This is a genomic window from Thermithiobacillus tepidarius DSM 3134 (genome assembly GCF_000423825.1).
Classification (GTDB): domain Bacteria; phylum Pseudomonadota; class Gammaproteobacteria; order Acidithiobacillales; family Thermithiobacillaceae; genus Thermithiobacillus; species Thermithiobacillus tepidarius.
In genome coordinates this window covers 1-112,009 of the sequence record NZ_KE384096.1, presented here as the reverse complement: position 1 = coordinate 112,009, position 112,009 = coordinate 1, and the positions used below count along the sequence as shown (strand labels likewise).

The 112,009-nt window shown below is 67.4% G+C and carries 103 protein-coding genes, 6 tRNA genes and 1 other annotated feature (1 of these 110 cut by a window edge); of the genes, 50 read left to right on the top strand and 59 right to left on the bottom strand.

Translation table 11 applies throughout. From position 1 onward, the window contains the following. The 3 genes in view from G579_RS0113735 to rluD are tightly spaced (at most 19 nt apart) and all read right to left on the bottom strand, a layout consistent with a single transcriptional unit that may run on beyond the window. Positions 1-187, bottom strand: partial view of a hypothetical protein gene (locus G579_RS0113735; protein WP_028990623.1) — the start only. 536 nt of this gene lie to the left of the window's left edge; only the first 187 of its 723 coding nucleotides appear in the window; its start codon is at positions 185-187; its stop codon lies off the left edge, out of view. 19 nt (positions 188-206) lie between these two features. After that, positions 207-956: a peptidoglycan editing factor PgeF gene (gene pgeF / locus G579_RS0113730; RefSeq protein WP_028990622.1), complete on the bottom strand. Its 750-nt coding sequence runs from the start codon at positions 954-956 to the stop codon at positions 207-209. Continuing rightward, positions 956-1,960 (bottom strand): 23S rRNA pseudouridine(1911/1915/1917) synthase RluD, encoded by a 1,005-nt coding sequence (gene rluD / locus G579_RS0113725; protein ID WP_230973855.1) that lies wholly within the window; start codon positions 1,958-1,960, stop codon positions 956-958. The genes pgeF and rluD overlap by 1 nt, the downstream gene beginning before the upstream one ends. Here rluD and G579_RS0113720 point away from each other — a divergent pair. The 3 genes from G579_RS0113720 (at position 1,959) to ypfJ (ending at position 4,539) form a co-directional block, all read left to right on the top strand. Continuing rightward, complete coding sequence (locus tag G579_RS0113720) at positions 1,959-2,714, top strand: outer membrane protein assembly factor BamD (protein ID WP_028990620.1); 756 nt, start codon at positions 1,959-1,961, stop codon at positions 2,712-2,714. The genes rluD and G579_RS0113720 overlap by 2 nt on opposite strands. Positions 2,715-2,746: 32 nt before the next feature. Beyond that, positions 2,747-3,268: a nitroreductase family protein gene (locus G579_RS0113715; protein WP_028990619.1), complete on the top strand. Its 522-nt coding sequence runs from the start codon at positions 2,747-2,749 to the stop codon at positions 3,266-3,268. A gap of 431 nt (positions 3,269-3,699) precedes the next feature. Continuing rightward, positions 3,700-4,539 (top strand): KPN_02809 family neutral zinc metallopeptidase, encoded by an 840-nt coding sequence (ypfJ, locus tag G579_RS0113710; RefSeq protein WP_028990618.1) that lies wholly within the window; start codon positions 3,700-3,702, stop codon positions 4,537-4,539. Between the two features lie 103 nt (positions 4,540-4,642). On the opposite strand, the gene G579_RS0113705 is transcribed toward ypfJ, so the two are convergent. From G579_RS0113705 to G579_RS0113635, 14 genes are all read right to left on the bottom strand, one after another. Next, complete coding sequence (locus G579_RS0113705; RefSeq protein ID WP_028990617.1) at positions 4,643-5,188, bottom strand: hypothetical protein; 546 nt, start codon at positions 5,186-5,188, stop codon at positions 4,643-4,645. Next, positions 5,182-5,460, bottom strand: coding sequence for a hypothetical protein (locus G579_RS0113700; RefSeq protein WP_155989894.1), 279 nt, complete (start codon positions 5,458-5,460; stop codon positions 5,182-5,184). Before G579_RS0113700 ends, G579_RS0113705 begins: the two co-directional genes overlap by 7 nt. Before the next feature lie 4 nt (positions 5,461-5,464). Then, a complete protein-coding gene (locus G579_RS0113695; protein WP_155989893.1) occupies positions 5,465-5,932 on the bottom strand; it encodes a hypothetical protein in 468 nt (155 codons plus the stop codon). A gap of 125 nt (positions 5,933-6,057) precedes the next feature. Continuing rightward, positions 6,058-6,282, bottom strand: coding sequence for a hypothetical protein (locus G579_RS0113690; RefSeq protein ID WP_028990614.1), 225 nt, complete (start codon positions 6,280-6,282; stop codon positions 6,058-6,060). 552 nt (positions 6,283-6,834) lie between these two features. Next, positions 6,835-7,662, bottom strand: coding sequence for a PoNe immunity protein domain-containing protein (locus tag G579_RS0113680; protein WP_211218754.1), 828 nt, complete (start codon positions 7,660-7,662; stop codon positions 6,835-6,837). 11 nt (positions 7,663-7,673) lie between these two features. Then, positions 7,674-16,766, bottom strand: a complete 9,093-nt coding sequence (locus G579_RS19120) for a two-partner secretion domain-containing protein (RefSeq protein ID WP_028990612.1) — start codon at positions 16,764-16,766, stop codon at positions 7,674-7,676. A 117-nt stretch (positions 16,767-16,883) separates the two neighbouring features. Next, positions 16,884-18,536: a ShlB/FhaC/HecB family hemolysin secretion/activation protein gene (locus G579_RS0113670; protein ID WP_028990611.1), complete on the bottom strand. Its 1,653-nt coding sequence runs from the start codon at positions 18,534-18,536 to the stop codon at positions 16,884-16,886. Between the two features lie 658 nt (positions 18,537-19,194). Beyond that, entirely contained in the window at positions 19,195-19,533 is a 339-nt protein-coding gene (locus G579_RS0113665) for a P-II family nitrogen regulator (protein ID WP_028990610.1), read from the bottom strand. Positions 19,534-19,548: 15 nt separating this feature from the next. Continuing rightward, entirely contained in the window at positions 19,549-21,180 is a 1,632-nt protein-coding gene (locus G579_RS0113660; protein ID WP_028990609.1) for an NAD+ synthase, read from the bottom strand. Between the two features lie 221 nt (positions 21,181-21,401). Then, a complete protein-coding gene (gene sucD / locus G579_RS0113655; RefSeq protein ID WP_028990608.1) occupies positions 21,402-22,283 on the bottom strand; it encodes a succinate--CoA ligase subunit alpha in 882 nt (293 codons plus the stop codon). Positions 22,284-22,326: 43 nt separating this feature from the next. After that, the gene (locus G579_RS0113650; protein ID WP_028990607.1) at positions 22,327-22,668 is read right to left on the bottom strand and encodes a hypothetical protein; all 342 of its coding nucleotides are present in this window, start codon (positions 22,666-22,668) and stop codon (positions 22,327-22,329) included. After that, complete coding sequence (sucC, locus tag G579_RS0113645) at positions 22,668-23,837, bottom strand: ADP-forming succinate--CoA ligase subunit beta (protein ID WP_028990606.1); 1,170 nt, start codon at positions 23,835-23,837, stop codon at positions 22,668-22,670. The genes G579_RS0113650 and sucC overlap by 1 nt, the downstream gene beginning before the upstream one ends. Positions 23,838-23,910: 73 nt before the next feature. Continuing rightward, positions 23,911-25,206, bottom strand: coding sequence for an NADP-dependent isocitrate dehydrogenase (icd, locus tag G579_RS0113640; RefSeq protein ID WP_028990605.1), 1,296 nt, complete (start codon positions 25,204-25,206; stop codon positions 23,911-23,913). A gap of 68 nt (positions 25,207-25,274) precedes the next feature. Beyond that, entirely contained in the window at positions 25,275-27,212 is a 1,938-nt protein-coding gene (locus G579_RS0113635; RefSeq protein ID WP_028990604.1) for an aconitate hydratase, read from the bottom strand. A gap of 204 nt (positions 27,213-27,416) precedes the next feature. On the opposite strand from G579_RS0113635, the gene G579_RS0113630 reads away from it, so the two are divergent. Beyond that, positions 27,417-29,387 (top strand): APC family permease, encoded by a 1,971-nt coding sequence (locus G579_RS0113630; RefSeq protein WP_038020122.1) that lies wholly within the window; start codon positions 27,417-27,419, stop codon positions 29,385-29,387. Here the strand turns inward: G579_RS0113630 and G579_RS0113625 are convergent. Further along, positions 29,362-30,087: a TVP38/TMEM64 family protein gene (locus tag G579_RS0113625; RefSeq protein ID WP_162143011.1), complete on the bottom strand. Its 726-nt coding sequence runs from the start codon at positions 30,085-30,087 to the stop codon at positions 29,362-29,364. The genes G579_RS0113630 and G579_RS0113625 overlap by 26 nt on opposite strands. Before the next feature lie 124 nt (positions 30,088-30,211). Here G579_RS0113625 and mtgA point away from each other — a divergent pair, with 124 nt between their 5' ends. Continuing rightward, entirely contained in the window at positions 30,212-31,111 is a 900-nt protein-coding gene (gene mtgA, locus G579_RS17750; RefSeq protein ID WP_081662811.1) for a monofunctional biosynthetic peptidoglycan transglycosylase, read from the top strand. 464 nt (positions 31,112-31,575) lie between these two features. Here mtgA and G579_RS0113615 read toward each other — a convergent pair whose 3' ends face one another. Further along, entirely contained in the window at positions 31,576-31,830 is a 255-nt protein-coding gene (locus tag G579_RS0113615; protein ID WP_038020119.1) for a hypothetical protein, read from the bottom strand. Positions 31,831-31,851: 21 nt separating this feature from the next. Between G579_RS0113615 and G579_RS0113610 the strand changes: the two genes are divergently transcribed. The 4 genes from G579_RS0113610 (at position 31,852) to G579_RS0113595 (ending at position 36,063) form a co-directional block, all read left to right on the top strand. Further along, positions 31,852-32,952: an LLM class flavin-dependent oxidoreductase gene (locus G579_RS0113610; RefSeq protein ID WP_230973853.1), complete on the top strand. Its 1,101-nt coding sequence runs from the start codon at positions 31,852-31,854 to the stop codon at positions 32,950-32,952. 4 nt (positions 32,953-32,956) lie between these two features. Further along, complete coding sequence (locus G579_RS0113605; RefSeq protein WP_028990599.1) at positions 32,957-33,901, top strand: NAD-dependent epimerase/dehydratase family protein; 945 nt, start codon at positions 32,957-32,959, stop codon at positions 33,899-33,901. A gap of 36 nt (positions 33,902-33,937) precedes the next feature. Next, entirely contained in the window at positions 33,938-34,804 is an 867-nt protein-coding gene (locus G579_RS0113600; RefSeq protein WP_028990598.1) for a diiron oxygenase, read from the top strand. 89 nt (positions 34,805-34,893) lie between these two features. Then, complete coding sequence (locus G579_RS0113595; protein WP_028990597.1) at positions 34,894-36,063, top strand: SIR2 family protein; 1,170 nt, start codon at positions 34,894-34,896, stop codon at positions 36,061-36,063. On the opposite strand, the gene G579_RS17745 is transcribed toward G579_RS0113595, so the two are convergent. Beyond that, entirely contained in the window at positions 36,060-36,488 is a 429-nt protein-coding gene (locus tag G579_RS17745; protein WP_155989889.1) for a YcgN family cysteine cluster protein, read from the bottom strand. The genes G579_RS0113595 and G579_RS17745 overlap by 4 nt on opposite strands. Before the next feature lie 57 nt (positions 36,489-36,545). On the opposite strand from G579_RS17745, the gene hrpB reads away from it, so the two are divergent. Continuing rightward, entirely contained in the window at positions 36,546-39,083 is a 2,538-nt protein-coding gene (gene hrpB, locus G579_RS0113585; RefSeq protein WP_028990596.1) for an ATP-dependent helicase HrpB, read from the top strand. A gap of 63 nt (positions 39,084-39,146) precedes the next feature. Beyond that, a complete protein-coding gene (gene speD, locus G579_RS0113580) occupies positions 39,147-39,956 on the top strand; it encodes an adenosylmethionine decarboxylase (RefSeq protein WP_028990595.1) in 810 nt (269 codons plus the stop codon). 42 nt (positions 39,957-39,998) lie between these two features. On the opposite strand, the gene G579_RS0113575 is transcribed toward speD, so the two are convergent. After that, the gene (locus tag G579_RS0113575; protein WP_051181688.1) at positions 39,999-40,676 is read right to left on the bottom strand and encodes a DUF599 domain-containing protein; all 678 of its coding nucleotides are present in this window, start codon (positions 40,674-40,676) and stop codon (positions 39,999-40,001) included. Between the two features lie 214 nt (positions 40,677-40,890). Between G579_RS0113575 and G579_RS0113570 the strand changes: the two genes are divergently transcribed. From G579_RS0113570 to G579_RS19115, 7 genes are all read left to right on the top strand, one after another. Then, positions 40,891-41,229, top strand: coding sequence for a YtxH domain-containing protein (locus tag G579_RS0113570; RefSeq protein WP_028990593.1), 339 nt, complete (start codon positions 40,891-40,893; stop codon positions 41,227-41,229). A 68-nt stretch (positions 41,230-41,297) separates the two neighbouring features. Further along, positions 41,298-41,374 (top strand) — tRNA-Pro (locus tag G579_RS0113565). A 67-nt stretch (positions 41,375-41,441) separates the two neighbouring features. Continuing rightward, positions 41,442-41,518: transfer RNA gene (locus G579_RS0113560), tRNA-Arg, on the top strand. 25 nt (positions 41,519-41,543) lie between these two features. Next, positions 41,544-41,619 (top strand) — tRNA-His (locus G579_RS0113555). 39 nt (positions 41,620-41,658) lie between these two features. Beyond that, positions 41,659-41,734, top strand: a tRNA-Lys gene (locus tag G579_RS0113550). A gap of 249 nt (positions 41,735-41,983) precedes the next feature. Further along, a complete protein-coding gene (locus G579_RS0113545; protein ID WP_028990592.1) occupies positions 41,984-42,394 on the top strand; it encodes a response regulator in 411 nt (136 codons plus the stop codon). 206 nt (positions 42,395-42,600) lie between these two features. Next, positions 42,601-42,738 (top strand): hypothetical protein, encoded by a 138-nt coding sequence (locus tag G579_RS19115; RefSeq protein ID WP_155989887.1) that lies wholly within the window; start codon positions 42,601-42,603, stop codon positions 42,736-42,738. Between the two features lie 128 nt (positions 42,739-42,866). Here the strand turns inward: G579_RS19115 and G579_RS18410 are convergent, their stop codons facing one another. Continuing rightward, positions 42,867-44,984: an ATP-binding protein gene (locus G579_RS18410; RefSeq protein WP_051181686.1), complete on the bottom strand. Its 2,118-nt coding sequence runs from the start codon at positions 44,982-44,984 to the stop codon at positions 42,867-42,869. A gap of 86 nt (positions 44,985-45,070) precedes the next feature. After that, entirely contained in the window at positions 45,071-45,547 is a 477-nt protein-coding gene (locus G579_RS0113530; protein WP_028990591.1) for a SprT family zinc-dependent metalloprotease, read from the bottom strand. Between the two features lie 79 nt (positions 45,548-45,626). Between G579_RS0113530 and G579_RS0113525 the strand changes: the two genes are divergently transcribed. The 3 genes from G579_RS0113525 to G579_RS0113510 all read left to right on the top strand — a co-directional run bounded on the left by G579_RS0113525 (position 45,627) and on the right by G579_RS0113510 (position 48,206). Beyond that, on the top strand, positions 45,627-47,378 hold the full coding sequence (locus tag G579_RS0113525) for an ABC transporter transmembrane domain-containing protein (RefSeq protein WP_028990590.1): 1,752 nt from the start codon (positions 45,627-45,629) through the stop codon (positions 47,376-47,378). Between the two features lie 108 nt (positions 47,379-47,486). Then, positions 47,487-47,792 (top strand): hypothetical protein, encoded by a 306-nt coding sequence (locus G579_RS18405; protein ID WP_051181684.1) that lies wholly within the window; start codon positions 47,487-47,489, stop codon positions 47,790-47,792. Positions 47,793-47,972: 180 nt separating this feature from the next. Further along, a complete protein-coding gene (locus G579_RS0113510) occupies positions 47,973-48,206 on the top strand; it encodes a hypothetical protein (protein ID WP_028990588.1) in 234 nt (77 codons plus the stop codon). A gap of 58 nt (positions 48,207-48,264) precedes the next feature. Here G579_RS0113510 and G579_RS0113505 read toward each other — a convergent pair whose 3' ends face one another. The 7 genes from G579_RS0113505 to G579_RS0113475 are packed head-to-tail and all read right to left on the bottom strand — an operon-like array spanning position 48,265 to position 53,974. Continuing rightward, entirely contained in the window at positions 48,265-50,304 is a 2,040-nt protein-coding gene (locus G579_RS0113505) for a hybrid sensor histidine kinase/response regulator (RefSeq protein ID WP_028990587.1), read from the bottom strand. Then, the gene (locus G579_RS17730) at positions 50,301-51,368 is read right to left on the bottom strand and encodes a sensor histidine kinase (RefSeq protein ID WP_051181682.1); all 1,068 of its coding nucleotides are present in this window, start codon (positions 51,366-51,368) and stop codon (positions 50,301-50,303) included. Before G579_RS17730 ends, G579_RS0113505 begins: the two co-directional genes overlap by 4 nt. After that, complete coding sequence (locus tag G579_RS0113495; protein ID WP_028990586.1) at positions 51,365-51,946, bottom strand: SpoIIE family protein phosphatase; 582 nt, start codon at positions 51,944-51,946, stop codon at positions 51,365-51,367. Before G579_RS0113495 ends, G579_RS17730 begins: the two co-directional genes overlap by 4 nt. After that, positions 51,934-52,335 (bottom strand): ATP-binding protein, encoded by a 402-nt coding sequence (locus G579_RS0113490; RefSeq protein ID WP_081662808.1) that lies wholly within the window; start codon positions 52,333-52,335, stop codon positions 51,934-51,936. Before G579_RS0113490 ends, G579_RS0113495 begins: the two co-directional genes overlap by 13 nt. After that, entirely contained in the window at positions 52,323-52,736 is a 414-nt protein-coding gene (locus G579_RS0113485) for an anti-sigma regulatory factor (protein ID WP_038020112.1), read from the bottom strand. Before G579_RS0113485 ends, G579_RS0113490 begins: the two co-directional genes overlap by 13 nt. Next, positions 52,726-53,127, bottom strand: coding sequence for an STAS domain-containing protein (locus tag G579_RS0113480; protein WP_028990583.1), 402 nt, complete (start codon positions 53,125-53,127; stop codon positions 52,726-52,728). Before G579_RS0113480 ends, G579_RS0113485 begins: the two co-directional genes overlap by 11 nt. Before the next feature lies 1 nt (position 53,128). Beyond that, positions 53,129-53,974, bottom strand: coding sequence for an STAS domain-containing protein (locus G579_RS0113475; RefSeq protein ID WP_028990582.1), 846 nt, complete (start codon positions 53,972-53,974; stop codon positions 53,129-53,131). Between the two features lie 209 nt (positions 53,975-54,183). Between G579_RS0113475 and G579_RS0113470 the strand changes: the two genes are divergently transcribed. From G579_RS0113470 to G579_RS19380, 4 genes are all read left to right on the top strand, one after another. Beyond that, positions 54,184-54,369, top strand: a complete 186-nt coding sequence (locus G579_RS0113470) for a hypothetical protein (RefSeq protein WP_028990581.1) — start codon at positions 54,184-54,186, stop codon at positions 54,367-54,369. 168 nt (positions 54,370-54,537) lie between these two features. Then, on the top strand, positions 54,538-58,065 hold the full coding sequence (locus tag G579_RS18400) for a PAS domain S-box protein (protein ID WP_081662807.1): 3,528 nt from the start codon (positions 54,538-54,540) through the stop codon (positions 58,063-58,065). A gap of 297 nt (positions 58,066-58,362) precedes the next feature. Then, the gene (locus tag G579_RS0113460) at positions 58,363-59,469 is read left to right on the top strand and encodes an acyl-CoA dehydrogenase family protein (protein ID WP_211218753.1); all 1,107 of its coding nucleotides are present in this window, start codon (positions 58,363-58,365) and stop codon (positions 59,467-59,469) included. Between the two features lie 8 nt (positions 59,470-59,477). Then, entirely contained in the window at positions 59,478-61,127 is a 1,650-nt protein-coding gene (locus tag G579_RS19380; protein ID WP_051181676.1) for a sensor histidine kinase, read from the top strand. 247 nt (positions 61,128-61,374) lie between these two features. Here the strand turns inward: G579_RS19380 and tal are convergent, their stop codons facing one another. From tal to G579_RS0113435, 4 genes are all read right to left on the bottom strand, one after another. Then, positions 61,375-62,544, bottom strand: a complete 1,170-nt coding sequence (tal, locus tag G579_RS17715) for a transaldolase (RefSeq protein WP_051181675.1) — start codon at positions 62,542-62,544, stop codon at positions 61,375-61,377. 27 nt (positions 62,545-62,571) lie between these two features. Continuing rightward, on the bottom strand, positions 62,572-64,605 hold the full coding sequence (gene tkt / locus G579_RS0113445) for a transketolase (protein ID WP_028990579.1): 2,034 nt from the start codon (positions 64,603-64,605) through the stop codon (positions 62,572-62,574). A gap of 106 nt (positions 64,606-64,711) precedes the next feature. Further along, positions 64,712-65,455, bottom strand: a complete 744-nt coding sequence (locus tag G579_RS0113440; RefSeq protein ID WP_211218752.1) for an alpha/beta fold hydrolase — start codon at positions 65,453-65,455, stop codon at positions 64,712-64,714. Positions 65,456-65,481: 26 nt separating this feature from the next. Beyond that, positions 65,482-66,507: a class I fructose-bisphosphate aldolase gene (locus tag G579_RS0113435; RefSeq protein ID WP_028990577.1), complete on the bottom strand. Its 1,026-nt coding sequence runs from the start codon at positions 66,505-66,507 to the stop codon at positions 65,482-65,484. A gap of 142 nt (positions 66,508-66,649) precedes the next feature. Between G579_RS0113435 and recQ the strand changes: the two genes are divergently transcribed. From recQ to G579_RS0113415, 4 genes are all read left to right on the top strand, one after another. Then, positions 66,650-68,446 (top strand): DNA helicase RecQ, encoded by a 1,797-nt coding sequence (gene recQ, locus G579_RS0113430; protein ID WP_028990576.1) that lies wholly within the window; start codon positions 66,650-66,652, stop codon positions 68,444-68,446. 577 nt (positions 68,447-69,023) lie between these two features. Further along, positions 69,024-69,518, top strand: coding sequence for an Rsd/AlgQ family anti-sigma factor (locus G579_RS0113425; protein ID WP_028990575.1), 495 nt, complete (start codon positions 69,024-69,026; stop codon positions 69,516-69,518). 174 nt (positions 69,519-69,692) lie between these two features. Then, positions 69,693-69,863 (top strand): hypothetical protein, encoded by a 171-nt coding sequence (locus G579_RS19105; protein WP_155989883.1) that lies wholly within the window; start codon positions 69,693-69,695, stop codon positions 69,861-69,863. An 8-nt stretch (positions 69,864-69,871) separates the two neighbouring features. Beyond that, positions 69,872-70,420 carry a peroxiredoxin gene (locus G579_RS0113415; protein WP_038020100.1) on the top strand — a complete coding sequence of 183 codons (549 nt, stop codon included), beginning with the start codon at positions 69,872-69,874 and terminating at the stop codon, positions 70,418-70,420. Positions 70,421-70,515: 95 nt separating this feature from the next. On the opposite strand, the gene G579_RS0113410 is transcribed toward G579_RS0113415, so the two are convergent. Together G579_RS0113410 and msrB are read right to left on the bottom strand one after the other, a co-directional pair. Next, positions 70,516-70,698, bottom strand: a complete 183-nt coding sequence (locus G579_RS0113410) for a SlyX family protein (RefSeq protein ID WP_028990573.1) — start codon at positions 70,696-70,698, stop codon at positions 70,516-70,518. Between the two features lie 22 nt (positions 70,699-70,720). After that, entirely contained in the window at positions 70,721-71,113 is a 393-nt protein-coding gene (msrB, locus tag G579_RS0113405; protein WP_028990572.1) for a peptide-methionine (R)-S-oxide reductase MsrB, read from the bottom strand. Between the two features lie 134 nt (positions 71,114-71,247). Between msrB and arfB the strand changes: the two genes are divergently transcribed. Together arfB and G579_RS0113395 are read left to right on the top strand one after the other, a co-directional pair. Next, on the top strand, positions 71,248-71,658 hold the full coding sequence (gene arfB, locus G579_RS0113400; RefSeq protein ID WP_028990571.1) for an alternative ribosome rescue aminoacyl-tRNA hydrolase ArfB: 411 nt from the start codon (positions 71,248-71,250) through the stop codon (positions 71,656-71,658). Positions 71,659-71,728: 70 nt separating this feature from the next. Continuing rightward, positions 71,729-72,472 carry an ankyrin repeat domain-containing protein gene (locus tag G579_RS0113395; protein ID WP_051181672.1) on the top strand — a complete coding sequence of 248 codons (744 nt, stop codon included), beginning with the start codon at positions 71,729-71,731 and terminating at the stop codon, positions 72,470-72,472. 258 nt (positions 72,473-72,730) lie between these two features. Here G579_RS0113395 and G579_RS17710 read toward each other — a convergent pair whose 3' ends face one another. Continuing rightward, entirely contained in the window at positions 72,731-74,434 is a 1,704-nt protein-coding gene (locus G579_RS17710) for a hypothetical protein (protein WP_051181670.1), read from the bottom strand. 289 nt (positions 74,435-74,723) lie between these two features. Between G579_RS17710 and G579_RS18395 the strand changes: the two genes are divergently transcribed. The 4 genes from G579_RS18395 (at position 74,724) to G579_RS18765 (ending at position 79,859) form a co-directional block, all read left to right on the top strand. After that, entirely contained in the window at positions 74,724-75,410 is a 687-nt protein-coding gene (locus tag G579_RS18395) for a rhodanese-like domain-containing protein (protein WP_051181667.1), read from the top strand. Between the two features lie 105 nt (positions 75,411-75,515). Further along, positions 75,516-78,284, top strand: a complete 2,769-nt coding sequence (locus G579_RS0113380; protein ID WP_028990569.1) for a type I restriction endonuclease subunit R — start codon at positions 75,516-75,518, stop codon at positions 78,282-78,284. Then, complete coding sequence (rhuM, locus tag G579_RS0113375; RefSeq protein ID WP_028990568.1) at positions 78,281-79,285, top strand: RhuM family protein; 1,005 nt, start codon at positions 78,281-78,283, stop codon at positions 79,283-79,285. Before G579_RS0113380 ends, rhuM begins: the two co-directional genes overlap by 4 nt. Positions 79,286-79,352: 67 nt before the next feature. Next, the gene (locus tag G579_RS18765; protein WP_081662806.1) at positions 79,353-79,859 is read left to right on the top strand and encodes a restriction endonuclease subunit S; all 507 of its coding nucleotides are present in this window, start codon (positions 79,353-79,355) and stop codon (positions 79,857-79,859) included. 37 nt (positions 79,860-79,896) lie between these two features. Here the strand turns inward: G579_RS18765 and G579_RS0113370 are convergent. After that, positions 79,897-81,125 (bottom strand): IS3 family transposase gene (locus tag G579_RS0113370; RefSeq protein ID WP_155989881.1). Its coding sequence is split into 2 segments (ribosomal slippage): positions 79,897-80,837 and positions 80,837-81,125, totalling 1,230 coding nucleotides; the frame shifts between segments, so codons are not numbered across the junction. After that, positions 80,731-80,847: a sequence feature (AL1L pseudoknot), on the bottom strand. (Overlaps the previous gene by 117 nt.) Positions 81,126-81,666: 541 nt before the next feature. Here G579_RS0113370 and G579_RS0113355 point away from each other — a divergent pair. The 6 genes from G579_RS0113355 (at position 81,667) to G579_RS17690 (ending at position 85,903) form a co-directional block, all read left to right on the top strand. Beyond that, a complete protein-coding gene (locus G579_RS0113355; RefSeq protein WP_028990565.1) occupies positions 81,667-82,203 on the top strand; it encodes a hypothetical protein in 537 nt (178 codons plus the stop codon). After that, positions 82,200-82,907, top strand: a complete 708-nt coding sequence (locus G579_RS0113350) for a nucleotidyl transferase AbiEii/AbiGii toxin family protein (RefSeq protein WP_028990564.1) — start codon at positions 82,200-82,202, stop codon at positions 82,905-82,907. The genes G579_RS0113355 and G579_RS0113350 overlap by 4 nt, the downstream gene beginning before the upstream one ends. Then, positions 82,904-83,806, top strand: coding sequence for a type I restriction-modification system subunit M (locus G579_RS19625; RefSeq protein ID WP_269137070.1), 903 nt, complete (start codon positions 82,904-82,906; stop codon positions 83,804-83,806). Before G579_RS0113350 ends, G579_RS19625 begins: the two co-directional genes overlap by 4 nt. Further along, positions 83,704-84,387, top strand: coding sequence for an HsdM family class I SAM-dependent methyltransferase (locus G579_RS19620; protein WP_269137069.1), 684 nt, complete (start codon positions 83,704-83,706; stop codon positions 84,385-84,387). The genes G579_RS19625 and G579_RS19620 overlap by 103 nt, the downstream gene beginning before the upstream one ends. A 201-nt stretch (positions 84,388-84,588) precedes the next feature. Next, entirely contained in the window at positions 84,589-85,269 is a 681-nt protein-coding gene (locus G579_RS17695) for a restriction endonuclease (RefSeq protein ID WP_211218751.1), read from the top strand. 103 nt (positions 85,270-85,372) lie between these two features. Beyond that, on the top strand, positions 85,373-85,903 hold the full coding sequence (locus tag G579_RS17690) for a c-type cytochrome (protein WP_051181665.1): 531 nt from the start codon (positions 85,373-85,375) through the stop codon (positions 85,901-85,903). 228 nt (positions 85,904-86,131) lie between these two features. Here the strand turns inward: G579_RS17690 and G579_RS0113330 are convergent. The 4 genes from G579_RS0113330 to G579_RS0113315 form a co-directional block, all read right to left on the bottom strand. Continuing rightward, positions 86,132-86,208 (bottom strand) — tRNA-Arg (locus G579_RS0113330). Between the two features lie 46 nt (positions 86,209-86,254). Beyond that, positions 86,255-86,347 (bottom strand) — tRNA-Ser (locus tag G579_RS0113325). A gap of 70 nt (positions 86,348-86,417) precedes the next feature. Beyond that, the gene (locus G579_RS0113320) at positions 86,418-87,068 is read right to left on the bottom strand and encodes an MnmC family methyltransferase (protein WP_028990563.1); all 651 of its coding nucleotides are present in this window, start codon (positions 87,066-87,068) and stop codon (positions 86,418-86,420) included. A 1-nt stretch (position 87,069) separates the two neighbouring features. Beyond that, entirely contained in the window at positions 87,070-88,290 is a 1,221-nt protein-coding gene (locus tag G579_RS0113315) for an aspartate kinase (protein WP_028990562.1), read from the bottom strand. A gap of 206 nt (positions 88,291-88,496) precedes the next feature. Between G579_RS0113315 and G579_RS0113310 the strand changes: the two genes are divergently transcribed. The 3 genes from G579_RS0113310 to G579_RS0113300 all read left to right on the top strand — a co-directional run bounded on the left by G579_RS0113310 (position 88,497) and on the right by G579_RS0113300 (position 91,159). Then, a complete protein-coding gene (locus G579_RS0113310) occupies positions 88,497-88,694 on the top strand; it encodes a hypothetical protein (RefSeq protein ID WP_028990561.1) in 198 nt (65 codons plus the stop codon). A gap of 171 nt (positions 88,695-88,865) precedes the next feature. Beyond that, complete coding sequence (locus G579_RS17685; protein WP_038020094.1) at positions 88,866-90,428, top strand: sensor histidine kinase; 1,563 nt, start codon at positions 88,866-88,868, stop codon at positions 90,426-90,428. Beyond that, positions 90,428-91,159, top strand: coding sequence for a response regulator transcription factor (locus tag G579_RS0113300; RefSeq protein WP_051181663.1), 732 nt, complete (start codon positions 90,428-90,430; stop codon positions 91,157-91,159). The genes G579_RS17685 and G579_RS0113300 overlap by 1 nt, the downstream gene beginning before the upstream one ends. Before the next feature lie 260 nt (positions 91,160-91,419). On the opposite strand, the gene G579_RS0113295 is transcribed toward G579_RS0113300, so the two are convergent. The 3 genes from G579_RS0113295 to G579_RS0113285 are packed head-to-tail and all read right to left on the bottom strand — an operon-like array spanning position 91,420 to position 93,910. Continuing rightward, positions 91,420-92,553 (bottom strand): 3-deoxy-7-phosphoheptulonate synthase, encoded by a 1,134-nt coding sequence (locus tag G579_RS0113295; protein WP_028990559.1) that lies wholly within the window; start codon positions 92,551-92,553, stop codon positions 91,420-91,422. A gap of 37 nt (positions 92,554-92,590) precedes the next feature. Beyond that, a complete protein-coding gene (locus G579_RS17680; RefSeq protein ID WP_051181661.1) occupies positions 92,591-93,562 on the bottom strand; it encodes a patatin-like phospholipase family protein in 972 nt (323 codons plus the stop codon). A gap of 3 nt (positions 93,563-93,565) precedes the next feature. Then, the gene (locus G579_RS0113285) at positions 93,566-93,910 is read right to left on the bottom strand and encodes a phage holin family protein (RefSeq protein WP_028990558.1); all 345 of its coding nucleotides are present in this window, start codon (positions 93,908-93,910) and stop codon (positions 93,566-93,568) included. Between the two features lie 125 nt (positions 93,911-94,035). Here G579_RS0113285 and G579_RS0113280 point away from each other — a divergent pair, with 125 nt between their 5' ends. After that, positions 94,036-94,794: a VIT1/CCC1 transporter family protein gene (locus G579_RS0113280; RefSeq protein ID WP_028990557.1), complete on the top strand. Its 759-nt coding sequence runs from the start codon at positions 94,036-94,038 to the stop codon at positions 94,792-94,794. Here the strand turns inward: G579_RS0113280 and G579_RS0113275 are convergent. After that, on the bottom strand, positions 94,765-95,898 hold the full coding sequence (locus G579_RS0113275; RefSeq protein ID WP_155989879.1) for a bactofilin family protein: 1,134 nt from the start codon (positions 95,896-95,898) through the stop codon (positions 94,765-94,767). The genes G579_RS0113280 and G579_RS0113275 overlap by 30 nt on opposite strands. Positions 95,899-96,000: 102 nt before the next feature. Here G579_RS0113275 and G579_RS0113270 point away from each other — a divergent pair, with 102 nt between their 5' ends. From G579_RS0113270 to G579_RS17670, 3 genes are all read left to right on the top strand, one after another. Further along, on the top strand, positions 96,001-96,324 hold the full coding sequence (locus G579_RS0113270; protein ID WP_051181659.1) for a hypothetical protein: 324 nt from the start codon (positions 96,001-96,003) through the stop codon (positions 96,322-96,324). A 551-nt stretch (positions 96,325-96,875) separates the two neighbouring features. Continuing rightward, positions 96,876-97,349: a MerR family transcriptional regulator gene (locus G579_RS17675; protein ID WP_038020091.1), complete on the top strand. Its 474-nt coding sequence runs from the start codon at positions 96,876-96,878 to the stop codon at positions 97,347-97,349. A 112-nt stretch (positions 97,350-97,461) separates the two neighbouring features. Then, positions 97,462-98,175 (top strand): hypothetical protein, encoded by a 714-nt coding sequence (locus G579_RS17670; protein WP_155989878.1) that lies wholly within the window; start codon positions 97,462-97,464, stop codon positions 98,173-98,175. A gap of 46 nt (positions 98,176-98,221) precedes the next feature. Here G579_RS17670 and alaS read toward each other — a convergent pair whose 3' ends face one another. The 9 genes from alaS to G579_RS0113215 all read right to left on the bottom strand — a co-directional run bounded on the left by alaS (position 98,222) and on the right by G579_RS0113215 (position 107,535). Then, a complete protein-coding gene (gene alaS / locus G579_RS0113255; RefSeq protein ID WP_211218750.1) occupies positions 98,222-100,855 on the bottom strand; it encodes an alanine--tRNA ligase in 2,634 nt (877 codons plus the stop codon). Positions 100,856-101,137: 282 nt separating this feature from the next. Then, positions 101,138-101,632, bottom strand: a complete 495-nt coding sequence (locus G579_RS0113250; protein WP_051181655.1) for a regulatory protein RecX — start codon at positions 101,630-101,632, stop codon at positions 101,138-101,140. Positions 101,633-101,829: 197 nt separating this feature from the next. Next, positions 101,830-102,882 (bottom strand): recombinase RecA, encoded by a 1,053-nt coding sequence (gene recA / locus G579_RS0113245; protein ID WP_028990552.1) that lies wholly within the window; start codon positions 102,880-102,882, stop codon positions 101,830-101,832. Positions 102,883-102,894: 12 nt separating this feature from the next. Beyond that, positions 102,895-103,443, bottom strand: coding sequence for an RNA 2',3'-cyclic phosphodiesterase (gene thpR, locus G579_RS18390; RefSeq protein WP_051181653.1), 549 nt, complete (start codon positions 103,441-103,443; stop codon positions 102,895-102,897). Beyond that, entirely contained in the window at positions 103,427-104,245 is an 819-nt protein-coding gene (locus tag G579_RS19615) for a CinA family protein (protein ID WP_269137068.1), read from the bottom strand. The genes thpR and G579_RS19615 overlap by 17 nt, the downstream gene beginning before the upstream one ends. Before the next feature lie 32 nt (positions 104,246-104,277). Next, positions 104,278-104,784, bottom strand: a complete 507-nt coding sequence (locus G579_RS0113230; RefSeq protein ID WP_028990550.1) for a phosphatidylglycerophosphatase A family protein — start codon at positions 104,782-104,784, stop codon at positions 104,278-104,280. Further along, positions 104,762-105,859, bottom strand: coding sequence for a thiamine-phosphate kinase (gene thiL / locus G579_RS0113225; RefSeq protein WP_038020086.1), 1,098 nt, complete (start codon positions 105,857-105,859; stop codon positions 104,762-104,764). Before thiL ends, G579_RS0113230 begins: the two co-directional genes overlap by 23 nt. Before the next feature lie 69 nt (positions 105,860-105,928). Continuing rightward, positions 105,929-106,492, bottom strand: coding sequence for an HdeD family acid-resistance protein (locus G579_RS0113220; protein WP_028990548.1), 564 nt, complete (start codon positions 106,490-106,492; stop codon positions 105,929-105,931). A gap of 107 nt (positions 106,493-106,599) precedes the next feature. Beyond that, positions 106,600-107,535, bottom strand: coding sequence for a DUF5996 family protein (locus G579_RS0113215; RefSeq protein ID WP_028990547.1), 936 nt, complete (start codon positions 107,533-107,535; stop codon positions 106,600-106,602). Between the two features lie 172 nt (positions 107,536-107,707). Here G579_RS0113215 and G579_RS0113210 point away from each other — a divergent pair, with 172 nt between their 5' ends. Further along, entirely contained in the window at positions 107,708-108,406 is a 699-nt protein-coding gene (locus G579_RS0113210; RefSeq protein ID WP_028990546.1) for an SDR family oxidoreductase, read from the top strand. 14 nt (positions 108,407-108,420) lie between these two features. Here the strand turns inward: G579_RS0113210 and G579_RS17655 are convergent, their stop codons facing one another. Beyond that, entirely contained in the window at positions 108,421-109,443 is a 1,023-nt protein-coding gene (locus tag G579_RS17655) for a zinc-binding dehydrogenase (RefSeq protein WP_051181650.1), read from the bottom strand. A 271-nt stretch (positions 109,444-109,714) separates the two neighbouring features. Between G579_RS17655 and G579_RS0113200 the strand changes: the two genes are divergently transcribed. Next, a complete protein-coding gene (locus G579_RS0113200) occupies positions 109,715-110,581 on the top strand; it encodes a hypothetical protein (RefSeq protein WP_028990545.1) in 867 nt (288 codons plus the stop codon). A 30-nt stretch (positions 110,582-110,611) separates the two neighbouring features. Here the strand turns inward: G579_RS0113200 and G579_RS0113195 are convergent, their stop codons facing one another. The 3 genes from G579_RS0113195 to G579_RS17645 form a co-directional block, all read right to left on the bottom strand. Further along, positions 110,612-111,121 carry a DUF2243 domain-containing protein gene (locus G579_RS0113195; RefSeq protein ID WP_038020083.1) on the bottom strand — a complete coding sequence of 170 codons (510 nt, stop codon included), beginning with the start codon at positions 111,119-111,121 and terminating at the stop codon, positions 110,612-110,614. A gap of 88 nt (positions 111,122-111,209) precedes the next feature. Then, on the bottom strand, positions 111,210-111,662 hold the full coding sequence (locus G579_RS17650) for a hypothetical protein (protein ID WP_051181648.1): 453 nt from the start codon (positions 111,660-111,662) through the stop codon (positions 111,210-111,212). A gap of 92 nt (positions 111,663-111,754) precedes the next feature. Next, the coding region (locus tag G579_RS17645; RefSeq protein WP_038020079.1) for a transposase at positions 111,755-112,009 on the bottom strand (255 nt) is incomplete at its 5' end.

Genomic DNA, 112,009 nt, shown 5'->3' with positions numbered 1-112,009 from the left:
CCCCGGCATCCTGCAGCACGGCATCGATGCCCACACGCACGCGCGGCGCGGCGGCGGTGGCCCAGGTCTCCGCCGCCAAGGGCAGAACCACCTGGTCGGGCGGCGGCACCCGGTCCGCGGCCAGGGCCAGAGGCGCGAAGCCCAAGCCCAGCACCAACAGGGAAAATCGCCAAGGGCTGCTGCTCATCTTTTTTCTCCTTGTCTGTTCACGATGCGGCCTCCAGCCAGATCAGGGAGGCCATGCGGCCGGTCACCCCTTCGCGCCGGTAGGAGAAGAAACGCTCCGCCTGCGCGTAGGTGCACAGCTCCCCGCCGAAGATCTGCGCGGCCGGCACCCCCGCCGCTTGCAGGCGCAGGCGCGCCAGTGCGTAGAGGTCGGCCAGCCAGCGGCCCGCCGGCGAGGGCCGGAAGGCATCGGCGGCGGCCGGCCGCCAAGCCAGGAAGCGTTCCCGCACCTCGCCCCCCACTTCGAAGGCCGCCGGGCCGATGGCCGGGCCCAGGTAGGCACAGAGCGCGCTGCCCGGCCGCTCCATGGCCGCCACCCCCGCCTCCAGCATGCCGTCCGCCAGGCCGCGCCAGCCGGCGTGCAGGGCCGCGACGCGCCGGCCCGCCGCGTCGGCCAGCAGCACCGGCAGGCAGTCGGCCGTCATCACGGCGAGCACCACCCCCGGCGTGCCGGTCACCGCGCCGTCGGCCCGCGGCACCGCCGCGCCGGGCTCGCGGAACTCCGCCACCGCCGTGCCGTGCACCTGCTCCAGCCAGCGCGGCTCCGCCGGCAGTCCCGCCGCCGTGCGCAGCAGCGCGCGGTTGCGCGCCACGCGCTCGGGCGCGTCGCCCACGTGGGTGGCCAGGTTCAGGCCGGCGTAGGGGCCCTCGCTCACCCCGCCGGCGCGGGTGCTGATGCAGCAGCGCACGTGGGCGGGCACCGGCCAATCGGGCTGGATCAAGTGCAGCATCAGTCGGGCCTCTTCTCCGTGCGCTCGCGCGAGCGGCGCAGCAAGTCGAGCATCATCTCGAAATCCGCCGGCAATGGTGCCTCCCAGGCCACGCGCTCGCCGGTGCGCGGGTGCAGGAAGGCCAGCCGCGCGGCGTGCAGGGCCTGGCGGCGGAAGGCGCGCCACTGCGCCTGCTCGCCGCCATCGAGTCCCGGCGGCACGATCTGGCGGCCGCCGTAGACCGGATCGCCCACCAGCGGATGGTGGATGTGGGCCATGTGCACGCGGATCTGGTGGGTGCGCCCGGTCTCCAGGCGCACCCGCACCAGGGTGTGGCGGGGAAAGCGCTCGGCGATGCGGTAGTGGGTGACGGCCGTCTTGCCGCTGCCGGTCACCGCCATGCGCTTGCGATCCACCGGATGGCGGCCGATGGGCGCCTCGATGCGGCCGCCGCCGGTCATGGCGCCGACCACCAGGGCCTGGTACTCGCGGGTCACCTCCCGCGCCGCCAGCTGCTCGACCAGGTCCTGGCGCGCCGCCTCGCTCTTGGCTACCACCAAAAGGCCGGAGGTGTCCTTGTCCAGGCGGTGCACGATGCCGGCGCGCGGCAGGGTGGCGCAGGCCGGGGCGTGATGCAGGATGGCGTTCAGCAACGTGCCTTCCGGGTTGCCGGGCGCCGGATGCGCCACCAGCCCCGCCGGCTTGTTGAGCACCAGGATGTCCTCGTCCTCGTAGTAGACATCCAGGGGGATCTCCTCCGCGCCCCACGCGCCCGGCTGGGGCGGCGGAATGCGCAGGTGCACCCGCTCCATGCCCAGCACGCGCTGGCTGCCCCGGGCCGGCTGGCCGTCCACCAGAGCCAGCCCCGCCTTCAGCCAACCCTGGATCTGGGTGCGCGTGTACTCCGGCAGCAGATGGGCCAGCGCCTGATCCAGACGCCAGCCCTCCGTTTCCGGCGGCAGCTCCAGCCGCATGGTCTCGCCGCCCTCTTCCATTGCCGCCAAATTATGATAAGTTACGTTCATGTTTAAGCATTCCATACCATTCGTCATCGCGCTGGCCCTGGGCGCCAGTCTCGCGGGCTGCGCCGCCGGCTCGAAGAACAAGGCCGCCGACAGCGCCACGCCGGTGGAAAGATTGTACGCCGAGGCCGAGAAGCCGTACAAAAGCGGCAACTATCAACAGGCCATCGAGAAATTCGAGGAGCTGGAATCCCGCTATCCCTACGGGCGCTACGCGGAACAGGCGCAGTTGAACGTCGCCTACAGCTACTACAAGATGGGCGAATCGGCCGCCGCCGTCGCCGCCGCCGACCGCTTCATCAAGCTCCATCCTACCCATTCCAGCGTCGACTACGCCTACTACCTTCGCGGGATCGCCTATTACCAGGCGATCGAGGGCGCCGTCTGGGACCCGCAGCCGGCACGCAACGCCTACGACTCCCTCAACACCGTGGTGACCCGCTTCCCCGACAGCCGCTATGCCGCCGACGCCCGCCTGCGCATGGCCAAGGCGCTGGAGATCCTGGGCAACTACGAGCTCAACGTCGCCAAGTACTACTTCACGCGCGGCGCCTTCGTGGCCGCCGCCGAGCGCAGCAAGACGGTGATCACCGACTATCAGCTCACCCCGGCGCGCGAGGAAGCCCTGGCGCTCCTGGCCCGCTCCTACGCGGCCATGGGCCTGTCCGACTTGGCGCGGGACACGGCCAAGATCCTCGCCTACAATTATCCGAACAGCCGCTTCCTCAAGGAACTCAAGGGCATTCCGCTGAGCTGAACTTCAGCGCACGAACACGCACGAGGCCTCGCATGTGGGATTTCTTCAGCACCGTCCGCCACCGCCACTCCGTCCGGCACTACCGTAACGACGCGCCCGTGGAAGCGGAAAAGCTGCACGCCGTGCTGGAAATGGCCGCCGCCGCCCCATCGGCTGGTGATCTGCAAGCCTACCACATCCATGCGGTGACCGACAGCGACAAGCGCGGGCAGCTCGCCCAGGCCGCCCATCAGCAGGACTTCCTCTTCCAGGCGCCGGTGTGCCTGGTCTTCAGCGCCGACCCGGAACGCTCCGCCGGCCAGTTCGGCGAGCGCGGACGCACCCTTTACGCCATCCAGGACACCACCATCGCTGCCTCCTACGCCCAGCTCGCCGCCGTGGCCGCGGGCCTGGCCTCCGCCTGGGTGGGCGACTTCGACGCCGCCCAGGTGCGCCGGGTCCTCGACATCCGCGCCGGGCTCGAGCCCATCGCCATCCTCACCCTGGGCTACCCCGCCGAGATCCCCGAGCCGACCCCGCGCCGGCCGCTGGACGAGGTGGTCACGCGCTGCTAGCGGCCATCAGGGCGCCGTCGGCCGCAAGAAGTCTGCCTGGCCCCGCCGCTTCCTGCGCGCACCAAGAGCGGCGCGTTTGCGCCGATCACCACAAAGCCCGAGTTGCCCTTCCTGGTCGTGGCGGGTCGCGGCCGCACAAAGCCCAGGCACGGGCTGGCCTGGCATCCGTGATCGCGGGCCAGCCCGCTCCTACGATACGTGCCGGATGCGCCACGCGATCAACGCCCCAACGCCGGATGACGCCCCCGGCATCCCGCAAATCGCCCCGCCCCCCAAGCTGCCCCCACCCGTAGCAGCGGGCTGGCTCGCGATCAACAACGCACCCGCCCCGCCAGCCCCTTAGGCAATTCGGCCGGCGCGCGCCGCTTGCGCCTGTGCTGCAATAAAGCTTCACGGCAGGCTATCGCAGCTCAAAAAGCGGAGGCACGGACATGCGCTGGCGCGGTCGCAGAGGCAGTTCCAACATCGAGGATCGGCGGGGCATGACCCCCATGGTGGCGGGCGGCGGCATCGGCGCCGTGGTGCTCGCCGTGCTGGCGCTTTTGTTCGGCGTCGATCCCGGCGTCGTCCTGCAGACCGGGACTGGCCAGCAGACCGCCCAGGCTCCCGCGCAGGCCCCGCAAAACGACGAAATGACCCAGTTCGTCTCCGTGGTCCTGGCCGACACCGAGGACGCCTGGAGCAATATCTTCCGCCAGGAACTCGGCCGCGACTACCAGGAACCCACCCTGGTGCTCTTCTCCGGCGCGGTGCAGTCCGCCTGCGGCTTCGCCCAAGCCGCCGTCGGTCCCTTCTACTGCCCGCTGGACCACAAGGTCTACATCGACCTGAGCTTCTATCAGGAACTCAAAAACCGCTTCCAGGCCCCCGGCGATTTCGCCCAGGCCTACGTCATCGCCCACGAGGTCGGCCACCACGTGCAGACCCTGCTGGGCATCTCCGAACAGGTGCAGGCGCGCAGCCGGCAACAGGGCGAAGCCGGCGCCAATGCCCTCTCCGTGCGCCAGGAACTGCAGGCCGACTGCTTCGCCGGCGTCTGGGCCCACCAGGCGCAGCGCATGTGGCAGATCCTGGAGCCCGGCGACGTGGAAGAAGCCCTCAACGCCGCCAGCGCCATCGGCGACGACCGCCTGCAGCAGCGCAGCCAAGGCTACGTCGTCCCCGAAAGCTTCACCCACGGCAGCTCGGCGCAGCGGGTCCGCTGGTTCCGGCGCGGCTTGGAAAGCGGGGAGCTGGGGAATTGTGACACCTTCGGGGCCAGAACGCTTTAAGGCCCGCGCACCCTCCGCGCCGCGAGCAGGACAGCCGGCCAAGGCCACTCCTGAGCCGACCTGATCGCCTCATCCTCACATGCAACTACTCCCGAGGATCCCTTCAACGGCAGCTCCGGAAAGGCAGGCTGTTCAGCACCGCCGGCCGGGTGGCAATCGTGCCGTCGGCATTCACCACGAGTTTGCGCAGCGCCACCCCCTGGCATACGCCGTGCCGCATTTCCAAGAAGGTGTCGTAATCCTGTCCAGCCTCGGGCGTGAACAGCATGTGGATCGGGCCGCAATGATCCCAGTCCCCATTGGGCTTTTGGACCTGCCAGAACATCTTGACGGTGACAAGGTCGCCGGCCGGGATCACGTATTCACTGTAGGAAGCGGCCATGTCGCGGGTCGGCGGCATGCCGATGGTCTTGTTGGGGCGCAGGAAAGAAAACCCGCCGCTGGCGGCATGGATGACCGGATGGCGGCCGCCGTCACAGACGTAGCCCAGATACAGATCGACCAAGGGGCCATGAAACACGCGGATGCGGGCCGTGTGTCGGGGATCGAACGCCAGCGACGCCTGCGTGGCACTGGCGCAGCCGGCCAGCACGGCAACGCACAGCAACAAGATCACCAAGGACCGCTGCCCTCTGCCGGCGCTCAGCATTGGCGCTCCCGTGTTCGCCCGCCCTGCCGAGGCTGCGCCACGACCCGGGACCGAGGATAAGTGATACACAAGGCGTTCATGGGCACGGATAAAGACCGGCTGTCGGTGACCACGGCCTGTATGCTGCGCACGGCTTTCCCGTGGGCATCGTAGGCCGTGACGTCATACAGGCCGGGCTGCACCGTCGCGCAGGCCGCCGGCGCGGCCGCAGCCAGGGCCAGCACCATGCAGGTGCCAAGCCAGGAGACACTGTGGATTGTTGCTTGTGCCATGGTGCTACGACCCCTCCACGTTCAGGTGATCGAGCGGGATCGGTGTAATCGGCTCGAGCCGGACCGACCGGACCAGATCATGGAACAGCTCGAGCAAGCGCCGATGCTTCTCCGGGTGGGCATCGGCCCCCATGCCGAAAGAACTACCTGAACTGGTCGAGAAAGTGAGCGCGAGCCAGTACTGGGTGTCGGGAATCGGCAGGACCCAATATTCTATCGGCGCGATCAGCCGCTTGCGGTCTTTCGACCAGCCCTGGATGGGAATTTGCTTGTGCAGCCAGTGCAAGCCATTGATGGTGACCGGCTGCGCGCCCTCGATCCAGGCATCGGTGCCCTTGGCGGGATCCGGCCGGACGATGTACAAGCCGATGCCATCCAGCGAATCCATGAAAACGTGACCGCAGAAGGCACTGTAATTCTTAAAATTACCATCGCGGTCAGTACCGTAAATATTTTCGCGACGGTCCGACAATGACCACTTCCCCAGACGCTCGCCGACCACATATAGCGTGTTATTTCTCTCGACAAATAGAGGATTATTTCATAACCCAGCTCACCATAGCCGCCTATGCGGCGGAAAGAGTTGGAAGGATAACCTTAGCAGCCACGTAGCTCGACCGGGCCACTCAGCCAGTTATGACTGATGCGCCACTTGTCCACGAAGCGGAACGAATAGTGCTCCTGGATGCCCAGCGGCCCGGGCTGCATGAGCACCCCGCCCCGGTACACGCCCGGCGCATTAGTGGCACAGCCCGCACTCAGCCCGGCCAGCACCAGACCGGTCAGGAGCATTTTAGTGTCTGTCTTCAGCTCATTTGCCATCTTCTCTGCACTTCCTGCTGAATTGTCAAGCCGATTTTAGATGTGGCTGAATTATCTGCCCCACACAAACCGAATTCATCATGAGGGTGTTTTGGTCACTATGGACGCTGCTGGATGACCAGCGTATCCGCGGCTACATTGCGCAAGACTCCCCCGCTTACGCACACGCCTTTGTAGAACGAATGCTGCACGCCATCCGCCACTTGCCGCAGTTTCCGCACGGCGGTCTGGCGGTGCCGAAAGCCGCGTATCTGCATCTCCACGAGGTGAGCCATTAGGGCTACCGGATCGTCTATTGGTTGCGCGACGAGACGATCGAGACTGTCACCGTCGTGCACGGCAGCCAGCAGATATTCCTGCTTTGCCTCATCCGCAATGCAGGTGTCGTACGGCTGCGTTGCCGTTGAACGGCAACCATGCCGCACCTGACTAGGCCCTGCCAAACAGCCTGGCCCACCGCCCCCGCCGGGGCGTCGGCCGCGGCGCATGCGTGCTCGGCCCTGCCGGACGCAGCAGATCGCCGGGGTAGTGTTCATGCCCCAGGCATCCTGACTAGGCCCTGCCAAACAGCCTGGCCCACCGCCCCCGCCGGGGCGTCGGCCGCGGCGCATGCGTGCTCGGCCCTGCCGGACGCAGCAGATCGCCGGGGTAGTGTTCATGCCCCAGGCATAGGGAATCGTCCAGCCCAAACGCCTTGACCGCCGCCACCGCCTCGAGACACCAGCGGCCGAAGTAGCTGCCGCCTGCCAAGTTGTCGTTCCCGAAGGTGTACCACCACAGTTCCTCGCGGCCCGGGCGGGCCAGCTCGGGATACCAATGCGCCACGAAGTCGCGCAGCAAGCCGGCTTGCTGCGCCGGCGGCGCGTCGATGGCTTGGCGCAGGCGGGCGTAGGGTTTCGGGTGCAGGAGCCGGGTGCCGAGCGGCCGATCCGGCTGGCGGCTGGCGATCACGCGGTCGAGCAGAATGTCTTCCCCTGCCCCGCCGATCAGGGCGAGCAGGCGCTGCCACTGCGCATCCGGGACTTCCAGCGCCAGCGCCAGGCCCACCAGCCAGAAGCACCAGTTGTAGTGGTTGAAGTTGGTGAGCGCGAAGGTCCAGTCGCGGCAGGTCTGCAGGCCGTGCGCCGCACAGAGCTCGTCCGCCAGGCGGTTGGATAGCGCCCAGGCATCCAGCAGACCGGGAAAATACTGGCCCAGCTCGTCAATGGGATCGCCACGGGAGTAAAGGGTGAGGATAAATCTAAGATGATGCTGAGTCGAGTTCCACACATATTGTGGACCATAAATAGGATTGGCAGGTTTTTGTATTTGCTCCCATTCTATAGCTATTCTTTCTTCTCTAAACTTTTTCCATTCGTTCCAATACGTCTGATCACCCATGGACGCCCGGATCATGGTCTGGCTCCCAATAGCTTCCTCCCGGACGACAGAATTCTGGACGTATCGATTGCCTTGGGTTTACCCAAGGCATCAAGCACCTGTATCTCCGTTGAACCGTCGGGGCGGGTTGCAACCACCCAAGTTTCTGTGCGGTTTGCTATTATCGCATCGTAAATTTTATTGGCTTCTTTTTCTGATCCAACCGCCTTCTCCAGCCGCCCCGATCCCAAGATCCAACTCTCACTACCCTGCTTCCCATCCGCTGTTCTGCTCAGCGCCGAAGCACCGGTTTTACTGTCCACGCCAACGAATTTGTACTCGATGATCACGTAATCCACATCCTTGCGATTGACTCTATAAAGATCGTCGATGCCAGTTTCGCCGATAGCCGACATACGGGCCAGCTTTTGCCCCTCGGGCACGATCCGCCGGACCGTATTCGGACCGAACAGTTCGCCCATGATGCCTTTTTGTTCGGTCGTGAGCTGCTTCAAATCCAGTACCGGCTGGCCACTCCTGTCGATCACGCCTCTGCTCTTGAGCAGTGCGTCCTTGGCCACCTTGTCGGCCACTTCATCGACTTGCCGACCCGCCGCCTTGACCACCGCCGCGCCCACGCCGGCACCGGCTCTGGCAGCGCCGGACGCGCCGCCGAGGGCACTCAGGGCACGCGCGCCCAGCAACACCTGCTGATAGCCGGACACGTCGCGCCCATACAGCGCGTTGAGTTGGGCGCGGAGCTCGGGATCCAGGGCCACCGCGCCGCCTTCGCCGAGGGCATGGCCGCTTTCCCGGATGTTGCCGGCCACGGCACCCAGCAAGCCTTGGCCCCCTTGCCACAACCCGGCCAGCACGGCGCCGGGCTGGTCCTTGGCCGCCCGGAGCAGGTCGAACGCCCCGTCCCTGAGCGCCGAGCCGGAGTCCTGCAGTTCCTTTATCAGGCCGGCACGCAAGCTGCGGCTGATCCCGCTTTGGGCAAATTGCCGGTAGAAGACCGAATCGGCGGTGTCAGCGAACATCTCAGGACGGAACAGTTGCTGGCCGGCGGCAGTGAAGAACCGTTGCTGTTCGCCCAAGTCGTTGGTAAAGGTCTGCTGGGCGCTGGCCAAGAAGACTTGGGCGGCTGGATCGTCACCGTCAGCAAGCTGCGCGCGCCAGAAGTAGTCTACCTTCTTGAGAGCTTGCTGCGTCAGTCGCTCCAAGGCCCGCTTCTCGGAAATACCTTCTTTTCTGGCAAAGATCTTGGCTTGCTCCCGGAGCCATTTTGCCTCACTCGGGTGCAACTGCCGGTTGTTCGCATCCACATTGAAGCCCATCGCCCCACCGGCGATGCTGCCGCCCCCGACAGCGGCACCCAATCCGGTCGCGGTTGCCTGTGCAACCAACTGGCCAGCCAGTTGAGCGACCGTTTCGTTCGCACCGGCGTGCGTCAGAGCGGATTGCACTTGCTGTTGCCACTGGCCCAAGAGCGGAGCGGCGCTCGCTGCCGCGCCGGCCCCGAACGCACCTGCCATGCCGCCCGCCAAGCCACCCGCTGCCGCATGCAGGGCCACCCGATATGTACCACCCTCTTCCCAACGTTGGGCGTCGGTGCGCAGCGCCTCGGCTCGGCCAGCGTCTCCGGCTGCCTCGGCCTGCTTGGCTTGCGCCTGCAATGCCTTGGCACGGCTCTGCGCGAACTCCGCCACTGCTTTCGGGGCCTCACGTCCGAAGGCCTGGGTGATCTGCATCTGTGCGTTAATGTCTTTTTGCACCTTGTCAGCATCGAAGAGGCGTGCCAAGCCCGTCTCACCATCGCCGGTGCGCGCGCCCACCTGACCTGCAAGGCCGCTGACCGCCGCCTGCGTGATGCTGCCGGCTTGGCCGCTGTCATGACCGAAACCAATGCTGGTGCCGCTCGGCGCTAACTTGCCCTGTGGGTTGAAACCGGTGCCGACATTGATCCCCGTATTCTGGGCGTTGTAGCTGGCCTCATTGCGCACATCCTGGAGCAGGAGGGCACCACCTGCCTGGAAGCGATTGCGGCCTTCCCGCACCGCTGCGTCGGTACTGGTAATCGCGCCGCCGATCAAATCCGTTTTGCCAAGGACTGCTACCTCGAAGCCCTCATCGCCGGCCCGGATGCCGCTTTGCTCAATGACGCTGGCGAAGTTGCTGCGGATCTTGCTTTGGCTGGCGTTGACGCTGCCGCTCAGCTTGCCGTAGCCGAACGACGCACTGCCTCCGAGACTTTGCTGCTTGCTGTCGTAGGTGCTGGTGTCCTGCAGGCTCTCGATGCGCAGATCGCCGCCGATGTCGGCTGTCACCTGCTGGCCGCTGGCGACGGCGCCGCGGAGGGTGGCGTCGCCGCCCGTGCGGATGCTGAGCTGCTTGCCCGCGGCGACGTGGGTGTTGCTCCAGGTCACGTCATTGCCATCGGCCCGGCCGCGTCCGCCGCTGGCGCTGGCGGTGGCGTAAATGCCACTGGTGCCGATGCTCGCGCCCACGCTGGCGCTGTAATTCTGGTTGACGCTGCGCTGTTCGGCGGTGTTTCTGGCCGCCAACAGATCGATCTGGTCGTCGGCGGCGAGGCGAATGTCACTGCCCGCCTGGAGGCTGGCCCCTTGAATCGCCACGTCGCTGGCCTGGCCGGCGCCGCTGGCACGGATGTCGATGCTGCCGCCGGCGGCCACCGTCGAGCCCACGGCACTGTCGCTGGTCTGCACCGTGTCGCTCCGGCTTTGGCTGGTGCCGATGCTGACGTTCAGGTTTACCCCTCCCAACTGCCTGGGGTTGGCGCGCACGTCGTCGTAGGCATTCTTGGCGGAGAGCGCGGTGGTGGCGCCCGCTAATACCTGCAGGCGGGCATCTGCAGTCTGGCCAGCCGCCTGCTTCATCTGCTGGGCGGTCTGGATGGCGCTGATCACCGGGCTGGTGACGGCCACGGTCAGGCCGCTTTGCCGGAAGCGGGTTTCGGTGTCGCTGCGGCCGGCTTGGCGCGCCTCGACGATGTCCACCCGCTGGGCGGCGATGCCGATGTCGCCCTGCGGGGCGATGACATGGCTGCCCACTTGGCGGTAGCCCTGCCCGGCCTGGATGGCGACGTTGCCCTGGGTACTACCGATGGTGGCAGCGGCGGCCTCACTGCGGGTGGCCCGGTTGTCCGTGCTTTGCTGCCGAACGCCGATGCTGAAGCCGACGCCGCCGCTGCCGCCGAGCAAGCCCGACTGCTTCTCGTCCCGGAAGTGCCCCTCGATGGTGCTTTGGGTGGCGGCTTCGATGCTGACGTCGTGCTGCGCGGCCAGCAGGGTGCCTTGGGTACTCACCACGTTGCTGCCTTGGACCTTGATGTCCTGATTGGCCAGCACGGTGGTGGTGTTGCCCGACAGGGTGGTGCCCAGCGCGCTGGTCTGGTCCAGGGTGTCGCGCGTGCTGATGGTTTTAGTGGAGAGGAAACCGCGGCTCTTGTGCCGGTGGGCCTCGTCGACCTGGGTTCTGGCTTCGCCGGCCAGGAGCTTGGCATCGCGGCCGGCGCTCGCCAGCAGCGCGCCCTGCTCGCTGGTGACGTTGGCGGCCTTGGCGCTCAGGTCGTTGCCCGCCTGCAGGCGGATGTCGCCCCGGGCCTGGATGATGGTGCCGACGTCCGTGCGGCTGGCGTCGCTGCGATGGTTGTTGCCGTCCCAGACGATGTGATTGCTGCCGGCTTCCTGGACCGTGCCCAGGTTGAGGTCGTTGCCCGCCACGATGGCCGTGCCGCCCGCCGCCTGGCCGTCGACGGGCGGCCCGTCGTTGCGCAGGGCGGCGCCCAGCAGGTTGACATCGCGTCCGGCACTGGCGAGCAGGGTGCCGCCGCTGCCGGTCACGTACAGGCCGGCCACGCGATCGATGTGGGTGCGGCTGCCCTGTCCGTTCGTTTGGGTGCGGGTGGTGGAGGCGACGTTGAGGTCGCGCCCCGCCGCGGCAGTGAGGCTGCGGCCGGCGGCGATGGTGCCGCCCAGGTTGTCGAGGTCGGTGCGCGCCTGCACGGCCACGTCGTTGCCCAGCAGGCGCCCGCCGAGATTCTTGATGTTTTCGGCGTTCAGCGCCAGCACCTGACGCCCGGCGATGGTGCCGCTGCTGCCGAGATCGCCGGTGAGCTGGAGCTGGACGTCATTGCCGGCGATCAGGGCGCCAGAGGCCTGCAGGTCGCCGTCCTGAACCCGCGCGTAGAGCTGCGGCACCAGGGCCTTGGTGGTGCGGCCGTCGGGCAGAGTGACGTCCTTTTCCACGAGCCAGACGATGTCGCTGGTCAGCGCTGCCATCTGCTCGGCGCTGAGCGCGATGCCCGGTCGCAGGTCATGGGTGCGGGCGTAGGTCACGCCGGCCTCCATGAGCGCGCGGTATTGTGCTTCGTCGCTGGCATAGCCGTCGAGGAAGCGGCGGCCGGTGAGCTGGGCCACCTGTTCGCGGATCAGTTTTTGCTCGTAGAAGCCGTCGCCCAAGCGCTTCTGCGTGCGGGCCGGGTCGACCGCCAGGGCGCTCAGCATGTAGTCGGAGCTGAGCCAGGCACGGTAGCTGGCGAAGCGCGGATCGGTTTCCACCAGATAGTCGGCGTCGGGGGTGGGGTTCAGGCGGAACAGGCTGTTGTCGGGCACGCGGATATCGAGCCCGCCGCTGCGCACCACCATGGCAGGCCCGCCGGCGTCATTGCCGTGCAGGGCCGCCACCTGGGTGATGGGACTGATGGCCGGGCCGCTGCCGATGGCAACGTCGGCGGCGCGAGCGCTCGCGGGCGCCTGGTTGACGCTGCTGGCTGACAGGGCAACGATCCGCGTACCCGTACCGGCGGGCGCGGTGTTTTGCTGGTAGACCGTGGGCGTCAGGGAGATGGCTACGACGGTGGCTGGGGGATAGTAGGCGGCCGTGCTTGTGCCCGTCCCGTCACGACCCCTTTTATGGTCTCTCCAGAATGAAACGACGCTGCCGGAATCAGTAATGGTACTCTCGCCTGCGACCTCGGTGTTGTCGAGGCTGCCGATATTGCCGGTCAGCGCGCCGCCGGCGATGATGCGGCTCTTGTCGTTGAGCAGGTGATCGGCGCTGATGCGCATGGCGCCGCCGGACAGCATTTGCGCCGGGTCGGAGCTTTGCACCCTGGTTTCGGTGATCGTCCGGTTGTAGTTGTAGCTCAGCCAAGTCTCATAATTGCCTTCCGGCGTCATGAGCTGATCCGATTCATCATTGTGGATGTACACCCCGGGCGTGCCCGGCGTATAGCGGTTGGGCGAACCCGCGCCCTGATACTCGACGATGTTCTGCACGGGCAGCGTATCGACCCAGGTGCTGAAGTGCTCGTTGGTGTTGTTGATCTGCCTGGCGGCCACGTCCAGGCTGCCGAGCGCTTCGATGGTGGCGCTGTTGTTGTTGAGCGTGTCGGCTCGGCCGGTGGCGCAGTGGCAGGCGTCGAGGCTGCCGCCGACGACCAAGTCGCCCGCGCTGAAGATGAGGGCGTGCTCGCGGTTATCGAGCGTCTGCGCGCCGATGTCGAGTCGGTTGCGGGCGGCGATGACGGGCGCCGCGCCGTTTTCGGCGGCATTGGTCAGGATCTTGCTGCCGATGGCGAGCTGATCGCCGTAGATGCGGCCGCTGCCCAGGTTGTTCAGCGTCTGGGTCTGGATGACGGTGTCCCGGCCGTCGATCAATCCACGGTTGACCAGGGTGTGGCTATCGGTGGCCTCGAGCCAGACCTGGGCCGCCTGCATGGTGCCGTTGGCCTGGTTGTCGATGGTGGCGGCCTTGAGATGCAGCGCGGCCCCCGCCAGCAGGCTGGACTGGTTGGTGAGCGTGCCCGCGGTTTCCAGGCTGACGTTGCCGTTGGCCTGCAACTGGCCGGCATGGATGTAGTCGCGGGTCAGCCTGACGCTGAGATCGCCCTGGCTCAGCACCACGCCGTCGCCGCTCAAGCCGGCGCCGTCCACCGCCAGATGCTGCCCCGCGATCAGGGTGCCGCCGGTGTTCATGATGGTCAACGTCCGACCGGCGGGGCTGCCGTCCTGCAGGGTGGCGGCCTTGGCCGAGGAAATCAGTCCCTGGGCGTTGTCGATGCTGCCGTCGCTGGTCAGCGTCAGGGCATCGTCGGCGCGCATGGCGCCATTGCGATTGTCCATCTGTCGGGCGCTCAGGATAAGCGAGCGTCCTTCCAGGCCCTGGTCAGCCCCCCGGGTATCGGCATTGATGATGCTGCCCGCCGCGATGCTCATGGTTTCGTCCGAACGCACGAGGCTTGCGGTATTGTCCAGCGTGCCCCCGCCCAGCGCGATATCGATGTTGCCAAGCGACTGGATCTGCCCGCCCCGGTTGTCCAGTGCGGTGCCGTGCACGTCCAGGCGGGCGGCACTGCCGAGCACGCCGCCGCGGGTGTTGTCGATGGCGGTGCCATGGGCCGTGAGCGCACCGGCGCTGCCGATGTAGCCGGCGCCGTTGTCCAGCCTGCCCGTGGCCAGGGTCACGGTGCCCTGCCCCAGAACCCCGCCGCTGCCCGAGTTGGTGTTGATGAGGGTCTGGCCCTGCGTGTCGATGCCGAGTGCGCCCCGGGCCTGGATCAGGCCGGCATCGTTGTTCAGCATGCCGCTGCGGATCTGGAGCGTGCCGTCGTCGCTCGCACCCGTCGCGCCGATCCGGCCGTGGGCGTTGTCCAAGCCTTGTCCCTGGCTGTTCAAGGCCAGGCTGCTGCCGGCGATGGTGCCGTCGGCGTTGATCAGGCCGGCGGCATCCACGGCAACGCTGCGCTCGGCTTCGATGCGCCCGGCGGTATTGTCGAGGGCGCCCGAGCCGGCGCTGACGCTCGTCTGGCCCTGCACGGCACCGATGGTGCCGTGGCGATTGTCGATGCGGCCGGCGCCGAGGCTGAGATCCTGCTGGGCGGCCAGGAGGCCCTGCACGTTGGCGAGATCCTGGGCGGCACGAAGGGCCAGATTTTGCCCGCCGGTGATCTGTCCCTGGGCGTTGCTCAGGCTGTCGGCCGTGATCCGGGTATTGCCGCTCGCGGCCAGCCTGCCTCCGACACCATGCTGCGCGCCGTTGTCGATGCGCCCCGCGGCGTCGATGGCGAGATCGGCAGCGTCAGGTCCGGCGGCCTGGATCGTCCCGCCACGGTTGACCAGATCGCCGAGGGTGAGCACCGTGCTGCCGTTGCTGCTCAGCGTGCCGCCGGTGTTGTCGAAGCTTGCGCGGGCGGTGACGGTGGCCGTACCGCTGCCAGTCTGCACCAGCGCGCCGCCCCGGTTGGAGAGGGCATCGCTGTCGATGGCCAGCTGCCGGGCCTTCGTGATCGCGCCGTCCAGCATGGCGGAAGCCGTCCGGATATCGAGCAGGCCGTTGCTGCCGATCTGCCCGCGCGCGCCATCCAGCATGGTGGCGCTCAACCCGAGGCGGCCGTCGCCGGCATGCTCGATCATGCCGTCGGTATTGACCAGGGTGGCCGCCGCGATGTCCAAATTCCGGCTGTTGCCGGCGATCCGCCCCTGGGTGTTGTCGAGGCTGCCCGGCAGGCTGAGCGTCAGGTCGCCCGCCCCGGCCTGGACGATCTTGCCTTGGATATTGGAAAGATCATGGGCAATGGCGCTGATCTGCCCCGCGGAGAGCCTGGCGCCGTCGGTGCGCAGGGTCTGGCCGGCGCTGACCGTCAGCGTGTCTTCGGCGACTATCGCGGCGCCGCTGGCGTCGACGTCGCCAGCGCTCGCCTGCAGATGCCAGCGTTGCGCGCTGCTTTGGCTGCCGGACAGCTCGAGCGCCCGGGCCGCCAGGCGGCCGCTGTCCCCGCTCAGGTTTTGCCCGTGGGCGGCGATGAGCTGGGTGGCGTCGAGCGCGAGTGCGCCGCCGGTGCCGATGCGGCCGTCGGCTTGCACGCCGGCGGCAAAGACCGACTCGCGCGTGCCGGCGATCCGGCTGTTCGCGCCATTGGCCGTCAGCGTCGCGTCGCCTTGCGCGGCGATGGAGCCGCTGTTGGCGATGTCGCCGCGCGTGTCAAGGCTGACATTGCCTTGGGCGTGTATGGCGCCGCTGTTGTCGATGCCGGCCTGGCCGTCGACCTGCGTGTTGCCCGTACTGGTGATACGGCCGGCGTTTTCCAGGCGGCCATCGACAGTGACGGTCACGTCGCCGGCACTGGCGCCGATGTACCCGGCGTTGCGCACCCCGACTCCCGCCTCGGTGCCCACGAGGGTGATCTTGCCGGCGTACATGCCGCCCAACTGGGCGACATCGATGGCGAAGGCGGGAACCGTGCCTGCGCCGGCCCCGGGCGTGGCCCCGCTCAGCTCGCCGCTGCCGTCCACCTCCACCTGTCCGGCCCCGGCGACCGCTTTGAGTTGCTTGGCCCAGATGCCCGCGTTGACCTGCACGGCCCGGGCGATCAGGCCGGCGTAGTCCGTCCGGCTGGCATCCAAACCTGCGCCAGTCACCGTGATCGCGCCGCCCTGAACCCGATAGCCTTCGAGATTGCCGCCATTCAAGACCGGCGTGCCCGTCGTCAGCGTGGCGCGATTGGCGTTGATGAAGCCGCAGCCATCGCAGGTCACGCCGGCGGGGTTGGCGATGACCACCTGCGCGCGGCTGCCCGCCACTTCGACGTAGCCGTGCAGCAGGCTGGGGTTGCTGGAGTTGACCTCATTGAGAATCACCCGCGCCGTGCCCGCGGCCAACCAGGGATTGCCGCGTATCCAGCCGCCCAGTTGGGTTTGCGCGTCGGTGCGCGAATTGTTGAGGATCGCCCCCTGCTGTTGCACGTCGAACTGGCTGTAGGTGTTGCGCGAAACCCCCGCCGCGCTCGGAGTCTGGATATCGATCTGCGGCACGCCATTGGCGGCGTTCAGTATGGTCGGGCGCTGGTTGGCCGGGGCGTTCGGATCCGCTACGATTTGCCCATGTCCGGCGGCCGGCCACATGGCCAAGCCGAGTGCCGCCCAAAGCCCGAGGACCAGCGAACGCACCATGAGACGTGCCGCATGACGCGGCATCCGTGGCCGGACGTCCGCACTCCCCGCCGCCCTGCCTGCTCCCTTGCCCCGGCTGGCCGCCGTTTCGGCCACGACCATCGGCATGCCGAGAGCCTCGTTGAAGATGACGCGGTACAGGCGCTTGTTCATGCAGATCTCCCTGCCATGTTTTTCGTATGATTGGAGCCGGCAGCCCATGTCGCAGGCGGGTACCGTCTCGGGTTGTTGCGTGTGCGACTACTCCCTGCCAAGCTGCCGGCATCCGCCTCACAGCGACCAGGCGAGATTGAAGCCGGCCACCCGGGAAGCAGTCTCGAAACCCGCCGGCTTGCGGATCGGCCCGCCGATGAAGACATCGTAGCTCAGGCCTTTGTAGCCGCCCCGCAGACCCAATACGGCGCCGGTCAGTCGCGTGCCGATGAGGCTTTCGCTGCTCGGGCCGTCCACCTCGCCGTGATCGGCTCCCAGGTAAAGTTCCTGCCCGCTGCGGCCCAAGGTCCAGCCCAGATCGTTGCGCAACAGCCAGCCACGCTCGGCCGACAGAAGATTCTCACCGTCGAAGCCGCGCACGGTGTAGCGCCCGCCAATGGCGAAGCGATCCTGCGGCACCAGCGGCGTCTGATTCCACTGGGCGCGAGCCGCTCCTAGATAGCGCAGGCGCTGGGCGCCGAGGGCGAAGGGCACATTCAGTTGCGCGTCCGCCATGATGATCCGGGGCCGGGACGTGCCTTCACCAAAGGCTTCCTCCGGCGCGGGCAGAGCGCCCATGGCGCCGGTGCCGCGGCGATGGTTGAGGCCCAGGTCGAATGTGGCGGGGCCGATGAACTGGCGGTGCGTCAGGCCGACATCCCAGCCCGCCATGCGGCGGCGCTGCACTTCCACTTCGGTGTCATCGATGTAGTTCCTGGAGGAGCGTGTCCAGCCGCGCAGCGACAGGACGGTCTTGCGCACCGCGTCCCGGTAAAGCAGGCGGGATAGCTTGATGTCGGCGTTGCGGCTTTCGCCGCTGTAGAGGTAGGTCTGACTGGCGCCGGCCACCGACTGGAAATAGCGGCTGCTGCTCGCGGTAAAGCCGAGCAGCCAATAACCGAAGGGCACCGAATAATGAACGGCATAGCCACGGGTGCCACGCCGCCCCGGATCGCCGCCGCCGAGATCACGGTTGAAGCTGGCGTAGAATAGGTCATTCAGCGTCCACAGATGATCGAAAGACAGCGTCACCCCGCCTTGGTACTTGCCGGTGGCTTCGGTGCCAGAGTCATCGGCGAACACGCTCAAGCGCAAGGGAATGCGCTGCTTCCACTGAATTACGAGGTCGCTTTCTCCGGGTTTGGCGTCGGTGCCCTCGGCGGGGGTGATTTGAGTGTCCGCATCGGCGGTGGGGACGCGCTTGAAGTTTTCCAGCGCCTGCTCGACATCGCGCAGGTTGAGCAGATCACCCGCGCGGGCGGGTACCGCGTTCCAGCGTGTGGCGCGCGGATCCGTGCCCTCGGCAAAACGGATGCGGCGGATCCGCCCGGGAATCAGGGTCAGGTCGAGCGTGCCTGTTCGCAGGTCCTGCGGCTCGGCAAGCACGCGAGCGGTAATGTAGCCGCGCTGCACGATGGCATTTTGCACCCGCTTCATCACCAGGTTGATGCCGCGAGCGCCCAGGCAACGCCCGGCAGCCACATCGGCATGGCCGCCCTCGGCGCGATCCGCCGCCGCGAGCGCCCACTGAAAGCGCACGGCATCATCGCCGTGCAGCGCGATCCGTTCGATGGGGAAGCAGGGCGACTCTTCGCTGGGCAGGCGATCCGCGTCGGCTGACGGCGGGCGCTGCAGGCGCACGTCGGGGGTTTGTTCCTGCTGCTGCCGCAATGCTCTTTCCCGCTCCTGCTGGCGCAGGAATTCCTGGTTGGCGGCTTCCTCGGGCAGCACGACTTCCGCCCATGCCCAAGCAGGCTGCAGGCAGGCAAGGCAAAGCGCGAGCGCTGCGCCGCCCGGAGTGCGTGCCATCCGCTGCGGATCAACGGCCCGCGGCAAGCGCCCCATCTCCCCGCATGGCAGCGCCAGCTGTTTGCACAGGCCCTTGTGCGCCCTGCGCCGCGCCCACAAACCAGACTTCAAGAGCTGAAAGCCTGATTTCCTTCTGGAACTCTCCCGTTGCTTCGAAGCCCATTCTTATCATGCCCGTTCTTGTTATTTTCGGGTGCGGCACTGGGCACTGTCATTTTATCGTGTCTTGCAGACACTGCCCTGGGGACGCGGTGGCCGTTGTGCTTTTGGCGCAGCGCTTGGCTGCCGCCGCGCGGACATGCCAATCGAACAGCCAAGCCGAAATGAAAAATAGCTCAAATCCGGCCAAAGGAAACGTGGGTGGATGATTTCAGGGCCGGCTGCCAGGCGGGATTCATTGGAAGGACGGCGCGGCCGGCTGCATGCCCGGCCGCGGCTGACCTGACTCGGCTTCAGCGGTTTTGCCTTCCGCCAAGCAGGGTCATCGGAGAAGATACTGAATCAGATTTGCCGAGGCCGGCCCATGGCGCCAGCGCAGCGTCCGCAGCATCGCACGGCCGCGCGCCCCGGCCTCCTGCGGTCAAATCGCATCCTCGTTGACCTCCCCCGTCCGGATGCGCACCACCTTCTCCACCGTGGACACGAAGATCTTGCCGTCGCCGATCTTGCCGGTGCGGGCGGCGGTTTCGATGGCTTCGACGGCGCGGTCGGCGAGGTCGTCGGGCAGGACGATCTCCAGTTTGACCTTGGGCAGGAAGTCGACCACGTACTCGGCGCCGCGGTAGAGCTCGGTGTGGCCCTTCTGGCGCCCGAAGCCCTTGACTTCGGTCACGGTCATGCCCGCCACGCCGATCTCCGACAGGGCCTCGCGCACGTCGTCCAGCTTGAAGGGCTTGATGATGGCTTCGATTTTCTTCATGGGCTTTGCTCCGGTTCAGGATTCCCAGGTCGGGTAACGGTTGGTGATCGGATAGCGGCGGTCCTTGCCGAAGGCGCGCGGGCTGATGCGCACGCCGGGGGCGGCCTGGCGGCGCTTGTACTCGTTGCGGTCGATCATGCGGATCACGCGCCGCACCATATCCTCAGGATAGCCCATGCGCACGATATCCGCCGCCGCGCGGTCCTGTTCCACGTAGGCCTCGATGATGGGATCGAGCTGCTCGTAGGGCGGCAGGCTGTCGGTGTCTTTCTGGTCGGGGGCGAGCTCCGCCGACGGCGGGCGGGTGAGCACGCGCTCGGGGATGACTTGGCCGAGCTGGTTGCGGTAGCGGGACAGGCGGTAGACCAGGGTCTTGGGCACGTCCTTGATGACGGCGAAGCCGCCGGCCATGTCGCCGTAGAGGGTGGCGTAGCCCACCGCCATCTCGCTCTTGTTGCCGGTGGTGAGCACCAGGTAGCCCTTGCGGTTGGACACGGCCATGAGCAGGTTGCCGCGGATGCGCGCCTGCAGGTTTTCCTCGGTCACGTCGCCCGGACGCTTGGGGAAGGCGGCGAACTCGGCGGCCAGGGTGGTCTTGAAGGCCTCGAAGACGCCGCGGATGGGAATCTCGCTGTAGCCGATGCCGAGCGCCTCGGCCTCGGCGCGGGCGTCCTCCAGGCTCATGGCGGCGGTATAGGGCGAGGGCATCATGACCGCCTCCACCCGCGCCGCGCCCAGGGCGTCGGCGGCGATGGCCAGGGTCAGGGCCGAGTCCACGCCGCCGGACAGGCCCAGCACCACGCCGGGAAAGCCGTTCTTGTCCACGTAGTCGCGCACGCCGAGCTTGAGCACCTCGTAGACCTGCCGTTCCAGCGGCGCGATGGGGGTGAGCGGGCCCGGCCGCGGCGCCAGCCGGCCGTCCTGCGCCTCGAACTCGGCCAGGTAGAGGCCCTCGGCGCAGGCCGGGGCGCGCTGCGTCACCAGGCCGTCGGCGCTCATGACGAAGGAGCCGCCGTCGAAGACCAGCTCGTCCTGGCCGCCCACCAGGTTGACGTAGACGATGGGCAGCCCGGTTTCCCGGGCGCGCTGGCCGATGACGTCCTCGCGCAGGAGCTGCTTGTCCATGTGGTAGGGCGAGGCGTTGAGATTGACGATGAGCTCCGCGCCGGCGGCCTTGGCCGCGGCCAGGGGCGCGGCGCCGCACCAGCCGTCCTCGCAGATGGTGATGCCCACCGCTGCCCGGCCGATCCGCACCACGCAGGGCTGGGCGCCGGCGGTGAAGTAGCGCTTTTCGTCGAAGACGGCGTAGTTGGGCAGGCAGTGCTTGTGATAGCTGGCCCGCACCGCGCCTTCCTGCAGCAGGCTGGCGGCGTTGTAGAGCCGGTCGTTCTGCCGCTGCGGATGGCCGACGATGACGGGGATGGGCGGGAGCTGGCGCGCCAGATCGTGCAGGGCCGCCTCGGCGGCGCGCAGGAAGTCGGGACGCAGCAGGAGGTCCTCGGGCGGATAGCCGGTCAGCGCCAGCTCGGGCGTGACCATGAAGTCCGCCCCCCGGGCCAGCGCCTCCTCGGCGGCGGCGCGCAGGCGCGCGCAGTTGCCCTGCAGGTCGCCGACGGTGAGATTGAGCTGGGCCAGGGCGATTTTCATGGGGTGCGTGCTCCGCTCAACCGGAAGGTGCAGCAGCCGGCAATCTCCATTGGCGCGGCGAGAGAAAAATGAAGCAGGTTTTGCATGCGTTCTTTCCCTGGGCCGAGAGGCGCGAGAGCGTGCATGAATGAATCAAACGGCGATCGCGAGCAAGCTCGCTCCTACAAACCTGCGCCACGGCACCATCGGCGAGCCAGACCGGCAATCCGGCATCCGCGACATCAACTCTTGCCGGCGCCGAGCACCGCCGCCACCTTGGCGCCGATGTCGGCGGGCGAGCGCACGGTGTGCACGCCGGCGGCCTCCAGGGCCGCGTACTTGGCTTCGGCGGTGCCGCTGCCGCCGTCGATGATGGCGCCGGCGTGGCCCATGCGCTTGCCGGCCGGCGCGGTGATGCCGGCGATGAAGCCGATCACGGGCTTGCTCACGTGGCGCTTGATGAACTCGGCGGCCTCCTCCTCGGCGCGCCCGCCGATCTCGCCGACCATGACGATGGCTTCGGTCTGCGGATCGGCCTCGAAGAGGCCGAGCACCTCGATGAAGTCCATGCCGGTGATGGGGTCACCGCCGATGCCCACGCAGGTGCTCTGCCCCAGGCCGGCCTTGGTGGTCTGGTCCACGGCCTCGTAGGTGAGGGTGCCGGAGCGCGAGACGATGCCCACGCGGCCGGGCTGGTGGATGGCGCCGGGCATGATGCCGATCTTGCACGCGCCGGGGGTGATGACGCCCGGGCAGTTGGGGCCGATCAGGCGCGCGCCGTGATGCTGCAGATAGGCCTTGACCTTGAGCATGTCCTGCACCGGGATGCCCTCGGTGATGCAGACGATGAGCGGAATGCCGGCCTCGCAGGCTTCCAGGATCGAGTCGGCGGCGAAGGGCGACGGCACATAGATGACCGTGGCGTCGGCGCCGGTGGCGTCCACCGCCTCGCGCACCGTGTCGAAGACCGGCAGATCCAGATGCGTGCCGCCGCCCTTGCCGGGCGTCACGCCGCCGACCATCCGGGTGCCGTAGGCGATGGCCTGCTCCGAATGGAACGTGCCCTGCTTGCCGGTGAAGCCCTGGCAGATGACCTTGGTGTTGCGATCAACGAGAATGCTCATGCGCGACCTTCATGGAAACGGCGATCAGGGTGCCGGCCGCGGCTCACAGGCGGACCAGCACCACGATCAGAAGAACGATGGTGACGAGATTGGTGCCCAGCAGCACCCAGGGCAGCAGCGGCGCGCGCTCGGGCGCGCGGGCCCGCAGCATGGACAGCTCGCGCAGCAGCTCCATGCGCAGGTTGTCCAGGGCGCGCTGGCGCGGCACGTCCTCCAGCTTCTTTTCCAGGAGCTGCTCCAGCACCACGGTGAGTTCGGCGGCGGTCTGCGCCTCCTCCTCGCTGGCCCCGCGCTTGGCGTAGGCGTTCTTGAGTTCGTTGACGAGCGGCCCCGCTTCCTTGAGCAGTTTCAGCACGCCCTGCACGGCGGCGAAGTTGATGGCCATCAGAGCCTCCCCTGGGCGGCGGCGACCGCCTTGACGGCCGCGTCGGTCAGTCCCTCGGCGGCGATGAGCTTGAGCCCGCTCTGGGCCAGCATCTGCTTGCCGAGCTCCACGTTGGTGCCCTCCAGGCGCACCACCACCGGCAGCTCCAGCCCCACTTCCTTGACGGCGCTGATGATGCCTTCGGCGATGACGTCGCAGCGCATGATGCCGCCGAAGATGTTCACCAGGATGGCGCGCACCCGCTCGTCCGAGAGGATCAGCTTGAAGGCCTGCGCCACCTTGTCGGCGGTGGCGCCGCCGCCCACGTCCAGGAAGTTGGCGGGCTCGCCGCCGTGCAGCTTGATCAGATCCATGGTGGCCATGGCCAGGCCCGCGCCGTTGACCATGCAGCCGATGTTGCCGCCGAGCGAGATGTAGTTGAGGCCGAACTGGCGAGCGGTGAGCTCGCGCGGGTCCTCCTGGGAGGGATCGCGCAGGCTGTCCGTCTCGGGATGGCGGAAGAGCGCGTTGTCGTCTAGGGTGATCTTGGCGTCCAGGGCCAGCAGGCTGCCCTGTCCGGTCACGATCAGGGGGTTGATCTCGACGAGCAGCGCGTCCTTCTGGCAGACCAGCCGGGCCAGGCCCTGCATGATGCGGGTGAGCTGGCTCACCTGTTCGCCCTTGAGCCCCAGGGCGAAAGCCATCTGCCGCGCCTGGAAGGGCTGCAGGCCGACGATGGGATCGACCACGACGCGCCGGATGGCGTTGGCATCCCGGGCCGCCAGCTCCTCGATCTCCATGCCGCCCTCGGCGGCGCCCATGAAGACGATGCGTGCACGGGCGCGGTCCACCACCGCGCCCAGGTACAGCTCGCGCTGGATCTCGCTGGGCGCCTCAATGAGCAGGGCGGAAACCGGCTTGCCCGCCGCTCCGGTCTGCGGGGTGACGAGCCGCTTGCCGAGCAGCGCCTGGGCGGTCTGCTCCACGGCGGCGATGGAGTCGACGAGCTTCACGCCGCCCGCCTTGCCGCGCCCGCCCGCGTGCACCTGGGCCTTGACCACCCAACGGTTGCCGCCCAGCTCGCGCGCCATGTTGAGCGCTTCCTTGACGGAAAAGGCCGGGAAGCCGGGCGGCGTGGGAATGCCGTAGTCGTTCAGCAGGCGCTTGGCCTGGTATTCGTGCAAGTACATGTCAGCGAGCCCTGAGCGGTAAGGTGAGCGGTCGGGATCAGGCGGTCAGGCCGGCAAGCCCGGCCCCCGGTGCTCACATGTGATCCACCACCGCCTCCGCGAAGGCGCTGGTGGACACCTCGGTGGCGTCCTCCATCTGCCGGGCGAAGTCGCAGGTGACGGTCTTGGCGGCGATGGCGCCGTTCATGCCCTTCAGGATGAGGTCGGCGGCCTCGTCCCAGCCCAGGTGGCGCAGCATCATCTCCGCCGACAGCACCAGCGAGCCGGGATTGGCCTTGCCCTGGCCGGCGATGTCCGGCGCGGTGCCGTGGGTGGCCTCGAAGATGGCCACCGTGTCGGACAGGTTGGCGCCGGGCGCGATGCCGATGCCGCCCACCTCCGCCGCCAAGGCGTCGGAGATGTAGTCGCCGTTCAGGTTCAGGGTGGCGATGACGTCGTATTCGGCCGGCCGCAGCAGGATCTGCTGCAGGAAGTTGTCGGCGATCACGTCCTTGACGATGATCTTGCCGGCGTCCTCGGCGGCGGCCATGGCGGCATCGGCGGCGGCCTTGCCCTCTTCTTTCCGGATGCGCTCGTACTGGCGCCAGGTGAAGGTCTTGTCGGCGAACTCGGTCTCGGCCAGCTCGTAGCCCCAGTCGCGGAAGGCGCCTTCGGTGAACTTCATGATGTTGCCCTTGTGCACCAGGGTCACCGACACGCGATTGTGGGCGATGGCGTACTGGATGGCGCGGCGCGCCAGACGCTTGGTGCCCTCGCTGGACACCGGCTTGATGCCGATGCCGGAGGTCTCCGGGAAGCGGATGCTGGCAACGCCCATCTCCTTTTGCAGGAACTCGATCAGCTTCTTGGCCTCGGGCGAGCCGGCGCGCCACTCGATGCCGGCGTAGATGTCCTCGGAGTTCTCGCGGAAGATCACCATGTCCACCAGCTCCGGGTCGCAGAGCGGGCTGGGCGTGCCCTGGAAATAGCGCACCGGCCGCAGGCAGACGTAGAGATCCAGGTCCTGGCGCATGGTCACGTTCAGGCTGCGGATGCCGCCGCCCACCGGCGTGGTCAGCGGTCCCTTGATGGACACCACGAACTCCCTGAGCACGCCCATTGTCTCCTCGGGCAGCCACTGATCCTTGCCGTATACCGTGCAGGCCTTCTCGCCGGCATAGACTTCCATCCAGGCGATGCGCCGCTCGCTGCCGTAGGCCCGCTCCACCGCCGCGTCCACTACCCGCTGCATGGCGGGGGTGATGTCCACGCCGATGCCGTCGCCTTCGATGAAGGGAATGATCGGGTTGGCGGGGACGTTCAGGCTGTTGTCGGCGTTGAGGGTGATGCGCTGGCCCGCGGACGGGACCTGAATCTTCTCGTATGCCATCTGGCATGTTCTCCTTTGTTGCCGCGGCGCGGCCTGCTTCGGCCGCGCCGCCGATACCGCTGAAGTGCTTAGGCGCTCATGCGCTGGCTGGCCCAGGCCAGGGCGCCGCCGGAGCGGATCAGCTCCAGGTCGCGCTGGCTGGCGATCTGGGCGGCCACTTTGATCTCCAGGTTCCTGCTCTGGTTGACCACCACCAGGCTGCCGCCCACGGTGAGATTGCGGATGTCCACCGCCAACTGATCGCCCTGCTCCACCCGCTCGTAGTCCGCCTCGTCGACGAAGGTGATGGGCAGAATGCCGAAGTTGATGAGGTTGGCCAGGTGGATGCGGGCGAAGGACTTCACCAGCACCGCCTTGACCCCCAGGTACATGGGCGCCAGGGCCGCGTGCTCGCGGCTGGAGCCCTGGCCGTAGTTGTGGCCGCCGACCACGAAGCCGCCGCCCAGCTCCTGCGCGCGCGCCGGGAAGGACTCGTCGATGGCGCTGAAAGTGAACTGCGAAATGGCCGGCAGATTGGAGCGCAGCGGCAGCACCTTGGCGCCGGCGGGCATGATGTGGTCGGTGGTGATGTTGTCGCCCACCTTGAGCAGCACCGGCCCGGACAGCACCTCGGGCGCCGGCTGGCCCTGGGGCAGCTTGGCGATGTTCGGGCCGCGCACGATCTCCACCGCGCGCGCGGCATCGGCGGGCAGCGGCGGGATGACCATGCGGTCGTCCACCAGGTACTTCTCGGGCAGCTTCACCTGCGGCACCGGGATGCCCAGGTCGCGCGGGTCGGTGATGACGCCGGTCAGCGCCGCCGCCGCGCAGGTCTCGGGACTGGCCAGGTAGACGCCGGCGTTCTTGGTGCCGGAACGGCCGGGGAAATTGCGGTTGAAGGAACGGACCGACACGCCGCCGGAGGGCGGCGCGAAGCCCATGCCGATGCAGGGACCGCAGGCGGACTCCAGCAGGCGGGAACCGGCGCCGATGAGGTCGAGCATGCCGCCGTCGCGGGTGATCATCTCCATCACCTGGCGGGAGCCGGGCGACACGCCCAGGCTCACCCCTGCCGCCACCGAGCGGCCGCGCAGCATGGCCGCCACCGTCATGAGGTCGGTATAAGAGGAGTTGGTGCAGGAGCCGATGGCCACCTGGGCCACCGGCGTGCCGGCCACCTCGCGCACGGTCTTGACGTTGTCCGGGCTGTGCGGACAGGCGATCAGCGGCTCCAGCTCATCCAGGTTGATCTCGAGCACCTCGTCGTACTGGGCGTCGGCGTCCGGCAGCAGCTCGGACCAGTCCTGCGCCCGGCCCTGGGCCTGCAGGTAGGCCCGGGTGATGTCGTCGGAGGGGAAGACGCTGGTGGTGGCGCCCAGCTCCGCGCCCATGTTGGTGATGGTGGAGCGGGCCGGCGTGTCGAGGCTGCGGATGCCGGGACCGAAGTACTCGAAGACCTTGCCCACGCCGCCTTTCACCGTCTTGCGGCGCAGCACCTCGAGGATGATGTCCTTGGCGCTGACGAAGGGCTGCAGGCTGCCGGTGAGCTTCACGCCGACCACGTAGGGCATGGCCAGGTTGAAGGGCAGGCCGCCCATGGCCAGCGCGATGTCCAGGCCGCCGGCGCCGATGGCCAGCATGCCCGCGCCGCCGCTGGTGGGCGTGTGGGAGTCGGAACCGAGCAGCGTCTTGCCCGGCCGCGAGAAGCGTTCCAGGTGCACCTGATGGCAGATGCCGTTGCCGGGCCGGGAGAAGTGGATGCCGTAGCGGGCGGCCACCGACTGCAGGAAGCGGTGGTCGTCGGCGTTCTCGAAGCCGGCCTGCAGCATGTTGTGGTCCACGTAGGACACGGACAGCTCGGTCTTCACGCGATCCAGGCCCAGCGCCTCGAACTGGAGGTAGGCCATGGTGCCGGTGGCGTCCTGGGTCAAGGTCTGATCGATGCGGATGCTGATCGGGCTGCCCGCCTTCATCTCCCCATCCACCAAATGCGCCTGAATGATTTTTTGCGTAACGTTCAAACCCATGACTCGACTCCCGAATGACAAACCAAGGCATCCTGCGCGGACGAATCTCCCAAGTTTCGCAAAACCGGCCGCGTAAGCCAAGTGGTGCGGCCCGGTCGGTGCCTTTCGCGCCGGTGGCGCAACATGCCTCTTTCTTTTCCCGGCCAACGGCTTATGCTACGCACACCAGAAAAAATTCCTGCAAAAGCGGAAACAAGGAAACACATGGCCACGGACAGCAACGCCTGGCAACGGTGGAAACATAAAATCCTGGGCGCCGCCCGCGATCCGTTCTCTCCGGAAACCCGCCAGCACATGGCCCTGGTTGCCTTCCTGGCCTGGGTCGGCCTGGGCGCCGATGGCCTGTCCTCCTCCGCCTACGGTCCCGAGGAAGCCTTCAAGGCGCTCGGCCATCACACCCATCTCGGGCTCTATCTGGCGGTCGCGACGGCGCTGACCGTCTTCATCATTTCACTGGCCTACAGCCAGGTCATCGAGCTTTTCCCCTCGGGCGGCGGCGGCTACCGGGTGGCCACCAAGCTCCTCGGCGCGCACGCCGGACTCGCCTCGGGCGCGGCCCTGGTGGTGGACTACGTCCTGACCATCGCCATCTCCGTCGCCAGCGGCATCGACGCCCTCTTCAGCCTCTTGCCGGGCATCTTCCTGCATCTCAAGGTGGAGGTGGAGGCAGTTCTGATCCTCTTGCTGATCCTGCTGAACCTGCGCGGCATGAAGGAATCCATCAAGGTGCTCCTGCCCATCTTCATGGGCTTCGTGCTCACCCATGCCTTTCTCATCGTCTACGGCATCGGCCTGCACGCGGAACGCCTGCCCGCCCTCATCCCCGCAACCCTGAGCGAAACCCGCCTGCTGAGCCAGGAAGTGAGCACCCTCTTCGTCATCGCCCTCTTCCTGCGTGCCTACTCCCTGGGCGGCGGCACCTACACCGGCCTGGAAGCGGTGTCCAACAGCGTGACCATGCTGGCCGAGCCGCGCATCCGCACGGGCAAGTGGACCATGATGTACATGGCCGTTTCGCTGGCCCTCACCGCCGGCGGCATCATCCTCCTGTACCTGCTCTGGGATGCGCGCCCGGCCAGCGGCCAGACCCTGAATGCCGTCACCTTCCGCGCCATCGTCGGCGAGCTGCCCTGGGGCGGCGACACCCTGCTGACGGCGGCGTTGCTGCTCGAAGGCGGCCTGCTCTTCGTGGCGGCCAACACGGGCTTTCTCGCCGGCCCGGCGGTGCTGGCCAACATGGCGCTCGATTCCTGGGTGCCGCACCAGTTTTCCCAGCTCTCCGAGCAACTGGTGACCAAGAACGGCGTCCTGCTCATGGGCGCCGCCGCGCTGGCCATCCTGGTCGGGACCGCCGGCAAGGTGGACATCCTGGTGGTGCTCTACAGCATCAACGTGTTTCTGACCTTTTCGCTGTCGCTGCTGGGGCTGTGCCTCTACTGGTGGCGCAACCGCGACGCCGAGCCCGCCTGGGCGCGCCGCTTCGCGCTGGCCTTTTTGGGTCTCCTGGTGACGGTCGGCATCCTGCTGGTGACGGTGGTGGAGAAATTCGGCGAGGGCGGCTGGGTCACCGTGCTCATCACCAGCGGCGTGGTCTTCATCGGCCTCAAAATCCGCAAGCACTACCTGGCGGTTCGGGAAAAGCTCCGGTCATTGGACCAAGTGCTCGACAACCCGCCCTTGCCCGAAGCCAGTCCGCCGCCTCCGCTGCAGCCCGAGGCGCCCACCGCCGTCATTCTGGTGTCCAACAAGTTCCAGGGACTCGGCGTCCATGCCCTGCTCTGGGTGCTGAGGCTCTTCCCCAACCAGTACAAAAACTTCGTTTTCGTCAGCGTCGGCGAGGTGGACATCGCCACCCTGCGCGGCGCCGACATCCGGGATTTTCGCGACAACCTGGAAGCCAACCTGCAGCGTTACGTGGATTTCTGCCACCAGCATGGCCTGGCGGCCACCGCCTTCTCGGCCTGCGGCACCGATCCGGTGGCCGCCCTGGACCGGCTCTGTCGGGAGATCGTGGAAAAACGCTTTCCCAACAGCGTGTTCTTCGCCGGCAAGCTGGTCTTCGCCCAGGACAACTGGCTGACCCGCCTGCTGCACAACCACACCGCCGAGGCGCTGCAGCGGCGCCTGCACCTGCAGGGCCTGCAGATGATCATCCTGGCCGTGAAAGTGTCCTGAACTGCCGGCGCAGGCGGCGTTGCAGGTAGCGGACCGTGATGCCCAGGGCCAGCAGGGCGACGCCGACCAGGGTCACGCGCCAACCCAGGCCATAGGGCGTGGCGACGTCGGCCGAAACCACGGCGATGGACACCACCCAGGGCAGCAGGCCCAGCAGGGTGCCCAGGAAGTACCAGGGCCGCGGGATGCGCATGGCGCCGGCGATCAGGTTGGCGGCGGCAAAGGGCACCACCACGCGCATGGACAGCACGGCCATGAGGGCGTGCTCGCCCAGCCAGACGCGCAAGTAATTGTAGCGCCGGGCCAGCAGGCGCATGACCAGATCCTGCCCCAGCAGCTCGCCCAGCTTGTAGCCCGCCAGCGCGGCCAGCATGCCGGCCAGCAAGGCCAGCACGGTGCCAAGCAGCGCTCCGAAGACCATGCCGGCGATGGCGGTCAGCAGGATGAAGGGAAAGCCGAAGACGGCGCCCAGCCAGGCGAGGAGCAGATAGAGCAGCCAGGCGATCGGCACGTCGCCCCAGGTGGCGCGCAGGGACTGCAGGTACTGCAGCGAAACGACCTGCCCCAGGGGCGTGTAGTCCAGCAACGGCCCGAGCCCCAGGGCCAGCAGCACCAGGGTGAGCAGCATCACCCATTGACGCCAGGAAATGCGGGCAAAGCGGGAGGATGGCGGGGGTGAAGACGAAGCTTCACTGGACATGATCGGCATTCCATGAATTTTAAATACAAGTTAAAGCATATCTTTCCTTCGCCTTGACCGAAAGTGGCGAGCGTCGGAAGATACGACTTTCGTCGCATATGGACCCGGAGCAAGTCCCGCCCCCATGAAATTCCTTTTTAGGTGGTTCTGGCGTCTGCTCGGCGCCGCCGTGCTGGCGCTGCTGCTCTATCAGGGTTGGCTCTACGTGCAGGTGCTGCGCCTGGTGGACCACAACCCCACGGAAACGGCCCTGATGAAGGCGCGCAAGGCGGAGATGGCGGCGGCGGGCGAGCCGGCGCGCATCCAGCAGGAATGGGTGCCGATCTCCCGGATTTCCCGCTATCTGCAGCGCGCCCTCATCGTTTCCGAGGACGCCACCTTCTACGGCCACGAGGGTTTCGACTGGGAAGGCATCCGGGTCGCCGCCCAAAAGAACTGGCGCGAAGGCAAGGTGGTGGCCGGCGGCAGCACCATCACCCAGCAACTGGCCAAGAACCTCTTCCTCTCCACCCAGCGCACGCCCTGGCGCAAGGCGCAGGAGGCGGTGATCACGGTGATGCTGGAAAAGACCCTGGACAAGCGCCGCATCTTCGAGATCTATCTGAACGTCATCGAATGGGGCGACGGCGTCTTCGGCGCCCAGGCGGCGGCCGAGCACTATTACGGCAAAAGCGCCGCCCGCCTGACGCCGGCCCAGGCCGCCAAGCTGGCCGCCATGGTCACCAATCCCCGCTACTACGACAAGCATCGCCAGGACCGCCACCTGCAGCGCAAGACCCGCATCATTCTCAAGCGCATGGGCCAACGCTACGGCCCCGGCTTCGACGCGCCGCCCAAGCTGATCAAGGCGCCGCCGGCTGTGCGGGCGGAGCGGGCCAAGCCCGCGGAAATCGAAGCGCCGCTCATCGAAGCGGCGCCGGAACCCGCGCCGGAGATCCAGACGCCGAGCGAGCCGGCGGAAATCCTGCCAAGCCCGGATGAGCCGCTTCCGCTCGCCGATCCGGCGCCGGCGAACGGGGAGTAGCCGGGGCGAGACCCGCAGCCAAAACCAAGCGGGCACGGTGCCGCGCCAAATTCCGCGGGCTGCCGCCACCTGGGAGCGGGCTGGCCCGCGATGCGCGGGCGGCTGGCATGACTGATCGCGAGCCAGCTCGCTCCTACTGCCGGCGGCGACAGCCCGGCCCATGCTCGCTGCCCGGGCGCCCGCCTGTCGGCCTTCATCCTGCCCTCTCCCGAGGAAGAGAGTGTCCGGGAACGCGGGCGCTTATCGTGCCAAGCGCTGGCGGGCCGACACCCTGGATTGTAGGAGCGAGCTGGCTCGCGATCCACATGCCGATGGGAAGCCATCGCGAGCCAGCTCGCTCCTACGAGCCAATGGCGGCAGCAACGAGGGAGCGCCTGTCTGAGCCAGCGCGGCCGGGAGGCGCGCAGGGGATCCGCAGGGCGGGACAGCGGGGGCCCTGCTCTTCGCTTCCTCTTTGTACTCCCTTATTTCACCGGCATCGGCAGGTTCTTGATGAGATCCAGACGAATCCGGAGCACCTCGCCGGTGGACAGGACCCGTGCCTCCAGATACTCTCCCGCTTCGGAACTCGTCAGCTCCAAAAGCTGCACCCGCTGGAGATAGTTCATCGCCGTCGCCTCGTCCTCCCAGTGCAGATCCATCTGCTCCTGGCACAGGATGGCGATTTGAATGCGCTCCAGCACGTGGCCGGGCACGGGTCGGTAGGCTTGCGTCGCCATGATGGGTGCTCCCTTTAACGCTTGAAACCAGACATATCCATGCAGATCGACCTCTTTTACGAGCTCGCCGTGCCCGCGCCGTCCGGACGCAGCGAAGCCCAAGTCTACCACGAGACGCTGGAGGAGATGAGCCTGGCCGACGAGCTCGGCTTCGGCGGCGTGTGGCTGGTGGAGCACCACTTCATGCCCGAATACTCCCACTCCAGCGCGCCGGAGGCCTTCCTGGCCGCCGCCAGCCAGCGCACCCGGCGCCTGCGCCTGGGCCATGGCGTGGTGGTGCTGCCCTACAATCACCCGGTGCGGGTGGCCGAGCGGGTGGCGGCGCTGGACATCCTGTCCCACGGCCGGGTGGAACTCGGCGTCGGCCGCGGCTTCTCCCCCCAGGAGTACGCCGTCTTCGGTGCCCGCATGGCCGACAGCCGCGATCTGGTGCAGGAATCCCTCGACCTCATCCGCCAGGCCCTGAGCCAGGAGATGCTGCGCCACCGGGGCCGCTTCTACGAGGCCTGGGACGTGCAGGTCCTGCCCAAGCCCCTGCAACGTCCGCATCCGCCCATCTGGACCGCGGCGGTCAGCCCCGACACCTACACCTGGGCGGCGCAGCAGGGCATCGGCACCATGGCCGGCCCCTTCAAGCCCTGGTTTCTCATCAAGCAGGACCTGGCCGCCTACCGCCGCGCCTGGCGCGACATCCACGGCGATGCGCCGCCGGCGCCGGGACAGAACAGCCGCTTCGCCATGACCATCGGCGTGCTGTGCCTGGAGGACGGCGACGAGGCCCGCCGCCTGGCCCAGGAGCACTTCACTTGGTACTACACGCGCCTGCTGGCCCAGACCCGGCCGGTGCTGGAGAAATTCCAGGAGAGCTACGGCTTCTACAAGAAGCTCGGCTATTTGCAGCCCCTGCTCAAGCGCGCCATCAACGTCCCGCTGCTGGAAAGCATGGGCATGATCGTGGTGGGCGATCCGGCGGAATGCGCGGACAAGCTGGAACGCTACCGGCGCGCCGGCGTGGACAACCTGATCTGCGCGGTGGGCGCCGGCGGGTTGCCGACGGAGAAGGTGCGCGAGTCCATGCGTCTCATGGCCCGCCACATCCTGCCCCGCTTCCAGCCGGCTTAGCGCCATGCGCGTCCTGCTGACCGGCGCCGCTTCCCATCTGGCGCAAGCGCTGCTGCCCGCGCTGCTGGCGAACCCGGACGTCGAGTCGGTGCTCGGCCTGGACTTGGCGCCCGTGTCCTTCGCGCACCCGCGCTTTCGCGCGCTGCAGGCCAACCTGCTCGATGCCGACCTGGCCCAGCATATGGCGGGCATGGACGCGGTGGTGCATCTGGCCTTCGTGGTCCTGGGCCGGACCCTGGGGCGGGAGCGCAAGAACCGCGCGCTCATGCGCGAGTACAACCTGCGCGGCACCCAACGGCTGTGCCAGGCCGCCGCGGCAGCCGGCGTGCGCCGGCTGGTGTACAGCAGCAGCGTGGCCGTCTACGGCGCCTGGCCGGACAACCCGCCGCTCATCGGCGAGGATTGGCCGCGGCGACCCATGCCGGGCTTCGCCTACAGCGAGGACAAGGCCGCCGTGGAGGACTGGCTCGACGCCTTCGAAGCCGCCGCCCCCGAACTCGGCATCGCGCGCCTGCGCATCCACGCGGTGGTCGGCCCGCGCGCCCAGGCGTTATTGAACCGCATCGCCCGCACCCGCTTCTACGTGCGCGTCCCCGGCCCGCAGCCCCTCACCCAGTGCATCTGGGAGGACGACGTGGTGCAGGCCATCTTGCTGAGCCTCTTCAGCGACGCGCGCGGCCCCTTCAACCTGGCCGCCCCCGAGCCGCTGTCCTTTCGCGACATCGTCCGCCGCCACAAGCGCCTGTGCCTGCCGGTGCCTTATGCCCTGGCCGAAGGCGGCCACCGGCTCTTCTGGCAGGTGTCCGGCGCCGCCGGCGACCCGGGCTGGCTGGCCGGCCTGCGCCACTCGCTGGCGGTGGACACGGGCCGGGCGGAACGGCTGCTCCATTGGCGGCCGCGCTATTCCGTGGCAGAATGCGTGGATCACTTGGCCGGACGCCGGCCCTGAGCCCGCACGGAGAGGACAGCCGATCTTTCTGGGAACATGAGCGCCATACCCCAAGCCCGCCACACGCCGCTCCTCGAGCGCCTGAACGACAGCAGCCGCGACTACCGGGACCCCCTGGCGGAGATCCCGTGGGACAGCCTGGATCGCAGCCAGGCGTGGCTGCCGGACGAGCTCGTCTCCCTCTACGGCCTGCCCGTCCATGACGCGCTCAGCCCCGCGCAGCGCACCCGCCTCTCCCAGTGCGAGTACGTGGCCTTCGCCGAACTGGGGCTGTGGCTGGAAGCGCTCTTCATGCAGCGCATCAGCCGCAACGCCCTGCAGCAGGCCGTCCACTCGCCCGCCGCCTACGAGTACCAGCTGCACGAACTGCGCGAGGAAGTGGGCCACAGCCTCATGTTTCTGGAGCTGATGCGGCGCAGCGGCATTCCCACCCTGACGCCCATGGACCAGCGCCCACGCGCGGCCGCCCTCTTCGCCCGCCTCGCCCCTTATCATTCGGCAGCCTTCTGGACCACCATCCTCATCGGCGAGGAAGTGCCCGACCGCATGAACCGCATCATCCGCCAGCACCGGCAGCTGCCGGCGGCGGTGCTGGCCATGACCCAGCTGCACATGCGCGAAGAGGCGCGCCACATGGCCTACGCCCGCCTCGTCCTCAAGGATCGGCTGCCGCGCCTGGGCAGGTGGCAGCGCCAGGCCCTGCAACCGCTGCTGCGCGTCATCCTGCGCCAGTTCCTGAACACCTGCTTCTACCCCGGCCCGCAGGTCTATGCCGCCGCCGGGCTCGACGATCCCGCCGGCCTGGCCCGGGCCGCCCGCGCCAACCCCGCCCGCCAGGCCCTGGTGCAGCGTTGCGCCGAGCCGACCCTGGTTTTCCTGCGCGAGCACGGCATCAAACTCTAGGCCGGCGGCAACCCTCTAAGGCACAGATGTCCCGCCGTCGGCGGCCCATGCCGCCATCCGGTCGGGCCGAAATGCAAGGGAGGGTAGCCATGCAGCGAATCGCCTTTTTGCTGGGCTCCGGCGTATCCAGTTCGGCAGGCATGCCGTCCACCGGGGAGCTCACCGAGCGGGTGCTGTCCGGCGCCGGCGTGCGTCGGCACCCGGACGGCGCCTACTACTTCGACGCCGGGCGGAGCGACGCGCCGGCCGACGGCAGCGTGGCGCGCATTCGGCGCTTCCTGCACCGGCTGAAGGCGGAAATCGACGGCTACTACCGGGGCCAGCCGGAACACCACACCGATTACGAGGATCTCTATTACGCCGCCAGCCAGATCCACGACAGCGAGCTGCGCGAGTACGACAACCCGGCGGTGCAGCCCTTCATCGACAAGATCCGGGCGGACATCGAACCCCTGCTGGCCGGCGACGCGGGCGCGCCGGCTTGTAGCCTGCTCGAGCTGAGCAGCGAAGCCACCCATTACATCCGGGACGTGGTATGGCGCCTCCTCTGCGCCGAGCCGAGCCGGGCGGACCACATGGAAAGCTTGAGCGCCGCCTGCCTGGATGACGCGCTGTCCTGCGTGGACATCTTCACCCTCAACCACGACACGGTGCTCGAACAACTGCTGTCCCGCAACGGCATCCGGGTCACCGACGGCTTCGACGAGCCGGTGGAGCGGATCCGCTACTGGAACCCGGATCTGTTCATGCGCCCGGACGCCCGGGTGCGCCTCTTCAAGCTGCACGGTTCGGTGAACTGGTTCCGGCTGCGTCCACCGGATGGCGCCGGCGAGCTGATCGGCATGCCGCTGGACTGGGATTTCCGCCATGGCGAGCCGGTACCGGACCGCGCCTGGCCGACGGGCGGCCGCCCCCTCTTCCTGGCCGGCACCTTCAACAAGATCCTGCAGTACACCAGCGACATCTACGCCGATCTGCACTACCAGTTCCGCTACGTGCTGCGCGAAGCCGAGCACCTGCTGGTCTGCGGCTACAGCTTCGGCGACAAGGGCATCAACGGCCGCATCATCGAGTGGATGCACTCCGCGCCGGGCCGGCGCCTCTTGGTGGCCCATCCCCAGCCGGAGGAACTCAAGAGCAAGGCGCGCCCCCGCATCGCGCGCTACTGGGACGAGTGGCAGAGCCAGGGCCGCCTGACTCCTATCGCCAAAGGCATCGAGGAACTCTCCTGGCCGGAGATCAGGGCGCAGCTGCGCTAGCTCCCGCGCCAGCGCCGCCACGGCCGGACCACCGCAGGCGGCCGGGCGATGCGGTCGGCGGCCGCGCCGGCCTTGCGGGCGGAGTCGGGATCGCCGGTCTTGAGGGGGTGCCAATCGGGCAGGTCGCGGCCCTCGTGCACGCGCCGGTAGGCGCAGGTCTCGGGCAGCCAGCGGTACTGCGCCGGCTGCATGGCGCGAATGGGCAGACAGGCGGGCACCACCTCGTGGCGCCGCGCGTAGACCTTGCAGCGGCAGGCGGCAATGTCCAACTGGGCGCAGGCCACCTTGCTGAAGACCAGCCGGCCGGTGTCGATGTCCTCCTGCTTTTCCAGGCAGCACAGGGCGCAGCCGTCGCAGAGGGACTCCCATTCCTCGGCGCTCATCTGCGCCAGCGTCTTTTCCAGCCAGAACGATTGCTTGTCCATGCCGTCCAAGGCCCCCGGATCCGTTCATCCTGCAGGCTATTGTGAAATAATAAGCGCATGTCCGAAAGAGCGAAGCCGTCCCCGCTGCCCATCGACGAGGCCCTGCCGCGCCTGCGCGCCGCCCTGGCCCGGCACCCGGCCGTGGTCCTGCAGGCCCCGCCGGGGGCCGGCAAGACCACGCGCGTGCCCCTGGACCTCCTGGATGCCCCGTGGCTGGCGGGACAGCGCATCCTCATGCTGGAACCGCGCCGGCTGGCGGCACGGGCGGCGGCGCAGCGCATGGCGCAGACCCTGAACGAGCCGCCGGGGCGCACGATCGGCTACCAGATCCGCTTCGAACGGCGCGCCTCCGCCGCCACCCGCGTCGAGGTGCTGACCGAGGGCATTCTCGCCCGCCGCCTGCAAAGCGACCCCGAGCTCCAGGGGGTGGGACTGGTGATCTTCGACGAATTCCACGAGCGCCACCTGCACAGCGACCTGGCGCTGGCCCTGTGCCGGGACGTGCAGCTCGGCCTGCGCGAGGACCTGCGCATCCTGGTCATGTCCGCCACCCTGGACGGCCAGGCCGTCGCCCGCCTGCTGGGCGACGCGCCCATCGTCACCAGCGCGGGACGCAGCCATCCGGTGACCGTGCACCATCTGTCGGCGGCGGCGCAGACGCCCCTGCCCCAGGCCATGGCCGCCGCCATCGCCCAGGCGCTGGAGCGCCACGGCGGCGACCTGCTGGCCTTCCTGCCCGGCGCCGGCGAGATCCGCCGCACCCAGGCGCTGCTCGAAGCCCGGCTGGATCCCGCCGTCTTCCAGGTCTGCCCGCTCTACGGCGACCTGCCGCAGGCGGAGCAGGACCGGGCGCTGCAGCCCGGCCCGCGGCGGCGCGTGGTGCTGGCCACCAACATCGCCGAAACCAGCCTCACCATCGAGGGCATCACCGTGGTGGTGGACGGCGGCTGGAGCCGGCAGGCTCAGTTCGACCCCGGCACCGGCATGAGCCGGCTGGCCACCGTGCGCGTTTCCCAGGCCGCCGCCGAGCAGCGGGCCGGACGCGCGGGCCGGCTCGGCCCCGGCACCTGCTACCGGCTGTGGAGCCTGGACGCCCATGCCGGCCTGCTGCCGCAGGCCACGCCGGAAATCCGCAGCGCCGACCTCGCGCCCCTGCTCCTCGATCTCTGCCACTGGGGCGTGGCCGACCCGGCCAGCCTGACTTGGCTGGACCCGCCGCCCGCCGCCGCCCTGGGCCAGGCGCGGCAGCTCCTGCAAAGCCTGGCGGCCCTGGATGCCGAGGGGCGCATCACGCCGCTGGGCCGGCGCATGGCCGCCCTGCCCTTGCATCCACGCCTGGCCCACATGCTGGTGCGCGCGCAGGAACTGGATCTCGCCGCCCCGGCCTGCGATCTGGCCGCCCTGCTGTCCGAGCGCGACCTCTTCGCGCGCGACGCCGCCGGCGACCTGCACGACCGCCTGGAAGCGCTGCACGACTGGCGCCGGCGCGGCAACGCCGCCGCCCAGGCCTGGGGCGCGGAGGCGGCCGCCTGCCGGCGCGTGGACGCGGCCGCCGCCCAGTACCGGCGGCTGCTCGGCCTCGACGGCGCGCCCGAAGCGGTGCCCGAACCCGCGCAAGTGGGCCTGCTGGCGGCCCTGGCCTACCCGGACCGCATCGGCCAACGGCGCGAGCCCGGCGGCGACCGCTACCTGCTGGCCCAGGGCCGCGGCGCGCGCCTGTCCGGGCGCAGCAGCCGGCAACGCCCGCCCTGGCTGGTGGCGGCCCAGCTGGACGCGGGCCAGGGGGAGGCGCTCATCCATGTGGCGCAGCCGGTGACGTCCGAACTGCTGCGCCGGCATTGGGCCGACCGGATCCAGCTTCGGGAGCGGGTCGATTGGGATGCCCAGACGCAGCAGATCCAGGCCCAGCGCGAGGAGCGCCTGGGTGCGCTCGTCCTGAGCAGTCAGCCGCTGGACAACCCGCCCGCGCAGGCGGTGCAGGCCGCCCTGCTGGATGGCCTGCGTCGCCTGGGCGCGGAGGCCTTGCCCTGGTCCCCGGCAGCCCGGCAACTGCAGGCGCGCGTGCGCTTCCTGCGCCAGCACCTGCCCGAGGAAAACTGGCCCGACTTCAGCGACGAGGTCCTGCTGGCGACGCTGGCCGACTGGCTCGCGCCATGGCTGGACAGCGTGCGCAGCCTGCGCGCCCTGGCGCAGCTCGATCTGCACGAGATCCTGCTCAGCCGCTTGGACTGGCCGCAGCGCGTCCGCCTGGACGAGGGCGCCCCCACCCATCTCGTGGTGCCCAGCGGCTCGCGCATCCGCCTGGACTACGAAGACGAACAAGCGCCGGTGCTGGCGGTCAAACTGCAGGAACTGTTCGGCTTGGCCGAGACGCCCCGCGTCGCCTGGAACCGGGTACCGGTCACCCTGCACCTGCTGTCGCCGGCGCGCCGGCCCATCCAGGTCACCCGGGATCTCAAGAACTTCTGGGAGCGGACTTATTTCGAGGTGCGCAAGGAGCTCAAGGGCCGCTATCCCAAGCATCCGTGGCCCGATGATCCGTGGCGGGCGCCGCCGACCCGGGGCACCACGCGCGCGGCGGCTCGCGACAGCTGATGGACACCCGGATGCTTTCGTGTATCGTTACTGGATTTCTCAACCGCAGCACGGACAGGGCCGATGATCAAACCACTGCAAAAACTCAGGCTGCAGGGCTTCAACAACCTCACCAAGAGCCTCAGCTTCAACATCTACGACATCTGCTATGCCCGCACCAAGGAGGAGCGCCAGGAGTACATCGACTACATCGACGAGGTGTACAACGCCGCCCGCCTGACGCAGATCCTCACGGACGTGGCCGACATCATCGGCGCCAACGTGCTCAACATCGCCAGCCAGGACTACGAGCCCCAGGGCGCCAGCGTCACCATCCTGATCTCCGAGGAGCCGGTGCTCACCGAGGAGCCGCGCAACCCGCAGGCACCGGGTCCGTTGCCGGAAACCTTGCTGGCCCACCTGGACAAAAGCCACATCACCGTCCACACCTACCCGGAAAGCCATCCGGACAGCGGCATCAGCACCTTTCGCGCCGACATCGACGTGTCCACCTGCGGCAAGATCTCGCCCCTGCGCGCCCTGAATTTCCTCATCCACAGCTTCGACTCGGACATCGTCATCATCGACTACCGGGTGCGCGGCTTCACCCGCGACGTCAAGGGCAAGAAGCACTACATCGACCACAAGATCAGTTCGATCCAGAACTTCATCGCGCGCGACACCACGGACCGCTACCACGCCATCGACGTGAACGTCTACCAGGAAAACATCTTCCACACCAAGCTGCTGCTCAAGGATTTCGACCTGGACAACTATCTCTTCGGCACGGCGCGCGAGGACCTGAAGCCCGCGGAAAAGGAGATGGTCAAGAAGCGGCTGCGGCGGGAGATGCTGGAGATCTACTATGGCAAGAATATGAGCCACACGATCTGAGCGGCGGACCGCCGCCCGGAGCGCGTGGCGGATGGCGGGCGATCAGTCCTGCTGGGGCAGATGGTCCAGATGGTAGAGCACGCCCAAGAGCACGAAGGTCGAGCCCAGCATCCACAGCGGGCCGAAGAGCCACAGCACCAGCGGCACGGCAAAGTAGTAGGTGCGCATCCCCAGGCTGTTGTAAGCCACCGCCCGGTTCAGGTGCTGGGCCACCCGATCCGGCGTCACCCCGTGGCGCTCGGGCGTATTGGGCACATTGATCAGATAGCCGACGTGATTGTAGCCGCGCACCGCCAGGGAGAAGGCGAAAAAGGCCACGAAAAAGTCCACGATCAGCATCAGCAGCTTGAAAATCCACATGCCCGGCTCGCGCGAGCCCCAGTTGTTGAGCACGTGCAGGATCGGGCCGATCTTGTCGGCATTGGCCAGCATGTTCAGGATGCCCATGATGAGCAGGACCGCGGTGGAGGCCATCAGGGTGGCGGCCATGGTGGAGTTGCGCAAGGTCTGCACGGCCAGCACGTCGCGGTTTTCCTCCATGATCCGTTCCACCCACGAAACCCGCGCCAGATTGTTGATCCCCTGCACGGTGGCGGTGGGTTGCCGGCGGATTCGTCGGAGCATCCACTCGCGGTAGCCGAACAGGATCAGCACGCAGAAGAAGAACACGGACAAGTCAAAGAAGTACGGCCAGAACTGCGGTGAGTGGATGTCAATCACACGATTCGCCTTTTTTGATCTTTTTCAAGCTGCTTTCGGGAAACGCCTACCATTGCCCAGCCAAGCCCGGGCGTGACGGGCCATAGGACCTTGGTCGCCTTTGCCTGGCCGATTGCCGGCGCCTAAGCTGAAAGAGGATGTCCTGTGCACAGGGTCGCAGGATGACTTAAAATAATAAACGTATTCTAAAATACAAGCAGACAAGGAGCCTAGCATGGAACAAGAGGACTATCAAAGCGCGGGGATCCTGCTGATCGTCGGGGCGCTGCTCGGCGCCGGCCTCGCCCTGCTCTATGCGCCCCACCCCGGCCGGGAGACGCGCCAGGGCCTGCGCGACAAGGCCCAGCGCACCTGGGACCGGGTCAAGAACTCGCCCGAAGCCATCAACGAGCGGGTGGGGGAATTGCTGGACACCATCGCCGAAAACAGCCGGCAACTGGTAAGGGAGGCCGGCACCCTGACCCAGGAGCGGCAGGCCGAGCTGCGCGCCACCATCGAATCCGCGCGCAACGAGCTGGAGCGGTTGCGCAAGCGCATTGCCAAAATGGACTGACGGCAGGGCGAACCGTGCCCGCCTGATTGACCTGCCGCCGAAACTGGGGTATATTGCTCGGCCTTACGCGGGGTGTAGCGCAGCCTGGTAGCGCACCTGCTTTGGGAGCAGGGTGTCGGAGGTTCGAATCCTCTCACCCCGACCACCATGCAATCAGGTTGCGGCGAAGGCTGGCAGGCGAAATCCGGTTTGATGTATGCTGGTTGCCACGGGCGCCCGTAGCTCAACCGGATAGAGCAACGGCCTTCTAAGCCGTAGGTTGCAGGTTCGATTCCTGCCGGGCGCGCCATTCCCGATAGGTAGAGGTTTCAATGGTGGCTGTAGCTCAGTCGGTAGAGCCCCGGATTGTGATTCCGGTCGTCGTGGGTTCGAGCCCCATCAGCCACCCCATTCACCTTGGCGGATGGATTTGCTATAGTATCCGCCCACGGGCCGTTAGCTCAATTGGTAGAGCAGCGGACTCTTAATCCGTTGGTTGTAGGTTCGATTCCTACACGGCCCACCAAACAAGAAAACGGCCTGGACTCCGCGATCCAGGCCGTTTTTTCTTTCCGCCCTTGCCTGCCCGACGGTTAACCAAACGCCGACCGAATCGTTGACTGGATCATGAACCCGGTCCCGAGTCACCCCTACTTTCGTGCAGTTCTCCTGGCACGAAAGCCCGCTGTATACTTCATGGTTTACCCGGTTCCGAAGGAGCGGGGCCGCGACAGGTCCGGTCACTTCAGGCACGAGCAGCAAGCGGAGGCACGCCATGCGGGTGCAAACACTCCTCCTGGTGGAAGACAACCCCGATGACGAGGCGCTGACCCTGCGCACCTTGAAAAAGCTCTGCGCAGGACAACAGGTCGTGGTGGTGCGCGATGGCGTGGAGGCACTGGACTATCTCTTCGGTGCCGGCCAGTACGCCCAGCGCCAGCCCGCCGAGCTGCCGCAAGTGATGCTGCTGGATCTGAATTTGCCCCGCGTGAATGGTTTCGAGCTGTTGCAGCGGTTGCGGGCCGACGCGCGCACCCGCACCTTGCCGGTGGTGGTGCTGACCACCTGCGAAGCGGACTGGAAGCGGGTAGAAAGCTTCGCCTCGGGCGCCAGCAGCTATGTATGCAAGCCGGTGAACCCGGCGCAACTGTCGGACGCCCTGCGGCAACTGGGCCTGGAAATCTGACGCGCAGGATATGCTTGGCTCCGTGCCCTGCGCCGGCCTCCCGCATCCTACCTTTTGCTCAATCCCTGCCGGTGAGGCGCTGCTAGGATTGCTCGTTCCTACTTCAAGCCGGGATGCGGCATCCCGATGGAAAACAGGTGATTTTCCTACGTAGAAAGCGTCGGCAAAGCCAGGGGCGGCGCAGAAAAGGCGCGACAGCCGGGGATATGGCCCGCGTTGCGGTGCAGCGCGGCTTGCTGGCATCCGATTTCCATTACACCGGGCAGGATGCGCCCGGCACGGATGCGAGCGCGGACACCGCCGAAAACGCCATACTGCAGGAACGCCAGCCCGACGACAAGTGAGGGTTCGCACCCGGATGCAGCGCCCGGGTCATTGAGCCAGCCGTGCGTCCCCACCCCGTTGCGGCGTCCGGTCGTAGGCGCGGGTTGGCCCGCGATCCGCTTCAGCGGCTGGCCTCTGCTATCGCGGGTCAGCCCGCGCCTCCCAAGGTGAAGCAGAAGGTGGCGCCCTGTCCCACCGTGCTTTCCGCCCAGATGCGGCCGCCGTGGCGGCGGATGATGCGCTGCACGATGGCCAGGCCGACGCCGGTGCCCTCGAATTCGCTGGCGCCGTGCAGGCGCTGGAAAGCGCCGAAGAGCTTGCCGGCATAGGCCATGTCGAAGCCGGCGCCGTTGTCGCGCACGAAATAGACGGTCTGCCCGTCCTGCGCGAAAGCGCCGAACTCGATGCGCGCATTGGCGTGCTTACCGGTGAACTTCCAAGCATTGCCCAAGAGGTTTTCCAATACCACCTGCAGCAGGCGCGGGTCGCCGCGGGCGATCACATCGGGAGCGACGTGAAATTCCACTTCGCGCTCCGGTTCGGACGCATACAGGTTTGTGGCGATGCGGCGCGCCAGGTCGCTGAGGTTGACCGGTTCCCGACGCAGCTCGCCACGGGTGGCCTGGGCCAATTGCAAGAGATCGTCGATCAATTGCGCCATGCGCTGGCTGGCGGCGCGCACGCGCTCCAGATCCTGCCGGCAGGAGTCGCTCAGGATATCGCCGCAATCCTCCAGCACCGCGCGGCTGAAGCCGTCGATGCCGCGCAGCGGCGCGCGCAGGTCATGGGACACCGAGTAGCTGAAGGACTCCAGCTCCTGGTTCACGGCACTGAGCTCGGCGGTGCGCTCCGCCACCCGCCGCTCCAGCTCCGCATTGAGCTGCCGAATCTCCGCTTCCGCCTGGCGGCGTTCGGCCTTGGCCCGCTGGCGCTCGCTGATGTCCTCGTGGATGGCAACGAAGACGGGCGGCGATTCCTCGGCGGAGAGTTGCAGCCGAACCTCCACGGGGTAGAGACTGCCGTCCTTGCGCCGGTGCACGGATTCGAAGACCACCTGTTGCTGTCTGCCGCTGCGCAGCGGTTCGATCAAAGCCTCGAACTCCTCCCGGCTGATCGGGTGCAGGTCCACCGGCGTCATGCGGCGCAGCTCTTCCATGGAGTAGCCGAGATTATGCAATGCCCCTTGGCTCACCTGCACGAAACGCAGCGACTGGGCATCGAAGGTATAAATCTCGTTGAAGACGCTGTCGATGATGCGGCCAAGCCGGGTGGTCAGATCCTCGGCGCGCTTGCGCTCCCGCTCGGAGGCCCGCTGCCAGCGCAGACCGAGGCGATAGACGATGTAGCCGCCCAGGCCCAGGAACAGCAGCAGGCCGAAGGGCACCTGGATATGCGACAGCCAGGCGCGCTGCACGAAACCGTAGGGAATGGACACGAAGGCGGCGAATGGATATTGCGCCAGGCGATGGTAGGCGCCCAGCCGCTTGTCCGGACCGCAGGCGTCGGCCTGCCCGCTGTAGATCCCGCTTTTGCGCCTGGGCTCATCCCGCAGGGCGTGGGCCACCGGGCAATCGGCCGGGCGCGAGTAGGTGCGGACCGGGTCCCAGGCGCTGGGCCACAAGCTCTGGAAAAAGCCGTCCTGCCGCACGAGGCCAATGACGGTGCCGGGCGGCAGCGCCAGGGTGCGCCAGATGGCCTGCTGGTTGTCCAGCGGCAGCGTGGCGGACAGGACGAACTGCACCCGGCCCCGGGCATCGCGCACCGGATATTGCAAGGGAATGACCCACTGCCGGGTGAGCGGGCCCTGCAGGGGCGGCAGGACGTTCAGCCCCTGTCCGGCCAGGGTGGACTGAAAATGCGGCCAATAGCGACGCACGGCGCGCAGATCGGGGGACGGCTGGCCCGGCGCCAGGCTGATGGAAGCGGCAATGCGGCCATCCGGTGCAATGAGGTGCACGGCAAGGAGATCCGGGTTGGCTTGCTGAAAACGCAGCAGCAAAGCGCGCGTATGCGCCAAGTCGGCCGGCGCGCCCGCGTCCTGCAGTTCGCGACCGAGCAGGTAAAGGCCGCTGGCATAATGATCGAAAAACTGGTCCGCCGAGCGGGCGGCAAAGTCGCTGAGCTGCCGCAGGCGGGTCTGTTCCTCCTGCTGTTCCACGTGCCATGCGTAGGCGCCGTAGAGCGCGGCGAAGAGCAGCAGCAGGCCGGCCAGCCAGCGGAAGGACGAGGCCAGCGCCTGGGTGGCGGGCGGGGTGTGCGTGAGCAAGCGGCATCCCTTAAGATGTGATTTATTTACTATTTTAGACGCCCGCCAGCGTACCCGGGTTCAGGCCGCTCTGCCCGGGCCCTTGGTCAGGGGGCACGGACCAGCGTCTGGCCGCAGCGCCGGCAACGGTAAAGCGCTTCGCCGCGCTGGGCCTTATTGTGCCGCCGGGAACTCAACGATTGCGGGCCGCAGGCGCAGGCATAGGCAAAGTGCCGCAGGCGGCGGGTGCGCGCGCTGGCGAGGTCGAAGCGGTGGCAGCGCCGCGGCTCGACGCCCATGCGCCGCATCAGCGCCTGCCACACCCGTCCGTGCGGACGATCTGTCTTCCCCAGTTGCCGCTGCCAGAGATGGCAAAGCTCGTGGGGAATGACTTCCGCCAGGAAGGCGGCGAGGTTTTCCCGCAGCAGCACTTCGTTCAGACGGATGTGGTTGGCGGGCCAGAGGGCCTGGCCGGCGGTGGCGCCCGTCAAGTCCAGGGACACGCTGGGCGGGCGGATGCCGAAGGTGGTGCACAGCTCCTGGATCCGGGCCGCGACGGCGGCCTGCAGTTGTGTTTCTGTCATTGCATCCGTGCTCTTGAACCGGGATAGTAGCCCAACATCGAAAACCCGATGATCCCTTGCCGAACGCCGCGGGGCAAGCATGAGCGCCGCCAGAGCCAAATCGAAAAATTTCCGCATCTTCCTGCAGGTGGGCCGCTTCCTGCTGCCGCACCGGGCCAAGGTGGCGTGGTTTCTGCTGGCCATGCTGGTGGCGGCCGGCACCAGCCTCGCCCTGCCCCAGGGGGTGCGCTGGTTCGTGGACCACGCCTTCGCCTCGCCCCAGGCCCTGCGCCAGGCCACCCTGGTGCTGGTCGGGCTCGGCGTGCTCATGATGCTGGCCACCGCCGCGCGCTACGCCTTGGTGACCTGGACCGGCGAGCGGATCGTCGCCGACATCCGCAGCGCGGTCTTTGCCCACGTGATCGGCCTGTCGCCGGCTTTCTTCGAGACCCGGCGCACCGGCGAGATCATCGCGCGGCTGACCAGCGACGTGGCCACCCTGGAATCGGTGGTGACCTCGTCCGTGTCCATCGCCCTGCGCAGCCTGGTGACGCTGGTCGGCTGCATCATCCTCATGTTCTACACTAATGCCCGGCTGGCCGGCTTGAGCTTCATCGCCGTGCCGGCCATCGTCTTCAGCGCCATGGCCATGGGACGCACGGTGCGGCGCCTGAGCCGCCAGGTGCAGGACCGCGTGGCCGACATCGGCGCCCAGATCGAGGAGAGCCTCAACGCCATCCGCACGGTGCAGGCCTACAACCGACAGGCGGCGGTGCGCGATCGCTACCAGGCCACCGTGGCCGAGGGCTTTGCCAGCGGCGTGCGCCGCATCCTGGTGCGCGCCCTGACCATGGTGGTGGTCGGCGTGCTGGTTTTCGCCGCCATCGGCGCGGTGGTCTGGGTCGGCGGCACGGACGTGCAGGCCGGCCGCCTGAGCACGGGCGCGCTCACCGCCTTTCTCATGTACGCCTTCTTCGCCACCGTGTCGGTGGCCGCTCTGGGCGAGGTGTGGGGCAGCCTGCAGCAGGCGGCGGGAGCCACCGAGCGGCTCTTCGAGCTGCTCGGCGAGCGGCCGCAGGTGCCGGAGCCCGCCGCGCCCCAGCCGCTGCCGGCGGGCCGCGGCGAGATCGTCTTCGAGCACGTGCGCTTCGCCTACCCCCTGCGGCCGGAGGCCTGCGCCCTCGACGATCTGAGCCTGCACGTGGCCGCCGGCGAGACCGTGGCCCTGGTGGGGCCGTCCGGGGCGGGCAAGAGCACTGTGCTGCAACTGCTGCTGCGCTACTACGACCCGCAGGCCGGCGACATCCGCATCGACGGCGTCTCCATCCGGCGCCTGCGGCTGGCCGACCTGCGCTCGCTGCTGGCCATCGTGCCCCAGGATCCCGTCATCTTCGCAGCCAACGCCTGGGACAACATCCGCATCGGCCGGCCCGATGCCTCGGACGCGGCCGTGCGCGCCGCCGCCGAAGCCGCCCGCGCCGCCGAGTTCCTGGACCGCCTGCCGGACGGCTTCGACACCTACCTGGGCGAAAAGGGCGTCACCCTGTCCGGCGGCCAAAAGCAGCGCATCGCCATCGCCCGCGCCCTGCTGCGCGACCCGCGCATCCTGCTGCTGGACGAGGCCACCAGCGCCCTGGACGCGGAGAACGAGCGGCTGGTCCAGGAAGCCCTGCAGCACCTGATGCAGGGCCGCAGCACCCTGGTGGTGGCGCACCGGCTGGCCACGGTGAAGCAGGCGCACCGCATCGTGGTGCTGGAAGCCGGCCGGGTCAGCGCCGTCGGCAGCCACGAGGAGCTGCTGGCCCAGGGCGGTCTCTATGCCCGCCTGGCATCGCTGCAATTCATCGGTTGATCACCGCTTCCGCCACTTTTCGCCGAACTCGGCGGCCTGAACTAAACCCCGCTTTCGCAATCTTAGCGATTAGGATCGGCATCGTTTTTACACGGGCAAGGACAATTTATGTCTAGCGTCGACCTGGAAAAGCTGAAGGAACTGAATGACCGGCTCAATCAAGCCATCCAGCAGTGCAGCCACGAGGAACTGGTGGAATGCGCCAAGCTGCTGGTGCTTGAGCTGGCCTATTACAAGGTGCGGCACACCATTTACACCAGCGAGGCCTTTTCCGGCCTCTACGAACTCCCCCCCACCCAGTTGCTGAAGGTCATCGCCGAAGCCAACAACGAATTCACCGCCCTCCTCTCCGGCCTTCAAGGCGAGCCGGAAAAGCTGATCCACATCCGCAACAAGCTGCAATCGATCGTTTGAGAAGCGGGCGCCGGGCTGGGCGTCTCCCCGTAGCAGCGGGCTTGCCCGCTCCTACGCAAGGGTTATGGCGCGGACGTCGCGCCCATGGCGAAAGCGGCATTGTCCCATTGCGAACCCCTCTCCTCCCCCGCTGTCCAACGTAAGGGGTAAGCCAAACGGCTGCCTCAGGAGGTGATCGCCATGAACATCCCGTTGGCAGACATCATGTTGCATGTGGATGAGTTGCTGGGCCGCGAGGAGTTGGAGCGGCTCGAGGACATGTTGCGCGCGGATGACGGCATCATCAGTGCGCATTTCCCGGCGGCCAGGCCGCATCTCATGCTGGTCGCGTACAACCCCGACTGCATCACGTCCGGGGAGATCCTGGGCCGTATCGTCCAATCCGGCAGGCACGCCGAACTGATCGGCCTGTAAAGGCGCATGCACAGGCGGGGGCTTCGGCCCCCGCCATGCTTGGTGGCTGGCTTTGCCCTCAGCCGGCGGCCCGCGCCATCCCGGCCGGCCAAACGACCCGGAAGGTGCTGCCCTGGCCGGGTTTGCTTTCCGCCTCCACGCGCGCACCCATCAGATCCGCGAAGCCTTTCACCAGCGCCAGGCCCAGCCCCATGCCGCCGAAGCGGCCGGTGCTGTGGCCCTCGGCCTGGTAGAAGCGGTCGAAGATGCGCGGCAGGATCTCGGGATCGATGCCGATGCCGGTGTCCTCCACCGCCAGCACCACGGCGCCGTCCGGCGACATGCCGATCCTGACCATGATCTGGCCGCCGATGCCGATGAACTTGACGGCATTGGACAGGAGCTGGTCCAGGATCTTGCGCACCAGAGCGGCATCCCCCTGCACCCGCGCGTCCGGCACCTGCAGGTCCAGCCCCAGATAGACGCCGCGCTCCTGCGCCCGGCCGGCGTAGACCTCGACCACGCCGCGGGCGACCTCGGCCAGGGGCACGGGCGCATGCTGCGGCCGGAGCATGCCGCCGGTCAGCATGGCATAGTCGAGCAGGTCCTCGATCTTCTGGGACAGCCGGTCCGCGCCCATGCGAATGCGCTCCACCATCTGCCGCTGGGCCGGGGTGAGATTGCCGTCGCTGTCCTCGGCCAGCAGGGAGGCGAAGCCGACGATCAGGCTGAGCGGGGTCTTGAGCTCGTGGGACACGGCGGAAAGCACGTCGTTTTTCATGTGCTCGGCCGCGACGGCGGTCGCCGCCACCTCCTGCTGCAGGCGCTGGTCGGCCATTCTGAGGGCCTGCTCCTGCTCGAGCAGCAGGGCCTCGATGCGGCGGTTGCGGGCGTAGCGTTCGGTGATGTCGCGGAACACCATGATCAGTCCGCCGCAGGCGCCGGCCTCGTCCAGCAAGGGATTGGCGGTCATCAGCAACGCCCGCTCCACGCCGTCGGCCCACTCGAAGAAGCAAACGACATCGACGATCTTGCTGCCGGGCACCGCGAAGAGCTGCTCCAGCGGCATCGCCTCCCCGCGCTCGTCGCGCACGGCGGTGATGCCGGAAAAGAGCGTGCCGCGCGCCACCGGCGGCGTACCCAGGCGCAGCAGCTCGGCGCCCTTGGGATTGAGCAGCTCGATCTGCCCCGCCGCGTCCAGGATGAGCACGCCCACCTCCACGCTCTCCAGGAGGTCGGTCAGGCGCCGGTGATCGCGCTCGATGGTCTGCAGGCTTTGCTGCAGCGCCAGCATGGCGGCGAAGAGATTTTTCTGGATGCGCCGGTTTTCCAGCTGCAGCCGGTGCTTTTCGATGGCGTTGCGCAGGGCCGCCACCAGATCGCGGCGGCCGACCGGCTTGATCAGATAGTCCGTCGCCCCGGCCGTCAGCGCCTTCACGGCGATGGCTTCGGAGCCGTGCGCCGTCATCACGATCACCGGAAAATCGCCGTTCTGCTCGCGCATGGCGGCCAGCACTTCAAGGCCATCCATGTCGGGCAGGCGCAGGTCCAGCAGCACCGCGTCGAAGCGCTCGTGCCGGATGCGCTCCAGGGCGGCGGCGCCGGTTTCCGCCAGGGCGGTGGCGAAGTTTTCCACTTCCAGCCGTCGTTCGATCAGCTCCAGGTTGGCCGGATCGTCGTCCACGACGAGCACGCGGCAGGCGGGACAGGCGGCGTCCGCCTCCCCCAGCAGCTGGCGCACCTGCTGCAGGAGCTCGCGGTGGCGGAAGGGCTTGTACAGCACCGCCGTCAGGCCCGGCAGCCGCTCGTCCAACCCGGTGTCCTGAACCTGCCGGCGGATCTCCTCCTCGCCGCAGAAGGCGGTCACCCACATGACCGGAATCCGGGCAAACTCCGGGTCGGCCTTCAGCTCCGCGGTAAAGCGGAAGCCGTTCTTGCCGGGCAGGATCAAATCGGTGATCACCAGATCGGGCCGCTCCCGGCGCGCCAGCGCCAGTCCGCTGTCGCCATCCGCTGCCGTCGTGACCGCATAGCCCGCCATCGTCAGGTGATCCCGCAGCCGCTCGCGGCTGGCGGCGTCGTCCTCCACGATCAGAATGTGCTTGCCTGCCTCGCTCATGCGTCCTCCCCCGCCAGCGGCAGCGTAAAGGCAAAGGTGGAGCCCCGCTCGACCTCGCTGGCCACGCTGATCTGGCCGCCGTGCATCTCCACCAGCCGGCGGGTGATGGCCAGTCCCAGGCCCGTGCCCTGCTGGCGCGGCTTGCGCATGGTATCCACCTGGTGGAACTCCTCGAAGAGGTGCGGCAGCGCGGCGGCGGGGATGCCGATGCCGTCGTCGCCAACCTCGATCCGCATCATGTCGCCGTCCACCGCGGCGCGCACGCTGATGTGGCCGCCCTCGGGGGTGAACTTGTGGGCATTGCTGACGAGGTTAGAGAGGATCTGGTACAGCTTGGTCTCGTCGGCCAGCACCGGCGGCAGCGCATCCGCGTCCGCCACCGTGAACACCTGCCGCTTGCGCAGCACCAGCGGCTGGAAGATGTTGCGGATCTCATCGAAGGTGCCCTGTAGCCGGAGCGGCGCCAGATACAGCCTGGACTTGCCCGCCTGCAGCTTGGCCAGGTCGAGAATGTCGTTGATGAGCGCCAGCAGATGCCGGCCGGCGTTGAGGATGTTCTCCACGTAGCGGTGCTGGGGCGGGCTCAGCTCGCCGGCCAGACCGTCGAGGGCGTCCTCGGCGAAGCCGATGATGGCGTTCAGCGGCGTGCGCAGCTCATGGCTCATGCTGGCGAAGAACTGCGACTTCATGCGGTCCATGTCCTGCAATTGCTTGTTGGCCAGGTCCAGCTCGACGATGGTCTTTTCCAACTCGTACTTGGCGTCCTCCGCCTCGCGGGCGGTCTCCTGCAAGAGCCGGTAGGCGTCCGAGTAGGCGATGCCGTAGGCGATCATGGTCTCGATCAGCACGTTGAAGGACGACAGCACTTCCGCCAGGCGCTGCTCCTGCGGCAGATCGGGCGATAGCCTTTGCAGGGCGTCCAGGTGCATGCCGATCAGCTCGTCGGGACTGATGTGCTGCTGCTGGAACTCTTTGCCCAAATCATAGGCGCGCAGCAGATCCACCTCCCGGTGCGCGGCCAGATACTCCTTGAGCACCTCTTCGTAATCGACTTTGCTGCTCACGTTTCATACCTCAAAATCAGGAGGAGCTGGTCATCGTGGTGGCGGCCATGTTCATGCACGATCTGGCTGGCCAGCATCTGCAGGTCGCGCCCGCGGGCGGCGGGCGAGATCTCGAAGCGGTCCGAGATGCCGTCGGTGTGCATGATGAGCAGGTCACCGGGCAAAAAGGCGAATTGTTCGGCGCGGAAGCTGCGCGCCGTATAGCCGGCGATGCCGTTGACGGTGACCGGGCGGTAGATCCGCTCCGCGGCGACGATGCGCGTCTCGATGTTGCCGAGCCCCGCGTGCACCAGGGTGCCGGCGCGCAGGTCGATGCGCACGATCGCCAGCACCGCTCCGCGCGTGCCGCGCAGCGCGCGATGGCAGCCGTCCAGCAGCGCGCGCGGGTCCTGCTCCTGGTGCCTGGCAACGTACTCGATGGCCCGGTGCGCCGCCGCCTGCGCCATCGGGCCGTGGCCGAGCCCGTCGGCCATCGCCACCAGCACCATGTCGCGGGAATGGATGACGCAGTAGTCGTCGCCGCTGCGGGTTTCGCCGATGACCGGCTGGTGCACGAGGCCGCAGCTCAGACGGCCCATTTTTCCACCTCCACCCGCGTGCCCTGCCCCGGCGCCGAATCGATGGCGAAGCGGTCGGCCATCTCCCGCACCATCGGCAAGCCGTCGCCGAAGGAGCCCGCCGTGGAGAAGGCCCGCTGCAGCGCCCGCTCCAGGTCGGCGATGCCGCGGCCGTGGTCCTCGGCAACGAGGCGCACCCCCGGCCGCGCATCCAGGCGCTCCACCCGCAAGGTGCCATGTCCGGCATGCTTGACCATGTTGCTGGCCAGCTCGGACACGATCACCTCGATGCGGCTGCGGTCCTCGGCCGTGAATGGCAGGCCGGCGATGAAGCGGCCGACCTCCTGCCGCGCCCACAGCACGTCCTCCATATGCCGGACCGGCAGGGACAATGCCGCTACTGGCGCCATTTGCGGATGGTCACGTGCACGCCCTCGCCCGGCGCGCTGCGGATCTCGAATTCGTCCATGAGCCGCTGCGTGCCCGGCAGGCCGGCGCCCAGCCCCTTGCTGGAACTGTAGCCCTGCCCCATGGCCAGGTCGATATCGGCGATGCCGGGGCCTTCGTCGTCCACCTGGATCTCGATGCCGGTCCGCCCCTCGGGGCTTTGCAGCTCGCGCAGCGTCACCGACCCGCGCACGCCGTAGACCACCACGTTGCGGGCCAGCTCGGAAATGGCGGTGGTGATGCGCGCCTGATCCACCGCCTTGAAGCCGAGCTGCTGCGCCAATTGCCGGCCCTCCTGGCGGGCGATGATGACATCCGCTTCCGTGTTGATGGCCACCACCTTGGCGCGTCCCTTATTCGTCATGGCGGACATCCTCCCCGGCCTTGTCCTGCTCGGGGCCGAGCAGCTCGGCCAGGAGCTTCAAGCCCTTCTCCAGATTCCGGGCCGTGGGCACGTTGCTCAACTGCAGGCCGAGCTCCATGAGGATCATGGCGATGGCCGGCGACAGGCCCACCACCACCGTGCGGGTGCCCATGAGGCCGGCCATGGTGGCGATGTCGTTGAGCACCCGCGCCATGAAGGAGTCCACGAAATCCAGCGCGCTGATGTCGAGGATGAGCCCGGCGGCGGCCGTCTTCTCGATGCGGTTGAGAATATCCGACTGCAGCTCCAGCACCAATTGGTCATACAGGTCGCCCTGAATGGGCACGATCAGGTTGCGGCCGATCTGCAGGATGGGGATATTGCTCGCCATCTCAGGCCCTCCCGGCCGGCCGCACCGTCAGCTGCAGGTCGCGGAAGGCTTGCTGGAGGCCGGCGCGCAGGGAGGCCTTGGTGGTGAGCTGGCTGAGGTCCACGCCCAATTGCACCAGGGTCTGGGCGATGACGGGATTGATGCCGGTGATGATGGAGCGGGTACCCAGCAGCCGCACCGATTCCACCGTGCGCATCAGGCGGTTGGCCACCTGGGTGTCCACCACCGGCACGCCGGTGATGTCGATGATCACGATGTCGGCCTCGTAGGCGATCACGGCGTCCAGCAGCTTTTCCATGATCTCCTTGGCGCGCATGGAATCGATGGAGCCGACCAGCGGCAGCGCGATGATGCCCTCCCAGACCTGGATCACCGGCGTCGACAGCTCGGAGAGCGCCTGCGCCTGGCTCTTGATGATGCGCTCCCGGTTCAGGCTGAAGGCCTCGAAGGTATGCAGGCCAAGCTGATCGATGGCCGTGCTGATTTCCCAGATGCGGGCCACCAGCTCCTCGCCCTTGAGTTCCCGCTGGTACAGCTCGAAGATCGCCTCCTTGAGCGAAAACACATAGGTGGCGGTTTCCGAGGGGCTGAAGCCGCGCTCGGCGAAGCCGGCGGACAGGCCGGCCAGATATTCGCGAAGGGAGGCGAAGGCTTCGTCCTCCACCGGCTTCCCCGCGCCCGGCTTCAGTGCCTGCACGAGCCGGCCCAGAATTTCCTTGGAATAGCGGACCCGTTCCTCGTCGGTGAGCATCTGGTTGAGGCGCGAACCCGATTCGTCCAGCTTGGCGAGCCAGCGCTCGAGGACGTCGGATTCATGGGATTTCAGCAGCTTTTTCGGATCGGTCATGATAGGTCTCTGTCGGCAGGAATCTTGGAAATTTATTTATACAAATAGGTGCCTTAGCGCCTTCCTCGGAAAAAATATAACATGCCGTTCTCCGGGCGGTGCGAGCGCGCGAATTGAACTGCAACCCGCCATGGGGTCGGAATGGGAAGCCGGGAAATGTTAAGGACAATATGCGGGACTGTAAACCCGAAACCATCTTAGGAACTAAAATGGTGGCCAAATATCAGCCTTTCGGTCGGGTGCCCGCCCGGGTGCCGGCGGCGATTTCTGTCCGGCGCCGGGCCATGTTTGCGAACTTCCGCTCCGGAAAGGCATCCAAGAAGGCGCGCGACCATCGATCGGAGTCCGCCAAGCGCGTTTTCCTGCCGGACCGCTCGGCACGTCGTTTCCAATAAAAATTTCCTTTCCCCGTCAAGCATCTGCAACGGGCGTCTCAGCAAGCTCGCCAAGGGCCGAAACCCTGCGACCGATGAGGCGATGCACGGGCATAGGCCTGATTGCCTGCCGGCGCCTGCGCCTTTAAAGTACTCAAGTTTTTGCCCCCAGCCGGAATTAGAGGTTGCATGTCCCTGACCAGCCAAATTCATAGCGCTCCGGCGAGGAATTACCTGTTCGCCGTACCGTTCACCGCCTTGGCGCTGCTCATGAACCTGCTGCTCGCGCCGGTGATCGCCCCCTACAACCTGCTGCCGCTCTTTCTCGGCGCCGTGGTGCTGAGCGCGCTCCTGGGCGGCCTCGGGCCCGGCGTGCTGTCCATCGTTCTGAGCGTGCTGGCGCTGGACTACTTCCTCATGGTCCCGCGCTACACCTTGACCTTCCTAAACCGCGCGGACCTGATCCGGATGCTCAGCTTCGTCGCGGTGGCCGCGCTGGTGACCTGGCTGGGCGACCGCATGCGCCGCCAGCTCCGGGAGAGCGAAATGGAGAAGGCGGAGCAGGCATTTCTCGCCGAAGCGGGCGTCCTGCTGGCGGAACCGCTGGATTACAACGAGGCGCTGCGCAACTTCACGCGCTTCGCCGTCGGGCGCTTCTGCGACTGGTGCCTCATCGCCGTCATCGAGCCCGGCCGGCCCCATCCCACCCTCACCCTGGCCGCCCGCGACCCGGCGCAGCAGGAGACGACACAGCGGCTGGAACAGGAGTACCACATCGACCTGCGAGGCCTGTATGGCTCCGGCAAGGCCATCGCCACCGGCAAAACCGAATGGGTCGAGGAGATTACCGACGAGCTGCTGGCCAGCGCCGTGCCCGAGCCGGAGCGGCGGGCCCTGATCAAGCGCTTCGGCATCCGCTCCTTCATCTCCGTACCGCTGACCGCCCGCGGCCGCACCATCGGCGCGGTCTCCTTCACCCTCACCGGTGCACGGCGCTTCCGGGCGCGGGACGCGGCCCTGGCCGAGCGCCTGGCCCATCTGGTGGCCCTGGCGGTGGACAGCGCCCTGCTCTTCCGCGAGGGCCATGAGGCCGAGGAACGCTTCCGCGCCACCTTCGAGCAGGCCGGCGTGGGCATCGCCCACACCGGCATCGACGGCCGCGTGCTGCGGGTGAATCCGAAGCTCTGCGACATGCTCGGCTACCGCGCCGACGAGCTGCTGCAGATGACCTTCATGGACGTCACCCACCCCGACGACCTGCCGGAGGACATCCGCCTGATCGACCAGCTCATGGCCGGCGAAATGCAGAAGCTCACGCGCGAAAAACGCTACCTGCGCAAGGACGGTGGCGTGGTCTGGGGCAGCCTGACCCTGTCGGTGGCGCGGGATGCCGCCGGTGTCCCCCTGTACCGCATCGCCGTGGTCGAGGACATCAGTGAACGCAAGCGCGTGGAGGATACCCTGCGCGAAAGCGAAGCGCTGTTCCGCGCCACCTTCAACCAGGCGGCATTCGGCATGGCCCATGCCGATCCCCAGGGCAATTTCCTGCAGGTGAACCAGAAACTCTGCGACACGCTCGGCTATGCCGTCGAGGAATTGTTGCAGATGACCTTCATGGAAATCACCCATCCCGACGATCTGGAAGGGGACATGATACAGATGCGCCGCCTGCTGTCGGGCGAGATCCAGAGCTACACCCGGGAGAAGCGCTACCTGCGCAAGGACGGCGGCGTGGTGTGGGCCAACAAGGCGCGCTCCCTGGTGCGCCACGCCGACGGCAGTCCCGCCTACGTGATTGCCGTGATCGAGGACATCACGCCGCGCAAGCGGGCGGAAGAGGCGGTGCGCAGCGCCTATGCCTTCCGCGAGAAGATCCTGGAAAGCGCCAGCAACGCCATCTTCGCCCTGGACTGGGACAGCCGCTTTCTGCTGGCCAACAATGCCCTTGCCGAAATCAGCGGCTACAGCCTGCACGAACTGATCGGCCAGCCATTCGGCATGCTCTTTCCGCCCGAGGAGCTCGCCAGGATACAGGAGCATCAGTTGCGGATCGTGGTGCACGGCGAGCGCATCTCGCACTGCGAGGCGACCATGCTGCGCAAGGACGGCGCCCGGCGTTTGGTGAACTTCAGCGCCGCGCCGCTCTTCGAGCAAGGCAAGCTGGTGAGCATCGTGGCCACCGCCGAGGACGTGACCGAGCGCCGGCAGATGGAAGTCGCCCTGCAGCAGGAAAAGGAGCTGCTGCAAAACGTACTGGACACCCTGCCGGTGGCGGTCTGGATCACCGATGAGACCGGCCGCATCACCCGCAGCAACCCGGCCACGCGTACGCTCTACGGCGACAGCCCGCACGTGGGCGTGGCCGAGTTCGATGTCTACAAGGGCTGGTGGCCGGGCACCGGCCGGCGTCTGCGGGCGGAGGAATGGGCCCTGGCCCGCGCCGTCACACGTGGTGAAACGGTGCTCAATGAGGAGGTGGAGATCGAGCGCTTCGATGGTGCGCGCCGGACCATCCTCGCCTCCGCCATGCCGCTGCGCGGTCCCGCCGACCAGGGACTGGGCGCCATCGGCATCGCCCAGGACATCACCGCCTTGAAGCGGACGCAGGAGGCGTTGCGCGAAAGCCAAGCCAACCTGGCCCGGGCGCAGGCCATCGCCCGCCTGGGCAGTTGGGTCTGGGATACGGCCAGCGGCGAGCTCAGCGGCTCGGACGAGCTGTACCGCCTCTTCGGCCTGACACCCGGCAAGCCGTTCTCGCTGGACGTGCTGCGCGAGCGCCTGCATCCGGACGACCGTGCCCGGGTGGAAGCCGTGATCGGCGCCACGCTGGAACAGGGCCAATTGCCGCAGGTGGATTACCGCATTCTGCTGCCGGACGGCAGCGAGCGGACAGTGACGGTACAGGGCGAAATCATGGAGGAGAACGGCAGCGGCTGCCCGCGCCGGATCATCGGCACCATCCAGGACATCACCGAGCGCAAGCGCATCGAAAACGAAATCCGCGAACTCAACGTCAGCCTGGAGCGGCGCGTAGCGGAGCGCACCGCCGAGCTGGAGTCCTTCAGCTACTCCCTGGCCCACGACCTGCGCACGCCGCTGCGCGGCATGGAGGGCTTCAGCCAGATCTTGCTGGAAGACTACGCCGGGCGGCTGGACGACGCTGGCCGGGACTGCCTGCAGCGCATCCGCCTGGCCAGCCAGCGCATGGCGGCGCTCATCGACGCCATGCTCAACCTGGCCCGCGTGACCCGTACCGAGATGCAGTTCGAAGCCGTCGATCTGAGCGACATGGCCCGCAGGATCGCCGCTCAGCTGCAGGCATCGGCCCCACTGCGGCGGGTGGACTGGACTATCGCCGACGGCCTGCAGGTCCGCGGCGATCCCCGGCTGTTGCAGGTGGTGCTGGAGAACCTCTTGGGCAACGCCTGGAAGTTCACCAGCAAGCATGAGCGCGCCCGCATCGAGTTCGGCGCGCGGGAGGAAGCCGGGGAGCGCAGCTATTTCGTGCGTGACGACGGCGCCGGCTTCGACATGGCCTACGCCGGCAAGCTCTTCCAGCCCTTCCAGCGCCTGCACGGCATCACCGAATTCGAGGGCACCGGCATCGGCCTGGCCACGGTGGCGCGCATCATCGCCCGCCACGGCGGGCGCGTCTGGGCCGAAGGGTCGGTGGAGCGGGGGGCGACTTTCTGCTTTACTCTGGGGGCCGCGAGCTGAGCGGCCAGGCCAGGCGGGATGAGCCAGTCCCGGCGCGGTCATGAATGCAGGAGCGGGCAAGCCCGCTCCTACTGAGCGCAGCCGGGTTGTTGTAGGAGCGGGCTGGCCCGCGATAACGCACCGGCCGGAAACCGATCGCCGACAAGCCCGCTCCTACGCTGCCGGGCATGCGGCGCCAGCACGGCATCAGCAATTTCCCGCATCTGCAAGGGGCACTTCGCCCGATTGCCTCGCGAATGAGAATGAGTTTAAATGCCTCGCCTCTTTGCTTACGGCGCGTGAAGAATAACAATGACCATGTTCGACTATAGCGATCTGCGCAGGCGCTTCGCCGAAGTGGCCCGCACGGTGGTGCTGGAAGAAGTCCCCGCCATCGAGGAATATCAGTGGCCGGGGCGCAGCATGCGGGCGCTGGCGGAGGCGGGGCTCTATGGTTTGGCGGTGCCCGAACGCTTCGGCGAGGAACTGGGCCGCATCAGCCCTTCCGCCTCCCTGTGCTTCTGTATGCACGTGGTCGGCTCGGCGGTGATCGCCGCCAAGCCCACCGACGCCCAGGCCGAGCGCTATCTGCTGCCCATCGCCCGCGGCGAGCACCTCACCACCCTGGCCCTGAGCGAGCCGGGCACCGGCGCGCATTTCTACGAGCCCACGGCGCGCCTGACCCGCGAGGGCGACGCGTACCGGGTCGATGGCAGCAAGTCCTTCGTCACCAATGGCGGACACGCGGATTCCTACGTCGTTTCCACCCTGAGCGCCGAGGGCGCCACCGCCGCCGGCATGTTCAGCTGCCTGGTGGTCGATGCCGGCACGCCAGGCTTGGCTTGGCAGGACACCTGGCGCGGCCTGGGCATGCGCGGCAACTCGTCCATCAGCGCCATGCTCGACGGCGCCCGGGTGCCGGCGGCCAACCTGCTGGGCGAGGAAGGCGACCAGACCTGGTACGTCTTCCACGTGATCGCGCCCTACTTTCTCATGGCCATGGCCGCCACCTATCTGGGCGCCGCCCAGAGTGCGCTGGATCTCGCCATGGATCATGTCAAGGAGCGCGTGCACGTCCAAAAGGGCCAGTCCCTGGCGGAAATCCCCGCCATCCAGACGCGCATCGCCGAGATGTGGACGGCGGTGCAGCAGCTCAGGCTGCACCTCTACCACGCCGCCGAACGGGGCGATCTGGGCGATCCCGGCGCCCTGCCCTTCATCCTCTCGGCCAAGGCCAGCGCGGCCGAGGTGGCGGTGCAGGTGTGCAACGAAGCGCTCACTTGCGTGGGCGGCATCGGCTACCGGGAAAACAGCACTCTGTGGACCTTCCTGCGCGACGCCCGGGCCAGCCATGTCATGGCGCCCACCACCGACCTGCTGAAAAGCTGGACGGCCCGTGCGCTGCTTGGCCTGCCCGTTCTGTAGCCGCAGCCATGTCAGCCGCCGACACCCCCGCCGCCAACGCCTCCGCCCTGCCCACAGTGGTGTTCCTGGGCGCCGCGCCGCAGCACCTTGCGCTGCTGGACCGGGTACTGGGCAATGGAGTCCGGCTCAGCGCCGCAGCGGACTGGCACGCCCTGCCGCACGCAGCCGCCGCCGTGGTGGATGCGGCCGTGATCGAGGTGGCGGACGCCGCCGTCAATCTCGCCCTGCTGCTGCAAGCCGCCCGCGAGCGGCTGCCCCAGGCGCAGTTGGTCTTTCTCGGCGCCAGCCGGGTCTTGGCGCAGATCCGGCAAAAGCTGATCCTCATGGGCGTGCTGAGCGAGCAGTGGAGCTTTCTCAAGCTGGAACAGCCGGAACAGTGGCCGGCCCTGCTCCGGGAGGCGCATAGCCGGGCGGCCAAACGCCGCTCCCTCAAGCTCGCCTCGCCCTACGGCATGGCCCGCCCCGCCGCCCGGCCCACGATCACCGCCGCGCCGCGGCGCGAGCTGGACAGCCAGTACCTGGCCAGCATCCTCCAGTACGCGCGGGAGGCCATCCTGTTCCTGGACCTGGATGGCTGCATCACCTTTTGGAACCGGGCGGCCGCGCAGCTTTACGGCATCGCCCGGGAAAACGTGCTCGGCACGCCCGTGGAACAGCTCATCGCCCCGTCCTGGCGCGAGGAGCACGCGCGGATGCGCCAGCGGATTCTGGGCGGCGGAGAGGATGTATTGTGCGAACTGGAGCACCTGAAAGCCGACGGCACGGTGCTGCCGGTCGAGCAGTCGCTGGCGGCGGTGCGGGACTGGCGTGGCCTGGTCATGGGCGTGGCGGTGATCGTGCGCGACATCTCCGAACGCCTGGAGCGCGAGCGCCTGCAGCGCGAACGCCTGGAACAGGCCATCGCCCAGGTCCGCATGCAGGCCCTCAACGAGGAGCTGGAGCGGCGCGTGCTGGAGCGCACCGCCGAACTCACCGCCGCCAACCGGGAGCTGGAGGCGTTCAGCTATTCGGTGTCGCACGACCTGCGCGCGCCGCTGCGCGCCATCGACGGCTTCAGCCAAGCGCTGCTGGAGGACTACGGCGAGGCCCTCGACATGGCCGGCCGGGAGCATTTGGCCCGCGTGCGCCGGGCCAGCCAGCGCATGGCCGAGCTGATCGACGACCTCTTGAACCTGTCGCGCATCACCCACAGCGAGATGCACCGCCGCTCCGTCAACCTGAGCGAGCTCGCCGGGCAGGCGGCCGAGCACCTGCGGGCCACGCAGCCGCAGCGGCCGGTGACGGTCGTCATCGTTCCCGATGTGATCGCCCACGGCGACGCCCGCCTGCTGCAAATCGCCCTGGAAAACCTCTTGGGCAATGCCTGGAAGTTCACGCGCAAGCAGGCCGATGCCCGCATCGAGTTCGGCATGCGCGAGCAGGATGGCCAGCCCGTCTACTTCGTGCGCGACAACGGCGCCGGCTTCGACATGGCCTATGCCGACAAGCTCTTCGGCGCCTTCCAGCGCCTGCACAGCCCCGGCGAGTTCGAGGGCCACGGCATCGGCCTGGCCACGGTGGCGCGCATCATCGCCCGCCACGGCGGCCGCATCTGGGCCGAAGGCGCCGTCGGCCGGGGCGCCACCTTCTACTTCACCCTGGGGGGAACGGGGTCGTAGGCGCGGGCAGCAACGGGGCCAGCGCGGATAACCGGACAACGCCCACACGGCCCCCTCACCCTGCCCGCTCCCTCAGGGAGCGGATATCCGGGGAACGCCAACCCGGTAGCGTGCCAAGCCTGGCGGGCCGGCCTCCCAGTCCGTAGGAGCGGGCTTGCCCGCGATCCGCTGTGCCGATGGGGACAAGATCGCGAGCAAGCTCGCTCCTACGGCCGGCGGCAGGCCGGACAGCGCCTGCGCCGATCCGTCACTTCCCCGCCCCCGGCCGCATGCCGGCCGATGCCGTCCGGCCCGCGCCGTGCAAGGCCCGGCGCTTGTCGTCGATGCTCTTGATGAGGGCGTCGTAGGGCTCGACGAACTTCTGCACGCCTTCGCGCAGCAACTGATCGGTGACCTGCCGAAAATCAATGCCGAGCCTGGCCAGCTCGTCCATGATCCGTTGCGCCTCGTCCACCCCCTCGGCCACGGTGTCGCGCACCACGCCGTGGTCTGCGAAGGCGGCGATGGTCTCGTCGGGCATGGTGTTGACCGTATCCGGGCCGATCAGGGGCTCCACGTACATGACGTCGCTGTAGCCCGGCGTCTTGGTGCTGGTGCTGGCCCACAGCATGCGCTGCACGCGCGCGCCGCGGGCCGCCAGCGCCTGCCAGCGCTCGCCTTGCAGGATCGCCCGGAAGCGCTGGTAGGCCAGCTTGGCGTTGGCGACGGCGGCCTTGCCGAGCAGTTCTTCCGGCCGCATGCCCGACGGCGCCGCGCCAGACTGCATGCGCTCCTTGAGAAGCTGGTCCACCAGGACGTCGATGCGGCTCAGGAAGAAGCTCGCCACCGAGGCGATGTTGTGGACGGGCAGGCCCATCTCGACGCGCCGCTCCAAGGCGCGGATGTAGGCCCAGGCCACCGCTTCGTAGCTGTCGATGGCGAAGAGCAGGGTGACGTTGACGTTGATGCCCTCGAAGAGCAGCTCCTCGATGGCCGGCACGCCTTCGGGCGAGCCGGGAATCTTGATCAAGAGGTTGGGACGATTCACCGCACTGTGCAGATGCCGCGCCTCGGCGACGGAGCTCAGCGTGTCGTGGGCGTGGTGCGGCGAGACCTCCAGGCTGATGTAGCCGTCCAGCCCGCCCGACTCGTCGTAGACCGGGCGCAGGACGTCGCAGGCGTCCTGGATGTCGCGGATCACCAGGGCTTCGTAGATCTCATCGCTGCTGCGCCCCTCATCGATCAATTGCTGGATCTGCTCGTCGTAGTCCTGGCTCTGGGAAATGGCCTTGTTGAAAATGGTCGGGTTGGAGGTTACCCCGCGCAGACCTTCCTCGGTCACGCGCCGGCGCAGCTCGCCGCTGCGAATCTTGCCGCGCGTCAGGTTATCGAGCCAGTAGCTCTGGCCATGTTCGAGCAATTGCAGTAATGGGTTCATCGCGGTTCTCCTATGGGATGGGGCACTTCACCGGCCGAGCAGCGCTTTCGCCTGCTCGACGACGTGATCGACGGTAAAGCCGAAATGCCTGAAGTTCTCCTGGTAGGGCGCGCTGGCGCCGAAGCGGTCCATGCCGATCACGGCGCCGGCATCGCCGACCCACTCGCACCAGCCCAGCGGCGCCGCCGCCTCCACCGCCAGCCGCGCTTTCACCGCCGGCGGCAGGATCTCGTCGCGATAGCGCCGCGGCTGCTGGCGGAACAGTTCCCAGCTCGGCATGCTGACCACGCGCGCGTGGATGTCCTCGGCGGCGAGCCGGGCCTGGGCCTCCAGGATCAGGTGCACCTCGGAGCCGCTGGCCAGCAGGATGAGATCGGGCGTCTGCCAGGGCTCCTTGGCAAGAATATAGGCGCCCTGCAGCACGCCCGCCGCGCCGGCAACCTTGCGCCGGTCGAAGACGGGCAGCGTCTGGCGAGTCAGCGCCAGCAGGGTCGGCCCCTGCCGGCGCTCGATGGCGGCGCGCCAGGCGTAGGCCGTCTCGTTGGCATCGGCGGGGCGGATGACGCACAGGTGCGGGATGGCGCGCAGCGAGGCGAGCTGCTCGATCGGCTGGTGGGTGGGGCCGTCCTCGCCGAGGCCGATGGAGTCATGGGTCATCACGTAGATCACCGGCAGCTCCATGAGCGCCGCCAGACGGATGGCCGGGCGCGCATAGTCGGTGAAGATCAGGAAGGTGGCGGCGTAGGGCCGCACGCCGCCGTGCAGGGCCATGCCGTTGCTGGCGGCGCACATGACGTGCTCGCGCACGCCCCAATGCAGATTGCGCCCGGCATACTGCCCCTTCTCGAAATCGCCGCCGCCCTTGATCAGGGTGTTGGTGGACGGCGCCAGATCGCCGCTGCCGCCCATGAGCCAGGGGAGGCGCCCGGCGATGGCGTTGAGCACCTTGCCCGAGGCCACGCGCGTGGCCACCGGGCCGTCCGCCGGCGCGAAGCCGGGAATCGCCTCGTCCCAGTCGGCCGGCGGCTCGCCGCGCAGGGCCGCCTCGAACTGCTTGGCCAGGCCCGGATGCGCCGCCCGGTAGGCCGCCAGCCGCTCGTGCCAGGCCCGCTCCCACTCGGCGCCGCGCGCCACCGCCTGGCCCATGTGCGCCGCCACGGCTTCCGGCACCAGGAACTTCTCGTGCTCGGGCCAGCCGTAATGGCGCTTGGCCAGGCGGATCTCCTCCTCGCCCAGGGGCGCGCCGTGAGCCTCGGCGGTGTCCTGGGCGTTGGGGGCGCCGTAGGCGATGTGGGAGCGGACGATGATGAGCGAAGGCCGCGCCGTCTCCTGGCGGGCGGCCGCGAAGGCGGCGTCCAGGACGTCGAGATCGTTGGCCCGTTCGCCCAGATCCTGCACGTGCCAGTGGTAGCCCTCGAAGCGGCGCGCGGTGTCGTCGGAAAAGGCCAGGTCCGTGTCGCCCTCGATGGAAATGTGATTGTCGTCATAGAGGCAGATGAGCTTGCCCAAGCCCAGGTGGCCGGCCAGGGACGCGGCCTCGTGGGAGGCGCCCTCCATCAGGTCGCCGTCGCTCAGGAAGACGTAGGTGTGATGATCGACGATGGCTTGGCCGGACTGATTGAAGACCGCACCCAGATGGGCCTCGGCGATGGCCATGCCCACCGCGTTCATGAAGCCCTGGCCCAGGGGACCGGTGGTGGTCTCCACGCCCGGGGTGACGCCGTACTCCGGGTGGCCGGGCGTCTTGCTGCCCCACTGGCGAAAGCGCTTGAGCTCGTCCAGGGACAGATCGTAGCCGGTCAGATGCAGCAGGGCGTAGAGCAGCATGGAGGCGTGGCCGTTGGACAGCACGAAGCGGTCGCGGTCGAACCAGCGCGGGTTGCGGGGGTTGTGGCGCAGATAGCGCGTCCACAGCACGTAAGCGGCCGGCGCCAAGGCCATGGGCGTGCCGGGGTGGCCGGACTTCGCCTGCTGCACCGCGTCCATGGCCAGGGTGCGGATGGTGTTGATGGAAAGCGCATCGAGGGATTCCGCTGTCTGCGGCGTGGCCTTGTCGTTCATGGGCGAACCTCTGCGACTCCTGCTGCGCCGGATCGGCGTGGCCGGCTGGCGGCCGCCAGCCTTATCCCTTTAGGACGGCCGTCCGGGGAAAAGTTTCCTGCCGCGCTCACAGCCCAAGGAAGGGGCGCAGCAGGCGTACCAGCGCCTCGGGCGCGTTGTAGTTCAGGGCATGCCCCCGTCCCGGCAATACCGCCAGTTCGCCATGGGGCAGGAGCCGGGCCGCTTGCGCCGCCCAACGCTGCGGCACCACCGGATCATTGCCGCCGCGCACGACCAGGGTCGGCGCCTGGATCAGCGGCAGCTTGTCCTCGATGCGGTCGGCCAGGGCCAGCGCGGCCGTCGCCCAGGCGCGTTGCACCCCCATGGCCGCCAGGTCGCGCAGGAGGATCCCGCCGAGCGAGGGCGGCTCCCGCAGGGTGTCGCGCAGCAAACGACTGAGTTGCCGACCGTAGCTGCGCGCAGCCGGGTCCACGGTGGGGCTCAAGAGGACCAGCCGCTCCACCCGCCGCGGGTGGCGCAAGGCGAATTCGGCCAGCACCTGGCAGCCGAAGGAGTTGCCGATCCAGTGGGCGCGCGGGATGGCCAGGGCGTCCAGCCACTGCGCCAATGCGTCGGCCAGTTGCGCCAGATCGAGCACCGGCCATGGCTTGTAGCTCCTGCCGAAGCCCGGCAGATCCGGCGCCTGCACCTGGCAACGGGGCGCGAGCCGCGCGGCGGTGGGCAGCAGGTAGCGGCTGGACACCACCAGGCCATGCACCAGCACCACCACCGGCGCCGCCGGGGGCGGGCTCAGGCTGGCGCGGGCATAGAGCAGGCCGCCCGGCAGCCGCGTCCAGCGGCCGGTGAGCACGCCCCGCTCATCCCGCACCGGCTGCGCTATTGTTCCAGCGCCGCGCTGTAGCGGCCCTGGCGCGCCAGGCTGTTGAGCCGCGCCCGCTGATGCAGGACCCGTTGCGCCGCCTCCCGGTTGGCCGCCTCGCCGCGCCAGGCCTCCAGCGCCGGCGCCTGCAGCGCGCGGGCGTAGGAGAAGCTCAGCACCCACGGTGCCTGGCCGGCTTGGCCGGCCTGGACGTTGATGGCGTTCAGATGCGCGGTGGCCTCCTCGTTGCCCTGGCCGCCGGACAGGAAGAAAATCCCCGGCACCGCCGCCGGCACCGCGCGCCGCAGGCAGGCCAGGGTGGCGCTCGCCACCGCCTCCGCCGAAACGCTCTCCCCCGAATCGGCCCCCGGCACCACCATGCTGGGCTTCAGCAGCATCAGCTCCAGCGTCACGCGCTGCTCGTGCAGGGCATGAAAAACCTGGTGCAGCACGTCTTCGGTCACCTGCGCGGCGCTGGCGAAACTGTGATCGCCGTCGATGAGCACCTCCGGCTCCACGATGGGCACCAGTCCCTGGGCTTGGCAGATGGCGGCGTAGCGCGCGAGGGCGTTGGCATTCTCCGTGATGCAGCGCCGGCTCGGCATGCCCGCGCCGATGCGCAGCACCGCGCGCCATTTGGCAAAGCGCGCGCCCAGGTACCGGTACTCGGCCAGCCGCTCGGCCAAGCCGTCCAGGCCCTGGGTCACCACCTCGTCGGGGAAGTTGGGCAGCGGCACCGTGCCCTTGTCCACCTTGATGCCCGGCACGATGCCCTGGGCTCGCAGGAGCTGCGGGATGGGCGTGCCGTCGCTGCCGCGCTGCCGGAGGGTTTCGTCGAAGAGGATCACCCCGCCGATGAACTCGCCCAGGCCCGGCGTGGAGAACAGCATCTCCCGGTAGCTGCGGCGGTTCTCCTCGGTGGAAGGGACGTTGATCTTCCGGAAGCGCTTCTCGATGGTGCCGAAGCTTTCGTCGGCGGCCAGAATGCCCTTGCCCGGCGCGGTCAGCGCCGCCACGGTGGCTTCGAGTTCCTGAATGGACATGGCAGCCCTCCTGAACCGGCTTGCGCGGTCGAACCCCGCGTCCCTTAGACCGGCCGGACCGGTCAAAATTGAGCGGCCCGCGACTTAGGTCCGAGCCGCCCTGCCCCATGACAGATGCCCGCGATTCGGGCAGAATGCACCTATGCAAGACCCCGCCCTGCACGCCCTCCACACCGTCTTTGGCTACGACCGTTTTCGCGCCCAGCAGGAAGAGGTGATCCGCCACCTCATCGACGGCGGCGACGCCCTGGTGCTCATGCCCACCGGCGGCGGCAAGTCGCTGTGCTACCAGATCCCGGCCCTGGTGCGGCCGGGCACCGGCATCGTCGTGTCGCCGCTCATCGCCCTCATGCAGGACCAGGTCAGCGCCCTGCTGCAGTCGGGCGTGCGCGCCGCCTATCTCAACTCCACCCAGGACGCCCAGACCGCCCAGCAGGTGGAACGGCAGCTCCTGCAAGGCGAGCTGGACCTGCTCTACGTGGCGCCCGAGCGGCTGCTGACGCCGCGAACGCTCAATCTCCTCAAGCGCGCCCGGCTCGCCCTCTTCGCCATCGACGAAGCCCACTGCGTGTCCCAGTGGGGCCACGACTTCCGCCCGGAGTACCACCAACTCACCGTGCTGCACGAGCACTTCCCCCAGGTGCCGCGCATCGCCCTGACCGCCACCGCCGACGAGCCCACCCGCAAAGAGATCATCCAGAAGCTGGCCCTGGAGGAGGCGCGTTTTTTCATCAGCGGCTTCGACCGCCCCAACATCCGCTACCGCGTCACCCAGAAGCAGAATGCCCGCGAGCAGCTGCTGCGCTTCCTGGAAAGCGAGCACCGCGGCGATGCCGGCATCGTCTACTGCCTGTCGCGCAAGAAGGTGGAGGAAACCGCCGAATGGCTGCGCGCCAAGGGCTGGGACGCCCTGCCCTACCACGCCGGCCTGTCCGCCGAGCTGCGCCAGCGCCACCAGGACCGCTTCCTCAAGGAAGAAGGCATCGTCATGGTCGCCACCATCGCCTTCGGTATGGGCATCGACAAGCCCAACGTGCGCTTCGTCGCCCACCTGGACCTGCCCAAGAGCCTGGAGGCCTACTACCAGGAAACCGGCCGCGCCGGCCGCGACGGCCTGCCCGCCGACGCCTGGATGGCCTACGGCCTGCAGGACGTCATCACCCTGCGCCAGATGCTGGAAGCCTCCGAGGCGGGCGAGGCGCGCAAGCGGGTGGAACGCAGCAAGCTGGAGGCCATGCTGGGCTACTGCGAAGTGACCACCTGCCGCCGCCAGGTGCTACTGGCCTACTTCGGCGACGAGCGCCCGGCGCCCTGCGGCAACTGCGACACCTGCCTGGAGCCGGTGGAGACCTGGGACGGCACCGAGGCGGCGCAGATGGCCCTGTCCTGCGTCTACCGCACCGGCCAGCGCTTCGGCGTCACGCATCTGATCGAGGTGCTGCAGGGCAAGGACAACGAGCGCATCCGCAGCCTCGGCCACCAGCGCCTGAGCACCTTCGGCATCGGCAAGGAGCTGGATGCCGCCCAGTGGCGCTCCGTGTTCCGCCAGCTCGTGGCCCTGGGCTTCCTGACCGTGGACACGGAAGGCTACGGTTCCCTGCGCCTGACCGAAGCCTGCCGCCCGGTGCTCACCGGCGAGCAGCGCCTGCGGCTGCGCAAGGAAAGCAAGCGTCCCAAAGCCCGCAGCACCCGCCGCGTCTCCCGCTTCGACAACCCCGCCGACGAAGCCCTCTGGGAGGCCCTGCGCCGGCGCCGCCGCGAGCTGGCCGACGAGCAGGGTGTGCCGCCCTACGTCATCTTCCACGACGCCACCCTCATGGAAATGGTCGAGCACCGCCCCCAAACCCTGACCCGGCTCGGCCAGCTCTCCGGCATCGGCGAACACAAGCTGGAAATGTACGGAGCGGATTTTCTGGAGGTGATTCGGGGGTATGAGTGAGGGGTTGGGTTGGTTTTGGGTGGGTTGGGGGCGGCGCCCAACGGTTTTGGAGTAGAAGCGGTCTCGCCCGCGATGGCTCGCTGGCCACACGGTTGATCGCGAGCAAGCTCGCTCCTACAACTTGCGATGCCAGCCCGCCAGGCTTGGCACGGCACCTCAGCCGCCCCGAGTACCCGCTCCCGCCGGGTGAGAGCCAAGGGGCGCCCGGACAGTGCCCATGGGTGGCGCTGTCGCCACCGGCCGTAGGAGCGAGCTCGCTCGCGATTCGCCAACTTGACCGCCCCGGCACCGTGGGCCAGTGGGTAGGTTGGGCTGAGCACCGCGAAGCCCAACAGGTTTTAGGGTGTTGGGTGTCGGGGTTTGCCGTTCCGCCCCTCGGCCGCCGCTCAATCGCAAGCCAGCTCGCTGCTGCGCTGCACAACCACCGGGAACGAACGCCATGAGCGGCAATCTCACCGACGGTCGGGCAACCCCCTTCACCTCGCCCGCTCAGCCCAATTTCCCCGCCCCAAAACCCGTTAACAAACGCCCCGGAAAAGGGTATAGTCCGACTTAAGTAGTAAGCGAGGAACTCCCCATGGCGACGCCCAGCGACGACTTCGTCGACACCGCAGACCGCAATTCCCCCGCCCGGGCCCTGGTGCGCAAGCTGATTGCCGAGCGCAACGAAACGTTGGTCCTCTTCTGCCGGGCAGCCGGCCTGGAACCCTACGCCGACGGCCGCCAGGCGGCTGATCCCGCCAAAGTGCTGCAGGAATTCTGCCAAGTGCTGGTGGATTACATCGCCGCCGGCCACTTCAGCCTCTACGAGCAGGCCGTGCATGCCCAGGACGCCCCGCAGGAGCTCCTGGATCTGGCGGCGCGCCTCTATCCCGGTCTCGCCGAGACCACCGAAATCGCGCTGGATTTCAACGACAAATACAACTGCGGCGACCACTGCCCCATCACCGACGAGCTGCAGGAGGATCTGTCCCGGCTCGGCGAGGCGCTGGCCTGGCGCATCGAACTGGAGGATCAATTGGCCCGGGCGCTGTGCCGCACTTGCGACCTGCGCCAGAGCGCCATGGCGTAATCCCGTCCAACGCCCGGGTATGTTGAACTTCACGCCCGCGGCCCGGTCTTTAAGCATCCGGATCGGCTCGTTCGCAGGATCGAATCATCTCCCCGCTGACGCTCCCATCCCTTTACCGGCGCCCCGCCAGGGCGCCATCGTCGTCCACGTCACTTGTCAAGAAGGTAAGCAGTAATGAAAGTCTTGCGGCAGTTTTGGCAGCGCATTTTCCGAGCAAAGCGTTCCCGGCACTACAAAGGCGTGAGCCTGGGCGACATGGCCCGGCGGCACCTGGTCGCGGTGGAGCCGGTTTCCTGCAAGCTGATCCCCTTCCCCCGCGCCCCGCGGGTGTCCGCGCGCAACTGAGGGCGGCCATGGCCACGGACAGCGCCGCCTGGATCTGCGCCGCTCTGCTGGCCTTCCTGCCGCTGTCCACCGCCCGGGCCGCTCCCCTGGCCCCCGGCCAGCCGGCGCCCGATTTCGCCCTGCGCGATCAGCACGGCCAGGTGCAGCGCCTGGCCGACCAGCGCGGCCACTGGGTGGTCCTCTACTTCTACCCCAAGGACGACACCCCCGGCTGCACCCGCGAGGCCTGCCGCTTCCGCGACGACCTGCACGCCCTGCTTGCGCTCGGCGCCGTGGTCCTCGGCGTCAGCCTGGACGACAGCGACAGCCACGCCCGCTTCGCCGCCAAGCACCAGCTGCCTTTCCCGCTCCTGGCCGATCCCGGCGGCAACACGGCCCGGGCCTACGCTTCCCTCTGGTCCCTCGGTCCCATCAAGTTCGCCAAGCGCCGCAGCTTCCTCATCGACCCCGCCGGCCGCCTCGCCCGCATCTACCGCAAGGTCGCGCCGGACCGCCACAGCCAGGAAATCATCGCGGACCTGCGCGCCCTGCAGCAGGGCCACGCCCCCCGGCCCTAGCCCGGGCGGCGCGGCACTCGCCAACCAATCCGCCGCGCCGGCCGCCGAAGCCGTGGGAGCGAGCTGGCTCGCGATTACACCACGCGCCGCGCCCCCTACGCCGGATTCTCCTCCAAGGACGCCGGCGTCAAGGCCAGGACCTGCACCCGGATCGTCTCCAGATCGCTTTTGAGTTGATCGATCTGCTGCTGTTGCCTGACCACTACATCGTTGAGCTCCTGAAGCGTGTTCTCCTGAAAGGCCACGCGCGTTTCCAGCTCGACCAGACGTTCTTCCATGGCTGCCTCCTCGCCATTCCTGTCAATCGCCCTCGAACTCCAGGGCGGCGGAGTTGATGCAGTAGCGCAGTCCGGTGGGCTCGGGGCCGTCGTCGAAGACGTGACCCAGGTGCGCGCCGCAATTGGCGCAGTTCACCTCCACCCGGTGCATGCCCAGACTGTAATCATCCCGCATCTCCACCGCCGCCGGCGCCACCGGCGCCCAGTAGCTGGGCCAGCCCGTGCCCGAATCGAACTTCTGCGCGGAGCTGAACAGCGGCGCGCCGCAGTTCACGCAGTGATAGACGCCCGTGTCCTTGTGCCGGCAGTAGCGCCCGGTGAAGGCCGGCTCGGTGCCGCCCTGGCGGGTGATGTAGTATTGTTCCGGCGTCAGTTGCGCCTTCCATTCCTCGTCGGATTTGTGGATCTTCGCCATGCCGCTCTCCTCTGTGACGTTCGACTGCGCTCGGCCGGGCCGCGCCCGCGCGGCCCCTATGCACTCCGACCCCATTTGCCGGCTTTGGTTGCCTGGCGCTTGAGCCCGCGCGAGCCGGCGCGTAAGCTGAATCCATGATCCAGGTCACGCCCGACATCACCCTCGATGAAAATGAAATCCGCCTGTACTTCGTGCGCGCCTCGGGCCCCGGCGGCCAAAACGTCAACAAGGTCGCCACCGCCGTGCAGTTGCGCTTCGACGCCGCCCGCTCACCCTCCCTGCCCGAGGACGTGCGCGCCCGGCTCCTGCGCCTGGCCGGCCGGCGGCTGAGCACCGCCGGCGAGCTGATCATCGACGCCCGGCGCTTCCGCACCCAGGAACGCAACCGCGAAGACGCCATGGCGCGGCTGCTCGACCTGCTCCGCCGGGCCGCCGAAGCGCCCAAGCCGCGCCGCCCGACCCGGCCGACCGCGGCATCGCGGCGGCGCCGGCTGGAAGCCAAGCGCCGGCGCGGCGAGATCAAGCGCCTGCGCGCGGACGGCTAGCGGCGCACGTGGCCGGATCACTCCCCCGGGCTGACCCGGCCGGAACCCTGTTCGAAGGAAAGCACACACCATGATGGACAAATTCAAGCACGGCCTGCTGCTGGCCGGCGCCTGTCTCCTCCTGACCGGCTTCACCCCGCTCGACCCGGAGCTCATCAACGCCGCCCGGCGCGGGGACAGCGCCGCCGCACGAGACCTGTTGTCCCAGGGGGCGGACGTCAACGCCCGCCTGGGCGGCGGGACGCCGCTCATCTTTGCCGCCGCCGGCGGCCACGGCGAGCTGGTGCGCGCCCTGCTGGGCGCCGGCGCCGATCCCAACGCCCAGGCCGCCTACGGCCTCACCGCCCTCATGTACGCGGCCATGCAGGACCGCCCGGACATCGCCCGCCTGCTGCTGGACGGCGGCGCCGATCCCAACGTCCGCAACAACGACAATGCCACCGCGCTGACCATCGCCGCGCGCAAGGGCCAGCTCGAACTGGTGCAGGCGCTGCTGCAGCGCGGCGCCGACGTGAACGTCAAGAACCGCAACGGCACCACGCCGCTCATGCTGGCCGCCTACGGCGGCCACGTGGAAATCGTCCGGCTGCTGCTCGCCCGCGGCGCCGACGTCCACGCCGCCGACGTGGGCGGCTGGCCCGCCCTGCTCTACGCCGCCGCCTTCGGCCGCACCGACACCGCCCAGGCCCTGCTGAGCGCCGGCGCCGACGCGAACGCCAGCGCCAAGGACGGCACCACGGCCCTGCAGTTGGCCCAGCGCAAGCGCAATGCCGTCATGGTGCAGCTGCTCAGGCAGGCCGGCGCAGTCCAGTGAGCCAGGGCTGGCCGCAATCGCGCCTCCGCAGGAGCGGATTTGCCCGTAATCACGGTGCCGATGGCGGCAAAATCGCGAGCAAGCTCGCTCCTACAACGGGATGCGGCGTTTGGGTGACGAGCGGGCTTGTTCAGCTCGGCCACCCGCTGCATGGCCGTCCCTGCAACGGAATGTGGCGTTTGGGTGTAGGAGCGGGCTTGCCCGCGATCACGGTGGCCTCAGCACTGCGTTGCCCACCCCGGCACCGAGAAAGCGGCCTCACAGGCGGGCGACGGCCTGCCGGAGCAGCCCCCCGTAGCGCCGCGCCAACGCCGCCATGCGCGCTCCATCCGGCGTCCCGCCCAGCGCCCCGGCCGCCATCTGCGCATAGCCCAGGCGAAAGGCCAGGTAGGCCACCCGGTAGAACGGCAGGCGCGCCGCCAGGGCGCCATCCCCGGCCCGCGCCGCGAGCTGCTGCACGAAATCCCGCAGCACGGGCTCGCCGAGCCCGAACTCCACGGCGAAGCCCGCCACATCCCAGGCGATGTCCTGGGCGCCCGGCAGGAAGTGGTCGTCGTGGTGGTCCACGCCATCGGTCTTGAGATAGCCGCGCGCCGTGCGCAGCCACTCGTGCGGCAGCATGCGCCCGTCCACGGCCACCGGCGCCGCCGCTTCCACCTGCCTGCGATAGCGCGCCAGGGGCGCCAGCCGCGCCCGCCAGTCCGCCCCCAGCCCTTCGGCCGCGTTCACCGAGATCATCTCGCAAAGTGCCTCGAAGTCCACCGTGCGCGCGGCGGGCAGCGCGCGCCGGCGAAAGTCCAGGTAGCGCAGCGCCGCATTGAGCAGCTCGCTGTCCAGATCCGCGGCCGCCAGCGGCCGGCCGGGCACGAAGTCCGACACCAGAAAGCCGTCGCGCAGATCCTGCACGGGCGGCGCGAAGCCGGCCGCCGCCAGCCGCTCCGCCAGCTCGCGCTTCGCCGCCCCGTAGCGGCCCAGGCCGGCGAACTTGAGCAGCACACCGCCCTCCGCTCCCAGATACTTGCGCCGCTCGTGCTGCGGCTGCACCGCCGGCTGCGCCGCCTCGTTTTCGTACAACACGGCGCGCCAGCCGCCGCCGCCGAGATCGCGCAGCGCCGTCCCCAGACGCCCGCTGCGCAGCCACAGGTCCTCGAAAGACCCCAGCCACTTCCGGTGCCGCGGCCAGCGCGCCCGGGTGTCCGCCGAAGCAAAGGGCAGGCTTTCGGGCGCCCAGCTCGGCAGGAAAGCGATGCGCGCCTCCGGCACCCCGAGTGCCGTCAGCGCCGCCGCCGTGCCGCACAGGGACGAGCCGCTCAGCCCCGGCCCCTCGTCCACCACCAGGAAATAGGCATCCGCCCAGTCGCGCAGCGCCGCCGCCAGCTTCGGCCCCGGCACGGGCCGGCGCTCGAAGGGCGGCCCGTGCGGCCGCAGGGTGTGGCGCCGCACCGGGCAGCCGTGCATGGCCAGCGTGCCCGCCACCACCGCCGACAGGCTGCTGCCGATGCTGCGCAGGCCCAGGCACACCACCCGCTGCGGGCGCAGCTCGGCGAGAAGCTGCTCCGCCGCCTCCAGGTAGGTCTCCGGATAGAGCGCATAGTAGGCGTAGCCCTCAGGCACGCGCAGCCTCACCGCCTCCGGCAGCGCCGCCGCGCCCAGCCGCTCCAGCGCCGGTGCCAGCGGCGCGAGCGCGGCGCCGTCCAGCCCCTGCCGCCACGATTGCCAGAACAGCCGCCCCAGCATCACGCTGAGCTGCCCGAAGCCATCCAGCAGCGGCAGCAGCTCGTCCTCGGCCGGACACGCGGCATCGGCCACCGCCGACTCCAGCTCGCCGAAGTCGATAAGCAGTTCCACCAGCGCGGCATGCGGACACGCCCCGCCCCCGGCCAACCGTTGCAGCCGGTCGGCCAGTTGCGCCAGCAAGAGGGCGGGCCGCCCCGGGCGATCCGCTTCGCGGTAGATGAGCATCAAGCACCTGTTGGGCAAGCGGCAGAGGCTTTCCCCGGCTCCCGCCGGGCGCGGGCCGGGTGAGGGCCAATACTTCATCTACTTACCAGAAGCCGGCAAGCGCCGAAAGCGCCCAAAAGACCCGTCCCGAGAAATCCAGCGCCCAAGGTCCCATGCTACGACCATCGGCGCATAGCCAAGCCCCTGCCGGCGTCTACACTCCATAGTATGCTGCCCAACAAAACACAGCCAAAACAGCAGCTTGCGAGTGCACGGTCCTGTTCACTACAACACCCGTGGAGGAAGCCCCATGAACACCCGAGCCCCAACCCGCGCCGCATTCTGTGCCGTCACCCTGCTGGCCGCCAGCACGGCCCTGGCCGCCGACCCGAGCTACGGCAACCGCTACGGCCTGGAGCGCTACTATCACTCCGAAATCAGCGCCGCCAAGGCTTTCCTGCTCACGCACTACGACCGCGGCAACGTCAGCCGCGACGCGTTCCGCAACGCCGTGCTCATCGACGTGCGCACCATTCCCGAGTACGTGGCCGGCCACCCCGACATGGCCCTCAACATCCCCTACCCGCACATCAACACCACCAACACCAAGGACCCGCAATACATCGCCCAGAACCCCAAGACCTTCTTCGACACCGTGGCCTCGCGCATCCCGGACCGCGACACTCCCATCCTCACCCTCTGCCGCACCGGCCACCGCAGCGTGCTCGCCGCCAACATCCTCGCCGACCCCGGCCGCTACATTCCCGAATACCAGGGCAAGGTGCCGGGCTACAAAAAGGTGCGCAACATCTGGGAAGGCTTCGAAGGCAACTACAAGGTGGATACCGCCAACCACCTGCTCGACGTCAACCACGACGGCCAGCTCACCGACGCGGACAAGGACGGCTGGAAAAACTACCAGGAACTCCCCTACTCCACCCGCCTCATCCCGCAACTGCTCTACCAGCCCTACATCCACCTCTACTACCAGCGTTAGCCTGCCAGGGGCCCGCGGGCCCCTTTTCCTGAAAGGCCATGCCCGGCCAGCCTGCATTCCGGCCATCCTGTGCTATTATTCCCCACAGGTTGCGGATGCTGGATAATGTCAAAAGAACAGGAAGCCAGGGAGCTTATCGACCGGCTGCTTGCCCAGGCAGGCTGGGCCGTGCAGGACGCCAATGCGGCCAACATCTTCGCCGGCCGCGGCGTTGCCATCCGCGAATTCCCCCTGCCGGGCCACGGCTTCGCCGACTATCTGCTCTACGTGGACGGCAAGGCCGCCGGGGTCATCGAGGCCAAGAAAAAGGGCGTCACCCTCACCGGCGTGGAAACCCAGGCCGCCAAGTACACCCTGGGCCTGCCCGCCGGGCTGCCGCGCTGGGCCGCTCCCCTGCCCTTTTCTTACCAGTCCACCGGCGTCGAAACCCGCTTCACCAATGGCCTCGACCCCGAGCCGCGCTCGCGCCCGGTCTTCGCCTTTCACCGGCCCGACACCCTGGCGGCGTGGCTGGAATCCGGCGCTTGCGGGCGCGGGCCGGCTTCCGATGCCGCGCTGCCCCAGGCCGCGGAAGCGCCTCCGCCGGCCTATGCCGAGCAGGGCAGCTTCCTTGCCCGCCTCAACCGCATGCCGCCGCTCAAGGCAGAAGGCCTCTGGCCCGCCCAGATCCAGGCCATCCAGAATCTGGAACGGTCGCTCAGGGAAAACCGCCCCCGCGCCCTCATCCAGATGGCCACCGGCTCGGGCAAGACCTTCACCGCCATCTCATTCATCTACCGGCTCATCAAGTTCGCCGGTGCCCGGCGCGTGCTGTTTCTCGTGGACCGCGGCAACCTCGGCGACCAGACGCTCAAGGAATTCCAGCAATACGCCTCGCCCTACAACAACTTCAAATTCACCGAGGAGTACATCGTCCAGCGCCTGAGCAGCAACACGCTCGACACCACCGCCCGTGTCTGCATCTGCACCATCCAGCGCATGTACTCCATGCTCAAGGGCCGTGACCTGCCCGAAGAGCTGGAAGAAGAATCGGTGGACCAGCTCGGCGGCCTGTTCAAGCAGCCCGAACCCATCGAATACAACCCGGCGATACCGATCGAAACCTTCGACATCATCGTCACCGACGAATGCCACCGCTCCATCTACAATCTCTGGGCCCAAGTGCTGGAGTACTTCGACGCCTACCTCATCGGCCTCACCGCCACGCCCAGCAAGCAGACCTTCGGCTTCTTCAACCAGAACCTGGTGATGGAATACAATCACGAGATGGCCGTGGCCGACGGCGTCAACGTCAACTACGACGTCTACCGCATCCGCACCGCCATCACCGAACAGGGCTCCAAGGTGGAGTCCGGCTACGCCGTGCAGGTCATGGAGCGCGACACCCGCAAGAAGCGCTGGGAACAGCTCGACGACGATTTCAGCTACGACCCCAACCAGCTCGACCGCGACGTGGTCGCCCCGGACCAGATCCGCAAAATCATCCAGACCTACCGCGACAAGCTCTTCACCGAAATCTTCCCCGGCCGCGAGTGGGTGCCCAAGACCCTCATCTTCGCCAAGGACGACGCCCACGCCGAGAACATCGTCGAGATCGTGCGCGAGGAGTTCGGCAAGGGCAACGACTTCGCCCAGAAGATCACCTACCGCACCACCGGCGCCAAGCCCAAGGACCTCATCAACGAATTCCGCACCAGCCCCATGCCCAGGGTCGCCGTCACCGTGGACATGATCGCCACCGGCACCGACATCAAGGCGGTGGAAGTCGTCATGTTCATGCGCGCCGTCAAATCCCGCGCCTTCTTCGAGCAGATGAAAGGCCGCGGCGTGCGCGTCATCAAGCCCGACGACCTGCAAAGCGTCACCCCCGACGCCCGCGCCAAGGACCACTTCGTCATCGTCGATGCCGTCGGCGTCTGCGGGCAGGACAAGACCGACTCCCGCCCCATGGAGCAGAAGCCCACCGTCAGCTTCGAAAAACTCATGCAGGCCGTGGCCTTCGGCAACACTGAAGACGACGTGCTCTCGTCCCTGGCCGGGCGGCTGGCGCGCATGGAACACCGCATGAGCGCCGAGGACGACCAGAAGATCCGCGAGATTACCGGCGGGTTCGGCGTCCGAGAGCTCGGCCACCGCATCATCGCCGCCCTCGACCCCGATGCCCCCAACCGGGACGAGCGGGTGCGGGAGGCCGTCAAGCCCTTTCACGACCCCAAGCTGCGCGAAACCATCGACACCATCAAGAAGAAAAACGAAGTCGTCATCGACATCATCAGCGCAGATGAACTCCTCGAAGCCGGCTTCTCCCAAGATGCCCTCGACCGCGCCAAGGGCATGGTCCAATCCTTCGAGCAGTTCATCGCCGAGCACAAAGACGAAATCACCGCCCTGCAGGTGCTCTACAGCCGCCCCTACAAGCAGCGCCTCAGCTTCGCGGCAGTGCAGGAGCTCGCCAGCGCCATCGAAAAGCCACCCTATCTCTGGAACGAATCTCAGCTCTGGCAGGCCTACGCCGCGCTGGAGAAGTCCAGGGTCAAGGGCGCCGCTGGCCGCCGCATCCTGACCGACCTCGTCTCGCTGGTGCGCTTCGCCATGCACCAGGACAATGAACTCATCCCTTTCCCCGAGCGCGTCGCGGCCAATTTCCAGGTGTGGCTGGCGAGCCAGGAAAGCGCGGGCAAACAGTTCACCAGAGAACAAATCCGCTGGCTGGAAATGATCCGCGACCACATCGCCGCCAATTTGGGTATCGAGTCGGACGACTTCGAGTACGCGCCGTTCTCACAACACGGCGGCCTCGGCAAAGTACATCAACTGTTCGGCGACAAGCTGAATACAATCATCGAAGAATTGAACGAAACCTTGGCCGCATGAAACAGAGCAACCCATTGCCCGGCGGCGAGATCGCCCTGTTCCAGACACCCGACGGCCAGATTCTCCTGGACGTGCACTTGGAGCGAGAAACCGTCTGGCTGACACAGGCGCAGATGGTCGAGCTTTTTGGACGCGACCAGTCGGTCATTTCCAGGCACGTGCGCAACGTATTCGCTGAAGGCGAGTTGCCGACCGAAGGCAATATGCAAAAAATGCATATTCCTTTTTCCGACAAGCCCGTCATCTATTACAGCCTGGATGTCATCATCTCGGTTGGCTACCGCGTCAAATCTCTTCGCGGCACCCAATTCCGCATCTGGGCCACCCGCACATTGCGAGACCATCTGGTCCAGGGCTACACCCTCAACGAACGCCGCCTGCGGGAGAAAGGTCTCACCGAAATGGAGGAGGCCGTGCGCCTGCTGGCGCGAACGCTGTCCGCCCACGAGCTGGTCAACTACCAGGGCCGGGCCGTGCTGGACGTGGTCACGCGCTACGCCCGTTCCTGGCGCTTGCTGTTGCAGTACGACGAGAACCGCCTGCCCGAGTCGCCGGTGCATCCGACCCGCCCCGTCGCCGGCCTGTCATCGGATGAGAGTCGCCGGGCGATTTCGGCGCTCAAGCAAGCCTTGATGGCGAAAGGCGAGGCCACGGCGCTCTTCGGTCAGGAGCGGGGTAGCGCACTGGATGGCATCCTGGGTTCCATCGAGCAAACATTCGGCGGCGAAGCGCTCTACCCAAGCGTGGAGACACGCGCCGCGCATCTGCTGTATTTCATTATCAAGGATCACCCGTTTTCCGACGGCAACAAGCGCATCGGCAGCTTCCTGTTTCTGCTCTACCTCGATCGCAACGGCCTGTCGATCAAGCCCGACGGCACACCGCGCTTCGCCAACAATGCCTTGGTCGCCGTCGCGCTGCTGGTCGCCGAGAGCGACCCAGCGCACAAAGAATTGCTGATCCGGTTGATCCTGAACCTGCTCCAGGATGGCGGCGAATGACCATGTATCAGGATTTCGGCGACAAACTGAATACGATCATTGAAGAACTGAACGAGGCGTTGGCGGCATGAGTGCAGTTATGGAAAGTCATAGCATCCCGGATACCTGGCAACTCGTGCCACTGAAAGAACTCGGCGAATGGTCGGGAGGCGGTACCCCGTCGAAAGCAAAGCCAGAGTTCTGGACGAATGGCACGATTCCTTGGGTTTCCCCCAAGGATGTGAAGACAGAACGCATCACGGACAGTGAGGACCACATCACCAAAGCCGCTGTTGACGAATCAACTGCAAAGCTAATACCAGCGGGTTCCGTGCTAGTCGTTACACGAAGCGGGATTTTGAGCCACACGCTTCCTGTGGCGATCACCACTGTGCCGGTAACGGTCAATCAAGATTTGAAGGCCATAACGCCGAATGACGGCGTATTGCCCGAGTATGTGGCTTGGGCCCTTCGCTGTTTTGCACGCGAGATACTGAATACGTGCTCAAAGCAGGGGACCACGGTCGCCAGTATCGAGACTGCCGCTCTGCACCGTTTTGAGATTCCCGTCGCACCCCTCGACCAACAACAATGAATCGCCCCGGGAATCGTAGAGGCAGATTGGTTTAAGTTCAGGCAGCAACCTTGTCCTTTTGGGCGAGTTGCTGGTAGTCGTTTGCCTCTGCTTCGGCTGGCGGGATATAGCCGATTGACTCCAGCAGCCGATGATTGTTGAACCAATGCACCCAGTGCAGTGTGGCCAGTTCCACGGCCTGCCGAGACTTCCAGGGACCTTGCCGATGGATCAGCTCGGTCTTGTACAGGCCATTGATGGTTTCAGCCAGGGCGTTGTCATAGGAATCGCCCTTACTGCCCACCGAGGGCTCGATACCGGCCTCGGCCAGCCGTTCGGTGTAGCGGATGCTGACGTATTGCGATCCCCTGTCCGAGTGATGAATCAGCGTATCTGCCCGCCCGGGCTGACGGGCATACAAGGCCTGCTCCAGCGCATCGAGCACAAAGTCTGTTTGCATGGAACGGCTGACCTGCCAGCCCACGATGCGCCGGGCAAACACGTCAATGACAAAGGCCACATACAACCAACCCTGCCAGGTCGAGACATAGGTGAAGTCAGACACCCAGAGCTGGTTGGGCCTGTCCGCCTGGAACTGGCGGTTCACGCGATCCAGCGGACAGGGTGCCTTGGCATGGCTGATCGTGGTGCGCACGACCTTGCCCCGTCTGGCGCCCTGCAGCCCCAGGTGTTTCATCAGGCGCTCGACGGTGCAACGGGCCACGGCAATGCCTTCCCGGTTCAGCTGGCGCCAGACCTTGTCGGCGCCATACACCTGCAGATTGGCCTGCCAGACGCGCTCGATCTCTGACATCAGCACGGCATCGCGCAGGACACGTGCACTGCGCAATGCCGGATGACGCTGCCTTGCCGCATGGCGCCAGTATGCCGATGGGGCAATCTGCAGGACTTGGCAGATCGGCTCGACCCCATAGGTAACGCGATGTGCATCCACAAAGGCGTACATCACTTGAGCCGGCGGTCGAGCTCCGCCTGAGCGAAAAACGCGCAGGCGAGCTTCAGGATCTCGTTGGCACGGCGTAGCTCCTTGACCTCGCGCTCCAGCTCCCTGATGCGCTGGGCTTCAGCCGTCGTCATGCCCGGACGGGTACCGGAATCCACCTCCACCCGCTTGACCCACTCCAGCAGCGTCTGGGGCACACAGCCAATCTTGGGGGCAATGGATTCAACGGCGGCCCATAGCGAGGGATACTCGTCCCGATGCTCCTGCACCAGCCGCACCGCACGCTCACGTACTTCAGGGGAAAACTTGTTGGTCTTGGTCATGGCTCCATTCTCTCAGATGTCAGAGCCTCCTCAAAACCCGGGGCGATTCAGTTCACTCTTGACCGGCGGCAGTGCGTGATGCTCTGTCACGATGCAAGGAACAGTTCGCCAAACTGGGTGGCAAGTGGTTTCGCCTGCTGTACATGGCTACGCTGGCCACGGCCGGCTGCCCGGCCACACAGATCAAAAAGGCAGAGCTGGCGCTGGGGCCGGTGCGCTTCGACACGGCGTGTGGACCGCTCGGTACAGGGTTAGCTGTGGGTGGCGAAGCAGGATTTGGAGACCTGGGTGTGTCAGGCAAGCAATATGATGGAGTTGAACCCGCTCAAGGTTTCCTGCTGGCTGAACGAGCGGCCGACGACGATTCACGGAAAGGTACTGTGGCCGGAGCAGGCGACCCGGGAGGCGGTGGCGGGGCTATAATAGCCAGGCTTGGGATGCAGGGCAACTGTTCTTTATTCTTGAAATAAGAACATTGACTTTCAATGTATGATCGGCATAGCATATTGATCACACTGTTCTTATTTCTTGAAAAGAGAATATGCCAAAAATAAGTAATCGTCAGACAGCACTGAAGCCACAGGATCTGTATGTGCTGTTGGCTTTGCTCAGCCGCGGCGACAGCAGTGCCGGCTACGCGGAGCTTGCAGAGCAGACCGGCTTGGCGGTCTCCGCCGTGCATGGCGCGCTCAGGCGCGCGGCTGCGGCACGGCTGGCAATGTTTGAAGACCGCCGGCCGGTGGTGCTCAAGCCGCAGTTGCGGGAATTCGTGTTGCATGGCGCGAAGTATGCGTTTGCACCGGTGTGGGGGTCCCTTACCCGCGGCGTGCCCACGGCTTATGGCGCGGCGCCGCTGAATAGCGTGATCGCGCCGTCGGGCGATCCGGTGCCGGTGTGGCCGCATGCCAAGGGGTCGGTGCGGGGCTTGAGTCTGGCGCCGCTTTACCCTTCGGTGCCGGAAGCCGCGCTGAAGGACGCCCGGTTACACGCCGTGCTGGCGCTGTTCGATGCGATCCGCAGCGGCCAGGTCCGCGAACGCGACGCCGCGCAAAAGTTGCTGGAGCCTTATTTCCAATGAGGCGAGAGCATCCGAACCTGGCGAAGATTGAACTGATTGCGGATGTATTGGGGGAGCTGCGGGATCAGTTGGTGTTCGTTGGCGGCTGCGCGGTGGATTTGCTGCTCACCGACCCGGCGGCCGCACCGGCGCGGGTGACTTACGATGTCGACTTGGTGGCGCGGGTGGAGGCGCTGGTCGGGTATCACGCACTGGAAAAAGAGTTCTCCCGGCTCGGCTTCAAGCGTGACATGGCGCGGGATGCGCCGATCTGCCGCTGGCGCTTCAACAATCTGGAAGTGGACCTGATGCCGATGGACTCCAGTGTTCTCGGTTTTGCCAATCGCTGGTATCCGCTGGCGGTGAAAACGGCACAGACGTTAAGGCTTTCGACAGGCGTGACGATTCGCCTGGTCAGCGCGCCTGCCTTCATAGCCACAAAATTCGAGGCGTTCTTCGATCGCGGCCATGGTGATGTTTTAGGTAGCCACGATCTGGAAGACATCGTTAACGTGCTGGATGGGCGGCTAGAGCTTGTCAAAGAAATCGCCTCGACCGAACCCGAGCTGCGGCAGTATCTCGCCGCGCAATGCCGGGCGCTGCTGGCGATGCCCGACTTTATCAACGCCTTGCCCGGCATAATGTTCCCGGACGAGTCGCTTGCCGGCCGCGTGAGGCTGTTGGTAGAGCGGCTCGACCAGATTGCGCAATTGGATCAAGCATGAATACGTCCACCATCGTCCAGAAACTCTGGAACTACTGCAACGTCCTGCGCGACGACGGCATGTCGTACGGCGACTACGTCGAGCAGCTCACCTATCTGCTGTTTCTCAAGATGGCCGACGAGCGCACGAAGCCGCCCTACCACCAGCCAAGCCCGGTGCCGGAGCAGTACGGTTGGCCGAGCCTCATCAAGCAGGACGGCGACGAGCTGTTCGATCACTACCGCCACACCCTGGAGGCGCTGGGCAACCAGCAGGGCCTGCTCGGGCTGATCTTCAACAAGTCGCAGAACAAGTTTCAGGACCCGGCCAAGCTGCGGCGGCTGGTGGTCGATCTCATCGACAAGGAACAATGGGTGTCGATGAGCGCCGACGTGAAGGGCGATGCCTACGAAGGCCTGCTGGAGAAGAACGCCCAGGACACCAAGTCCGGTGCCGGCCAGTACTTCACCCCGCGCCCGCTGATCCAGGCCATCGTGGATGTCATGGCGCCGAAGCCCGGCGAGACCGTGTCAGATCCGGCCTGCGGCACCGGCGGCTTTCTGCTGGCGGCGCACGACTATGTGGTGAAGCACAACCCGCACCTCACCAAGGATCAGCGCAAGAAGCTCAAGGAGGAAACCTTCAAGGGTTGGGAGCTGGTGCAGGCCACGGCGCGGCTGTGCGCCATGAACATGCTGCTGCACGGCATCGGCAGCCAGGACTTCGAGCCTGTCGAGGTGAAGGATTCGCTGGCCGCCGACCGCTTCGACCTGGTGCTCACCAACCCGCCTTCGGCAAGAAGAGCAGCACGACGATTGTGGGCGGAGAGGGAAAAGTCAGCAAGGAGCGCGACATCGTCGAGCGCGGCGACTTCTGGACCACCACCTCGAACAAGCAGCTCAACTTCGTCCAGCACGTGAAGACCCTGCTCAAGCAGAACGGCCGCGCCGCCGTGGTCGTGCCCGACAACGTGCTCTTCGAAGGCGGCGCCGGCGAAACCATCCGCCGCAAGCTGCTGCACGAGTGCGACGTCCACACCCTGCTGCGCCTGCCCACCGGCCTCTTCTACGCCCAGGGCGTGAAGGCGAACGTGCTGTTCTTCGACAAGAAGCCCGCCTCCGAGACCCCGTGGACCAGGAAGCTCTGGATCTACGACCTGCGCACCAACATGCACTTCACGCTCAAGACCAACCCCTTGAAGCGCGAAGACCTGGATGAGTTCGTGAAGTGCTACAACCCGGAAAACCGATTCCAACGCCAAGCCACATGGTCGGAAACAAGCCAGGACGGTCGTTGGCGCGCCTATGACTATGAAGAACTGATCAACCGCGACAAGGCCAGCCTGGACATCTTCTGGCTCAAGGACGACTCGCTATCGGACTCCGACAATCTGTCGGCGCCCGAGGTGATTGCGGCGGAGATCGTGGAGGATCTGGAGGCGGCGCTGGCGCAGTTCCGGGAGATTCTGGCGGATCTGGGGCCGGCGGCTGAAGAGGCCTGAAAGTCTCTCGCCAAATTAAAACAACAATGAGGAGGAAAGATGGCATGCCGGAAAAAGAGTGGTTTTAATGATTTGATCGAGATAGCCGCCACTCTGCCCTGGTGGATGGGGGTGGCGCTGGCGGGGGCCGCTTATCTGCTCCTGCATCCCATGGCGACCCGCGAGCTAGCCACGGCCGCCAATATAGAATAGCTCGGCAGCATGGCCGGCGCGCAACTCATCAGGGCCCTGGCCCAGTTCGGCCAGTACCTGCTCCCCGCCGCCTTTCTGATCGGCGCGGTCTTGTCGGCGCTCAAACAGCGCCAACGTGGCCAACTGGTCGAGCAAACCCGGGCCCGCGGCCAGCAGAGCGCTCTGCTGGACATGAACTGGCGGGAGTTTGAAATGCTGGTCGGCGAGGCCTGCCGGCGCAAGGGTTACGGTGTGGTCGAGACCGGCGGCCATGGCCCGGATGGCGGCGTGGACCTAGTCTTGCGCAAGGGCGGCGAGCTTTACCTGGTGAAGTGCAAGCAATGGAAGGCGCTCAAGGTTGGAGTGGATGTCGTGCGCGCGCTGTATGGCGTCATGGCGGCCCGGGGCGCGACTGGCGGCTTTGTGGTGACGGCCGGGCGCTTCACGGCGGATGCGCGAGCCTTCGCCCAAGGGCGGAACATCGAGCTGATCGAAGGCGAGCAGTTGCTGGCCATGATCCAGGGCGCGAAAAGCGCCGGCATGACCCAGGCCTCCACCCCCGCCGCGTCTCAAGCACCTGCGGCCCCCGCCTGTCCCCGCTGCGGCGCTGCCATGGTCCGGCGCACGGCTAGGCAGGGCGGCAATGCGGGCCGGGCGTTCTGGGGCTGCTCGGCATTTCCCGCTTGCCGGGGCACCACGGCAATCGAATAAAGCACCCGGATCGACCCATCGGCCAAAGTGCCGAAGGTCGGATTGCACAAGCCGCGCGGGCTCCTACAGTCGAATGAGGCTCCTAAAACGGCAGGAGGCGCGCATGAACGGCTCTGCGAAGCTGGGCACCATTCTATTTTTATGTCTCGGCGCCGGCGGCGCGTGGGCGGCGCCAACGGATGTCGTCAAACGCGGGGAGTACCTGGTCCAGTCCATTGGCTGCGCCGATTGCCATGCGCCGAAGCTCAGCGGCATGCAGCCCAATCCCGCGCTGTCTTTGTCCGGCCACCCGGAAAAGGCCAAGCTGCCACCCAAGCCCGGCAACAGCGGCCCATGGATCCTGGGCACGGGCGACCTGACCGCTTGGGTGGGGCCGTGGGGCACCAGCTTTGCCTCCAACCTCACGCCCGACAAGGACACCGGCTTGGGCCAGTGGACGGCAGAGGAGTTCATCAAGACCATGCGCAACGGCAAGCGCCGCGGGACGGGACGCCCCCTGCTTCCGCCGATGCCCTGGTTCAACTACGCCAAGCTGACGGACGACGATCTGAAGGCGATCTTCGCGTATCTGCAGACGCTCAAACCCATCCGCAACCGGGTGCCCGCCCCGCTCCCTCCCGCTCAGCAGCGGTAGCTAGGCGGCGGAGCCCGGCAGATACCCGCACGGGCAACGGACATCTGCGCTGCCGGCCCACTGTGAATCGCGGTGGCGGAAACGCCCGGGCAAGGGCCACGAGCGTCGCCAAGCTTCGCGCGGCGCGGTTGCCTGCCTAATCCGGACCGCTTAGGGCCGCTGAGTGAGACAGACTGGATCGAGTGATGCAAATGAAAAAGCCGATCTCGTTGAGATCGGCTTTGTGTATGGCGCGCTCGGAGAGATTCGAACTCCCGACCTACTGATTCGTAGTCAGTTGCTCTATCCGGCTGAGCTACGAGCGCGTGAGACGGTGTATTTTAGTGAATCTGGGCGAACTGTCAAGATGAATGGCGGAGAGAGAGGGATTCGAACCCTCGATGGAGCTTTTGACCCCATACTCCCTTAGCAGGGGAGCGCCTTCAGCCACTCGGCCATCTCTCCGGGTACCAACGGGCCGCTGATCACGGCGACCGCCAGCATTCTAGCACCGCCGGCCGGCAAATGCTACCGCTTAGGGCTTGGGCTTGCTCACCCGCACGCTCTCGGCGCGCCCGCCGGGCCAGCGCAGCAGCTCGGCGTCCAGGCCGGCCGCCGTGAAGGGCGCCAGCGGCTCGGTGCCGTAGCTGCGGGCGACCAGGTGGCCGCCGGGGCGCAGGCGCTTGTAGAGGTCGGCCAGCAGCTCGGGCTGCCAGAGCTCGGGCTGGACGGCGGGGCTCCAGGGGTCGAAGAAGATGGCGTGGTAGCCGGCGGAGATGGCGCTGCCGGCGTCCTGCAGCGTTTCCTTCAGCAGGCGCATTTCCAGGTTCTTGACCGGCTGGCCGCGCATGGCCTTGGCCATGTCCTCGCGCGGCTCGCGCAGGGTGAAGGGCGCGGGCCAGTCGCCGAAGCAGTCCAGGATCTCCGGATCGGGCTCGATGGCGGTGAGCACCAGCTGGGCGCCGATGTCGCGCAGGGTGGCCCAGGCGGCCGCGGCGTTCACGCCGAGCCCGAAGCCGATGTCGAGCACGCTGACCCGCTCGCCGGCCATCAGCAGCGAGGCGCCGTAGGCAAAGGCCGAGAAGGCGGTGTGCACGCCGCCTTCCAGGTCGTTGTAGGTCTCGCCGTTGGCGGCGCGCAGGGTGACGGTGCCGTCGGCGGTAGGAACCCAATCGCGCTGAGGCATCTCAGGCCGCCTTGTCGAGGCCGAAGGCCTCGTGCAGGGCGCGCACGGCCAGCTCCAGGTACTTCTCGTCGACCACGACGGAGATCTTGATCTCGGAGGTGGAGATCATCTGGATATTGATGTTCTCGCGCGCCAGGGTCTCGAACATGGTGGCGGCGATGCCGGCGTGGGAGCGCATGCCGACGCCGACGATGGAGATCTTGACGATGCGGTTGTCGCCCTGCACCGCCTCGGCGTCCAGCTCCCGGCCGATCTTCTGCACGATTTCCAGGGCCTTGTCGAAGTCGTTGCGCTCTACGGTGAAGGTGAAGTCGGTCTTGCCGTGCTCGCTCACGTTCTGGATGATCATGTCGACGTTGATGCTGGCCGCGGACACGGCGCCCAGGATGCTGTGGGCGATGCCGGGGCGGTCGGGCACGCCGACGATGGTGATCTTGGCTTCGTTGCGGTTGAAGGCGATGCCGGAGACCTTGGCTTCTTCCATGGCTGCTTCCTCACAGGTAACCAGCGTGCCGGGGCCCTCCGCAAAGGAGGACAGCACGCGCACGGGGACGTTGTACTTGCCGGCGAACTCGACGGAGCGGGTCTGCAGGACCTTGGCACCGAGGCTGGCCATTTCGAGCATTTCCTCGAAGGTGATGCGGTCGAGACGGCGGGCGCGCGGCTCGATGCGCGGATCGGTCGTGTAGACGCCGTCCACGTCGGTGTAGATGTGGCACTCGTCGGCCTTGAGGGCGGCGGCGATGGCGACGGCGGTGGTGTCCGAGCCGCCGCGCCCGAGGGTGGTGATGTTGCCCGCCGCGTCCACGCCCTGGAAGCCCGCCACCACCACCACGCGCCCGGCGGCCAGGTCCTCGCGGATGCGGTGCTCGTCGATGCTGACGATGCGCGCCTTGGTATGCACCGAGTCGGTCTGGATGGCAACCTGGCCGCCGGTATAGGAGCGCGCCGGCTGGCCCAGGCTCTCCAGGCCCATGGCCAGCAGCGCGATGGTCACCTGCTCGCCGGTGGAAATGAGCATGTCGAGCTCTCGCTCCGGCGGGCGAGCGTGCATTTCCCTGGCCAGCTTGATGAGGCGGTCGGTCTCGCCGGACATGGCCGACACCACCACGACCACCTGGTTGCCCTTGGCCATCTCCGCCAGGACCTTGTTTGCCACATTGCGGATGCGCTCCGGCGAGCCCACGGAGGTGCCGCCGAACTTCTGTACGATCAATGCCATGAATGGGATTTCCGTGACGACGGGGACGGTTCAAAGCGCAAATTAAAGCACAGTTGCGCGCCCACGGCGAGTCTCCGGCGCGCCGGCCGCCTTGACATCCTTTGACCTTCGTTGACCGGTGTGTGATGGCGCTTTTTCCTGGGGAGCATAAAGTAAATACCGTAGCTCGGCTACACGTTCACCACCTCTTCAAGGAGAAGACGACGATGAAGAAAGTCATTGCCATTGCTCTGAGCGGTCTGTTCCTGGCCAGCAGCGGCGCCTTTGCCGCCGATGCCGCGAAAGCCGGCGCCCAAGGCGGCGCTGCCACCAAGCAGGAAGCGGCCAGCAAGCCGGCCGGCAAGGCCGTGCACCACAAGACCAGCCATAAGAAGACCAGCCACAAGGCGGCCGCCAAGCACTGAGTTCGCTCGCGGACCAGGCAGCGGATGGGGGGCGTCAGCGCCCCTCGTCTGCGTTGTGGGGGCGCCGCCCGCTCCCGTCGGGAGTAGCTGCCGGCACCGATTGGATCTTATAATGCCGCAAGCCCGCTCAATTCCCGGAACGGCCGCTTTTCCTTGCCCCGGACACATGCTTTGAAGCCAGCCACGCCCCTGTCCCCGAGCCGCCTGCGCTCCCCTCTTCTGCTCCTGCTGGTGCTGCTGTTGGCCATTCTGACAGTCCTGGGCTTCACCATCTATTCGCTGCGCGGCGAGCGCGCCCTGCTCGAACAGACCCTCAAAACCAACCAGCAGCAATCCCTGGCCCTGCTGGCCAGCCGCACGGAAGAGGCGCTGGGCAGCGCCATCCAGGCGCCCTTCCTGGTGCTCAAAAACGTGCCGCTGGAAGACGTGGACGACGAACGGCTCATGCTCATGCGCCAGCACTTCCTGTCCGTGGAGCAGGTGCTGCTGCTCAACCAGAATTTCGCGGCGAAGCACAGCTTCCCGGTGCCGCTCTCGGCCCGGCGGGCCCGTTTCGACGATTGGCTGGCCCAGCGGGTACAGGAGGAATACACCCCCCGCCAAGGCCACGCCGCCGGCCTGCACCGCTTCGCGCCCCGCACCTTCGTGGAGCCGGTGGGCGGGCAATTCGGCCTTTTTGCCTTCCAACCCATTGCCGACCTGGACCCCACCCACGAGGACGGCTACATCGTGCTGCGCTTCAATGTGCCGGTGCTGACCGCCCGCTACGTGGCCCCGCTGCTGGCCGGCTTCACCCAGGAACAGGGCGGCCAGGTGCGCCTGGAGCCGGCGGGCAGCCGCCCGCTGGCGCACGCCCTGTACTTTCCTTTGAGCCGCTATCTGCCGGGCTGGCAGCTCGTCTACACCCCGGATCCCGAGCGCATCAGCCGCCAGCTCCAGCACCAGAACTGGACCATCTGGGGTGTATCCGCGGGCGTGCTGCTGGTGATTCTCATGGCGGTGCTGGCCGCCTGGTGGGAGCTGCGCCAGGAGCACGCTCTGATCGACCTGCGCAAGCAGTTCGTGGCCAACGTTTCCCACGAACTGAAGACGCCGCTGGCGCTGATCCGCATGTTTGCCGAGACTCTGTACCTGCGGCGGGTGACGGACCCGAGCCGCGTGCACGAGTACCATCTGACCATCCTGCGCGAAGCGGAGCGACTGACCCGCATGATCAACAACGTGCTCGACTTTTCGCGCCTGGACATGGGCGCCAAGGTCTACGAGCTGACGGACATGGACCTGCGCCGCACCATATCGGACATCCTGGAGCGCTACGCGCCCCATCTGGCGGAAAAGCGCCTCTCCCTGCGCACTTTCCTGGACGAGAATCTGCCGCCGGTGGCCCACGACCGCAACGGCATCACCCAGATCCTGCTGAACCTGCTGGACAACGCCGCCAAGTACGCCGCCAGCGGCGAAGCGGTGGAAGTCCATTTACACGGCAACCCGGACTGGGTAGAACTGCAGGTGATCGACTTCGGTCCCGGCATACCCGCCAATGAGGCGCAGCGCATCCGCAAGGCGTACTACCGCGGCCAGGCCCTGCCCTCGGCCAGCGGCAGCGGGCTGGGCCTGGCGCTGGTGGAAAAGATCGCCGCCGCCCACCAGGCCCACTTCGTGCTGGACCAGCCCGCCGGCGGCAGCGGCGTCAAGGCGGTGGTGAGTTTTCCGACCTACAAGGGGAAAGCGTGATGCAAAACGGCACTCAGCAGGGCAAAACCGCGACCCGGCAGCGCATCCTCCTGATCGAGGACGATCCGGCCATGCGCATGGGCCTGCGCGACAATCTGGAGGTGGAGGGCTATGAAGTGCTCGGCGCGGAAACGGCGGGCGCGGGCGTGGAGGCCGCCCTGCGCGAGCGGCCCGACCTGATCCTGCTGGATATCATGCTCCCCGACGGCGACGGCCTGGATGTGTGCCGCACGCTGCGGGCCGAGGGCCTGCAAATGCCGGTGATCATGCTCACCGCCAAGGGCCAGGAGATCGACAAGGTGCTGGGCCTGGAAATGGGCGCCGATGATTACGTGGTCAAGCCCTTCGGCCTGCGCGAACTGCTGGCGCGCATCCACGCGCAGCTGCGCCGCGCCCGCCCGGCCGCCCCGACCGTGAAAACCATCCGCGTCGGCGCCTGCGAGGTGGATTTCCGGCGCCAGCAGATCCGGCGCGGCGACCGGGAGCTGGAAGCCAGCGCCCGCGAGTTCGAGCTCTTGAAATACCTGGTCGAACACGCCGGCCAGGTGGTGTCGCGCGATCAGCTCCTGATGGATATCTGGGGGCACCAGCGCGAGATCATGACCCGCACCGTGGACAACTTCATCCTGCGCCTGCGCAAGAAGATCGAGCCGGACCCGGCCAACCCCCGCTACCTGCTCACGGTGCACGGCAGCGGCTACAAGCTCGTCGAGGATTACGCCAGCATGTGAGCGCGGTGGCGGCGCCACGTGCCGTGATGATCGCGGGCAAGCCCGCTCCCACAGCCGGCGACGGCCACGTGCTCCGGGACAATGCCCGGGCAGGCGCCCTATTCCCCCCTCACCCGGCCCGCTCCCGTCGGGAGAGGAGCATTGCCGGGGAAAGCCACCATCGCCAGCTGGCGCGCAGCTATGTAGGAGCGAGCTTGCTCGCGATCATCACTCCCCCGCGGCGGCCGTTCCCCGCCACACTGCGGGTCCCGCCGGCAGCGCTATGCCGCCGGCGCCGACCCCGCCCGCTGGCGCTGCGCCAAGGCGACCCGCTGCTCGTAGGCCGCGCGGGCGATGGCCACGTCCTCCAGGAACTGGGGCAGCTCCTCCAGCAGCAGTGCCTGCGGGCCGTCCACCAGCGCCTTCTGGGGGTTGGGATGGAAGTCCACCAGGATCATGTTGGCGCCGGCAATCACGCCCTGGGCGGTCACGTGCATGACGTCCAGGATGCCGTCCGGCGCGCGCTCGCGGGAGCCCACCGAGTGGGACGGGTCGATGCACACCGGCATGCGCGTCAGGCGCTTGACCACCGGCACGTGGGCGAAGTCCACGAAGTTGCGGTGCGGGTCACCCATGTTGGTCTTCATGCCGCGCAGGCCGAAGATGACGCGCGTGTTGCCCTCGCTGGCCAGGTATTCGGCGGCGTTGAGGGATTCCTCCAGGGTGATGCCGAAGCCGCGCTTGAGCAGCACCGGAAATTCGCGCTGGCGCCCGACGCTCTTCAGCAGTTCGAAGTTCTGGGTATTGCGCGTGCCGATCTGCAGCATGACGCCCGTGGGGTTACCGGTCTGGCGCAGGGCCTCGCGAATCTCGTCCACGTGCGCCTCGTGAGTGATCTCCATGGCGATCACGCGGATGCCGTACTTGCCGGCCAGCTCGAAGACGTAGGGCAGGCAGGCCTTGCCGTGGCCCTGGAAGGAATAGGGATTGGTGCGCGGCTTGTAGGCGCCCATGCGGGTGCACACCTGGCCATGCTCGCGCAGGGCCTTCATCATGAGCTCGACGTGCTCGGGCGTGTCCACCGCGCACAGGCCGGCGAAGACGTTGAGGTTGTCCTGGCCGAAGCGCACGCCGTTGTACTCGAAGGCGGTCGGCCGCTGGTCGTCCTTGTGCCGACCGAGCACCCGGTACTCCTCGGACACGCGCACCACCCGCTCCACGCAAGGCAGGCTCTTCATGTCCTCCACCGACAGGGAGGCGGTATCGCCGACCAGGTACACCTCGGTCAGCACCTGCTGGGCGCCGTGCTCCTGGTGCACGCGGGCCTGGATCTTGGGCAGCTTGCTCACGTAGTCCATGAGCTGCCGGTATTCGGGACTGTTTTGATCGATGTTGGGCGCAAGAATGAGGATCATGGCTGTTCCCAGTAGTATCCCGGGGATGGCGGCAACGCTAGCGTCGCAATTGCGCCGCCAGCCGATCCAGCAGCGCGTCGCCCCCTCCCGCCGACAGGTAGCGCCGGGCCGTGTTGGCCAGCGCGTTCAGATTGGTCGCATCCGCATTATCCATATCATCATAGGCCGCGTCCAACCGGGTCTGGAAGCGAAAGTAGCGGTCGTCATCCAGGATCTGGGTGGCGATGTAGTTGACGGCGTCGGTGGAGCCGTCGAAGAGCACGTCGATGATGGGCACGGCCCACTCCAGCGCGCCCCACTCCCGCGCCTCGGCAATGTCGATGGGCCGGGTGAGTTCGCCGGTGCCGAAGGACGCCACCACGAAATCGTCGATCTCCGCCCGCTCGCCCGCCGGCCGGCCCTTGTTGACCCGCACTCCCTCGGCGATGGCGCAAGCGGTGGGATTGTTGGCGGCCACGCCGCCGTCGATCAGCGGCGTCCTGGCCTTGCCGAGCTTCATCACGTGCGCCGGGAAGTAGGTGGGCGCCGAGCAGGAAGCCTTGCAGATCTCCCACACCGGCAGCTCCAGATGCTCGGGCTTGGTATTCTTGAAGACCACCGGCTCACGATTGAAAGTGTCGTAGGTGAAGACCAGGGTCGGCTTGATGGCCAGCTCGCCGAAGCGGGTCTTGGCGAAGACGCGCTTGAGCGCCTTTTCCAGGCCCTTGCCGTCATAGCGGGGCGCGCTCAGGCCTTCGGAAAAGATCCGGCTGGCCCGGCTCCACAGGCGGGCGGCGGTGCCGGGGAAGACCGCGCTGCCCCGTTCGAAGTAAAGCGCGACGATGCGTTCGGCCGGCAGGCCCAGGGACACGGCGCAAGCCAGCAGGCTGCCGGTCGAGGTGCCCGCCACCAAGTCGAAGTGCTCGCGCAGGGGAGCATTCAGCTTCTGCTCCAGCTGTTGCAGCCAGATGGCGGCGATCAGGCCGCGGATGCCGCCGCCGTCCAGGCACAGGATGCGATAGCGCTGCACGCGCTAGTCCCGGTCCGGGATCAGGGCGCTGGCCAGCCAGGAGATGATGCTGAAGACCAGGGCGCCCCAGAAGGCCGACCAGAATCCGCCCACCTGGAAGCCCGGGACGAAGGACGACACGAACCAGAACAGCAGCCCGTTGATCACCAGCGTGAAGAGCCCCAGGGTCAGCACGTTGATGGGCAGGGTGACGAGCAGCAGCACGGGCCAGATCAGGGCGTTCACCAACCCCAGCGCCAGGGCGGTGATGAGGGCGGCGCCGATGCCGGCGATCTGGATGGACGGAAACAGGAAGGACACGAAGAGCAGGGTCAGGGCGTTGATCAGCCAGCGCAGCAGTAGTCGCATGATTTTCCCAGGCTTGGTTGTTGTCGATCGGGGTCCGGCATCCCTTGGGCCGCTTCATTTTTGCGCTGGCGTTGCTACACTGCATCATTGCGCCGCCAAAGCTCAGCGACCGGTCCGGAGACTCTATGAGTGTAGTCCAAAGCGGTGATGAACTCGAAGCACAGCACCGGCCGGCGGCCATTCGCGCCCGCCTGGCGGCGGGCAGGCGGCAAAGTCACCTGGGCGACACCGTCCTCGGCGCCATCGACGGTTGCGTGACCACCTTCGCCGTGGTGGCCGGGGTGCAGGGCGCCAGCCTGTCCAACCGCGTCGCTTTGGTCCTGGGTCTGGCCAATCTGCTGGCCGATGGCTTCAGCATGGCCGTCAGCAACTACCAGCGCAGCAAGAGCGAGCGGGAACTGCTCGACCAGGCCCGGCGCATGGAGGAGCTGCACATCGAGCGCGTGCCCGAGGGCGAGCGGGAGGAAATCCGCCAGATCTTCGCCGACAAGGGCTTTCACGGGTCCGTGCTCGAAGAGATCGTCCGCATCATCACCCGCAACCGCCAGCGCTGGGTCGACACCATGCTGACCGAGGAACTGGGCCTGCAGACCCGGGGCCCAGCGCCGCTCAAATCGGCGCTGGCCACCTTCACTGGCTTTTTCCTGGCCGGCCTGATCCCGCTCCTGCCGTTCGTGCTGCCGCTGCCGCTCAGCCCGCAGGGCAAGTTCTACGTCAGTGCCGGCGCCACTGCCACCGCCTTCTTCAGCATCGGCCTGCTCAAGGGCCTGGTGCTCAAGCGTCCCCTGCTGCGCGCCGGCTTGGAGACCCTGCTCGTCGGCGGCGGCGCGGCTGCCTTGGCCTACCTCGTCGGACTATGGCTGCAGGACATCGCCGGCGCCTGAACCGGCACGCGGGGGATCAAGGGCGCGGTAGAGGCGCAGGCCCCAGGCCCCCAGCCCGAAGAGCAGGGCCAGAAAGGCGACCAGGCCGCCCACGCCCGGTACCTGGCTGAGCAGGGCCAGCAGCACCAGGGCCCCGATGAAGGCGCCAAGCTGCAGTCCCTTCGACGGCGGGCGCCGCAGCCGGCGCAGGCCCGCGTCGCCGAGGAAAAACGCGGCCGCCAGAAAACCGAGCAGCAGCATGACGGGATAGAGGGCAAGGAGCACCAGCCCCAGCGGAATGCCGATGACGGTCACCATGAGCAGGACGGCCAGAAACGGGATGCTCACCAGCAGCGCAAAGCCGAGGGCCAGGCTGCGCCAGGGATCGCTGCCGATGGTGCGGGCGGCGCTCAGGGTGATGCCGGGCAGGAGCAGGAAGAGCACGCTGCCGGCCAACGCCAGACCGACGATGAAAACGATGCCGGAGGCCACGACCCCGGTGCGCAACGCCGTTTCGGACGGCTCGGTGCGGATGTGGGTGATCCGGCCGGCGATCTGCGCGCCCGGCGCGATGCGCGCGGGCCGCGCGCTGCGGTAGGTGAGATTGCCCGCGACGCGGGCGGTGGACAGGATTTCCACCTCCTCGGCGGCCAACTCCACGTTGCCCTGCACCCGCCCGCCGAGGCGCACGCGCCCCGCCGCCGCGCGCAATTCGCGGCCCACGTCGCCGGCGACCTCCACCTCCCCGCCCGCCAGCCAGGCGCGCCCGCCGACCCGGGCTCCCGGCGCCAGCCGGACCCGACCGCCGGCGGCGATCAAGTCGTCACCCACCGGGCCGTTGACGAGCACCTCGCCGCCCGCGGCGCGCACGTCGTCGAGGACCTGCCCGCCGATCACCACCGAGCCGCCGGCCAGGATGGCGTCGCCGCGCACCAGCGGGCCGACGCTGACGCGCCGGCCGGCGGCCACTGCGTCCCCCGCCACCTCGCCGGGCAGCACGACATCGCCGCCGGCCACGTACACGTCATCGGCGGGCACCGGCTCCGGTGCCTGGGCCGCCGCCGGCCGCGCGGCCAGCAGGGTCCACAACGCCAGCAGGCTCATCCATAGCCATCGCTTGTCCATACCCCCTCCGTGCCGCCGGCTCGCCGGTCAACCGCAACCACCGCCGCCGCGTTGTCCAGTCAGGCGACGTCGCCTGTTCTCCATAATTATAGGAGGTATTCCATGCACAAGATCCTTTTGACCGCCAGCCTGCTGTTCATGAGCGCCGCCGCGGCCGGCCCGGCCCTGGCCCACAGCGGCAGCCCCTGGGTCGACCAGCGCGAGGCCATGCAGCAGCACCGCATCCAGCAGGGAATGCACAGCGGCGCACTCACACCCCGCGAGGGCCGCGCCTTGTATCGGGAACAGGCTCGCATCCGCCATCTCGAGCACAACTTCCTGGCCGACGGCCGCCTCACCCGGCGCGAACGGCTCGCCCTCGACCGTCACCTGGATCGCAGCAACCGACACATCTACTGGCAGAAGCACGACCTGCAGCGGCGTTGATACCTGAAACGGCAAAGCGGCGCAGGAGCGATCCTGCGCCGCTTGGTTTTTCGACATCCGCGGGCGTGGACATCGGCCATGCAGTGGGCGATGCTGAGAACGCTCTCGAAAATTCCAATTCATCTTTTGGCACATGTGAACGGTGCACTTCCCCTCACCCCGGCCGGACAGCGGCACAATCGTTCCCTTCAGGCGACTCACGCTCTCCACAAACACCACTGGACACTGTCCATCGCGCTCACGCCGCCATCAGTTCAGCCAAATGGCACAAAATAAATGATCGGCTGGTGTCCACCCGCCAAATCCACACCAGATACACACATGTGATGATTGCGGAGCCCAGTGACTTTACATAGACATGGGATCCAAATAAATTTACGTTCACGTAAAATGTAAAAATAGATCCGGAGGCGAATCATGGAAAATGCACACAAGATGGGCATGCGCGGCATCTGCCGTCCTCGATCCATCACCCCCCTGAATCAGGCGCTCAGCAGCTGCAGCGGGATCGGCGGGTGCTGCTGTATCCAGAAACAGTCCGAGCCGCCAGCATGACAGAAGTACTCTACAAGATCGGCGATGTCGCCCGGCGCCTGGGCACCACCGCACGTACGCTGCGCTTCTATGAAGAGCAGGGTCTGATAGCGGCAACGCGCACTGAGAAGGGTACGCGACGGTACGCAGAAGCCGATGTGGCGCGCTTTGAGGTCATTCTGCACCTGGCCCGCTTGGGCGTTCCGCTGAAAGAGATTCATCGCTTGGCAACCACGCGGCCCCAGAGCCGCAGCGGTGACGAGGCCAGTCGCCGGGTGGCGGCGTTGCTTGCCACGATGCGCACCGAAGCCGAGGAAAGGCGGCGCGCTTATGAGACTTTGGAGCAGGAGATCGCACGCGCCGAGGCGCTGGTGCATCAGTGCTTCGGCTGCCAGCGCCCTCCTACGCGCAAGGACTGCGCCAGCTGTCCCGTGGCCCAGGGAATGGAGCAAGCATCCTTGCTCCACTTGATCTGGGATCAGAAGGAGTGAAGGACATCCAGCGAAGCAGCGCGGGATGGGCGCCGCACCGGATCCAGAATCGATTCAGGTTGTGCGGCCGCACAGCTTTTCCATGTCAGCCCGAAATCTAGGAGGAATCACGATGCAACCGGTTGCAATACCTGTCACCTACCGGCGCACTTGGCCGGACGGCTTCGGTGCTCGAGGTTGGAAGCTGGATGTGACCCTGGATGATCCGGAAATCATTGCCAGCACCGCCTATCACGGCGGCCGGATCCCGACTTCGGTGCTGATACACGACATGCTGGACCATTTCGTGAGCGGATTCCGCCCCAGCGGCCATCGCGCTGAGGCGATGGCCTTGGCGCAACTGGCTGTGCGCACCGGCTCGGACATCCGGCCGGATTATGAACAGATGGTGGACGAGGACCTGATGCAAGGCCGCGTGCTCGGCGCGCCGCTGGAGGAATTCCTGCCGGATAGCCTGCTTCGGTTGCTGCCGCCGGGCATCGGCACCAATGCGGAAAAGATCGTCTACCTCAGTGAGCGGTTCGGCCATGTCGAACTGCGCACTGCGCTGGTCGCGCGCTTTTACGAACTGGGGGCACAGGGCCTGCCGATGGCGCGCCGAAACTGGCGCGCCATCGGGCTGGACTATACACGCAGCAGCGCCCTGGGGCTCTGCCTGCAGCGCTTGCTGGAGGCAGCGGATGCCGCCGCGCTGGCAGCGAACCGGACGCAAGCGCATGGCTGCTTCGTTTTCGACGATGCGGCCTGCCGCCTGATGTTGGATCATGGCTGGCATCGCGCCGAAGCGACAAACGCCCCGCCGGGTCAAGGCACCACAAAAACCTGAACAGCAAAGTCGGCCATCCGGCCAGACGGACAAGACAAGGCGGGCTTCAGCCCAACCGGCTCTCCACCCAGCCCGGCACCTGCGCCAGGGCATCGGGCAGCTTGTCGGGATGGCTGCCGCCGGCTTGGGCCATGTCGGGGCGGCCGCCGCCCTTGCCGCCCAGCGGCGCGGCGACCACATTGACCAGTTCGCCGGCCTTGATGCGGTCGGTGAGATCCTTGCTCACCCCTGCCACCAGGCTGACCTTCTCCCCTTCCACCGCGGCCAGGACGATGGCGGCGCTGCCCAGCTTGTCCTTGAGCTGATCCAGGGTGCTGCGCAGGGTCTTGGCATCGGCCCCTTCGAGCCGCGCCGCCAGCACCTTGATGCCCTTCACCTCGCGGGCCTGCTCGGCGAGGCTGGCGCCCTGGCTGGCGGCGGATTTGGCCTTGAGCTGCTCCAGCTCCTTTTCGAGCTGGCGGTTCTGCTCCAGCAACCCTTCCAGGCGCTTGGCGGCGTCCTGGGGCGTGGCCTTCATGAGTTCGGCCACCTGGCGCAGGGCCGTCTCGCGCTCGCGCACGTAGGCCAGCGCGTGGCGGCCGGTCACCGCCTCGATGCGGCGCACGCCGGCGGCCACCCCGCCCTCGCTGACGATGCGGAAAAGGCCGATGTCGCCGACCCGGCGCACATGGGTGCCGCCGCACAGCTCGCTGGAGAAGCCGCCCATGCGCACCACGCGCACCTCCTCGCCGTACTTCTCGCCAAAGAGCGCCGCCGCGCCGCTGGCCATCGCCTCCTCCAGGGCCATGACCGCGGTTTCGGCGTCGGCATTGGCGCGGATCTCGGCGTTGACGAGGTCCTCCACCGCCGTCAGCTCATCGGGGGTCATGGCGGTGAAGTGGGCGAAGTCGAAGCGCAGGCGCTCGGGCATGACGAGCGAGCCCATCTGCTTGACGTGCGCTCCCAGCACCCGCTTCAGCGCCTCGTGCAGCAAGTGGGTGGCGGAATGGTTGTAGGCGGTGTCCAGGCGCGCGGCCTCGTCCACGTGGGCCGTCACCCGGTCGCCGATGCGCAGTTCGCCCGCCTCCAGCGTGCCCAGGTGGGTGATGAGATCGGGCAGCGGCTTTTGCGTGTTGTCCACGGCGAAGCGGCCGCCGTCCCACAAGAGTGCGCCCTGGTCGCCCACCTGGCCGCCGGATTCGCCGTAGAAGGGCGTGCGATCGAGCACCACCACGCCCGCCTCGCCGGCGCGCAGGCGCTCCACCGGCTCGCCGTCGCGCAGCAAAGCCACGACGGCGGCCTCGGCGTCGAGGCGCTCGTAGCCGAGGAACTCCACCGGCTGCATGCGCGCCCGCAGGTCGTGGTAGACCTTCTCGGATTTGACCTCGCCGCTGCCGGCCCAGGCGGCGCGGGAGCGGCTCTTCTGCTCGGCCATGGCCGCCTCGAAGCCCGCCTCGTCCACCGCAAGGCCGCGCTCGCGGGCAATGTCGGCGGTGAGATCCACGGGGAAGCCGTAGGTGTCGTAGAGCTTGAACACCGCGTCGCCGGGAATGATCGTGCCGCCCATCTGGGCGATCACGTCGTCCAGGTGCTTGAGGCCCAGCTCCAGGGTCTCGTTGAAGCGTTCCTCTTCCAGGGTCAGCACCCGCTCCACGTCCTGGCGGGCGGCCACGAGTTCGGGGTAGGCCTCGCCCATGTGCTCGCACAGGGGGGCGACTAGCCTGTAAAAGAAGGTGTCGCGCAGGCCGAGCTTGTGGCCATGGCGGATGGCGCGGCGGATGATGCGCCGCAGCACGTAGCCGCGCCCCTCGTTGGATGGCATGACGCCGTCGGTGATCAGGAAGCTGCAGGCGCGGATGTGGTCGGCCAGCACGCGCAGGCTCACGTCCATCTTCGGATCGTCGCCGTAGCGCCGGCCGGCCAGCTGCGCCGCCGCCTGGATGAGCGGCTGGAAGAGATCGGTGTCGTAGTTGTTGTGCACGCCCTGCAGCACGGCGGCCAACCGCTCCAGGCCCATGCCCGTGTCCACCGACGGCTTGGGCAACGGCGTGAGCTTGCCGCTGGCGTCGCGATCGTACTGCATGAAGACCAGGTTCCAGATTTCCACATAGCGGTCGCCGTCCTCGTCCGGGCTGCCGGGCGGGCCGCCGGGGATGTGGGGACCATGGTCGTAGAAGATCTCGGAACAGGGGCCGCAGGGGCCGGTGTCGCCCATGCTCCAGAAGTTGTCCTTGGCGCCGATGCGCGAGAAGCGCGCCGGGTCCACGCCGATTTCCTTGAGCCAGATGTCAGCCGCCTCCGCGTCCTCCTCGAAGACCGTCACCCACAGCCGCTCGGGCGGCAATTTGAACACGTCGGTGAGCAGCGTCCAGGCAAAGCGGATGGCGTCGCGCTTGAAGTAGTCGCCGAAGGAGAAGTTGCCCAGCATCTCGAAGAAGGTGTGATGGCGGGCGGTGTAGCCGACGTTCTCCAGGTCGTTGTGCTTGCCGCCGGCGCGCATGCAGCGCTGCACGCTCACCGCGCGCGGATTGTCGCGCTTGTCCAGCCCGAGAAAGACGTCCTTGAACTGCACCATGCCGGCATTGGTGAAGAGCAGGGTCGGGTCGTTCCGGGGCACGAGCGGGCTCGAGGGCACGATCTCGTGGCCTTGGCTGGCGAAGAACTCGAGGAAACTTCGGCGTATCTCGGCGGCGCGCATCATAGGTAGACTCTGGTAGCGGTTGCGGTCGGTAATTTTCGGGCAATGAACCAGTTTATGAACTGGCTCTAAATTTGGCAACGCTTGCCAACGGGCGGCAGCCCGTGCGCATCTTACTGGATTGGCGGGAGCAAGGACAGGGGTGGGCCGGACCGGGCGGGTCCACGGGACTGTAGGAGCGAGCTTGCTCGCGATCTTGCCACTATCGGCACCGTGATCGCGAGCAAGCTCGCTCCTACACTTGCGTCGCAGCTGGCCAGGCAGGCGATCAGGCGATAAGGGGCGCTAGTCGCAGCCCTCCCCATCATCGGCATCCAGCACCCGGAAGATCACGTCCGCGGGAAAGCCCTTGTAGGCCAGGAAGCGGGCGCGCTGGGCGCGGCCTTTGAGGTCGCGCGCCGGCAGGCTGCCGAAGCGCTTCTTCAGGGCCTCACGGGCCTGGCGCAGCATCTGAGCCTGGCCGAGCTTGGCATAGGCGGCGATGGTATCCTCGTCCACGCCCTTCTGGCGCAGCTCGGCCCGCACCCGCGCCGGGCCGAAGCCGCGCCCGAAGCGCGTGCGGGACAGCATCTCGGCGAAGCGTTCGTCACTCAGCAAGCCCTCGGCCACCAGTTCGGCCGCCACGGCGTCGATCACCGGCGCCGGGCAGTCCAGGCGGGCCAGCTTGCGGCGCAGCTCCTGCTCGCTGTGCTCACGCCGCGCCAGCCAGCCCAGGGCGCGCTGCCTGGCCTCGGCGGGCGTCATGGGCGGGCTTTGTCCGCCGCCCCCGGAGGAGTCCATCGGAGAGTCCATCTCATCCATGGGTCTGTGACCTCGATGCAGCGTTGCGGTCCTGGCGGCGCTATGCCTCGATGCCATCCAACGCCGCTCCGCGCCCCGCCCGCACCTGGCCCGGGAAACCCATCCATGCTGCATCGCTTGGGCTCTCGGCTTGGCCTGAAACAAAACGCCCGCCACGAGGGCGGGCGGGTCGGGGTTCAGATCTCGACCAAGTCGTCTTCGTCCACATCGGCACCGACCGGCTCGACCGGGGACAGCGGCTTGTTGGAGGCCGCCGCGCGGATCTTGTTCTCGATATCCTGGGCCAGCTCGGGCTTGCTCTTCAGCAGCTCGCGCACGTTGTCGCGGCCCTGGCCGATGCGCTCGCCATTGTAGCTGTACCAGGCGCCGCTCTTCTCGATGATGTTGAACTTGACGCCCAGGTCCACCAGCTCGCCGGCCTTGGACACGCCCTCGCCGTAGAGCACGTCGAACTCGGCCTCGCGGAAAGGCGGCGCCACCTTGTTCTTGACCACCTTGACGCGGGTGGCGTTGCCGATCACCTCGTCGGCCTTCTTGATGGCGCCGATGCGGCGGATGTCCATGCGCACGGAGGCGTAGAACTTGAGCGCGTTGCCGCCGGTGGTGGTTTCCGGGTTGCCGAACATGACGCCGATCTTCATGCGGATCTGGTTGATGAAGATCACCAACGTGTTGGTGCGGGAAATGTTGCCGGTGAGCTTGCGCAGCGCTTGGCTCATCAGGCGCGCCTGCAGGCCCATGTGGGAATCGCCCATGTCGCCCTCGATTTCCGCCTTGGGCGTCAGCGCCGCCACCGAATCCACCACCACGAGATCCACCGCGCCGGAGCGCACCAGCATGTCGGCGATTTCCAGGGCCTGCTCGCCGGTATCCGGCTGGGAAATCAGCAGGTCGTCCAGATTCACCCCGAGCTTCTGGGCGTAAGCCGGATCGAGCGCGTGCTCGGCGTCGATGAAGGCCGCCACCCCGCCCTGCGCCTGGCAGCTGGCGATGGCGTGCAGGGCCAGGGTGGTCTTGCCGGACGACTCTGGCCCGTAGATCTCGACGATGCGGCCGCGCGGCAGGCCGCCCACGCCCAGGGCCAGATCCAGGGCCAGGGAGCCCGTGGAATAGACCTGGATGTCCTTGACCGCCTTCTGGTCGCCCAGCCGCATGATGGCGCCCTTGCCGAACTGCTTGTCGATCTGGCCCAGCGCCATCTGCAGGGCTTTTTGCTTCTGATCATCCATTGCTCGTTTCTCCTATGTCGACCCGCCCCCGAAAGCCCAGGAGGCCACGGGTCGGTATTGTCCATTCCGCGATTGCACCAAACTGCAATGATCGATGGTCCACCCGAGCGCCGCCACGGGGCTTTTCTTGCATGGCCAAGGGCGCGGTGCGCGAACCAGGGTTATATGGGGATTAAATGGCCTTTTTTCAAGAGCAAAACCATGCTGCAACAAGGTTTCGTTCAAGCCACCCATGAACTTTTCCAGGGCCTCCGGCACTGTTTTCGACCCCAGCCAGCAGACGCGCCCCTCCTTAAACTTGCCTATTGTATCCAATTGCAGCAAAACAGGAAACTGTCTCGTGCAGAGCGCCGCCAGGCCAGCCTGCAGAGGGGGCAGGAGATCCGCCTGCACGGGCCCGAGATAACGCAGGGTCAGGTGCCAGCGGCCGGGCATTTCCAGAAAGAGGCCGCTCGGTGCGGCGCGCTGCAGATCCATCTGCGGCAGGACCTCGGCCAGCACGCGCCGGCGCAGGTCGGCCGGCAGCCAGGCGGCGATGAAGTAGTTACCCGGGCCGCCCATGCAGCAGCTCCAGCAGCCGGCCGAGGGCGACGCTGCCGGCGGCGTGGCGCACCGCCAGGCGGTCGCCCGGGAAATGGAAAGTGTCCGCCGCCACCGCGCCGCCGCGCCGGCCCCAGGCGATGCAGACCGTGCCCACCGGCTTGCCGGGCGCGGCGCCGCCCGGGCCGGCGATGCCGGTGATGGCGACAGCCAAGTCGCCGTGGCCCAAGGCGCCGCGCAGCATCTCCAGCGCCGTCGCCTCGCTGACGGCGCCCGTTCGTGCCAGCGTCTCCTCGCGCACGTCCAGCAGCGCGATCTTGGCCGCATTGCTGTAGGTGACGAAGCCGCGGTCGAAGTAGGCCGAGGAGCCGGGCAGATCCGTCAGCCGTGCCGCCAGCCCGCCGCCGGTGCACGACTCCGCCACCGCCAGGCGGGCCCGCGCGGCCAGCAAGGCTTGGCCAAGGGCCCATTCGGGCGGCGCCGCCTGTAGCGCCAGGGCTCCCGGCAGCGGCGCCGTCGACCAGAACTCCCCGGGCAGCACGGCCTGGCCCGCCTCGCAGCGGTCGGCCAATACGGTGTAGACCGGCTCGCGCAGCGGGAAATGGGCGTCGCAAAAGGCTTGCAGGGCCGGCCAATCCAGCGGCGACAGGGCAATCTTCGTCGCATTGCCGTCCAGCCAGCGCCCGAGTCCGGGAAACTCCCCCAGGGCGATGTGCCAGGCGTCCTCGTGCGGCATGGGCAGTTGCGCCGTCAGTTCGATGCGGCAGGCAGCACCGGCCAGGCGCAGGCGGGCAGCTAGGCGCTGGGCCAGCGGTGCGGCCATGACCTGCTGCGGCGGCAAAAAGATGACGGCATTCATGACCAGTAGTGTAGACCCAATTGCAAAGTGGCGGCGGCGGCCACCCCGGCCAGGATGTCGTCCAGCATGGCGCCGAAGCCGCCGTGCACGTGGCGATCCACCCAGGAGATGGGCCAGGGCTTGACCATGTCGTAAAAGCGGAAAATCAGAAAACCCAGCAGCAGATGCAGCGGGCTGTAGGGCACCAGCCACAGGGTGATGAGCAGTCCCACCCACTCGTCCCAGACGATGGCCTGGTGATCGCTTTCCAGCTTGGCGCGGCCGAAGCCGTTGATCGTATAGACCCCGCCGAAGTCGAGGGCGGTGCGGGTGCAGAGCCAGGGGCCGACCGCGATCATGGCGACCAGCACCATGGTGTAGAGCAGCCAGTGGGGCTGCAGCAGGAGATAGAGAGGAATGGCGGTGAGCGTGCCCACGGTGCCCGGCATCCAGGGCGACAGGCCGCTGCCGAGGCCGGTGGCGAGCCAGTGGGCCCAATGGCTAGGACGCGGCAAAGTGCTCATGCCCCAGGCGGGCGGGCAGCGGCACGGGATGTCCGTCCGCGTGCAGGGTGATGAGCGAGTGCGGATCGGCCAAGGGGTCGCCCGGCGCCTCGCCGGCCGCGGTGATCTCGCCGATGCAGGTCAGCCGCGCCGCCGGCGGCAAGCCGTCTTGCAGCTCGGCCAAGTGCGCCGCCAGCGCCGGCGCCGCCACCACGCATAACGCGTAGTCATCGCCTTCGCTCAGGGCCAGTTGCCGCGCCAGCGCCGGATCGGCGGCGGCCAGGCGCCGCAGGGGCGTGCTCAGGGGCAGGTGCTCCAGGTCGACGCGGGCGCGGGCATCGGAGGCAGCCAGGATGTGGCCGAGGTCGGCCAGCAGGCCGTCGGAGATGTCGGCCATGGCGTGCGCCAGGCCGCTGTCGCGCAGCCGCCGGCCCAGGGCCACCTGCGGCTCGGGCCGCTCCAGGCGCGCCTGCAGCCAAGCCCGCTCCGCCGCCGACAGGGCCAGCGGCAGGTCGGGCCCGCGGCCGCGCTCGGCGAAGGCCAGGTGCAGGGCCAGCGCCGCGTCGCCCAGGGTGCCGGAAACCCAGATCCAATCTCCGGGACGGGCGCCGCGTCGGCCCAGCGCCCGTCCCGCCGGCACCCGACCCAGGGCGGTGATGCTGAGCTGCAGGGGACCGTCGGTGCCCACGGTGTCGCCGCCCACCAGGGCGAAGTCGTGCCGGCGGGCCAGCGCATCCAAGCCACCCATGAAGGCCGCCAGCCAGGCCGCCGGCCAGTGCCGCTCATGGCCGGGCGGCGGCGCGTCCGGCAGGGCCAGGCTGAGCAGTCCCCAGGTCGGCGTGGCGCCCATGGCCGCCAGATCGCTCAGATTCACCGCCAGCGCTTTGTGGCCCAGGGCCGCGGCGTCCATATCGGCGAAGAAGTGCCTGCCCGCCACCAGCGTGTCCATGGTCGCCACCAGCTCCTCGTCGCCGCAGCCCCCGTCCAGCACGGCGGCATCGTCGCCGATGCCCAGGCGCACGTCCGTGCGCGCGGCGCCGGCGTGGCGGGCGATGATGTCGCGGATGAGGCCGAATTCGGAGACATGGCTGGACATGGGCGCTATCTTACCCGCAGCGGGCGCCCAAAAGCACGTGTTCGGCTACGGTCGGGGCGCGGTGCGCGCTCAGGCGTTGGCGTGGGTGCCGTGATGCGCTTCGTGGTCCAGCCGACGCAGCCGGAAGGCGAACAGGAGCAGCAGCACGCCGGACGCCAGGGCATAGGCGCCGATGGCCCATACCCAAGCCAGCAACCCTTCGCCCGGGAAGGCGACCAGCAGCACGCCGAGCAGCACGGACAGGGCGCCGATCAAACCGAGCAGCCACTCGTTATGGATCTCCTTGCGCAGACGGATGGCCGCGGCGATCTCGATCACGCCGGTGGCAAGAGCCCAGGCGGCGATCAGGAAAAGCAGCGCCAAGGCCGTGATGGCCGGCCACAGCAGGGTGATGATGCCCGCCAGGACGCCCACGGCCCCTTGCAGGGCCAGCGCCCACCAGCGCTCTCGCCGGTGCACCGAGCGCAGGCCGGTAAACAGCAGGAAAATGCCGTCGGCCAGCGCGAACGCGCCGAAAAACGCCACCAGTACCGCCAGCGTGACGCCGGGCAGCAGGAAGGCGATCAAGCCAAACAGCACGCCCAACCCGCCGCGCAGCGCCACCAGCCACCAGTTTTGCATCAACTGTTCCATCACATGCCTCCTCGTGCCTCAACGGCACCTGATCCGACGCGATGTTCCAGTTTCGATTGCCTGGCGCGACCCGAGTTCGTCGAACGGTTCCGTCCAAGGGAGGACGTTCAGGAGACTGGCGCCGTGCGCTCCAGAGCGGCGCGGTCCCAGTGCCCGAGCTCGGCGGCCGCCTCGTAGGTCTCCTGGCAGAAGTCCAGCAGCATCCGCCCGGGCTCCCTGGCATGGCGCACGGCATCGTAGGGCAGGATGAATTCGCCCAGATCGGGACTGTAGTAGGCCGACGCCGTCCGGAGCGACGCTGCCCGAAAGCCGGGCGGCTCGGGGTAGGCGTAGCTGTAGAAGGCGGGCATGGGCACTGGGCCGCCACCGGGCCAGAAACCGCAACTGCTCAGCTCATGGGAATAGGCTTCACGCACCATGGCGTCCGGCACGCCCGGCACGCCGGGGTGCACTGGCGCACGCCGCCCGGAAAAGCGCGTCACGGCGAGATCGAAGCTGCCCCAGAAAAAGTGCACCGGACTGCACTTGCCGAGGAAGCGGGCGCGGAACACCTGAAGCCGGCGCTCCGCCTGCAGCAGGACACGCCAGAAGCGCTGCACCGCGGCGGCGTCGTAGGCGGCATGGGCGTGGTCGTGCTCGAAGGGAGTGGGGTCCGGCACCTCCACCGGCATGGTCCAGATACGCACCTCGATGCCGAGGGAATGCAACGCCGCCATCAGTTCCGCATGGAAGTCGGCCACCGAGCGCGGCATCAGGGCCACTTGGCGGCGAGCACCGTCGCTGGCGTCGATGCGCAACCGATGGTCGAGGAAGTCGAAGTCGATCTGCACGAAGCGGGCGCCGTACGGCATCGGTGAAGTGGTGAGGCCGCGGGCGGTGACGTAGAGGGGCACCTGCCACCAGTGGTTCAGCATCGGGCTCAGCCGGAGCCGGATCTTGCCGACCACCTGCATCCACATGTGCAGCGTGGCGTAGGTCTCCTGCCAAGCAGGCAGCGGCAGCTCAGGCCATGCCGCGTCGCCGTCGGGATCAGGCTCACCCATACCCACCTCCGCTGCCGGACCGGCGCTCCCGCGCCGCATTGCTGCAGCGTTGCAGTCCAACGGGCGCAAGGGAATCCGCTGAAAGACGGAGGATCGGCAACCCGCCGGCCGCCGGGCGGGACTAAAGCAGCATGATGCCCGGTCAGCCCGGCCGCGGCGCGGAGCAAGCTCCATGCCCAGCATCCTGATCACCGGCGCCAATCGCGGCCTTGGCCTGGAGTGGGCGCGGCAATACGCCGAGACCGGCTGGCGGGTCCTTGCCACCTGCCGCCAGCCCGAAGCGGCCCATGAGCTGCAGGCGCTGGCCCGCCGCCTCCCCGAGCTCAGCCTGCACCGGCTGGACGTCACCGACGCGGCCCAGGTCCGCAGCCTCGCCGGCGCGCTGCGGGGCGTGGCGCTGGACATCCTGCTCAACAACGCCGGAATCTACCTGGAAAAGTATGCTGAACCCGTGCTGGGACTGCTGGACTACGACGGCTGGGCCCGCACCTGCGCGGTCAATACCCTGGGCGCGGTACGCGTCACCGAGGCCTTCCTCGATCATGTCGCCCGCAGCGAATGGCGGCTGGTGGTGACCATCGGCAGCCACATGGGCTCCATCACCGACATCGCCGCGCCGGGCAGCTACTATTACCGCTCCAGCAAGGCCGCTCTCAATGCCGCCATGAAGGGCCTGGCCCAAGCCCTGCGCCCGCGCGGCATCGGCGTGCTGATCCTGCACCCCGGCTGGGTGCGCACCCGCATGGGCGGCCCGAATGCCCCGCTCCTGCCCGAGGAGAGCGTCCTGGGCATGCGCGCCAGCATCGAGCGCTTCACCCTCGCCGATACGGGCCGCTTTTTTCGCTACGACGGCACCGAGATTCCCTGGTGAAGCCGGCAGGCCGCTCAGGCGCCGGCTTCGCCGTCCAGGGCTCGGGTATGGAGCACCACCTTGCCCAGCAGCCCGCCGCTTTCCAGCCGCCGGTGCGCCTCCGCCGCCTCGCGCAAGGGCAGGCGCGCGCCGACACGAAGCTTGAGCACCCCGCTCTCCATCAGGCGGGCGCAGTCGCGCAGGATACGGGTCTGGCGCTCCTGCTGGGCCGCGAGGCCGCGCAGCTGCGGCGTCAGCATGAGCTCGAAGCCAATCTTGAGATTGCGGACGCGCGCCTCCTTCCAGACGGCGGCGTCCAGCGGCACGTCCAGCAGCGTGACCAGGGTGCCGTAGTAGGCCAGCGATTCCACAGTGCGGGCAAAGACCTCGCCGCCCTGGGTATCCAGGGCCAGCGCCACCCGCTCCCCCTGGCTCCAGCTGCGCACGGCAGCGACGAAGTCCTCCTGTTCGGTGACGATCACGCGCTCGGCGCCGAGCCCATGCACGAAATTCACCTGCTCCGGCCGCCGCACGGTGGCGCAGACACGGGCGCCGCGCAGGGCGGCGAGCTGCACCGCCACGTGGCCCACGCCGCCGGCGCCGCCGTGGATGAGCACCCGCTGGCCGTGGCTCAACTGACCGATCTCGTACAAAGCCTCCCAGGCGGTGATGCACACCAGCGGCGCGGCGCCCGCCTCGGCCCAGCCGACATTCTTGGGCTTGTGGGCCAGGAAGCGCTGGTCCAGCACCGCGTACTCGGCGTAGTTGCCCTGCGCCATGCCCAGCCCGCCATGAAAAAAGAACACTTCGTCGCCCGGACGCACCATGCTGACCTCCGACCCCACCGCCTCCACCACCCCGGCGCCATCGCAGCCCAACACCGCCGGCAGCTGGCCGGAGAAGGTGCCGCGCTGACGCAGCTTGGTATCCAAGGGATTGATCCCCATGGCCATGAGGCGCACCCGCACCTCGGTCGGCGCCTGGATTTCCGGCTTGGGCAACACGCCGGGTTCCAGCACCTCCGGGCCGCCCGCCGCCTTCATGAGCACTGCTTCCATGCTGTCCTCCTCAACCGTTGATGAATGTTGCCCAAATCTAGCACCAGCCGGCGGCCGGCGGTAGCTGTTGCCAGCGGGCAGAGCGTGGCGCGGCCTGGAGCCCGCCGCCCGACGGCGATCGCCGGGCCAGGTTTTTCAAAAACGTCGATTTCCAGCAAGCATGCTGAATTTCACGGGCAGAATCCGCAGCTTAAACAATGCGCTTTCTCCCATTTGTGCTATACCAATGCTTATCGCTGGTGAAAATGATTGAAAAAGCCGGGAGGAAGGCATGCCGAACATCCGGTCCCTGTGGTTTTCAGGTATTCTGGCCTTGGGCGCGAGCGCCTGCGCCATGGCCGGGGAAACGGCGTTCCAAGTGGGCGGCATCGGCTTCGGCATTGCGGAAGAGGCGCTCGCCGCGCGCGTTGCCCGAGGCCTGCCGGAACTGAGCTGCGAGCCGTCGTACAAGGCCCGGGCGGAACGGGTTTGCACCAAAACGGGCGATCTGCGCCCGCTGGACGGCAGCCTGCAAAGGCTGGAGTGCCGCTCGGGGGTGGAATTCCTGTTCATCCAGGACCAGCTGATGGCGGTGATCCTGGCGACCCAGGCGCCGTGCTATCCCGCCCTGCTCGCCGCCCTGCAGGAGAAATTCGGCGAGTCCGTCAAATCCGTCACCCGGCAGGTGAGCACCGGCCCGCGCTACGAAAAGCTGTACTGGCAACTGGCCGACGGCTATGCCGTTTCGGAAAACTTCAGCGCCTGGGGCCTGCCGACGGTGGTGATCGAATCGCAACGCTACGCCGCGGCATTCATCGAGCGGCAACAGGCCATGAGCGCTGAGGAAAAGCAGTACCCCGATCTCGCCCACATGCGCCGGATCCTGCAGCGGGAGGAATACGACCTGCCGGGCGCGCTGTACTTCCACGCCGGCAGGCGCGAGGACACCCGGGCAGCCATCAAGCGGGCCTATGCCGCCCTGGACCGCCACACCGTCCAGGCCGAGCTGGCACGCTTCAGCCGCGACCCCTGGTATCTGGTCCGCTTGGCCGTGGCATACAACCCCAACTGCGGCAAGGATTTGCTGCGGAAGCTCAGCAGCGACAGCGTGCCCGAGATCGCCGCCCAGGCCCGGCTGCGCCTGGACGCCACGCCCTAGCGTCCAGCCATTCTGCCGGCAACGCCGAACTCAATCCCGCCCCGCGTAAACCGCCTCCGGCCCGCTGCGCCGGGCCAACAGCCAGCCCAGGGCGATGAGCGCCAAGCCGCCGAAGACCAGGAAGCCATAGTCCCAGGCCATGAGCGGCGCGTCCCAGTGCATGTTCCCGGCGTATTTGACGTGATGGATGCCCAGGAGCTGATGATCGATGAGCCCCTCCACCAGATTGAAGAAGCCCCAGCCCATCGCCAGCAGACCCATGAACCAGCGGGTGGGCGGCAACGCCACCGGTTGGCGCGCCACGCTCCACAGCAGGAAGATCCCCCAGGCCGTCACCAGCCAGCTCGCCGCGTGAAAGAGGCCGTCCGCCAGCATGTTCACCTTCATGTGCGCCATGTTGACCGGCGGCAGCACCGACGACAGCATGTTGTGCCACTGCAGGACCTGATGCAGCATGATGCCGTCGACGAAGCCGCCGAGCCCGATGCCCATCAGCACCGCGGCGGTGGCCGCCCGCTTGCGCAGCTGTAGCTGATCCATCGCGATCCCCCGCTGACGAAGAACCGGGCCAGCATAGCAAGACGGTCCGGCCGATCCGATCGGCCGAATGGCCAAGGCCGCGGGGAAGCTAAAAGCGGTAGCCGGCCGACAGCACCGCGTAATTGAGCCAGGCGAAGTTGTACACGCTGTCGTTGTCCACCCCGCCTTCGAGCACCCGGTAGCCGGCGGCCAGCGTCCACTGCGGCGTCAGCGCGTAGCCGGCCTTGGCGGCGAAATCCAGAGCCCGTCCCTGCGGCGCCGCCAAGCCGTCGAAGTCGAGGATCAGCCGCCAGCGCTCGGCCAGGCGCCGCTCGCCGTGCAGGTGCAGCAGCGGCACGAAACCGACGTTGCTGTCCCGCGCCACGTTCGCCCCTTGGCGCAACTCCACCTCGGCGTCGCGGATCTTGGCGGTAAAGCCCACCTGCCAGCGCCAGTCGGGCCCGTCATGGAAGAGATAGCGATAGGTGAGCCGGTAGGAATCGAAACGGTAGCTCGCCGTGGTCGGCTGGCCGGGGGCGAAGCTGCCGCCGGCAAAAGCCACCGGCTGCGGCAGCGTGCCGGTTTCTTCTAGGGTCTGTTCTCAATCAAGCGAAAAGCGTTATGCCATATGCAACCGAGGGGCTCTGTTGAATTTCAAGTGGGTTGCCGGGCATGAGGGTTGATCACTGCGAAGTCGAGCTTGCCGGCGATCAGGAAGATGACGGTTCTGATAGTGGTGAAGCGGGTGAAGCCGCGAGCGCGGCGCTTGGCGGACTGAAACAGGCCGTTGAGCGCTTCGAGGAAGCCGTTGGTCTGGCGGGTCTGGGCCCAGGCGACGATGCCCTCGAGGTGGCGACGGACCATGGCGGCGACCTCCTTCATGGGTTCGACCTTGGAACGCATGACGCA

Bases quoted from the DNA above. Each gene is read 5' to 3' on its own strand.
- pgeF (WP_028990622.1), bottom strand. From the start codon at position 956: ATGCTGCACTTGATCCAGCCCGATTGGCCGGTGCCCGCCCACGTGCGC.
- G579_RS0113720 (WP_028990620.1), top strand. From the start codon at position 1,959: ATGTTTAAGCATTCCATACCATTCGTCATCGCGCTGGCCCTGGGCGCC.
- rluD (WP_230973855.1), bottom strand. From the start codon at position 1,960: ATGAACGTAACTTATCATAATTTGGCGGCAATGGAAGAGGGCGGCGAG.
- G579_RS0113715 (WP_028990619.1), top strand. From the start codon at position 2,747: ATGTGGGATTTCTTCAGCACCGTCCGCCACCGCCACTCCGTCCGGCAC.
- ypfJ (WP_028990618.1), top strand. From the start codon at position 3,700: ATGCGCTGGCGCGGTCGCAGAGGCAGTTCCAACATCGAGGATCGGCGG.
- G579_RS0113705 (WP_028990617.1), bottom strand. From the start codon at position 5,188: ATGCTGAGCGCCGGCAGAGGGCAGCGGTCCTTGGTGATCTTGTTGCTG.
- G579_RS0113700 (WP_155989894.1), bottom strand. From the start codon at position 5,460: ATGGCACAAGCAACAATCCACAGTGTCTCCTGGCTTGGCACCTGCATG.
- G579_RS0113690 (WP_028990614.1), bottom strand. From the start codon at position 6,282: ATGGCAAATGAGCTGAAGACAGACACTAAAATGCTCCTGACCGGTCTG.
- G579_RS0113680 (WP_211218754.1), bottom strand. From the start codon at position 7,662: ATGGGTGATCAGACGTATTGGAACGAATGGAAAAAGTTTAGAGAAGAA.
- G579_RS19120 (WP_028990612.1), bottom strand. From the start codon at position 16,766: ATGAACAAGCGCCTGTACCGCGTCATCTTCAACGAGGCTCTCGGCATG.
- G579_RS0113665 (WP_028990610.1), bottom strand. From the start codon at position 19,533: ATGAAGAAAATCGAAGCCATCATCAAGCCCTTCAAGCTGGACGACGTG.
- G579_RS0113660 (WP_028990609.1), bottom strand. From the start codon at position 21,180: ATGAAAATCGCCCTGGCCCAGCTCAATCTCACCGTCGGCGACCTGCAG.
- sucD (WP_028990608.1), bottom strand. From the start codon at position 22,283: ATGAGCATTCTCGTTGATCGCAACACCAAGGTCATCTGCCAGGGCTTC.
- G579_RS0113650 (WP_028990607.1), bottom strand. From the start codon at position 22,668: ATGGCCATCAACTTCGCCGCCGTGCAGGGCGTGCTGAAACTGCTCAAG.
- sucC (WP_028990606.1), bottom strand. From the start codon at position 23,837: ATGTACTTGCACGAATACCAGGCCAAGCGCCTGCTGAACGACTACGGC.
- icd (WP_028990605.1), bottom strand. From the start codon at position 25,206: ATGGCATACGAGAAGATTCAGGTCCCGTCCGCGGGCCAGCGCATCACC.
- G579_RS0113635 (WP_028990604.1), bottom strand. From the start codon at position 27,212: ATGGGTTTGAACGTTACGCAAAAAATCATTCAGGCGCATTTGGTGGAT.
- G579_RS0113630 (WP_038020122.1), top strand. From the start codon at position 27,417: ATGGCCACGGACAGCAACGCCTGGCAACGGTGGAAACATAAAATCCTG.
- G579_RS0113625 (WP_162143011.1), bottom strand. From the start codon at position 30,087: ATGTCCAGTGAAGCTTCGTCTTCACCCCCGCCATCCTCCCGCTTTGCC.
- mtgA (WP_081662811.1), top strand. From the start codon at position 30,212: ATGAAATTCCTTTTTAGGTGGTTCTGGCGTCTGCTCGGCGCCGCCGTG.
- G579_RS0113615 (WP_038020119.1), bottom strand. From the start codon at position 31,830: ATGGCGACGCAAGCCTACCGACCCGTGCCCGGCCACGTGCTGGAGCGC.
- G579_RS0113605 (WP_028990599.1), top strand. From the start codon at position 32,957: ATGCGCGTCCTGCTGACCGGCGCCGCTTCCCATCTGGCGCAAGCGCTG.
- G579_RS0113600 (WP_028990598.1), top strand. From the start codon at position 33,938: ATGAGCGCCATACCCCAAGCCCGCCACACGCCGCTCCTCGAGCGCCTG.
- G579_RS0113595 (WP_028990597.1), top strand. From the start codon at position 34,894: ATGCAGCGAATCGCCTTTTTGCTGGGCTCCGGCGTATCCAGTTCGGCA.
- G579_RS17745 (WP_155989889.1), bottom strand. From the start codon at position 36,488: ATGGACAAGCAATCGTTCTGGCTGGAAAAGACGCTGGCGCAGATGAGC.
- hrpB (WP_028990596.1), top strand. From the start codon at position 36,546: ATGTCCGAAAGAGCGAAGCCGTCCCCGCTGCCCATCGACGAGGCCCTG.
- speD (WP_028990595.1), top strand. From the start codon at position 39,147: ATGATCAAACCACTGCAAAAACTCAGGCTGCAGGGCTTCAACAACCTC.
- G579_RS0113570 (WP_028990593.1), top strand. From the start codon at position 40,891: ATGGAACAAGAGGACTATCAAAGCGCGGGGATCCTGCTGATCGTCGGG.
- G579_RS0113545 (WP_028990592.1), top strand. From the start codon at position 41,984: ATGCGGGTGCAAACACTCCTCCTGGTGGAAGACAACCCCGATGACGAG.
- G579_RS19115 (WP_155989887.1), top strand. From the start codon at position 42,601: ATGGCCCGCGTTGCGGTGCAGCGCGGCTTGCTGGCATCCGATTTCCAT.
- G579_RS0113530 (WP_028990591.1), bottom strand. From the start codon at position 45,547: ATGACAGAAACACAACTGCAGGCCGCCGTCGCGGCCCGGATCCAGGAG.
- G579_RS0113525 (WP_028990590.1), top strand. From the start codon at position 45,627: ATGAGCGCCGCCAGAGCCAAATCGAAAAATTTCCGCATCTTCCTGCAG.
- G579_RS18405 (WP_051181684.1), top strand. From the start codon at position 47,487: ATGTCTAGCGTCGACCTGGAAAAGCTGAAGGAACTGAATGACCGGCTC.
- G579_RS0113510 (WP_028990588.1), top strand. From the start codon at position 47,973: ATGAACATCCCGTTGGCAGACATCATGTTGCATGTGGATGAGTTGCTG.
- G579_RS0113505 (WP_028990587.1), bottom strand. From the start codon at position 50,304: ATGAGCGAGGCAGGCAAGCACATTCTGATCGTGGAGGACGACGCCGCC.
- G579_RS0113495 (WP_028990586.1), bottom strand. From the start codon at position 51,946: ATGGGCCGTCTGAGCTGCGGCCTCGTGCACCAGCCGGTCATCGGCGAA.
- G579_RS0113490 (WP_081662808.1), bottom strand. From the start codon at position 52,335: ATGGCGCCAGTAGCGGCATTGTCCCTGCCGGTCCGGCATATGGAGGAC.
- G579_RS0113485 (WP_038020112.1), bottom strand. From the start codon at position 52,736: ATGACGAATAAGGGACGCGCCAAGGTGGTGGCCATCAACACGGAAGCG.
- G579_RS0113480 (WP_028990583.1), bottom strand. From the start codon at position 53,127: ATGGCGAGCAATATCCCCATCCTGCAGATCGGCCGCAACCTGATCGTG.
- G579_RS0113475 (WP_028990582.1), bottom strand. From the start codon at position 53,974: ATGACCGATCCGAAAAAGCTGCTGAAATCCCATGAATCCGACGTCCTC.
- G579_RS0113470 (WP_028990581.1), top strand. From the start codon at position 54,184: ATGGTGGCCAAATATCAGCCTTTCGGTCGGGTGCCCGCCCGGGTGCCG.
- G579_RS18400 (WP_081662807.1), top strand. From the start codon at position 54,538: ATGTCCCTGACCAGCCAAATTCATAGCGCTCCGGCGAGGAATTACCTG.
- G579_RS0113460 (WP_211218753.1), top strand. From the start codon at position 58,363: ATGTTCGACTATAGCGATCTGCGCAGGCGCTTCGCCGAAGTGGCCCGC.
- G579_RS19380 (WP_051181676.1), top strand. From the start codon at position 59,478: ATGTCAGCCGCCGACACCCCCGCCGCCAACGCCTCCGCCCTGCCCACA.
- tal (WP_051181675.1), bottom strand. From the start codon at position 62,544: ATGAACCCATTACTGCAATTGCTCGAACATGGCCAGAGCTACTGGCTC.
- tkt (WP_028990579.1), bottom strand. From the start codon at position 64,605: ATGAACGACAAGGCCACGCCGCAGACAGCGGAATCCCTCGATGCGCTT.
- G579_RS0113435 (WP_028990577.1), bottom strand. From the start codon at position 66,507: ATGTCCATTCAGGAACTCGAAGCCACCGTGGCGGCGCTGACCGCGCCG.
- recQ (WP_028990576.1), top strand. From the start codon at position 66,650: ATGCAAGACCCCGCCCTGCACGCCCTCCACACCGTCTTTGGCTACGAC.
- G579_RS0113425 (WP_028990575.1), top strand. From the start codon at position 69,024: ATGGCGACGCCCAGCGACGACTTCGTCGACACCGCAGACCGCAATTCC.
- G579_RS19105 (WP_155989883.1), top strand. From the start codon at position 69,693: ATGAAAGTCTTGCGGCAGTTTTGGCAGCGCATTTTCCGAGCAAAGCGT.
- G579_RS0113415 (WP_038020100.1), top strand. From the start codon at position 69,872: ATGGCCACGGACAGCGCCGCCTGGATCTGCGCCGCTCTGCTGGCCTTC.
- G579_RS0113410 (WP_028990573.1), bottom strand. From the start codon at position 70,698: ATGGAAGAACGTCTGGTCGAGCTGGAAACGCGCGTGGCCTTTCAGGAG.
- msrB (WP_028990572.1), bottom strand. From the start codon at position 71,113: ATGGCGAAGATCCACAAATCCGACGAGGAATGGAAGGCGCAACTGACG.
- arfB (WP_028990571.1), top strand. From the start codon at position 71,248: ATGATCCAGGTCACGCCCGACATCACCCTCGATGAAAATGAAATCCGC.
- G579_RS0113395 (WP_051181672.1), top strand. From the start codon at position 71,729: ATGATGGACAAATTCAAGCACGGCCTGCTGCTGGCCGGCGCCTGTCTC.
- G579_RS17710 (WP_051181670.1), bottom strand. From the start codon at position 74,434: ATGCTCATCTACCGCGAAGCGGATCGCCCGGGGCGGCCCGCCCTCTTG.
- G579_RS18395 (WP_051181667.1), top strand. From the start codon at position 74,724: ATGAACACCCGAGCCCCAACCCGCGCCGCATTCTGTGCCGTCACCCTG.
- G579_RS0113380 (WP_028990569.1), top strand. From the start codon at position 75,516: ATGTCAAAAGAACAGGAAGCCAGGGAGCTTATCGACCGGCTGCTTGCC.
- rhuM (WP_028990568.1), top strand. From the start codon at position 78,281: ATGAAACAGAGCAACCCATTGCCCGGCGGCGAGATCGCCCTGTTCCAG.
- G579_RS18765 (WP_081662806.1), top strand. From the start codon at position 79,353: ATGAGTGCAGTTATGGAAAGTCATAGCATCCCGGATACCTGGCAACTC.
- G579_RS0113355 (WP_028990565.1), top strand. From the start codon at position 81,667: ATGCCAAAAATAAGTAATCGTCAGACAGCACTGAAGCCACAGGATCTG.
- G579_RS0113350 (WP_028990564.1), top strand. From the start codon at position 82,200: ATGAGGCGAGAGCATCCGAACCTGGCGAAGATTGAACTGATTGCGGAT.
- G579_RS19625 (WP_269137070.1), top strand. From the start codon at position 82,904: ATGAATACGTCCACCATCGTCCAGAAACTCTGGAACTACTGCAACGTC.
- G579_RS17695 (WP_211218751.1), top strand. From the start codon at position 84,589: ATGGCCGGCGCGCAACTCATCAGGGCCCTGGCCCAGTTCGGCCAGTAC.
- G579_RS17690 (WP_051181665.1), top strand. From the start codon at position 85,373: ATGAACGGCTCTGCGAAGCTGGGCACCATTCTATTTTTATGTCTCGGC.
- G579_RS0113320 (WP_028990563.1), bottom strand. From the start codon at position 87,068: ATGCCTCAGCGCGATTGGGTTCCTACCGCCGACGGCACCGTCACCCTG.
- G579_RS0113315 (WP_028990562.1), bottom strand. From the start codon at position 88,290: ATGGCATTGATCGTACAGAAGTTCGGCGGCACCTCCGTGGGCTCGCCG.
- G579_RS0113310 (WP_028990561.1), top strand. From the start codon at position 88,497: ATGAAGAAAGTCATTGCCATTGCTCTGAGCGGTCTGTTCCTGGCCAGC.
- G579_RS0113300 (WP_051181663.1), top strand. From the start codon at position 90,428: ATGCAAAACGGCACTCAGCAGGGCAAAACCGCGACCCGGCAGCGCATC.
- G579_RS0113295 (WP_028990559.1), bottom strand. From the start codon at position 92,553: ATGATCCTCATTCTTGCGCCCAACATCGATCAAAACAGTCCCGAATAC.
- G579_RS0113285 (WP_028990558.1), bottom strand. From the start codon at position 93,910: ATGCGACTACTGCTGCGCTGGCTGATCAACGCCCTGACCCTGCTCTTC.
- G579_RS0113280 (WP_028990557.1), top strand. From the start codon at position 94,036: ATGAGTGTAGTCCAAAGCGGTGATGAACTCGAAGCACAGCACCGGCCG.
- G579_RS0113275 (WP_155989879.1), bottom strand. From the start codon at position 95,898: ATGGACAAGCGATGGCTATGGATGAGCCTGCTGGCGTTGTGGACCCTG.
- G579_RS0113270 (WP_051181659.1), top strand. From the start codon at position 96,001: ATGCACAAGATCCTTTTGACCGCCAGCCTGCTGTTCATGAGCGCCGCC.
- G579_RS17675 (WP_038020091.1), top strand. From the start codon at position 96,876: ATGACAGAAGTACTCTACAAGATCGGCGATGTCGCCCGGCGCCTGGGC.
- G579_RS17670 (WP_155989878.1), top strand. From the start codon at position 97,462: ATGCAACCGGTTGCAATACCTGTCACCTACCGGCGCACTTGGCCGGAC.
- alaS (WP_211218750.1), bottom strand. From the start codon at position 100,855: ATGATGCGCGCCGCCGAGATACGCCGAAGTTTCCTCGAGTTCTTCGCC.
- G579_RS0113250 (WP_051181655.1), bottom strand. From the start codon at position 101,632: ATGGACTCCTCCGGGGGCGGCGGACAAAGCCCGCCCATGACGCCCGCC.
- recA (WP_028990552.1), bottom strand. From the start codon at position 102,882: ATGGATGATCAGAAGCAAAAAGCCCTGCAGATGGCGCTGGGCCAGATC.
- thpR (WP_051181653.1), bottom strand. From the start codon at position 103,443: ATGGGCGGCCCGGGTAACTACTTCATCGCCGCCTGGCTGCCGGCCGAC.
- G579_RS19615 (WP_269137068.1), bottom strand. From the start codon at position 104,245: ATGGCCGCACCGCTGGCCCAGCGCCTAGCTGCCCGCCTGCGCCTGGCC.
- G579_RS0113230 (WP_028990550.1), bottom strand. From the start codon at position 104,784: ATGAGCACTTTGCCGCGTCCTAGCCATTGGGCCCACTGGCTCGCCACC.
- thiL (WP_038020086.1), bottom strand. From the start codon at position 105,859: ATGTCCAGCCATGTCTCCGAATTCGGCCTCATCCGCGACATCATCGCC.
- G579_RS0113220 (WP_028990548.1), bottom strand. From the start codon at position 106,492: ATGGAACAGTTGATGCAAAACTGGTGGCTGGTGGCGCTGCGCGGCGGG.
- G579_RS0113215 (WP_028990547.1), bottom strand. From the start codon at position 107,535: ATGGGTGAGCCTGATCCCGACGGCGACGCGGCATGGCCTGAGCTGCCG.
- G579_RS0113210 (WP_028990546.1), top strand. From the start codon at position 107,708: ATGCCCAGCATCCTGATCACCGGCGCCAATCGCGGCCTTGGCCTGGAG.
- G579_RS17655 (WP_051181650.1), bottom strand. From the start codon at position 109,443: ATGGAAGCAGTGCTCATGAAGGCGGCGGGCGGCCCGGAGGTGCTGGAA.
- G579_RS0113200 (WP_028990545.1), top strand. From the start codon at position 109,715: ATGCCGAACATCCGGTCCCTGTGGTTTTCAGGTATTCTGGCCTTGGGC.
- G579_RS0113195 (WP_038020083.1), bottom strand. From the start codon at position 111,121: ATGGATCAGCTACAGCTGCGCAAGCGGGCGGCCACCGCCGCGGTGCTG.